The sequence below is a fragment of the Pedobacter antarcticus genome (assembly GCF_900112985.1).
Lineage (GTDB): Bacteria > Bacteroidota > Bacteroidia > Sphingobacteriales > Sphingobacteriaceae > Pedobacter > Pedobacter antarcticus.
Window position 1 is genome coordinate 57,672 of record NZ_FONS01000008.1, and the last position, 100,495, is coordinate 158,166.

100 protein-coding genes and 1 tRNA gene (1 of these 101 running past the window's edge) are annotated in these 100,495 nt (G+C 40.6%); 25 read left to right on the forward strand and 76 right to left on the reverse strand.

Annotated features, from left to right (window positions below):
• The 5 genes from BM192_RS15425 to lpxK all read right to left on the reverse strand — a co-directional run.
• A protein-coding gene (locus BM192_RS15425) for a DUF5606 family protein (protein ID WP_037440756.1) crosses the window boundary here: on the reverse strand, positions 1 to 337 show its 5' portion. 203 nt of this gene lie to the left of the window's left edge; the window shows 337 of its 540 coding nt (coding positions 1-337); it begins with the start codon at positions 335 to 337; its stop codon lies beyond the left edge, outside the window.
• 4 nt (positions 338 to 341) lie between these two features.
• Positions 342 to 803: a peptidylprolyl isomerase gene (locus BM192_RS15430; protein WP_037440755.1), complete on the reverse strand. Its 462-nt coding sequence runs from the start codon at positions 801 to 803 to the stop codon at positions 342 to 344.
• Between the two features lie 128 nt (positions 804 to 931).
• Positions 932 to 3,019, reverse strand: coding sequence for a putative porin (locus BM192_RS15435; protein ID WP_037440754.1), 2,088 nt, complete (start codon positions 3,017 to 3,019; stop codon positions 932 to 934).
• Positions 3,012 to 3,833 (reverse strand): purine-nucleoside phosphorylase, encoded by an 822-nt coding sequence (locus tag BM192_RS15440; protein ID WP_037440753.1) that lies wholly within the window; start codon positions 3,831 to 3,833, stop codon positions 3,012 to 3,014. The genes BM192_RS15435 and BM192_RS15440 overlap by 8 nt, the downstream gene beginning before the upstream one ends.
• Entirely contained in the window at positions 3,784 to 4,857 is a 1,074-nt protein-coding gene (gene lpxK / locus BM192_RS15445; protein ID WP_037440751.1) for a tetraacyldisaccharide 4'-kinase, read from the reverse strand. Before lpxK ends, BM192_RS15440 begins: the two co-directional genes overlap by 50 nt.
• A 189-nt stretch (positions 4,858 to 5,046) precedes the next feature.
• Here lpxK and pruA point away from each other — a divergent pair, with 189 nt between their 5' ends.
• Positions 5,047 to 6,675, forward strand: coding sequence for an L-glutamate gamma-semialdehyde dehydrogenase (pruA, locus tag BM192_RS15450; protein ID WP_037440749.1), 1,629 nt, complete (start codon positions 5,047 to 5,049; stop codon positions 6,673 to 6,675).
• A gap of 80 nt (positions 6,676 to 6,755) precedes the next feature.
• On the opposite strand, the gene can is transcribed toward pruA, so the two are convergent.
• The 3 genes from can to BM192_RS15465 all read right to left on the reverse strand — a co-directional run bounded on the left by can (position 6,756) and on the right by BM192_RS15465 (position 9,449).
• Positions 6,756 to 7,427, reverse strand: coding sequence for a carbonate dehydratase (can, locus tag BM192_RS15455; protein ID WP_051759872.1), 672 nt, complete (start codon positions 7,425 to 7,427; stop codon positions 6,756 to 6,758).
• Between the two features lies 1 nt (position 7,428).
• Complete coding sequence (locus BM192_RS15460; protein WP_051759871.1) at positions 7,429 to 9,036, reverse strand: SulP family inorganic anion transporter; 1,608 nt, start codon at positions 9,034 to 9,036, stop codon at positions 7,429 to 7,431.
• A 71-nt stretch (positions 9,037 to 9,107) separates the two neighbouring features.
• Complete coding sequence (locus BM192_RS15465) at positions 9,108 to 9,449, reverse strand: hypothetical protein (RefSeq protein WP_037440747.1); 342 nt, start codon at positions 9,447 to 9,449, stop codon at positions 9,108 to 9,110.
• 186 nt (positions 9,450 to 9,635) lie between these two features.
• On the opposite strand from BM192_RS15465, the gene BM192_RS15470 reads away from it, so the two are divergent.
• The 3 genes from BM192_RS15470 (at position 9,636) to BM192_RS15480 (ending at position 13,260) form a co-directional block, all read left to right on the forward strand.
• Positions 9,636 to 10,868 (forward strand): porin, encoded by a 1,233-nt coding sequence (locus tag BM192_RS15470; protein WP_037440745.1) that lies wholly within the window; start codon positions 9,636 to 9,638, stop codon positions 10,866 to 10,868.
• Positions 10,869 to 10,983: 115 nt separating this feature from the next.
• Complete coding sequence (locus tag BM192_RS15475; protein ID WP_037440742.1) at positions 10,984 to 12,099, forward strand: M42 family metallopeptidase; 1,116 nt, start codon at positions 10,984 to 10,986, stop codon at positions 12,097 to 12,099.
• 261 nt (positions 12,100 to 12,360) lie between these two features.
• Positions 12,361 to 13,260 (forward strand): nucleotidyltransferase family protein, encoded by a 900-nt coding sequence (locus BM192_RS15480; protein ID WP_037440740.1) that lies wholly within the window; start codon positions 12,361 to 12,363, stop codon positions 13,258 to 13,260.
• Between the two features lie 138 nt (positions 13,261 to 13,398).
• On the opposite strand, the gene dnaK is transcribed toward BM192_RS15480, so the two are convergent.
• From dnaK to rplC, 31 genes are all read right to left on the reverse strand, one after another.
• On the reverse strand, positions 13,399 to 15,315 hold the full coding sequence (gene dnaK / locus BM192_RS15485; protein WP_037442563.1) for a molecular chaperone DnaK: 1,917 nt from the start codon (positions 15,313 to 15,315) through the stop codon (positions 13,399 to 13,401).
• A gap of 176 nt (positions 15,316 to 15,491) precedes the next feature.
• Positions 15,492 to 16,682, reverse strand: coding sequence for a class I SAM-dependent methyltransferase (locus BM192_RS15490; RefSeq protein ID WP_037442565.1), 1,191 nt, complete (start codon positions 16,680 to 16,682; stop codon positions 15,492 to 15,494).
• Positions 16,683 to 16,758: 76 nt separating this feature from the next.
• Positions 16,759 to 17,304: a 50S ribosomal protein L17 gene (gene rplQ, locus BM192_RS15495; protein WP_037442567.1), complete on the reverse strand. Its 546-nt coding sequence runs from the start codon at positions 17,302 to 17,304 to the stop codon at positions 16,759 to 16,761.
• An 84-nt stretch (positions 17,305 to 17,388) separates the two neighbouring features.
• Positions 17,389 to 18,381, reverse strand: coding sequence for a DNA-directed RNA polymerase subunit alpha (locus BM192_RS15500; RefSeq protein ID WP_037442569.1), 993 nt, complete (start codon positions 18,379 to 18,381; stop codon positions 17,389 to 17,391).
• An 81-nt stretch (positions 18,382 to 18,462) separates the two neighbouring features.
• Positions 18,463 to 19,071: a 30S ribosomal protein S4 gene (gene rpsD, locus BM192_RS15505; RefSeq protein ID WP_037442571.1), complete on the reverse strand. Its 609-nt coding sequence runs from the start codon at positions 19,069 to 19,071 to the stop codon at positions 18,463 to 18,465.
• Between the two features lie 65 nt (positions 19,072 to 19,136).
• Entirely contained in the window at positions 19,137 to 19,526 is a 390-nt protein-coding gene (rpsK, locus tag BM192_RS15510) for a 30S ribosomal protein S11 (protein ID WP_037442574.1), read from the reverse strand.
• A 21-nt stretch (positions 19,527 to 19,547) separates the two neighbouring features.
• Positions 19,548 to 19,925 carry a 30S ribosomal protein S13 gene (rpsM, locus tag BM192_RS15515; protein WP_037442576.1) on the reverse strand — a complete coding sequence of 126 codons (378 nt, stop codon included), beginning with the start codon at positions 19,923 to 19,925 and terminating at the stop codon, positions 19,548 to 19,550.
• Between the two features lie 79 nt (positions 19,926 to 20,004).
• Positions 20,005 to 20,121, reverse strand: coding sequence for a 50S ribosomal protein L36 (gene rpmJ / locus BM192_RS15520; protein ID WP_010599887.1), 117 nt, complete (start codon positions 20,119 to 20,121; stop codon positions 20,005 to 20,007).
• Position 20,122: 1 nt separating this feature from the next.
• Positions 20,123 to 20,341, reverse strand: coding sequence for a translation initiation factor IF-1 (gene infA / locus BM192_RS15525; protein ID WP_008244555.1), 219 nt, complete (start codon positions 20,339 to 20,341; stop codon positions 20,123 to 20,125).
• Between the two features lie 71 nt (positions 20,342 to 20,412).
• Positions 20,413 to 21,198: a type I methionyl aminopeptidase gene (gene map / locus BM192_RS15530; protein ID WP_037442578.1), complete on the reverse strand. Its 786-nt coding sequence runs from the start codon at positions 21,196 to 21,198 to the stop codon at positions 20,413 to 20,415.
• A 6-nt stretch (positions 21,199 to 21,204) separates the two neighbouring features.
• Positions 21,205 to 22,548, reverse strand: coding sequence for a preprotein translocase subunit SecY (gene secY, locus BM192_RS15535; protein WP_037442580.1), 1,344 nt, complete (start codon positions 22,546 to 22,548; stop codon positions 21,205 to 21,207).
• 3 nt (positions 22,549 to 22,551) lie between these two features.
• Complete coding sequence (gene rplO, locus BM192_RS15540; RefSeq protein WP_037442631.1) at positions 22,552 to 22,998, reverse strand: 50S ribosomal protein L15; 447 nt, start codon at positions 22,996 to 22,998, stop codon at positions 22,552 to 22,554.
• Between the two features lie 109 nt (positions 22,999 to 23,107).
• Positions 23,108 to 23,287, reverse strand: coding sequence for a 50S ribosomal protein L30 (gene rpmD, locus BM192_RS15545; protein ID WP_074589042.1), 180 nt, complete (start codon positions 23,285 to 23,287; stop codon positions 23,108 to 23,110).
• 4 nt (positions 23,288 to 23,291) lie between these two features.
• A complete protein-coding gene (gene rpsE / locus BM192_RS15550) occupies positions 23,292 to 23,810 on the reverse strand; it encodes a 30S ribosomal protein S5 (protein WP_008244566.1) in 519 nt (172 codons plus the stop codon).
• Positions 23,811 to 23,828: 18 nt separating this feature from the next.
• Positions 23,829 to 24,182, reverse strand: coding sequence for a 50S ribosomal protein L18 (gene rplR, locus BM192_RS15555; protein ID WP_037442582.1), 354 nt, complete (start codon positions 24,180 to 24,182; stop codon positions 23,829 to 23,831).
• A gap of 5 nt (positions 24,183 to 24,187) precedes the next feature.
• On the reverse strand, positions 24,188 to 24,745 hold the full coding sequence (rplF, locus tag BM192_RS15560) for a 50S ribosomal protein L6 (protein ID WP_037442583.1): 558 nt from the start codon (positions 24,743 to 24,745) through the stop codon (positions 24,188 to 24,190).
• Positions 24,746 to 24,763: 18 nt separating this feature from the next.
• Positions 24,764 to 25,162, reverse strand: coding sequence for a 30S ribosomal protein S8 (gene rpsH / locus BM192_RS15565; protein ID WP_037442585.1), 399 nt, complete (start codon positions 25,160 to 25,162; stop codon positions 24,764 to 24,766).
• Between the two features lie 129 nt (positions 25,163 to 25,291).
• Positions 25,292 to 25,561, reverse strand: coding sequence for a 30S ribosomal protein S14 (gene rpsN, locus BM192_RS15570; protein ID WP_037442587.1), 270 nt, complete (start codon positions 25,559 to 25,561; stop codon positions 25,292 to 25,294).
• On the reverse strand, positions 25,561 to 26,136 hold the full coding sequence (gene rplE / locus BM192_RS15575; RefSeq protein ID WP_037442589.1) for a 50S ribosomal protein L5: 576 nt from the start codon (positions 26,134 to 26,136) through the stop codon (positions 25,561 to 25,563). Before rplE ends, rpsN begins: the two co-directional genes overlap by 1 nt.
• A complete protein-coding gene (gene rplX / locus BM192_RS15580) occupies positions 26,136 to 26,477 on the reverse strand; it encodes a 50S ribosomal protein L24 (RefSeq protein ID WP_037442591.1) in 342 nt (113 codons plus the stop codon). The genes rplE and rplX overlap by 1 nt, the downstream gene beginning before the upstream one ends.
• A gap of 1 nt (position 26,478) precedes the next feature.
• Entirely contained in the window at positions 26,479 to 26,847 is a 369-nt protein-coding gene (gene rplN, locus BM192_RS15585; RefSeq protein ID WP_037442593.1) for a 50S ribosomal protein L14, read from the reverse strand.
• 1 nt (position 26,848) lies between these two features.
• The gene (rpsQ, locus tag BM192_RS15590; RefSeq protein ID WP_037442595.1) at positions 26,849 to 27,103 is read right to left on the reverse strand and encodes a 30S ribosomal protein S17; all 255 of its coding nucleotides are present in this window, start codon (positions 27,101 to 27,103) and stop codon (positions 26,849 to 26,851) included.
• Between the two features lie 13 nt (positions 27,104 to 27,116).
• The gene (gene rpmC / locus BM192_RS15595) at positions 27,117 to 27,326 is read right to left on the reverse strand and encodes a 50S ribosomal protein L29 (RefSeq protein ID WP_037442597.1); all 210 of its coding nucleotides are present in this window, start codon (positions 27,324 to 27,326) and stop codon (positions 27,117 to 27,119) included.
• Between the two features lie 73 nt (positions 27,327 to 27,399).
• Positions 27,400 to 27,822, reverse strand: a complete 423-nt coding sequence (rplP, locus tag BM192_RS15600) for a 50S ribosomal protein L16 (RefSeq protein ID WP_037442599.1) — start codon at positions 27,820 to 27,822, stop codon at positions 27,400 to 27,402.
• Between the two features lie 37 nt (positions 27,823 to 27,859).
• A complete protein-coding gene (gene rpsC, locus BM192_RS15605; RefSeq protein ID WP_037442601.1) occupies positions 27,860 to 28,705 on the reverse strand; it encodes a 30S ribosomal protein S3 in 846 nt (281 codons plus the stop codon).
• 5 nt (positions 28,706 to 28,710) lie between these two features.
• Positions 28,711 to 29,073, reverse strand: a complete 363-nt coding sequence (rplV, locus tag BM192_RS15610; RefSeq protein ID WP_037442604.1) for a 50S ribosomal protein L22 — start codon at positions 29,071 to 29,073, stop codon at positions 28,711 to 28,713.
• A 7-nt stretch (positions 29,074 to 29,080) separates the two neighbouring features.
• Positions 29,081 to 29,347 carry a 30S ribosomal protein S19 gene (gene rpsS, locus BM192_RS15615; RefSeq protein ID WP_008244581.1) on the reverse strand — a complete coding sequence of 89 codons (267 nt, stop codon included), beginning with the start codon at positions 29,345 to 29,347 and terminating at the stop codon, positions 29,081 to 29,083.
• Complete coding sequence (gene rplB / locus BM192_RS15620; protein ID WP_037442607.1) at positions 29,347 to 30,171, reverse strand: 50S ribosomal protein L2; 825 nt, start codon at positions 30,169 to 30,171, stop codon at positions 29,347 to 29,349. The genes rpsS and rplB overlap by 1 nt, the downstream gene beginning before the upstream one ends.
• Positions 30,172 to 30,194: 23 nt before the next feature.
• Positions 30,195 to 30,485, reverse strand: coding sequence for a 50S ribosomal protein L23 (rplW, locus tag BM192_RS15625; RefSeq protein WP_037442609.1), 291 nt, complete (start codon positions 30,483 to 30,485; stop codon positions 30,195 to 30,197).
• 1 nt (position 30,486) lies between these two features.
• Positions 30,487 to 31,116 (reverse strand): 50S ribosomal protein L4, encoded by a 630-nt coding sequence (gene rplD, locus BM192_RS15630; RefSeq protein WP_037442611.1) that lies wholly within the window; start codon positions 31,114 to 31,116, stop codon positions 30,487 to 30,489.
• Positions 31,117 to 31,120: 4 nt separating this feature from the next.
• Positions 31,121 to 31,738: a 50S ribosomal protein L3 gene (gene rplC / locus BM192_RS15635; protein WP_037442613.1), complete on the reverse strand. Its 618-nt coding sequence runs from the start codon at positions 31,736 to 31,738 to the stop codon at positions 31,121 to 31,123.
• A gap of 398 nt (positions 31,739 to 32,136) precedes the next feature.
• Here rplC and BM192_RS15640 point away from each other — a divergent pair, with 398 nt between their 5' ends.
• Entirely contained in the window at positions 32,137 to 32,748 is a 612-nt protein-coding gene (locus BM192_RS15640) for a hypothetical protein (RefSeq protein ID WP_234797571.1), read from the forward strand.
• A 64-nt stretch (positions 32,749 to 32,812) separates the two neighbouring features.
• On the opposite strand, the gene rpsJ is transcribed toward BM192_RS15640, so the two are convergent.
• The 5 genes from rpsJ to BM192_RS15665 form a co-directional block, all read right to left on the reverse strand.
• Complete coding sequence (gene rpsJ / locus BM192_RS15645) at positions 32,813 to 33,118, reverse strand: 30S ribosomal protein S10 (RefSeq protein WP_008244591.1); 306 nt, start codon at positions 33,116 to 33,118, stop codon at positions 32,813 to 32,815.
• 57 nt (positions 33,119 to 33,175) lie between these two features.
• Positions 33,176 to 35,290, reverse strand: a complete 2,115-nt coding sequence (gene fusA, locus BM192_RS15650) for an elongation factor G (RefSeq protein WP_037442616.1) — start codon at positions 35,288 to 35,290, stop codon at positions 33,176 to 33,178.
• Positions 35,291 to 35,307: 17 nt separating this feature from the next.
• The gene (gene rpsG, locus BM192_RS15655; protein WP_037442618.1) at positions 35,308 to 35,775 is read right to left on the reverse strand and encodes a 30S ribosomal protein S7; all 468 of its coding nucleotides are present in this window, start codon (positions 35,773 to 35,775) and stop codon (positions 35,308 to 35,310) included.
• Positions 35,776 to 35,791: 16 nt separating this feature from the next.
• Complete coding sequence (gene rpsL / locus BM192_RS15660) at positions 35,792 to 36,205, reverse strand: 30S ribosomal protein S12 (protein WP_008244597.1); 414 nt, start codon at positions 36,203 to 36,205, stop codon at positions 35,792 to 35,794.
• 430 nt (positions 36,206 to 36,635) lie between these two features.
• A complete protein-coding gene (locus BM192_RS15665) occupies positions 36,636 to 36,860 on the reverse strand; it encodes a VF530 family protein (protein WP_037442634.1) in 225 nt (74 codons plus the stop codon).
• 155 nt (positions 36,861 to 37,015) lie between these two features.
• Here BM192_RS15665 and BM192_RS15670 point away from each other — a divergent pair, with 155 nt between their 5' ends.
• Positions 37,016 to 37,660, forward strand: a complete 645-nt coding sequence (locus tag BM192_RS15670) for a hypothetical protein (protein ID WP_074589038.1) — start codon at positions 37,016 to 37,018, stop codon at positions 37,658 to 37,660.
• Positions 37,661 to 37,682: 22 nt separating this feature from the next.
• The gene (locus BM192_RS15675) at positions 37,683 to 38,975 is read left to right on the forward strand and encodes a mechanosensitive ion channel family protein (RefSeq protein ID WP_051760056.1); all 1,293 of its coding nucleotides are present in this window, start codon (positions 37,683 to 37,685) and stop codon (positions 38,973 to 38,975) included.
• Between the two features lie 56 nt (positions 38,976 to 39,031).
• Here the strand turns inward: BM192_RS15675 and BM192_RS15680 are convergent, their stop codons facing one another.
• The 3 genes from BM192_RS15680 to BM192_RS15690 are packed head-to-tail and all read right to left on the reverse strand — an operon-like array spanning position 39,032 to position 42,177.
• Positions 39,032 to 40,999 (reverse strand): M1 family metallopeptidase, encoded by a 1,968-nt coding sequence (locus BM192_RS15680; protein ID WP_234797572.1) that lies wholly within the window; start codon positions 40,997 to 40,999, stop codon positions 39,032 to 39,034.
• Between the two features lie 26 nt (positions 41,000 to 41,025).
• Positions 41,026 to 41,763 carry a hypothetical protein gene (locus tag BM192_RS15685; protein WP_037442620.1) on the reverse strand — a complete coding sequence of 246 codons (738 nt, stop codon included), beginning with the start codon at positions 41,761 to 41,763 and terminating at the stop codon, positions 41,026 to 41,028.
• 54 nt (positions 41,764 to 41,817) lie between these two features.
• Positions 41,818 to 42,177 (reverse strand): ArsC family reductase, encoded by a 360-nt coding sequence (locus tag BM192_RS15690; RefSeq protein ID WP_037442622.1) that lies wholly within the window; start codon positions 42,175 to 42,177, stop codon positions 41,818 to 41,820.
• A gap of 112 nt (positions 42,178 to 42,289) precedes the next feature.
• Between BM192_RS15690 and BM192_RS15695 the strand changes: the two genes are divergently transcribed.
• The 5 genes from BM192_RS15695 (at position 42,290) to BM192_RS15715 (ending at position 50,577) form a co-directional block, all read left to right on the forward strand.
• On the forward strand, positions 42,290 to 43,804 hold the full coding sequence (locus BM192_RS15695) for a sensor histidine kinase (protein WP_051760058.1): 1,515 nt from the start codon (positions 42,290 to 42,292) through the stop codon (positions 43,802 to 43,804).
• Positions 43,805 to 43,807: 3 nt separating this feature from the next.
• Positions 43,808 to 44,491, forward strand: a complete 684-nt coding sequence (locus BM192_RS15700) for a LytR/AlgR family response regulator transcription factor (protein ID WP_037442624.1) — start codon at positions 43,808 to 43,810, stop codon at positions 44,489 to 44,491.
• Positions 44,492 to 44,641: 150 nt separating this feature from the next.
• Entirely contained in the window at positions 44,642 to 48,118 is a 3,477-nt protein-coding gene (locus BM192_RS15705) for a hybrid sensor histidine kinase/response regulator (RefSeq protein WP_074964043.1), read from the forward strand.
• A gap of 1 nt (position 48,119) precedes the next feature.
• Entirely contained in the window at positions 48,120 to 48,956 is an 837-nt protein-coding gene (locus BM192_RS15710; protein WP_037442629.1) for a CheR family methyltransferase, read from the forward strand.
• 34 nt (positions 48,957 to 48,990) lie between these two features.
• The gene (locus BM192_RS15715) at positions 48,991 to 50,577 is read left to right on the forward strand and encodes a response regulator (protein WP_037442642.1); all 1,587 of its coding nucleotides are present in this window, start codon (positions 48,991 to 48,993) and stop codon (positions 50,575 to 50,577) included.
• Here BM192_RS15715 and pth read toward each other — a convergent pair whose 3' ends face one another.
• The 4 genes from pth to BM192_RS15735 form a co-directional block, all read right to left on the reverse strand.
• Positions 50,578 to 51,138: an aminoacyl-tRNA hydrolase gene (gene pth / locus BM192_RS15720; protein WP_037442644.1), complete on the reverse strand. Its 561-nt coding sequence runs from the start codon at positions 51,136 to 51,138 to the stop codon at positions 50,578 to 50,580. It abuts the gene before it with no gap.
• Between the two features lie 256 nt (positions 51,139 to 51,394).
• Positions 51,395 to 51,973, reverse strand: coding sequence for a 50S ribosomal protein L25/general stress protein Ctc (locus BM192_RS15725; RefSeq protein ID WP_037440629.1), 579 nt, complete (start codon positions 51,971 to 51,973; stop codon positions 51,395 to 51,397).
• 79 nt (positions 51,974 to 52,052) lie between these two features.
• The gene (locus BM192_RS15730) at positions 52,053 to 52,994 is read right to left on the reverse strand and encodes a ribose-phosphate pyrophosphokinase (RefSeq protein WP_037440631.1); all 942 of its coding nucleotides are present in this window, start codon (positions 52,992 to 52,994) and stop codon (positions 52,053 to 52,055) included.
• A gap of 72 nt (positions 52,995 to 53,066) precedes the next feature.
• Positions 53,067 to 53,137: transfer RNA gene (locus BM192_RS15735), tRNA-Gln, on the reverse strand.
• 505 nt (positions 53,138 to 53,642) lie between these two features.
• Here BM192_RS15735 and BM192_RS15740 point away from each other — a divergent pair.
• On the forward strand, positions 53,643 to 56,678 hold the full coding sequence (locus BM192_RS15740) for a glycosyltransferase family 117 protein (protein WP_037440634.1): 3,036 nt from the start codon (positions 53,643 to 53,645) through the stop codon (positions 56,676 to 56,678).
• 135 nt (positions 56,679 to 56,813) lie between these two features.
• On the opposite strand, the gene BM192_RS15745 is transcribed toward BM192_RS15740, so the two are convergent.
• The 19 genes from BM192_RS15745 to BM192_RS15835 form a co-directional block, all read right to left on the reverse strand.
• Positions 56,814 to 57,776 (reverse strand): acetyl-CoA carboxylase carboxyltransferase subunit alpha, encoded by a 963-nt coding sequence (locus tag BM192_RS15745; RefSeq protein ID WP_081857503.1) that lies wholly within the window; start codon positions 57,774 to 57,776, stop codon positions 56,814 to 56,816.
• A 28-nt stretch (positions 57,777 to 57,804) separates the two neighbouring features.
• A complete protein-coding gene (locus BM192_RS15750; RefSeq protein WP_037440636.1) occupies positions 57,805 to 59,352 on the reverse strand; it encodes a S10 family peptidase in 1,548 nt (515 codons plus the stop codon).
• An 89-nt stretch (positions 59,353 to 59,441) separates the two neighbouring features.
• Positions 59,442 to 60,797, reverse strand: a complete 1,356-nt coding sequence (locus BM192_RS15755; protein ID WP_037440638.1) for an MFS transporter — start codon at positions 60,795 to 60,797, stop codon at positions 59,442 to 59,444.
• A gap of 28 nt (positions 60,798 to 60,825) precedes the next feature.
• A complete protein-coding gene (locus BM192_RS15760; RefSeq protein WP_234797573.1) occupies positions 60,826 to 62,493 on the reverse strand; it encodes an alpha-amylase family protein in 1,668 nt (555 codons plus the stop codon).
• An 86-nt stretch (positions 62,494 to 62,579) separates the two neighbouring features.
• Positions 62,580 to 64,898, reverse strand: a complete 2,319-nt coding sequence (locus tag BM192_RS15765) for a family 65 glycosyl hydrolase domain-containing protein (protein ID WP_037440643.1) — start codon at positions 64,896 to 64,898, stop codon at positions 62,580 to 62,582.
• A 121-nt stretch (positions 64,899 to 65,019) separates the two neighbouring features.
• Positions 65,020 to 65,688, reverse strand: coding sequence for a beta-phosphoglucomutase (gene pgmB / locus BM192_RS15770; RefSeq protein WP_037440646.1), 669 nt, complete (start codon positions 65,686 to 65,688; stop codon positions 65,020 to 65,022).
• Between the two features lie 28 nt (positions 65,689 to 65,716).
• Positions 65,717 to 67,573 (reverse strand): glycoside hydrolase family 13 protein, encoded by a 1,857-nt coding sequence (locus tag BM192_RS15775; RefSeq protein WP_037440649.1) that lies wholly within the window; start codon positions 67,571 to 67,573, stop codon positions 65,717 to 65,719.
• 82 nt (positions 67,574 to 67,655) lie between these two features.
• Positions 67,656 to 68,693, reverse strand: a complete 1,038-nt coding sequence (locus tag BM192_RS15780; RefSeq protein WP_037440652.1) for a SusE domain-containing protein — start codon at positions 68,691 to 68,693, stop codon at positions 67,656 to 67,658.
• Between the two features lie 13 nt (positions 68,694 to 68,706).
• Positions 68,707 to 70,281: a RagB/SusD family nutrient uptake outer membrane protein gene (locus BM192_RS15785; RefSeq protein ID WP_037440654.1), complete on the reverse strand. Its 1,575-nt coding sequence runs from the start codon at positions 70,279 to 70,281 to the stop codon at positions 68,707 to 68,709.
• Positions 70,282 to 70,375: 94 nt separating this feature from the next.
• Positions 70,376 to 73,333 (reverse strand): SusC/RagA family TonB-linked outer membrane protein, encoded by a 2,958-nt coding sequence (locus tag BM192_RS15790; protein WP_037440657.1) that lies wholly within the window; start codon positions 73,331 to 73,333, stop codon positions 70,376 to 70,378.
• Positions 73,334 to 73,804: 471 nt separating this feature from the next.
• Complete coding sequence (locus tag BM192_RS15795; protein WP_037440660.1) at positions 73,805 to 74,815, reverse strand: LacI family DNA-binding transcriptional regulator; 1,011 nt, start codon at positions 74,813 to 74,815, stop codon at positions 73,805 to 73,807.
• 95 nt (positions 74,816 to 74,910) lie between these two features.
• The gene (locus BM192_RS15800) at positions 74,911 to 76,362 is read right to left on the reverse strand and encodes a M28 family peptidase (RefSeq protein WP_074964044.1); all 1,452 of its coding nucleotides are present in this window, start codon (positions 76,360 to 76,362) and stop codon (positions 74,911 to 74,913) included.
• 83 nt (positions 76,363 to 76,445) lie between these two features.
• On the reverse strand, positions 76,446 to 77,417 hold the full coding sequence (locus tag BM192_RS15805) for a polyprenyl synthetase family protein (RefSeq protein ID WP_037440662.1): 972 nt from the start codon (positions 77,415 to 77,417) through the stop codon (positions 76,446 to 76,448).
• Between the two features lie 74 nt (positions 77,418 to 77,491).
• Positions 77,492 to 78,472, reverse strand: a complete 981-nt coding sequence (locus BM192_RS15810; protein WP_037440664.1) for a YpdA family putative bacillithiol disulfide reductase — start codon at positions 78,470 to 78,472, stop codon at positions 77,492 to 77,494.
• Positions 78,465 to 79,886, reverse strand: a complete 1,422-nt coding sequence (locus BM192_RS15815; protein WP_037440666.1) for an MBL fold metallo-hydrolase — start codon at positions 79,884 to 79,886, stop codon at positions 78,465 to 78,467. Before BM192_RS15815 ends, BM192_RS15810 begins: the two co-directional genes overlap by 8 nt.
• A 129-nt stretch (positions 79,887 to 80,015) precedes the next feature.
• A complete protein-coding gene (locus tag BM192_RS15820) occupies positions 80,016 to 81,032 on the reverse strand; it encodes an asparaginase (protein WP_037440668.1) in 1,017 nt (338 codons plus the stop codon).
• A 4-nt stretch (positions 81,033 to 81,036) separates the two neighbouring features.
• The gene (locus BM192_RS15825; protein ID WP_037440670.1) at positions 81,037 to 81,804 is read right to left on the reverse strand and encodes a TatD family hydrolase; all 768 of its coding nucleotides are present in this window, start codon (positions 81,802 to 81,804) and stop codon (positions 81,037 to 81,039) included.
• A 75-nt stretch (positions 81,805 to 81,879) separates the two neighbouring features.
• Entirely contained in the window at positions 81,880 to 82,854 is a 975-nt protein-coding gene (locus BM192_RS15830) for an FKBP-type peptidyl-prolyl cis-trans isomerase (RefSeq protein WP_037440673.1), read from the reverse strand.
• A gap of 107 nt (positions 82,855 to 82,961) precedes the next feature.
• Positions 82,962 to 83,972: a DHH family phosphoesterase gene (locus BM192_RS15835; RefSeq protein ID WP_037440675.1), complete on the reverse strand. Its 1,011-nt coding sequence runs from the start codon at positions 83,970 to 83,972 to the stop codon at positions 82,962 to 82,964.
• Positions 83,973 to 84,080: 108 nt separating this feature from the next.
• Here BM192_RS15835 and BM192_RS15840 point away from each other — a divergent pair, with 108 nt between their 5' ends.
• The 3 genes from BM192_RS15840 (at position 84,081) to BM192_RS15850 (ending at position 85,596) form a co-directional block, all read left to right on the forward strand.
• Positions 84,081 to 84,500 carry a nucleoside-diphosphate kinase gene (locus tag BM192_RS15840; RefSeq protein ID WP_037440676.1) on the forward strand — a complete coding sequence of 140 codons (420 nt, stop codon included), beginning with the start codon at positions 84,081 to 84,083 and terminating at the stop codon, positions 84,498 to 84,500.
• A gap of 101 nt (positions 84,501 to 84,601) precedes the next feature.
• Positions 84,602 to 85,354, forward strand: a complete 753-nt coding sequence (locus tag BM192_RS15845; protein WP_051759864.1) for a BamJ family beta-barrel-assembly machinery protein — start codon at positions 84,602 to 84,604, stop codon at positions 85,352 to 85,354.
• A gap of 59 nt (positions 85,355 to 85,413) precedes the next feature.
• Positions 85,414 to 85,596 carry a hypothetical protein gene (locus BM192_RS15850; RefSeq protein ID WP_037440678.1) on the forward strand — a complete coding sequence of 61 codons (183 nt, stop codon included), beginning with the start codon at positions 85,414 to 85,416 and terminating at the stop codon, positions 85,594 to 85,596.
• Positions 85,597 to 85,598: 2 nt separating this feature from the next.
• Here the strand turns inward: BM192_RS15850 and BM192_RS15855 are convergent, their stop codons facing one another.
• Positions 85,599 to 85,889: a DciA family protein gene (locus tag BM192_RS15855; protein ID WP_037440680.1), complete on the reverse strand. Its 291-nt coding sequence runs from the start codon at positions 85,887 to 85,889 to the stop codon at positions 85,599 to 85,601.
• The gene (gene recF / locus BM192_RS15860; RefSeq protein WP_037440684.1) at positions 85,882 to 86,985 is read right to left on the reverse strand and encodes a DNA replication/repair protein RecF; all 1,104 of its coding nucleotides are present in this window, start codon (positions 86,983 to 86,985) and stop codon (positions 85,882 to 85,884) included. The genes BM192_RS15855 and recF overlap by 8 nt, the downstream gene beginning before the upstream one ends.
• 199 nt (positions 86,986 to 87,184) lie before the next feature.
• Between recF and BM192_RS15865 the strand changes: the two genes are divergently transcribed.
• The 3 genes from BM192_RS15865 (at position 87,185) to ytxJ (ending at position 88,824) form a co-directional block, all read left to right on the forward strand.
• The gene (locus BM192_RS15865; protein WP_037440687.1) at positions 87,185 to 87,856 is read left to right on the forward strand and encodes a tetratricopeptide repeat protein; all 672 of its coding nucleotides are present in this window, start codon (positions 87,185 to 87,187) and stop codon (positions 87,854 to 87,856) included.
• 75 nt (positions 87,857 to 87,931) lie between these two features.
• Positions 87,932 to 88,423, forward strand: coding sequence for a 6,7-dimethyl-8-ribityllumazine synthase (ribH, locus tag BM192_RS15870; RefSeq protein ID WP_037440689.1), 492 nt, complete (start codon positions 87,932 to 87,934; stop codon positions 88,421 to 88,423).
• A 68-nt stretch (positions 88,424 to 88,491) separates the two neighbouring features.
• Positions 88,492 to 88,824 carry a bacillithiol system redox-active protein YtxJ gene (gene ytxJ / locus BM192_RS15875; protein WP_037440691.1) on the forward strand — a complete coding sequence of 111 codons (333 nt, stop codon included), beginning with the start codon at positions 88,492 to 88,494 and terminating at the stop codon, positions 88,822 to 88,824.
• Here ytxJ and BM192_RS15880 read toward each other — a convergent pair.
• Entirely contained in the window at positions 88,811 to 89,218 is a 408-nt protein-coding gene (locus BM192_RS15880) for an OsmC family protein (RefSeq protein ID WP_037440693.1), read from the reverse strand. The genes ytxJ and BM192_RS15880 overlap by 14 nt on opposite strands.
• A 158-nt stretch (positions 89,219 to 89,376) precedes the next feature.
• Here BM192_RS15880 and lipA point away from each other — a divergent pair, with 158 nt between their 5' ends.
• Genes lipA through BM192_RS15895 form a run of 3 tightly spaced genes read left to right on the forward strand, consistent with a single transcriptional unit; the run spans position 89,377 to position 91,717 of the window.
• The gene (gene lipA / locus BM192_RS15885; RefSeq protein WP_037440695.1) at positions 89,377 to 90,255 is read left to right on the forward strand and encodes a lipoyl synthase; all 879 of its coding nucleotides are present in this window, start codon (positions 89,377 to 89,379) and stop codon (positions 90,253 to 90,255) included.
• Positions 90,256 to 90,286: 31 nt separating this feature from the next.
• A complete protein-coding gene (locus BM192_RS15890; RefSeq protein ID WP_234797574.1) occupies positions 90,287 to 90,877 on the forward strand; it encodes an RNA polymerase sigma factor in 591 nt (196 codons plus the stop codon).
• Positions 90,878 to 91,717, forward strand: coding sequence for an anti-sigma factor (locus BM192_RS15895; protein ID WP_037440697.1), 840 nt, complete (start codon positions 90,878 to 90,880; stop codon positions 91,715 to 91,717).
• Here the strand turns inward: BM192_RS15895 and BM192_RS15900 are convergent.
• Positions 91,710 to 93,203 carry an NAD(P)H-hydrate dehydratase gene (locus tag BM192_RS15900; RefSeq protein WP_037440699.1) on the reverse strand — a complete coding sequence of 498 codons (1,494 nt, stop codon included), beginning with the start codon at positions 93,201 to 93,203 and terminating at the stop codon, positions 91,710 to 91,712. The two genes, BM192_RS15895 and BM192_RS15900, sit on opposite strands and share 8 nt — an antisense overlap.
• A gap of 11 nt (positions 93,204 to 93,214) precedes the next feature.
• Positions 93,215 to 96,058 carry an excinuclease ABC subunit UvrA gene (gene uvrA / locus BM192_RS15905; protein WP_037440701.1) on the reverse strand — a complete coding sequence of 948 codons (2,844 nt, stop codon included), beginning with the start codon at positions 96,056 to 96,058 and terminating at the stop codon, positions 93,215 to 93,217.
• Positions 96,059 to 96,392: 334 nt separating this feature from the next.
• Here uvrA and BM192_RS15910 point away from each other — a divergent pair, with 334 nt between their 5' ends.
• The 3 genes from BM192_RS15910 (at position 96,393) to BM192_RS15920 (ending at position 99,261) form a co-directional block, all read left to right on the forward strand.
• Entirely contained in the window at positions 96,393 to 97,037 is a 645-nt protein-coding gene (locus tag BM192_RS15910) for an START domain-containing protein (RefSeq protein ID WP_037440704.1), read from the forward strand.
• 116 nt (positions 97,038 to 97,153) lie between these two features.
• On the forward strand, positions 97,154 to 98,050 hold the full coding sequence (locus BM192_RS15915) for a helix-turn-helix domain-containing protein (RefSeq protein WP_051759865.1): 897 nt from the start codon (positions 97,154 to 97,156) through the stop codon (positions 98,048 to 98,050).
• A gap of 131 nt (positions 98,051 to 98,181) precedes the next feature.
• Complete coding sequence (locus tag BM192_RS15920) at positions 98,182 to 99,261, forward strand: transaldolase family protein (protein ID WP_157282838.1); 1,080 nt, start codon at positions 98,182 to 98,184, stop codon at positions 99,259 to 99,261.
• A gap of 60 nt (positions 99,262 to 99,321) precedes the next feature.
• Here BM192_RS15920 and BM192_RS15925 read toward each other — a convergent pair whose 3' ends face one another.
• Entirely contained in the window at positions 99,322 to 100,104 is a 783-nt protein-coding gene (locus tag BM192_RS15925; protein WP_037440734.1) for a lytic transglycosylase domain-containing protein, read from the reverse strand.
• Positions 100,105 to 100,495: the final 391 nt, after the last annotated feature.

The window sequence follows — 100,495 nt, forward strand, 5'->3', positions numbered from 1 at the left end:
CGATTTTCTTCATGTCTGAAGTATAAACTTTATCCTGATCGTGTGCCGGAGCAACATCAACAAATAAAGCTCTAAGTACTGCTGCGTCGGCCTTAGCATCAGGAACTTCTCCTTTTACCGCAGCGATATTAGCCAGTACATCAACCAATTTCAGATCTTCTTCTTCACCATAAATAGTGATATCTTCCAGTGATGCTAATTTAGTGGAAGAAATACTAGCTACGATTTTAACTTTCTGAGCATCTAAGCCTTCAAGTACATAACCTGCTTTATTCTGTCCAACCAATTTATATAGTCCTGGTCTGCCGGATACGGCTACAATTCCTCTTAAATTCATATACTTAATCTGCTAAAACTTCAATACTTAAAATTTTATCGCCTTGTTTGATATCATCAACAAGATCTACGTTCTCGATAACTTTACCAAAACAAGTATGGTTTCTGTCTAAGTGCGCAGTGTTTGCTCTGCTGTGACAGATAAAAAATTGTGATCCTCCTGTATTTCTACCTGCATGCGCCATAGAAAGGACACCACGGTCATGAAATTGGTTCTCACCTGACAGCTCACAATCAATTTTGTAACCCGGACCACCAGTACCTGCCAAATGCGCAGTAGCTGCGTCTTTAGAGTTAGGACATCCGGTTTGAACCATAAAATTAGGGATTACACGGTGAAAAGTAACACCATCATAAAATCCTTCTGAAGCTAATTTTTTAAAGTTCGCAACTGCTTTTGGTGCATCCTTCTCATAAAACTCGACAGTCATGTCGCCTTTTTCTGTTTTTATTATTGCTTTGCTCATATTTTCGTTATTGTAATCTGCAAATTTAGTAAAATGTGCGTAAAGTTAAATGCCGGGTTGAAATACCCCGACCTGTAAATGTATATAAAATCATCGGAATCGTATAAATACCTGAAGATGTTTTCGTGTTAATCGTAGAAATTCCAGCTTAAGCCAACCTTAAACACCCTGTCTTGCATCGGGTAACGGTTCACTGTATAGTATCCGTTCGACTGTAAACCCTGATTAATGTATTCATATTTCAGGAATATATTGGCTTTACGCAAACTTGCCCTGATCCAGAAATCTACTACAGGATAGGTATCGAGTTTCTCATCGCTTCCCAAATAAAATTGACCTACTGCCGGGGAATAGGAATAATTTGAGTACTTCGTATTGTATTTTACATCAAAACCAATATTCGTTCTAAGAACTTTGAATACCGTCTGATCTACGAAGAAGCTGTTGAAAGTATAAAAATCGGGAGTTCTGAGTATATTTTGTGCATTAGACTTCTGATAGACCATATAACTTTCCAGTGAGAATTTCCCAAAACGGAACTTCTTCCCCAGCGTAAATTTCAGCAAACTGATCGCATCGGTATATTGTTCGGGAACGACCACAGTCAAGTCTGCCTGATCTCCTGGCTGTTTGAAGTATAAGTAATCATTAATCAGAAAATATTCTGCGCTTGCATCGAGTTTCAACTTTTCATTCAGGTACCGGAATGACAGGTTTGTTGTTTTAGTTTTTGACCAGTCTTTGCCCAGGTTAAAATGTCTGCCATTATACAGCGTGTTAATCTGTTCTGCATTCATACCAGAACCGCTGATATTGTTATCATTTTCCCAGCTGAAATGGTTGCCATAATATTTGTTATAAATTTCTTCAGGAGATTTTTGCTGTAAATATGCGCCAAGTATAACACGCCCAATATTCTGGCTCACCAGAACATTACTTTTCGCTTCATATAAAAAGTCTCCTGTTTGTCTTCCCTGAAAGATCTGCTGTACATCTACATTCAGATCCACACGATCACTAAACCTGTAGCCGGCGTTACCCAGTAAGGTTACGTTCTGAAATGACTTCTGATTAATGTAAAAAGGCTGGGCATTTAAACGCTGCACTTGCTGTGTATAATCGTAGAAATCATGCCTGATACCTGCATCCAGCTTAAGTTCATTTTTAATAAGTGTACTGCTTTTTCCGCGCAGAAAGAAACTATATACGATCTCATTCTTCACGTGAACCACTCCCGTACTGTCGTTAGTATATCTCAGGTCTGCAATACCAGCAGGGAGTAACGTATGATCATCATCTTCAGTTTTTTGAAAAGCATAGGCGTCTTTATCATACTGCAAAGTATAAGTAACCTTATTAGTGGGCAGCACCTTTTTTGTGATTTCCTGGTCCAGTGTATCAATACGGCCTACAAAATAAGATTGCTTCAGCATGATGGTATTCTTTCTGTAGATCTGCCTGCTGTTATTCAGACGTACGGCCTGCGCATTTCTGGCCACCCCATTTTCGTCGGTACCGAACACATCGGCAACCGGCGAACCATTCTCATAGGCCTTCAAAGTATTGAATATAGCGTTCGCAAATAAAGTATAGCGCTTATTAGGTGAAGTATACCAGGTAAAAATGGTACCATTTAATACATCTCCACGTTGTCTGGCATAAGTACCATTTGCACCTATCCGGTTATAACTCGCTCCAATATTCCAGTTCTTTTTAATGTTTTGTGAATGCAAAACCCTGAATAACTGCTCTTCGTCTCCGCTATATTGTCCCCCGTAAAAGAGGTTACTGAAAGGCGTGCGTGCCTGATAATAAATAATATCATCATGTCCTTTTGCGTACCAATCAAGTGCATGAAAACCTGGGTTAAAACCTATTGTTTTATCCGGGTTGAAAAGCAGGTCTTTTGCCGCCAGCCCAATATTACCATTATATACGGTAGGTCTTCTGGGCTGTTCCACAGGACTATAATTCTGCATGCCATTTAAACTGGTATCCAGTGGCAATGTTTGAATACTATCTCTGGTAAGCTTTAATGTTGTGTAACGTACAAATCTGGACGTAAAAACCACAGAATCAGGGCCGTTCTCCAGCTTATTACGCAGGGAGTCGAGTTCCTTATTATCCCGGACAGTAGTTTTCAAATCCTGAGCACTAATCCTCGTGAAACCTGCCAATATCCAGGTAAAGCATACCAATACTATAATTTTATACATCTAAGGTCAGGATTAACTGGCTCAATATTTTGGTCATTAATGGTTCTGCTGCCCTGGCAGTAGCCAGTATCTCATCAAGGCTTACCGGTTTCAATTCTTCCGGGAACCCCTCATCAGTCAATACCGATATCGCGAAAACGGGCAGACTCATATGGTTAGCAACAATCACTTCAGGTACAGTGCTCATTCCAACGGCATCGCCCCCAATAATTCTAAGATATTTATATTCTGCTTTAGTTTCAAGATTAGGTCCTGTAACGGCCACATAGACACCCTGATGGCAAGTTATATTTTCATTTGAAGCTATTTCCAGGGCTTTTTGAACAAGATTACGTCTGTAGGGCTGGCTCATATCCGGGAAACGTGGCCCCATATCTTCATCATTTCTGCCACGTAGCGGACTCTCCGGCTGAAGATTGATATGATCGCTGATGATCATCAGGTCTCCTTTTTTAAAATCAGGGTTCAATGAGCCTGCAGCGTTGGAAATAAAAAGGTTTTTAACTCCCAGCGCTTTCATTACACGAATGGGAAAAGTAATCTGCTGCATAGAATAACCCTCATAATAATGGAGTCTTCCCTGCATGGCCACTACTTTTTTGCCATTCAGTATGCCAAAAATAAGTTTACCCGAATGGAACTCTAGTGTAGAGATCGGGAAATTCGGAATATTGGAATACATCAGACTAAATTCGACCGCTATTTCCTGTACCAGACCACCTAAACCGGTTCCCAGGACGATACCAATTTCAGGCTGAAAATGATTAGTTTTTTGATTGATATAAGTGACGGTCTCTTGTAATGTCTGAAACATAAGTTAATAGCTTTTGATCAAAAATAGATTGTTTCCCCTGCCCGACTTCCATACGGATTGGCAAATAAAATACAGGCAAATTTAGTAGTAATTCTTTGATTGTAACATCAAATAAACGTTGAGCATCCTTTTCTGTTGTGAGGATGATTTTTTCTTTTCCCGAATGCGCATGAAATGCATCCCTTAACCGCTGTAAATCTGAAAATTTATACAAGTAATGATCTGAATAATCATGATGAACTATTGTGCTGCCCAACTGCTTTAGATAAGTTAGTAAAGGCGCAGGATTAGCTATTCCGGTCAATAGAAAGATTGTTTTATCTTTTAATGCGGAAAGCGGAAATTCTTCACTATCATATAAACTGACTGGCTGCTGATAGACAATGGAAGAGCAAAATACAGCGTGCTCCGCATCAAATTTATCCGTGGCTCGTTTTAATTCCGCGGCAGTAGTTTCGGATGGCACTTTTGTAATCATGAGTAAATCTGCCCGGCGGTAACTGCTAAAGGCTTCTCTCAAATTGCCCGCGGGTAATAAAAACTGTGTCTTATTAAGCTGGTTAAAATCAAATAGCAAAATGCTGAATCCCGGTTTCAGACTTCTGTGCTGAAAAGCATCATCGAGCAATATCAAGTCATGATCTGACTGCAATTTCCGGATTCCTTTCACCCTGTCTTCGCAAACAGCAACCGTAATCTGCGGAAATTTATGATAAAACTGGAGGGGCTCGTCGCCGATAGTTAAGGCCGTATCTGCTGCACCGGCCCTGATAAATCCTTTGGTCTTCCGGCCATACCCACGGCTGAGTACTGCAATTTTACGATCCCTGAACAGATTAATCAGATATTCAGTAGCGGGACTCTTCCCTGAACCTCCCACAACAAGGTTGCCCACTACAATAACCGGAAGGTCAAATTTTGTGGAACGGAAAACACCCAAATTATAAAGCTGATTTCTGAGGTAAACCACCAGGCCGTAAATCAACGAGAGCGGTAATAAAAGGATTCTTAAGTATTTAAGCATAGGAGTGAATCAAAAATAAGAATTATTTCAGCGAAGATTGACCTGGTATGTTTATAATGTTCCATAAGTGATAATCAGCGCAGTGTTTTCTGCGTTTAATTTAATGTTAGCTAAATATCATAATGCCAGCCGCATTAAATGGCCGGGTAAATAAAGAGCTATATTTGTACTATTCATAAATTATATATCATGTTAAAAGGATTTTTCAATGTGCCAACAGCTGTAAACGAACCCATTCAGGACTATGCTCCGGGAAGCAGGGAACGTGAGCTCTTACAGTCTGCACTGGCTGAAGCACGTGCGGTAGAAGGTGATATACCAATGTATATTGGAGGTAAAGCTGTTCATACCGATAAAAAAGGGAAAGTTACTCCACCCCATGATCATCAGCATTTACTGGCTCAATACAGTATTGGAGACAAAACACATGTTCAACAGGCAATTGATGCTGCGCTTGCGGCTAAACCTCAATGGGAGAACCTGGCATGGGAACAACGTGCCTCAATATTTCTGAAAATAGCAGACTTAATTGCAGGTCCATACCGCTATAAACTGAACGCCTCAACGATGCTGGGGCAATCTAAAAATGCTTATCAGGCCGAAATTGATTCTGCATGTGAGTTAATTGACTTTCTGCGTTTCAATGTAAACTATATGACGGAAATCTATCAGCAGCAGCCTCCTGTGTCACCAAAAGGTGTCTGGAACAGGGTCGAGCAACGCCCGCTGGAGGGATTTGTTTTTGCTTTAACACCGTTCAACTTCACTGCTATTGCCGCAAACCTGCCAACTTCGGCAGCCCTTATGGGAAATGTAGTCGTATGGAAACCGGCAGATACACAAGTTTATGCAGCAAACCTCCTTATGGAGATCTTCCGTGAAGCAGGTCTGCCTGACGGAGTAATTAATCTGGTATATGTAGATGGTCCGGAAGCTGGTGAGGTGATTTTTAACAGTCCCGATTTTGCGGGAATACACTTTACAGGCTCCACTGCTGTATTTCAGAATATCTGGAAAACTATTGGCAACAATATTCATAAATATAAAACCTACCCCAGAATTGTAGGTGAAACCGGCGGTAAGGATTTTATACTGGTTCACGGCTCAGCAGATGCAGAAGTATCGAGTACAGCTATTTTACGCGGTGCATTTGAATACCAGGGTCAGAAATGTTCTGCAGCTTCCAGAGTTTATATCGCTAAAAGCCTTTGGCCGTCAATCAAAGAACTGATGCTACGTGACCTTGCGACCTTTAAAATGGGCGGTACAGAAGACTTTGGTAATTTTATTAATGCTGTTATCGATGAACGCTCATTTGATAAGCTGGCCAAATATATAGACAGTGCAAAAGCTGATGGGAGTGTGGAGATTATTGCAGGCGGTAATTACGATAAATCAAAGGGCTATTTCATAGAGCCAACTGTTATAGTGGCCGACGATCCTAAATATATTACCATGTGCGAGGAGCTATTTGGTCCGGTACTGACGGTATTCGTTTATGAAGATGAAGCATTCGATGACATCTTAACTACTATTGATTCGACTTCTATTTATGCGCTGACCGGAGCGGTAATTGCACAGGACAGGTATGCAATTGAGAAGGCATCTAATGCTTTAAGAAATGCGGCCGGTAACTTCTATATCAACGATAAATGTACGGGAGCTGTTGTTGGACAGCAGCCTTTCGGCGGAGCCAGAGGTTCGGGAACAAATGACAAAGCAGGATCAATGATCAACTTATTACGCTGGGTGTCGCCACGTACAATTAAGGAATCTTTCGATCCTCCTAAAGATTACCGCTACCCTTTCCTGGGCTAATCTGTTTTATTCAGATTTATATATAAACAAAAGCGCCAGCTCCTGTAAAGGGCTGGCGCTTTCTATTGGGACAGTGCTGTTTATTTAGTCAACATGTCTATCTTGAATACTGACGATATATTATCGTTAGATTCTGTAGTCACACTAAGATCTTTAATCAGACCTGTCTCCAGACTATATACCCAACCATGGATACCCAATTTCTTACCATTCGACCACCGATTCTGAATAATGGAAGTTTTAGTCAGGTTAAAGACACCCTCAATAACATTCAATTCTACCAGACGGTCGGCACGTTTCTTATCATCAGTGATTCTGTCCAGCTCATGGTAATGCAGACGGTAAGTATCTTTAATATTTCTCAGCCAGTTATCAATAATACCATATTGCTTATTGCCCAGGGCAGCTTGTACTCCACCGCATCCGTAATGTCCGCAAACAATCACGTGCTCAACTTCAAGTACGTTTACTGCATAATCCAGGACGCTTAAAAGGTTCATATCTGTGTGGACTACAACATTCGCAATATTCCGGTGTACGAAAATATCTCCGGGATTGGTATTGGTGATCTGATTTGCAGGCACCCTGCTGTCTGAACATCCGATCCATAATACTGGTGGCGTCTGTCCTGCAGAAAGTCTGGCAAAATATTCGGGATCTTCAGCTAATGTTGCTGCAACCCAGTCTTTGTTTCCTTGTAAAAGGGCTTCGTATGTGATATGTTTTGTGTGGTGTTCAATTTTTGCGCACATATTATTTGTGGTTTTTTAGGTTTTGAATAGGCATGTCGTCAACTATAGGTACTGTATAATGGTCTTTGATATCTTCCAGTGATACAATAATCCCTTTTGAGAATGCGCTGTGTTTAAAATTGTGAATTGTTTCCAGTACATCCGGGTGGATATAGCGGGAGTTTCCGCCGTCAATTACGACATTGGTTTCTTTTGGAATTTTGTTAAGTACTACCTGTATGGCAGCCTTATTCAAAAAGGACACTTCTTCAGAAAGTTTAATTCTAAGATTCTTATTGTCACCTTCCTGATGTATTTTATAAAAATACGGATTCCTCATATTGGTACGCAGCAGGTAAAATACAGATAGTAACATCCCTACAGCGACACCTTTTAGCAAGTCGGTTAGTAAAACAGCGATAATGGTAATCACGAATGGTACAAACTGGTCCCATCCTTTATGATACATATGTTTGAAGAGACTAACTCTCGCCAATTTATAACCTGTAACAAGTAGAATCGCTGCTAAACAAGCCAGAGGAATCATATTCAGTATACCAGGTATAAATAAAAGAGACAGCAATAACCAGCTTCCGTGAAAGATGGCAGATATTTTTGTCCTTCCACCTGCATTCACATTGGCTGAACTTCTTACAATAACTGATGTCATCGGGATACCGCCGACCATTCCACTGGCCATATTTCCAATTCCCTGTGCGACAAGCTCCCTGTTAGTTGGAGAAGTCCTTTTCATTGGATCTATCTTATCAATAGCTTCAATACTCAGTAAAGTTTCCAAACTGGCAACTACCGCAATAGTGATAGCAACTTCCCAGACTTTGATATTGGTAATCGCAGTAAAATCAGGCATTGTAAATAAACTGAAAAATTCGCCAGCACCATTTACAACAGGTATTTCTACCATCTGACTTGCACGAAGTGCCTGTCCGGACTGTTGGAATAAAATGGCAGCGACAATACCCAGCACGACCACTACTAGAGGCGCTGGTATACTGCTCAGTTTTTTAATCTTTGGCCAGAATAATAATATAGCAATGGAAAGTACTGTAATCACGAAGGCCGGGATATTGATATTCTGTATCGCTTCGCTTAAATCGGCGAATACAGATGTACCGCCGGAAGCGACCAATCTTTCGTCAATAAAATCCAGATCTACACCCAACGCATGAGGAAGCTGTTTCATAATCAGAATAATACCGATCGCGGCCAGCATTCCTTCAATAACACTTGACGGAAAATAATTACCTATTGTTCCTGCTTTGATCATACCAAGTATGACCTGAAATACACCAGCCAGAACAACTGCCAGCAAGAATATAGGGTAACTGCCTAAAGCTGCTACTGCACCAAGTACAATTACAGTAAGTCCTGCGGCAGGACCACTTACGCTTAACTGGGATCCACTGATACTAGCGACAACAATACCGCCAATAATTCCGGTTATAATTCCGGCAAATAATGGAACCCCAGACGCCAGGGCGATACCCAGACACAATGGGAGTGCGACTAAAAAGACAACTATACTAGCTGGCAGGTCGCGTTTTAAATTTTTTTTAAGGATATATTTCCTCACTTCTAATCTTGAAAAGATTGAATTTCCGTTCTGCATAATAAAATATTAAGTATTCCTTAAACACAATAGAATGGGCCATAAAGAAGCCGCATTCAGTTCAAAAAAAATTAACAGCAGTTAGGGGGCGGTGTCGGAACGGAAGGATAATAAGATGATATGTACCGCTTGAAATGATCGAAAAATGCGTTTGTTAAGGCAAAATCATGTAAAGGGGGTAGTATATTCGAAACCAGATAAGGCTCAAGTGGTTTATAATCTATAAACTTAACTTTATCCTTTCCGGTATCGGTTTCTGGTGCATGCTCATGCTCCAGTTGTAAAATTACGGAGTTAATCAGGTCTTTATCAAAATGAGCAATAAATACGGGCGCTGCTGAAATGAACATTTTCGCAGTGAAAATGCTGATAAATACGATGACTATATGTAACCGGAATTTACGAAGGCGCATTGAGTATTTTGATCATTATAATTTTTGTGTTCCCCAAATGTAAATAAGAATCAATGTAGATTAATAAACAAAATGGTAAAATAAATGTAATTATACGTATTGGAACATTAATTATACCAAAATTCGCCGGGATTTCAGCGATTTGTTGATATTTGCGAGATATGTCATTTTCATGGCAAATACATTATGAGAAAAATCTGTCTTAGTCTCCTGACTGCATTCCCCGCATTGGTTTTCGCGCAAAACAATAATGCCCCGTCCTCTTATGATATACATGATATCAAAATAACCGGATATCTGCAGACCCAGTTTCAAAAAGCACAAACACCCGGCATTTCGTCGTTCTCTGGCGGAGACTTTGGTGAAAATTCGGACAATCGTTTTATGATTCGCAGGGGCAGACTTAAAGTCGACCGCGTAGATACTTATTCCAGCATCGTATTTCAGCTGGATGCGACACAAAACGGTGTTCAGCTTATGGATGCTTTCCTACAGCTCAATCATCCGGACTATAAAGCTTATAGATTCACTGCCGGCGTTTTTAACAGACCGTTCGGGTATGCAATTGCCTATTCTTCGGGGTACCGGGATTTTCCGGAACGTCCCCGGGTTTACCAGACACTAATGCCCAGAGAAAGAGATATCGGTGGAATGATTACAATTAATCCTGTCAAACAGCTTCATTTCCTGACCGCCGATTTTGCTGTGGTTAACGGAGCCGGCCTATTCGCCAGAGACTATGACTCCAGAAAAGACATGGTTGGTAACCTGCATTTTCAATTTGACAGTCTAGCTGCAAAAAAGATAAACGTAGCTTTCGGAGGATCGATTTATAAGGGTACGGTAAGAAACAATACAGATACATATTATAAAGCTTCCGCGGCTGGTTTCCTTAAAAACACTGCGGAAGAAAATAAGGGTGCAAATCTGAAGAGAGATTACTTTGGAGCAAATGTACAGCTGGAGTATACCCACTCGCTCGGGAAGTCCGGTCTGAAAGCAGAATATGTAGCGGGTGTACAGCCTGGAATCGCAGCTTCATCGGGAGTTAAGGGGCCGGAAGCCAGTACAAGTTTCTCTATGCAGCCGCAGACAGACCTTTATCTCAGGAATTTCTCAGGATACTATATTTGGTTTACACAGCAGATTCTTAAATCGAGGTTTTCGGCATTGCTAGCTTATGATGTATATGACCCGAATACCGATGTGTCGGAAGGCCAGATCGGTGTAGCAGACAATACAACCGCAGGTGATATCCGTTTCGCTACACTAGGTTACGGTTTCACCTACCTGTTTAATACCCGTGTTAAACTCACGGTCTATAATGAACAGGTGAAAAATGGCCCTACAGCATTAGAGAAATATGAGGATGATATCCGCGATAATGTATTTACTATGCGTCTGCAATACCGTTGGTAATAAAAATCTGTTCAGCGAAACCGGCTCAATTTTGTCATGATGGAGTTACAACTCGATAATAAACTTGATGCTTAATGGTTGATTGATATATTTGTTCTGATTAAAAAATACAATAATGGCTAAAAAGAAAGACGAGAAACCGCAACACGTTGCTGTAGTCAATAAAAAATCACTGCAGTTTTTTGAAGAATACATCAATAATCCATCCCCTACCGGTTTTGAATATCCTGGCCAAAAGCTTTGGCTGGATTATCTGAAACCATATATTGATGAGAGTTTTATAGATAACTACGGAACAGCTGTAGGCGTAATCAATCCGAAAGCGACTTATAAAGTAGTAATTGAAGCACATGCCGATGAGATTTCGTGGTTCGTTAATTATATTACCAGCGATGGTCTTATTTATGTGATCCGAAATGGTGGTTCTGACCATCAGATCGCTCCTTCTAAAAGAGTCAATATTCACACCGACAACGGACTGGTTAAAGCAGTATTCGGATGGCCGGCAATCCACACACGCGGCGCAGGTGAAAAAGAAGAAGCTCCGGCTCTAAAAAATATTTTCCTGGATTGTGGCTGTACTTCAAAAGAAGAAGTCGAAAACCTGGGAATTCATGTAGGTTGTGTAATCACATATGAAGATGAATTCATGGTCCTGAACGACAGATATTATGTCGGCCGCGCATTGGACAACCGGGCAGGTGGTTTTATGATCGCTGAAGTAGCCCGTTTACTGAAAGAGAATAAACAGAAATTACCATTCGGCTTATATATCGTCAATTCAGTACAGGAAGAGATTGGTTTGAGAGGTGCTGAAATGATTGCCCACCGTATTAAGCCAGATGTGGCTATTATTACAGACGTAACACATGACACTTCCACACCGATGATCAATAAAATAACTCAGGGTGACCTGGCTTGCGGTAAAGGTCCTGTCGTATCTTATGCACCAGCTGTACAGACCAATCTGAATAAGTTATTAATTGAGACAGCTCAGCAGCATAACATTCCATTCCAGCGCCAGGCTTCCTCACGTTCCACAGGAACTGATACCGATGCATTTGCGTATTCCAATGGTGGCGTTCCATCTGCATTGATCTCCCTACCATTAAGATATATGCATACAACAGTAGAGATGATCCATAAAGAAGATGTAGATAACGTAATCAACCTGATCTATCACTCCCTACTGAATATCAAAAAAGATCACGATTTTAAATACAATAAATAACAATTTATCTTCTTAAATAAAAAAGCGTATCCTGCTCAGGATACGCTTTTTTTTATCTGCGAAACGACATGGTTACTATTAATTTCAGAAATATACATTTACAGCCTTTTGGACGATAAAATGGTTAAATTTTTGCTAGGTAGTTGCGCAAACACTGAAGCGATGATAATTGGATTGTTTCGGGGACAGAAGAGACCATATTTTATAAATTAATTGATACGATTAGCGCATGCGGCGCTTAATTACCCTTAGAAAAAAGAAATGAAACCAACCTTATTAATTCTTGCAGCCGGTATGGCGAGCCGTTATGGAAGCATGAAACAAATTGATGGCTTTGGCCCGAACCAGGAAACTATTATTGACTATTCAATATATGATGCCATCCAGGCCGGTTTTGGAAAAGTTGTATTCATCATCAAAGAAGAGTTTGTAGAGAACTTTAGAGCCATATTTGATCCGAAGTTAGCCGGAAAAATAGAGGTTGATTATGTCTTCCAAAATTTGGATCTTAAGCAATATGGAATAGACTATGAAATAGAAAGAACTAAACCATGGGGTACTGCCCATGCAGTTCTGGCGGCAAGAAATACAGTAAAGGAGCCTTTCTGTGTAATTAATGCAGATGATTTCTATGGTCTGGATGCTTACCAGAAAATGGTTAAGTTTTTAACCGAAGATGTAACCAGCAGTAATTATTCGATGATCGGTTATGAAATCGGCAAAACATTATCCGATTTCGGTTCTGTTTCCAGAGGTGTATGCAAAGTAAGTGCAGATGGTTACCTGGAAGAAATTATAGAAAGAACCAAGGTAATGTATTCCGGAGAGGCGATCGTTTACGAGGAAGACGAAAAACAGTATCCTTTACCCTATGAAAGCCGCGTATCTATGAACTTCTGGGGCTTTACTCCCGAAGTATTTAAACATGCAGAAGAAATGTTCAGGGATTTTGTAGAGGCAAACAAAGAAAATCCTAAATCTGAGTTCTTCATTCCCCTGGTTGCAGAAAACCTGTTGAGTGCGGAAACTGCAGACTTCAAAGTTATTCCTACTGACAGTAAATGGTTCGGCGTTACTTATAAAGAAGACAAACCAATTGTTCAGGCAAGTATAGATCAGCTAATCAAAGACGGAAAATATCCCGAAAACCTTTGGAAATAATAAAAAAAGGCTTCAGTAATGAAGCCTTTTTTTATTATACCTTATATATAATTTGACAGGCTTGACAATACCAATTCTGACACACAAAAAAAAGAGGATGCCTTTTGGACATCCTCTTTTTTTATGTGTTAAAGTCGATTATTTCTTATCGTCTTTTACTTCTTCGAAATCAACATCAGTAACATTGTCACCACCGTCAGCTGCCTGACCGTTAGCTGCCTGATCAGCGCCGCCTTCAGCAGTAGCACCATCTTGTCCAGCTTTGTACATATCTTCTGAAGCTGCATTCCATGCAGTTTGTAATTCTTCCTGAGCCGCATCAATATCAGCAAAGTTTCTTGCTGCATGAGCAGCTTGTAACTTAGCTAAACCAGCTTCAATAGGTGCTTTTTTATCAGCAGCCAATTTATCACCGAATTCTTTCAGTTGTTTCTCAGTAGAGAAGATTAATGCATCTGCACTGTTGATTTTATCAGCTTCTTCTTTAGCGATTCTATCAGCATCAGCATTTTGCTCAGCTTCTTCTTTCATTCTTTTGATCTCTTCGTCAGTTAAACCAGAAGAAGCCTCAATACGGATTTTTTGTTCTTTACCAGTTGCTTTATCTTTAGCAGATACATGCAGGATACCGTTAGCATCAATATCGAATGCAACTTCAACCTGAGGAACGCCACGAGGTGCTGGTGGAATACCATCCAGAATGAAACGACCAATTGTACGGTTCTGAGCAGCCATTGGACGCTCTCCTTGTAAAATATGGATCTCAACAGAAGGCTGGTTATCAGCAGCTGTAGAGAAAGTTTCAGCTTTTTTAGATGGAATAGTAGTGTTAGATTCGATTAATTTCGTCATTACACCACCCATAGTTTCAATACCTAAAGAAAGTGGAGTAACATCTAATAATAATACGTCTTTAACCTCTCCTGTTAATACACCACCTTGAATAGCAGCACCGATTGCTACAACTTCATCCGGGTTAACACCTTTAGAAGGCTCTTTTCCGAAGAAAGCTTTAACTGCATCCTGAATAGCAGGAATACGTGTCGAACCACCAACTAAGATAATTTCATCAATGTCAGAAGTTTTTAAACCTGCGTTTTTCAAAGCAGATTTACAAGGATCGATAGTACGTTTGATCAGATCAGCAGCCAATTGCTCAAATTTAGCACGGCTTAAGTTTCTAACCAAGTGTTTAGGTCCGCTGGCATCAGCAGTAATATATGGCAGGTTTACTTCAGTTGAAGTAGTACTTGATAATTCGATTTTAGCTTTCTCAGCAGCTTCTTTCAAACGTTGTAAAGCCATTGGATCCTGATTAAGGTCCATGCCGTACTCATTTTTAAATTCACTTGCTAACCAGTCAATGATCACGTGATCAAAGTCATCACCACCTAAGTGAGTATCACCGTCAGTAGATTTAACTTCAAATACACCATCACCTAATTCCAGGATAGAAACGTCATGTGTACCACCACCACAATCAAAGACAACAATTTTCATGTCTTTGTGTGCCTTATCCAAACCGTAAGCTAAAGCAGCTGCAGTTGGCTCGTTGATAATACGTTTAACAGTTAAACCAGCAATTTCACCAGCCTCTTTAGTAGCCTGACGTTGTGCATCATTGAAATAAGCAGGAACAGTAATAACCGCTTCAGTCACTTCATGTCCTAAGAAATCTTCAGCAGTTTTTTTCATTTTCTGCAAAATCATTGCAGAAATTTCCTGTGGAGTATATTTACGATCATCAATCTCAACACGTGGCGTGTTATTATCACCTTTTACCACTTTATATGGTACACGGCCTACTTCTTTAGAAACTTCAGCAAAGCTGCTTCCCATGAAGCGTTTGATTGAATAAATTGTTTTTGTTGGGTTAGTGATCGCCTGACGCTTTGCAGAATCACCTACTTTACGCTCACCATTTTCTGCAAATGCAACAATGGATGGCGTAGTACGTTTCCCCTCACTGTTGGCTATAACTACAGGTTCGTTACCTTCCATTACGGCTACGCAAGAGTTCGTTGTTCCTAAGTCTATACCAATAATTTTTGACATGTTATTTATCTTTGTTTATGTTATGAATTCTTAATTTTATTCTATTCATCAAGCAATGTGCCAATTGACTTTTGTCAGCAAAACAGACAGTGCTTTGCAGTTTATCAGGAAATGTAAATCAAATTGATTTATAAATGCTGACAGCTTGGCAGAAATACCGCGCCAACGCGATTAATCTAAAGCCCTACCAGCTTTTCCAGATAGTGACAATTTACGCCATAAAAATTTTTGACTGCATGAATTCGTTTTAATACTTCTTCCTGATGTTCAGGACTTATGGTAGCTTTCGTGCCAACAACCAGTACATTCTTCGGGGTATGTGCATCTGAAATAAATTCAAATACTTTGGTCTTGTAACCATGATATTCCAGAATGAGTGAACGAAGTGCATCGGTAACCATTTCAGCCTGTCTTTCCATAAAGATACCATGGTCGGTCAGTGCGGCGATCTCAGGTTGTTGTTTAACTTTCGACATCTCCCGCCGTATCTGTTTATGACAGCAAGGTGCAACCACAATCAGTTCTGCCCCGGCGAGAATTCCTTTACAAATCGCATCGTCAGTTGCGGTATCACAAGCATGCAGCGCAATAAGCATGTCAATTCCGGTTGCTGGATAATCTGCAATTGATCCTTCGACAAAATCTAACTTATGAAATCCGGAGCTCGCTGCTATTTCATTACAGAGTGCGACCAGATCCGGTCTAAATTCTATCCCGCGTACAGCAGTGTCCGAACCCATTACATGATGCAGATAATCATATAGCGCGAAGGTTAAATATCCCTTACCCGACCCCATATCGACAACCTGTTTTAAACTGCCTGCTGAGATTGCACTGATCATCGGATGTAATAAGTTAATAAACTGGTTAATCTGCTTGTACTTATCCTGCGCATTTTTATAAACATTACCGACAGCATCAGTAATTTGTAAAGCATGCAGATAGGGCTTATCCAAAGCGGATATTAACCGTTTTTTAGTTTTATCATGTGTATCTGATACCGGGGTTTGCGATGTAGGCGCAGCCTGCCGAAACCGGAATCCCTGTCCCTGCTGCAAGTCCAGGATCAGATCTTTCTGTAAGGTGAAACAAGTACAGTGCTGGAATCCCTGATTCAATTCTTCGGCAATTCTCGCCGCCCCCTCTTCAAAAGGATAGTTCTTAACAATGTCCCTGGTCTTAAAGCGGGATGTGAAGGCGAGATGAGGTTTCCCTTTGATATTTACCTTTCTGACATAGATGTTCTTCAGTCCGGCGAGCTCTCCGCGATATTTACCCAGCGTGAGCTTAATAAAGGTATCCTGTGCGAAACTCTCCGCTAATGCGGTTAAAAATTCTGCATGGATGACTACAGGCGTATTTAACATTTCCAATTAATTTAGCTCTAAAAAAAATGCCTCTCCGAAATTCAGAGAGGCATTTGTATTTCCAATAAAAGGGAAATTATTCGCCTTTATCTTCTTTGGTTTCTTCAGCAGCAGCTTCTTCAACAGGAGTAGCCGTCTCAGCAACAGGAGCAGCAGTCTCAGCAACAGGCTCAGCTTTAACAGCCTCATCTTTTTTAGCTGTTTTGCTTCTTCCACGACGAGTTGTTTTCTTCTCTTCTGTAGCAGCTTCAACACCATAAACTTCGTTATAATCAACAAGTTCAATCAATGCCATTTCAGCATTATCACCTAACCTGTTGTTTAACTTGATAATTCTGGTGTAACCACCCGGACGGTTTGCAACTTTAGCAGCAATGTCACGGAATAATTCAGTAACTGAATCTTTATCCTGTAAGTAACTAAATACAATACGACGAGAGTGCGTAGTATCATTTTTAGATTTAGTGATCAGGGGCTCAACATACATACGTAAAGCTTTAGCTTTTGCTAAAGTTGTAGTAATTCTTTTGTGCTTGATCAGTGATGATGACATGTTAGCCAACATCGCTTTACGATGGGAGTCAGTTCTGCCTAAGTGGTTGTTTTTTTTACCGTGTCTCATTTTGATTTTATTCAGTGCATACCGTCTCTTCTACATTGAAGAGGGAATTATACACTATTAACAATATTGTTATTTATATTGAAATTATTCTTCGTCCAGTTTGTATTTCCCAAGGTTCATCCCGAAAGATAAACTTTTGGATTTAACCAGCTCCTGAATTTCAGTCAATGATTTTTTACCGAAGTTTCTGAATTTCAACATATCGGCAACGTCATAAGAAACCAAGTCAGCAAGCGTGCGGATATCAGCAGCTTTAAGACAGTTTAATGCACGTACAGATAAGTCAAGGTCAACTAATTCAGTTTTAAGGATTTTACGCATATGTAAAATTTCCTCATCAACTTCTTTAGTCTCTTCTTTAGCCTGAGATTCCAGAACTAAATTCTCATCAGAGAACAACATAAAATGCTGGATTAAGATTTTAGCAGCTTCTTTTAAAGCTTCTTCAGGATGGATAGAACCATCTGTAGCGATCTCTAAAATTAACTTCTCATAATCTGTTTTCTGCTCAACACGATAATTTTCAATCGAGTATTTTACATTTTTCATTGGAGTAAAGATCGAATCGATCGCAATTACGCCAACTACAGCATCATTGATTTTATTTTCTTCAGCCGGAACATAACCACGACCTTTGTTGATTGTTAATTCAACCTCCAAAGTAACGCTTTTCTCCATGTTACAGATTACGAAATCCGGATTAAGGACTTCGAAATTGTTAGAGAATTTAGTTATATCACCTGCTAGAAATTGATCCTGGCCATTAACTACAATAAAAACTTTTTCAGAATCACCTGAATCACCTGCTTTTTTAAAACGAACTTGTTTTAAATTCAAGATAATTTCAGTTAAATCTTCTACAACACCTTTCATGGTAGAAAATTCATGTGATACGCCAGAAAAACGAATACTTGTAATGGCATAACCTTCTAAAGAAGAAAGAAGAATCCTTCTCAAGGCATTACCAATTGTTACACCGAAACCGGGTTCTAAAGGACGAAATTCAAATATACCATCGAAATCAGTTGATTTCTGCATGATGACCTTATCGGGTTTCTGAAATGCTAAAATTGCCATTTATAATGTTTTTAGATCGTTATTAAATATTAGGTAACGCAAAAAATAGTTAAAGCCCATACAGGCTTTAACTAGATATTGTTACTTAGAGTATAACTCGATAATCAAGTTTTCTTTGATATTTTCTGGAATCTCGTCACGATTCGGATAAGCCAGGAATTTTCCTGATAACTCAGATGCATTCCAGTCTAACCAATTAAATTTATTGATCATTCTGCCTGCTACTGAATTAGTGATGCTTTCCAGAGTTTTTGATTTCTCACGAACTGCAACCACATCACCAGCTTTTAACTGATAGGAAGGGATATTTACTACTTCACCGTTAACTGTGACATGTTTATGGCTAACTAACTGACGAGCAGCTGAACGAGTAGTAGCAATACCTAATCTATATACTGTATTATCTAAACGAGCTTCTAATAATTGTAATAAGTTATCACCCGTGATACCTTGACGGGAAGAAGCTTTAGTAAACAAGTTACGGAACTGACGCTCTAATACACCATAAGTATATTTCACTTTTTGTTTTTCCATTAACTGTACTGAATACTCAGATTGTTTACCTCTTCTTTTGGAAGCACCGTGCTGTCCAGGAGGATAATTTTTTCTGTCTAATACCTTATCAGGGCCGAAAATTGGCTCTCTGAATTTACGCGCGATTTTGGACTTGGGTCCTGTATATCTTGCCATTGTGCTTTGTTTTAAAGTATCATGCAACCTTAAGCTGCAGACTCTTAGCTTTAAAAATTAATAAATTAAACTCTTCTCTTCTTAGGAGGACGACATCCATTGTGTGGAAGCGGTGTGATATCTTTGATAGAGGTTACTTCGATACCGGAGATTTGCAATGTTCTAATTGCAGACTCACGGCCAGAACCCGGACCTTTAACAAAAACCTCTACTTTACGCAGACCTAAATCAAATGCTACTTTACCGCAATCAGATGCAGCTTGACCTGCAGCATATGGAGTGTTCTTTTTAGAACCCTTGAAGCCCATTTTACCTGCTGAAGACCATGAAATAGTTTGACCGTTGTTATTTGTTAAGGTAACAATGATATTGTTAAAAGTCGCATTGATATGTGCCTGACCAACTGGTTCAATAACAACAACACGCTTTTTGGTTACTTTTTTACTCTTAGCCATAATTATTATTCGTTACTAATTTTATTTAGTAGCTTTTTTCTTGTTAGCAACTGTTTTTCTCTTGCCTTTACGTGTACGGGAATTGTTTTTGGTACGTTGTCCACGTACTGGTAAACCTTTTCTGTGACGTAATCCACGGTAGCAACCAATATCCATTAAACGTTTAATGTTTAATTGAACCTCTGAACGTAAAGCACCTTCTACTTTAATGCCATCGTTAATGATTGTACGAATCGCTGATAACTCATCATCAGACCAGTCCTGTACTTTTTTGCTAAAATCGATACCTGCTTCAGTTAATATACGCTGAGCAGTTGATCTGCCTACTCCGAAGATGTAGGTTAGTCCAATTTCGCCTCTTTTGTTTCTTGGTAAATCTATACCTGATATCCTTGCCATATGTGTACTAAATGTTTGATTATTTGACGACAGATTGAGTAACCTGTACATTCAATCTAATCATACTTCAATAATTTGCTTAACCTTGACGCTGTTTGTATTTAGGATTTTTCTTGTTAATAACGTAAAGTTTACCTTTACGACGAATAATCTTGCAATCAGCGCTGCGTTTTTTAATTGATGACCTAACTTTCATTTTATTTATATCTATAAGTAATCCTGCCCTTTGATAAATCGTAAGGCGACATCTCTAATTTTACTTTATCACCAGGTAATATTTTGATGTAGTGCATCCTCATTTTACCTGAGATATGAGCAATGATTTCATGCCCATTTTCCAGTTCGACCCGGAACATTGCATTTGACAATGCTTCTCTAATTACACCGTCTTGTTCAATTGAGGCTTGTTTAGCCATATAATATTGATTTTTACTTGATTAGCTGCTATTAAACAGGGTTGCAAAATTAATTAAAAATATTTAATTATTTACCTTTTTTCTTTTAAAACTTCTTCGATCAGAGAAAAGGTAGATAAAACATCTGCTTTACCCTTTTTAACCGCAACAGTGTGCTCAAAATGAGCTGACGGTTGATTGTCACGGCTAGTTACGGTCCAACCATCAGACCAGAACTTTACATTGGCTGTACCGGCATTAATCATCGGTTCAATGGCAATAACCATCCCCTCCTCTAACTTCATACCGGATCCTCTTTTTCCATAATTCGGAACTTCCGGTTTTTCGTGCAGCTTAACACCGACACCATGACCTACTAATTCTCGTACTACCCCATAACCATTCTCCTCTGCGAGAGACTGTACAGCAAAACCGACATCACCAATACGGGAGCCGACCACTGCTTTGTCAATTGCACGTTTCAAACATTCCTGGGTAACCTCAATTAACTTCCGGCGTTCCGGGCTAATCTCCCCAATCGGGAAGGTATAAGCGGAATCACCAAAATAATTATTCAGAATCACGCCACAGTCAACAGAAATCAAATCGCCTTCCTGTATCACATAATCACTTGGAAACCCATGAACAACCTGCTCATTAGGCGAAATACAAAGTGAAAATGGGAATCCGTTATAGTTAAGAAAAGCGGGGATACCTCCGTTATCTTTTATATAAGTCTCCGCAATATTATTTAATTGCATAGTGGTTACTCCGGGTCCGATTACTTTCGCTACTTCAGCGAGTGTAGAAGAAACCATTAAAGAGCTGGCACGAATTAATTCAACCTCTTCCGGAGACTTATAATAGATCTTAGACATTCAATATTAAATTACTGCACTACTGCTGCCTGTAGTAGTCGCAGCAGGTAAACCTGTACGGCCAGTAACTCTTCCTGTCTTCATTAAACCATCGTAATGGCGCATGAGCAGGTAACTTTCAATTTGTTGCAATGTATCTAATACAACACCCACCAAAATCAACAGTGATGTACCACCGTAGAAGTGCGCAAATTCAGATTTGATACCAAATTTAACAGCGATAGAAGGAAGGATTGCAATGATCGCCAGGAAAACTGATCCCGGGAAAGTGATCTTTGAGATTACATCATCAATAAAAGACGAGGTAGATAAACCTGGTTTGATACCCGGAATAAAACCACCGTTTTTCTTCATATCATCAGACATCTGCACCGGATTAACAGTAATCGCGGTATAGAAGAAAGTGAAAGCAATAATTAAAAATGCAAAAGTTAAACTGTAAGCCAGTGAAGTTGGATCACTAAACTGGATTAACCACGTGTTTTGCAGTGATGGGAAAAACTGGGTAAGTGTTGTTGGGATAAACATCAGAGCCTGAGCAAAGATGATCGGCATAACACCAGCAGCATTTACTTTTAATGGAATATACTGTCTTACCCCGCCAAACTGTCTGTTACCGACAATACGTTTAGCATATTGTACAGGTACCTTACGGACACCCTGAACAATCAGGATAGTAAACATTACAACCGCGAATAAAGCTACAATTTCAAGGACAAGGGCAATAAGACCGCCATCACCAACGAATCTAGAGCTGATCTCCTGTTGCAGGGCAATAGGAAGACGGGCAATGATACCCACCATAATGATCAGAGAGATACCGTTACCGACACCTTTATCTGTAATTTTTTCACCCAGCCACATGACGAATAATGTACCTGCAGATAAAACAAAAGTTGAGAGCACAAAGAATAAGGTATGGTCAATCAGAATTGCCTCTACCGGAACCTGCGTTTTCACATAACCAACCGCCTGCACTGCAGTAATTGCCACTGTCAGGTAACGGGTAATCTGATTAAGTTTGTTCCTGCCGCTTTCGCCTTCCTTTTGCATTTTTTGGAATGAAGGCACAGCAATACCTAATAACTGAACTACAATTGATGCAGAAATATATGGCATAACCCCCAGGGCTAAGATTGATACGCGGGAGAAGGATCCCCCGGCAAACATATCCAGCAGACCCAGGATTCCAGATTTCTCATTATCGCCTAGGGCTGTTGCATCAACACCTGGAAGAACCACGTGTGAAACGAACCTATAGACCAAAAGAATTACGAGCGTAAATAATATACGCTCTTTTAATTCTTGAATTTTCCAAATATTACTTAAAGTAGTAAACAGCTTCTTCATTAATTACAATTTTTCGATTGAGCCTCCAACAGCTTCAATGGCTTTTTGTGCGGTAGCAGAAAAAGCATGTGCTTTAACTTCAATTTTAGATTTAACTTCACCACGACCTAAGATTTTAACCAGGTCATTTTTGTGTGCTAAACCGTGTGCTTGTAAAGCTGCAAAGTCGATAACGGTTAAGTTAAATTTCTCAGCTAAACCTTGTAATACATCTAAGTTTACACTTACGTATTCTACACGGTTAATTGGCTTGAAACCTACTTTAGGTACACGACGTTGTAATGGCATCTGTCCACCTTCAAAACCAATTTTGGTTTTGTGACCTGAACGGGAACCAGCACCTTTATGACCACGAGTGGAAGTACCACCACGGCCAGAACCAGTACCACGACCAATTCTCTTATTATTTTTTGTAGAACCTGCTGCAGGTTTTAAATTACTTAAGTTCATTTTGAAACTTATTGTGTTGCCCTTCGCTTTCACTAATCAGGGACAACGGTTAAACATATATAAAGGTTGCAAATGTAATCATATAAACTACTTCTGCAACCTCTATAAATTATATACTCTCTATGGCAACTAAGTGATTCACTTTTCTTACCATTCCAATGATAGCAGCGTTAGCTTCAACTTCTACAGACTGGTTCATTTTTTTTAAACCTAATGCCTGCATAGTTCTTTTTTGACGTTCGCTTCTGTCAATGATACTTTTGATCTGGGTAATTCTGATTTTAGCCATGTTCTTATCCGTTAAAAACTTTGTTTAAATCAACACCACGCTGCTGTGCTACTGTATAAGCATCACGCATCTTAGTCAGAGCATCAACAGTTGCTTTAACCACGTTGTGAGGATTTGATGAACCTTTTGATTTTGCTAATACGTTATGTACACCAGCACTCTCTAATACAGCACGCATTGCACCGCCAGCGATAACACCTGTACCTACTGCAGCTGGTTTGATTAATACAAAACCACCTGAGAATTTACCGATTTGTTCGTGAGGCACTGTACCGTTTAGTAAAGGAACTTTTACTAAGTTCTTTTTAGCGTCATCGATACCTTTAGCAATTGCTTCTGTTACCTCTTTCGCTTTACCTAAACCGTAACCTACGATTCCGTTTTCATCTCCTACAACTACGATAGCTGAGAAGCTGAAAGTACGTCCGCCTTTAGTTACTTTGGCAACGCGTTGGATACTAACTAAACGATCTTTTAATTCGATCTCGCTAGTCTTAACTCTTTTTATATTGATAGTTGACATTCTTATCCTATTTTCAGATTAAAATACTAAACCAGCTTCACGGGCACCTTCTGCCAACGATTTTACGCGACCATGGTATAAATAGCCATTTCTATCGAAAACAACTTCTTTAATGCCAGCTGCGATTGCTTTTTCAGCTACTAATTTACCTACAGCTACAGATTGCTCTGATTTATTGCCATTACCAGAAAAATCTTTTGATAATGAAGATGCTGATACGATTGTGCTTCCAGTTACGTCGTTAATGATTTGAGCATAAATTCCTTTATTGCTTCTATAAACTGATAAGCGTGGACGGCTTTCAGAACCGGTCAATCTTTTTCTGATTCCTTTTTTTATACGATCTCTACGAGATAATTTTTTCCCTGCCATGATGATTATTTTTTAGAAGCTGATTTACCTGCTTTTCTTCTTAACACTTCTCCTACAAACTTGATACCTTTACCTTTGTATGGTTCCGGAGCGCGTAACGAGCGTATTTTAGCTGCTACCTGACCGATCAGTTGTTTATCAATACTTTCTAAAATGATTTTAGGAGTTTGACCTTTTTCTGAAGCCGTAGTAACTTTAATCTCTTCCGGTAACTGGAATACATAATGGTGAGAGAAACCTAAAACAAGATCAAGCGTGTTGCCTGTATTAGTTGCACGGTAACCCACACCTACTAATTCTTGAGTCAGTTTATAACCTTCTGTAACTCCGATAACCATATTGTTAAGCAATGAACGGTATAAACCGTGTAATGCTTTATGTCTTTTTTGTTCAGTCGGGCGTGTAACAGTAATCACACCGTCTTCCTGAGTAACAGTGATGTCTGCATCAACTGTTTGTTTTAATTCACCTTTTGGACCTTTTACAGTAACGATGTTATTCTCATCAATTGAAACTGTAACTCCAGCAGGGATACTAATTGGGGCTTTTCCTATTCTTGACATTTTGCTATCCTCCTTTAATTAATAAACGTGACACAAAACTTCGCCACCAATGTTCAATCTAGCTGCTTCTTTATCAGTCATAACACCTTTAGATGTAGACAAGATAGCAATACCTAAACCGTTCAATACTCTTGGCATATTACCTACGCCTGCATATTGCCTTAAACCTGGTTTACTGATACGCGCTAAAGTGCGGATCGCAGGAATTTTAGTGATCGGATTGTACTTCAAAGCGATTTTAATTGTGCCCTGAACTGTAGTTTCTTCAAACTTGTAGTTGGCAATGTAACCTTTGTCAAAAAGTACTTTAGTAATTTCCTTTTTAAGATTTGATGCAGGAATTTCTACAATTCTGTGATTTGCCTTGATGGCATTTCTTACTCTTGTAAGATAATCTGCTATTGGATCTGTATTCATTTTTATTGATTTGTGATAGTGGTTTCCTTTCCGAACTATTCGGAGCGACCTTCCATCGGTTAATTTTTCTGTTAACGCATTACGTTAGTGATCGCTGTCTCAGCGGTCACTAACGTACACGATTTGTTTTTACCAGCTTGCTTTGGTAACTCCAGGAATTTTACCTGCTAAAGCCATGTCGCGGAACAATACCCTTGAAATTCCAAAAGTACGCATGTAACCACGAGGACGGCCAGTCAGTTTACAACGATTGTGTAAACGTACAGGAGATGAGTTTTTTGGTAACTTATCTAATCCTTCAAAATCACCTGCAGCTTTTAATTCTGCACGTTTGTCAGCATATTTAGCTACCAATTTCTGGCGCTTAATTTCGCGAGCTTTTACACCTTCTTTTGCCATTATTGATCTGTATTAATAGGGGTTTGATTTTTAAACGGTAAACCGAATTGTTTTAATAATTCCAATGCTTCAACATCAGTAGTAGCAGAAGTTACAAAGGTAATATCCATACCTAAGATCTTAGAGATCTTATCGATGTTCAATTCAGGGAAGATGATTTGTTCAGTAATACCTAAAGTGTAGTTACCTTTTCCATCAAAACCTTTATCGTTAATACCTTTGAAATCACGGATACGTGGTAAAGCTACGGAAATTAAACGATCTAAAAACTCAAACATGTTATTATCACGCAATGTAACACGTACACCAACTGGCATACCTTTACGCAATTTGAAGTTGGAGATATCTTTTTTGGATTTCGCACCTACAGCCTGCTGACCTGCAATTGTAGACATTTCTAAAATAGAAGTGTCCATAATTTTCTTGTCTGTTACAGAGAAACGACCAACACCCTGGTTGATAGCAATCTTCTCTAACTTAGGAACTTGCATAACGCTTTTGTAGTTGAATTTTTCTTTCAACGTCGTTACGATTTCCTCTTTGTATTTAGTCTTTAATCTTGGTATGTAAGTCATTATTTGATCTCCTCTCCTGATTTTTTAGATACCCTAACTAATTTCCCATCAGCATTAAGCTTTCTGCCAACACGCGTAGTTTTTCCAGATTTAGGATCAATTAACGCAACGTTAGAAATATGAAGAGCAGCCTCTTTTTTAATGATACCTCCGTTAGGAGTAGCAGCATTTGGTTTCGTATGTTTCGATACAAGGTTCACACCTTCTACCAGAATTCTACTTTTAGTAATTAATACTGAAAGTACTTTACCTTCCTGGCCTTTAGAATCACCAGCGATAACCTTTACTAAATCTCCTTTACGGATTTTTATCTTTGGTTGAACAGTTACTTTATTTTTCATTTTATAATACCTCCGGTGCTAATGATACAATTTTCATGAATTGTTTTTCACGCAGTTCTCTCGCAACCGGGCCAAAAATACGGGTACCACGCGGCTCATCCTGTGCATTTAACAAGACAGCTGCATTATCGTCGAAACGGATGTAAGAACCATCTTTACGTCTGATCTCTTTCTTCGTTCTTACAACAACTGCTTTAGAAACTGTTCCTTTTTTAATGTTACCTGAAGGGATTGCACTTTTAACGGTAACAACGATTTTGTCACCAATAGAAGCGTATCTCTTGCCGGTTCCACCAAGTACACGGATAACCAATACTTGTTTTGCGCCGCTATTATCGGCTACGTTTAATCTTGATTCCTGCTGTACCATGTTATTTAGCCCTCTCTAAAATTTCCACTAATCTCCAGTTCTTGTTTTTACTCAGCGGACGAGTCTCCATGATCAGTACTGTATCACCAATACCGCAATCGTTTTTCTCGTCATGAGCCATAAATTTGGTAGTTTTCTTAACAAACTTACCATAGATCGGGTGCTTCACTTTACGTTCTACTGCCACAACAACAGATTTATCCATTTTGTTGCTTACCACCAACCCGGTTCTTGTTTTTCTTAATTGTCTTTCCATTTCGACTCTAAAGTTATTTAGTTTCACTAGCTGACGCAGCTTTACGCTTTGTCATTTCAGTATTTAATCGGGCGATATCTTTTCTTACCTTATTGATACGGGTAGGATTCTCAATAGCCGAAATTGTGTGTGCAAATTTTAACTTAACTAAGTTTTCTTTCTCTTCTGCAATCCTGACTACTAGTTCTTCTTGTGAAAGCCCTGTGATTTCTGAGTTCTTCATTTTATTAATATTTATGTTCTGGGTCTAGCGGTTATAATAACAAGTTACTTACAACATTGACCCCAAAACTTTTTTATGCTTCTACGTAATCTCTACGTACTACAAATTTTGTTTGGATAGGTAATTTCTGAGCAGCTAAACGCATTGCTTCTTTAGCGATTTCTAAAGAAACGCCTTCAGCTTCAAAAATGATGCGTCCTGGTCTAACAACTGCTACCCAGTATTCAGGAGCACCTTTACCTTTACCCATACGTACTTCAGCTGGTTTCTTAGTTACCGGTTTGTCCGGGAAAATTCTAATCCACACCTGGCCTTCACGTTTCATGAAACGAGTTACCGCAATACGGGCTGCCTCTATCTGACGACTGGTAATCCATGTCGCCTCTAAAGATTTAATCCCGAAAGACCCGAATGACAATTCAGCACCACGTGTTGCTAAACCTTTCATTCTGCCCTTTTGCATCTTTCTGAACTTCGTTCTTTTTGGCTGTAACATTTTATTTGAATATTATCGTAAAACGATTTGTTAATAATTATTTACGAGGACCTCTGTTAGGAGTATTTCCGCCTCTGTTATCTCTACCTGCACCTGGACCACCTTGACCTGGACCTCTTCCGCCACGACTTTTGTCGTTTCTTCTGTCGCCACCGCCACGGTTATCTCTGTCTCTGCCGCCACCAAAAGCACCTTCAGGTCTGCCACCTTTACCAGGAGCATTATTGGTTGCGCCAATGTTTGGAGAAAGATCACGTTTACCGTAAACCTCGCCTTTGCAGATCCAAACTTTAACACCGATCTTACCATAAGTAGTCAATGCTTCAGCTAATGCATAGTCAATATCAGCACGGAAAGTATGCAAAGGAATTCTTCCTTCTTTATACTGCTCATTACGAGCCATCTCAGCACCACCTAAACGACCTGAAGTCATAATTTTGATACCTTCTGCACCCATACGCATCGTAGACGCGATTGTAGATTTCATAGCTCTACGGAATGAGATCCTTGCTTCTAATTGTTTTGCTACACCTTCTGCTACCAGTTGTGCATCTAGCTCAGGACGTTTGATCTCAAAAATGTTAATCTGAATCTCTTTTTTTGTAAGTTTCTTTAACTCTTCTTTGATTTTATCAACCTCAGCTCCTGCTTTACCGATTACGATACCCGGGCGTGCAGTGTGGATAGTAACCGTGATACGTTTTAATGTACGCTCGATAACCACCTTAGATACACCGCCTTTAGCGATACGTACTGAAAGGTATTTTCTTATTTTTTCGTCCTCAACTAATTTGTCAGCATAGTTGTTGCCACCGAACCAGTTAGAATCCCAACCTCTGATGATTCCTAACCTGTTACCTATTGGATGTGCTTTTTGTCCCATTTCTACTAATTAGTTTGAGTTTCAACGTTTTTACTATCTACTATCAAAGTTACGTGGTTAGAACGCTTACGTATTCTGTATCCACGGCCTTGAGGTGCCGGTCTAAGTCTTTTCAACTGACGGCCACCACCAACCATAATGGTTTTCACATATAATTGGTTTTCTTCAGGGCGAGAACCTTCATTTTTAGTTTCCCAGTTTTTGATGGCTGATAATAAAAGTTTCTCAACTCTTATTGCTGCCTCTTTATTGGTAAATTTTAAAATATGTAATGCTTTCTCAACACGCTCACCTCTGATAAGATCTACAACCAAACGCATCTTACGTGGTGAGGTTGGACAATTGTTTAATTTCGCTACTGCTTCCATCTCTTAATTATTTTTTCTTTTCAGAGTGACCCCTAAATGTTCTGGTTGGAGCAAACTCTCCCAGCTTGTGACCAACCATGTTTTCTGTTACGTATACCGGTATAAATTTATTACCGTTATGCACTGCAAATGTATGACCCACAAAATCTGGTGAGATCATTGATCTGCGAGACCAAGTTTTAATGACAGACTTTTTGCCTGAATCATTCATAGAGACTACTTTCTTCTCTACGTTATGGTCAATATAAGGTCCTTTTTTTATCGAACGAGCCATTATTTCTTCCTTTTCTCTATGATGAAACGATTTGAGTATTTTTTAAGTGAACGGGTTTTGAAGCCTTTAGCATACATACCGTTTCTTGAGCGAGGTTGACCTCCTGATGAGCGACCCTCACCACCACCCATTGGGTGATCGACAGGATTCATCGCTACCGGACGTGTTCTAGGACGACGTCCTAACCAACGTTTACGACCTGCTTTACCTAATACTTCATTTGCGTGATCCGAATTTGAAACAGAACCTATCGTTGCTAAACAAGTAACTAAGATAGATCTTACTTCACCTGAAGGCATTTTAACAGTTGCATATTTACCATCACGTGCTGCTAATTGAGCATAAGCACCAGCACTACGTGCTAATTGTGCTCCACGTCCTGGTTGAATTTCAATATTGTGGATAATTGAACCCAAAGGAATGTTAGACAATTTCAATGTGTTACCTACTTCTGGAGCAGCTGTATCACCTGAAACTACTTTCTGTCCAACCTGCAATCCATCCGGTGCAATGATGTAACGTTTTTCACCATCCGCATAATGTAATAATGCGATACGTGCTGTACGGTTTGGATCGTATTCAACAGTTGCAACTGTTGCAGGAATATCAAACTTATCACGTTTAAAGTCAATTAAACGGTAAGATTTTTTGTGACCACCACCCATGTAGCGCATAGTCATCTTTCCTGTATTGTTACGTCCTCCCGATTTTTTAGAAGAAACAACCAATGATTTTTCGGGCTTGGTTGCTGTAATCTCCGTGAAACTGGCACCGACTCTAAAGCGGGTACCCGGAGTGACTGGTTTAAATTTTCTTAAGCCCATAGTTATAAATTATTCAATTCTTATTAAATATTCGCGTAATAATCAATTGTTTCACCTGCTGCCAGGGTTACAATAGCTTTTTTGTATTTCGGGCTACGGCCGGTAACTAAACCACCTTTAGTGTTTCTAGATTTTAATTTTCCGTTTACAATCATTGTATTGATTGCCAGAATATTAACACCATACATCTTTTCGATGGCTTGTTTGATTTGCAATTTATTTGCTTTGTGTTCTACTTTGAAAGTAAAGCGGCTAGACTTTTCTGTAAGAGCAGAAGCTTTCTCGGTTAATATTGGTTTCTTTAAAAATTCCATATTACTTGGCAAATGCCTCCTCCAATGTTTTAACAGTATTAGCAGTTAACAAAAGTTTACCACAGTTTAATACATCATAAGTACTTAACTGATCAGCGGTAATAACTTTCACTTTCTGAATGTTTCTGCTTGATAAATAGATATTGTTATCTTGTGCAGGTAAAACCAACAATGTTTTTTGACCTGTTAAGCTTAAAGCATTAACCAAGTTCACATAATTTTTAGTTTTAACTGAATCAAAGCTAAAATCTTCTAAAACAAGGATGTTGTTATCCTGAGCTTTGTAAGACAACGCAGATTTACGTGCCAGAGATTTTAATTTTTTGTTTAGTTTAAAACTGTAATCACGTGGTTGAGGACCGAATACACGACCACCACCATTAAACAAAGGAGATTTAATACTACCAGCACGAGCGCCACCAGTACCTTTTTGTTTGTATAATTTACGGGTTGAACCAGCGATCTCATTACGTTGTTTAGACTTGTGAGTACCCTGACGTTGATTAGCCAAATACTGTTTTACATCTAAATAAATTGCATGGTCACTTGGAGTAACACCAAATACCGACTCAGGAAGCTGCACCTTGGCACCTGTCTCTTTTCCTGAAATGTTTAATACATTAACTTCCATCTGCTTACTTGTCTAAGATTACGTAAGAACCTTTAGCTCCTGGAATGGAACCACTAACTACAACAAGATTTTGATCTGCATAAACTTTCAAAACCTGTAAGTTTTGAATTTTCACTCTATCTCCACCCATTCTTCCTGCCATACGCATACCTTTAAATACACGTGCTGGATAAGATGCAGCACCCAGTGAACCCGGAGCACGCATTCTGTTGTGCTGACCGTGAGTTTGACCACCCACACCAGCAAATCCATGGCGTTTCACAACACCCTGAAAACCTTTACCCTTAGAAGTACCAACTACATCTACAAAATCACCTTCGTTGAAAATGTTTACCGTTACAGTATCACCTAAACTAAGTGATTCTTCAAACGGCTCAAATTCAACCAATTTACGCTTTGGAGTTGTGCTTGCTTTCGCAAAGTGGCCTTTCAGAGGCTTGGTTGTGTTTTTTTCTTTAGCTTCATCGAAGCCTAATTGAACTGAAACGTAACCGTCTTTCTCTTCGGTCTTAACCTGTGTTACTACACATGGCCCAGCTTCGATCACCGTGCATGGAATATTTTTTCCATCGGCGTCGAAAATGCTGGTCATTCCTACTTTTTTTCCAATAATACCTGACATTTTCTTTTTTTAGTTTAACACCCATCGAAGCAGTAGGGCTTCGTTCAAGGTGGATACAATTCCCTTTAAGGGAGGGCAAAAATAGGAAAGAAATCTTAATTTTCAAAGAGTTAGCGAATTATTTTTATAAATATTATCCACATTACCAGATAGATCGGTAAAAAAACACCGCAAAGCCCGCCCCACTCAGAATCTTTGGCATACCCGTTCTTCTCAAAGCCTTCGCGAAATAGAAAGCACCTGCCTATAAAGCTAAAAACGAGATGTTTTCGCAGGAGATTACGCTGTCAATTGCATAATTATGAATTGATTTGCCGACATTAGAAAGAATAAATGTTAATTGCGGGCGTACAATAAACCCGAAAAATGACAGTTAAATTAGAATACTATTTATAATTATGATGAAAAGAACCCTTTTACCACTGCTTGGCCTGTTTCTGATGTGCCTGATAACTTCCCAGACAAGCGCGCAGGACAGTACAATGGTAGACCCTAGTCTTAAAGGACAGTATCAGCTGATGCTGTCTAAATCCAGAACTTTAGACGGATACAAATTGATTAATCCGTACAGACTCACAAGCTTTTATAAGAGCGTAACCGATACAATCAGGAAAGAAAGACAGGGACATATTGGCGCCCAGACTAAAATAAAAGAGCAAGCTGCAACGATTGCCGGCCTCAATAATGAAATAAAAGGAAAAGAAGCTTCTCTGGCGACCTCAAATGCCAGACTGGATCAGATAAGCTTCCTGGGAATTCCTTTCGACAAAGGGACTTATAATACGATCGTATGGGTGCTTATTATCCTGCTGGCTATCGCATTAGCGATTGTAACGATTCGTTCTGCGAAAAGCATTCAGGAAGCAAAATATCGCAGCGGTCTGTATGAAGAGATCGCGCAGGAGTATCAAACTTATAAGGTAAAATCTAACGAGAAGGAAAAGAAACTTGCCAGAGAACTGCAAGACGAAAGAAATAAACTAGAGGAACTCCGAACAAGAGGAAATTAAAAAAACCGCTTAAAAAGAAAAAGCCTCCGGAATCCGGAGGCTTTTTCTTTTACTCAAAATTTCATTAAACTTTGATTTCAACTTCAACACCGCTAGGTAATTCAAGTTTCATCAGTGCGTCAACAGTTTTTGAGTTAGAACTATAAATATCTAACAAACGTTTGTAAGCACATAACTGAAATTGCTCACGTGCTTTTTTGTTCACGTGTGGTGAACGTAAAACAGTGAAGATTTTCTTTTCAGTTGGCAACGGAATTGGTCCGCTAACTACTGCACCCGTAGGTTTTACAGTTTTTACGATTTTCTCAGCAGATTTGTCTACCAGATTGTAATCGTAAGATTTCAATTTAATTCTGATTCTTTGGCTCATTGGATTATAATTAAAGCTGCCTGTTAGAGCTATTAATAACAGGCAGCTGATTAAAAACTAGTCTGCAGATTTGATTCTGCCTTTGGATTTAGCGATAACTTCTTCCATTACGTTTCTTGGAGCTGGCTCATAGTGATCGAATTCCATAGTAGACGTTGCACGACCTGAAGTGATTGTACGTAACTGAGTTACATAACCAAACATCTCAGAAAGAGGCACAGTAGCTTTAATTACCTGGGCACCGTTACGGGTATCCATACCTAAAAGCTGACCACGACGACGGTTCATATCACCGATTACATCACCCATATTTTCTTCTGGAGTAAGGATCTCGATTTTCATGATTGGCTCCATCAATACTGGATTACACTTAGGCAATGCCTCACGGTAAGCCATTTTAGCAGCAAGTTCGAATGACAAAGCATCTGAATCGACTGCGTGGAATGAACCATCAATTAATCTAACCTTCATATCAGGAAGTGGATATCCTGCTAATACACCATTAGACATAGAAGCTGCAAATCCTTTCTCAACTGAAGGAATAAATTCACGTGGAATAGATCCACCTGTAATTTCGTTTACAAACTGTAAACCACCTTTTTCGTAATCAGCATCAATTGGAGAGATAATAACCTGAATATCCGCGAATTTACCACGACCACCAGATTGTTTTTTATACGTTTCACGGTGCTGAACAGTACCGTTAATAGCCTCTTTATAAGCAACTTGTGGCGCTCCCTGGTTAACCTCTACTTTAAACTCACGTCTTAAGCGGTCAATCAGGATGTCTAAGTGAAGCTCACCCATACCAGAGATTACAGTCTGACCAGTTTCCTCGTCTGTCTGAACTCTGAATGTAGGATCTTCTTCAGCTAATTTAGATAAGCCCAGACCTAATTTATCAACATCAGCCTGAGTTTTTGGCTCAATAGCTAAACCGATAACCGGCTCAGGGAAATCCATAGATTCCAGAACAATTGGATGTTTCTCATCACACAGTGTATCACCGGTTTTGATATCTTTAAATCCTACTACAGCAGCAATATCACCAGCACCTACATTAGGAATTGGGTTTTGCTTGTTAGCATGCATCTGGAAAATACGTGAAATACGTTCTTTATTTTCAGAACGTGCATTATATACGTAAGAACCAGCTTCCAGGTTACCTGAATAAACACGGATAAAGCATAAACGACCTACGAAAGGATCTGTTGCAATTTTAAATGCTAAAGCTGCAAAAGGCTCTTTAATATCCGGTTGACGGGTAACTTCCTCACCTGTATTTGGATTGATACCGGTAATACCGTCAACATCCATTGGTGATGGCAATAATTCCATAACCAGGTCAAGCATAGTCTGAACACCTTTGTTTTTGAAAGATGAACCACAAACCATAGGAACGATCTTAGCATCTAAAGTTGCTTTACGCAATGCATCAAGAATTTCACGCTCCGTGATAGAGTTTGGATCTTCGAAGAATTTCTCCATCAAAGATTCATCATAATCAGCTACAGCTTCTAATAAATTCTCTCTCCATTGTGCAACTTCTTCTACCATATCCTCAGGAATTGGCACTTCAGTAAAGGTCATACCTTTATCATGCTCATTCCAGATAATACCACGGTTGTTGATTAAATCAACTACACCAGTAAAACTGTCTTCTGCTCCAATTGGTAACTGTAAAGGTACTGCATGGCTACCCAGCATATCTTTAACTTGTTTCACAACTTTCAGGAAATCAGCTCCTGAACGATCCATTTTGTTAACAAAACCGATACGTGGAACAGCATAGTTATTAGCTAAACGCCAGTTAGTTTCAGATTGAGGCTCAACACCATCAACAGCTGAAAATAAGAATACTAAACCATCAAGTACACGTAATGAACGGTTTACCTCAACGGTAAAATCCACGTGACCTGGTGTGTCAATAACGTTTACCTGGTATTTTTCACCACGGTAAGGCCAGAAAACTGTTGTTGCTGCAGACGTGATTGTTATCCCGCGTTCCGCTTCCTGAACCATCCAGTCCATGGTAGATGCACCTTCGTGTACCTCACCAATCTTGTGATTTACTCCGGCATAATAAAGGATACGCTCAGTTGTTGTGGTTTTACCCGCATCAATGTGAGCCGCGATCCCAATGTTTCTTGTAAATTTTAAATCTCTTGACATTTTATGATTTTCTAAGATTAGAAACGGAAGTGAGAGAACGCTTTGTTAGCCTCAGCCATTTTATGCGTATCTTCTTTTTTCTTAACTGCGGCGCCTTCACCTTTGGCAGCTGAAACGATCTCACCAGCTAATTTTTCTTTCATTGTTTTCTCACCACGTCTGCGGGCGAAAGAGATTAACCATTTCATGCCTAAAGCAATCTTACGGTCTGGTCTTACTTCTGTTGGTACCTGGAAGTTTGCACCACCTACACGGCGTGATTTTACTTCAACTGCAGGCATAACGTTTGTTAACGCACGTTTCCATATCTCTAAACCGTTCTCACCAGCTTTTTTCTCTGCTAATTCTACAGCATCATAAAAAATAGAATATGCGATGGATTTTTTTCCATCATACATCATATTGTTTACAAATCTTGTCACCTGAACATCGTTAAATTTTGGATCAGGAAGGATAATTCTCTTTTTTGGTTTTGACTTTCTCATTTGTTGTTCCTCCTAATTATTTCTTTTTACCTTTTGTTGGTGCAGCAGCTACTTGTCCTGGTTTAGGACGTTTAGTACCATATTTTGAACGACGTTGGTTACGACCAGCAACACCTGAAGTATCTAATGCTCCACGGATGATGTGATAACGTACACCTGGTAAATCTTTAACACGACCACCACGGATCAATACGATTGAGTGCTCCTGTAAATTGTGACCTTCACCTGGAATATAGGCATTCACCTCTTTACCATTGGTTAAACGTACACGGGCAACTTTACGCATTGCTGAGTTTGGTTTTTTAGGGGTAGTGGTATATACACGTGTACATACACCTCTTCGCTGTGGACAGCTGTCCAACGCCGGAGACTTACTCTTGAACTCCAGTGCTACTCTACCTTTTCTAACTAATTGTTGAATGGTTGGCATTGTTTTTTTTTGTTTTCTATGTTGTTACTAAAAACTTTACCCCTAATTAAGGGACTGCAAAGGTATGACAATACATTTTATAAATCAAGGGGTTAACCTAATTTTAATGAATACAAACAAAAAAAATAACGAAGGGGTAAAATACTGACGCTGAAGCCGGGAGCAGATTTAAGCTCTAAATATTCTGCCCGGGATATCGCAGATAGTGCAGGAAGGCCCTGGTGCGGTTTTGCGGTGACGGCAGGTGGCTTTACACCTGTAAATCTTCGGAGTTGGTATACCGTTGCGATACCCTTGGTATACCCTTCCTTTACCCAAAGGGTATACCAAGGGTATCGCAACGGTATACCAAGGGTAAAGGAAGGGTATCGCAACCCCGAAGAAAAACAAAAGAATACTTAATGGTTTAGGCAGCTAAACTGCTGGGAGACTAATCAAAAGTATCCAGATATAGTTTCTCTACTTTTTTCCTCGCCCAATCTGTTTTACGAAGGAATTTAAGGCTGGATTTCAAACTCGGATCATTCGTAAAACACGCGATTTTAACGTGAGTACCCAATTCTTCCCAACCGTAATGCCAAACCAGTTGCTTGAGGATAAATTCCAGGGTTTTACCGTGTAAAGGATTATTAACTTGTTTTTCGTCTGTTGTCATATTGAAAATTATTAAGTCCGGAGGATCAGAAACTGAGGCACCTTTCTGCTGACAGCAGGTCATTCCCGGACTCAGCCCCAAAGATAAAATTTATTTTATTATGCTTAGGTTTGCAGGTAAGGGAATCACCCCCGGCTTTATAAAAACCAGCGTATATGAATTTAAATTTAGGAGATTTTGTTCGTTTTGTAGACGAAAACATCGAAGGTTATATCACAAAGATTATTGATAAAGATACTATTGGCGTAACGGATTCCAATGATTTTGAAATTCCTGTTCAAGCCAGTAAAGTCACCTTGGTTCATGGCGATATTCCGGAAGACAACGCAGTGGTTTCCAACCGCCCGCAGGCTGCTGCACCGGTGGCCGAATTTAAAAAGGAAGGCGTTTACCTGGCAGTTATTACCGATCAGCATAGCGCAGCGGTTGCACATTTCCACCTGGTGAATGAAACTTCATTTCAATTGCTGGGTTCATTTACCACTGCAAAATCCGGACACTTCAAAGGAGAATTTGCGGCATTGATTGCTCCGGGGACTACGAAGAAAGTATTCAGTGCAAATCTGGGTGATATTCAGTTGTGGCCTGAATTCAGAATCGATATTCTTTTTTCGACCGCTGCCGATATTGAACCGCTTCCGGCTTTACATTATAAACAGCAGCTGCGTGGAAAAGACCTTTCAGTTGCCAAAGTTGACATTCCCCTACTCAAACAGAAAGGCTGGCAGATCAGATTGGATGAACCTGCCCCGCTTATAGATGCACAACTTCTTAAAGAAAGTTTTTTTAAGGCTAGATAGCCTGTACCCCAGATAATCGCTTATGACTGAACCTCAACTGCTTAAACATATTTCCCCTGTCAGCCGCTGGACCTACAATTTACTTACCAAATGGGGCGTAGACCATGATCTTGCTTCTTTTCTGAATTTATTTGCTTTAGTATTCGCACTAATTGTTCTGGTCTATGTTGTCCACAGGGGTATCCGTCGGATACTCAGGCTCATACTTATCAGAATAAGCAAAACCTACCCGCTTAATTTTTTCAGGCATCTGCTGAATAACAGGCTCCCGCATTATATCGCCTCAAGTGTGGTTCTGGTTTTTGTACAACTGGTCTTACCAGTTGTGCTGGCAGATTTCCCGGAATGGATTAAACCGGCGAATATTATAGCAGATTGTTATATGGTTTTTGTAGTGATCTGGATTCTGATGACGCTGATTAAAGCGGGCGCAGATGATTTCCGCAATAAACCTGCATTCCGCGGACAGCCTATAGATAGTTATCTGCAGGTAATCAGACTAATTTTATTCTTAATTGGTGCAGTAGTCATCTACTCCAACCTGACCGGACAGTCAATTGTGGCATTCTTCACAGCAATGGGTGCCATCTCCGCAGTATTACTCTTAATGTTCAAGGATACCATCATGGGGTTCGTGGCCAGCATTCAGATTACAGCAAATGATACTGTACGCATCGGAGACTGGATTACGATGAGCAAATTCGGGGCTGACGGTGACGTCGTGGAAATTAACCTGACTACAGTAAAGGTTCAGAATTTTGATAAGACTATTACGACTATTCCCACATACTCGCTGATTTCAGATTCCTTCCAAAACTGGAGAGGCATGACAAAAACAGGCGGAAGAAGGATCAAAAGGGCTATCTATATAAAACAGTCCTCTATTCGTTTTATAACTCCAGAGGAAGTTGAGCAGATGAAACAGATCCAGTCACTGACAAGTTATATAGAACACCGGCAGAAGGATATTGACAAAAGTAATGAGCGGTCTGGAGCAGATAAATCTTTACTGGTCAACGGCCGCAACCTGACTAATGCCGGGCTTTTCCGGAAATATATAGACAATTACCTTTCCAATCATACCGGAACGCACAAGAACATGTCGATGATGGTGCGCCACCTCGCTCCCACACCTTACGGACTGCCACTTGAAATCTATGTCTTCGCGGGAACAACCAAATGGATAGATTATGAACATATTATGGCCGATATTTTTGACCATGTAATTTCAGCAGCACCTTATTTCAATCTGCAGATCGGAGAGCTTGACAGTACACAGGCACAAGGCCGTATCTCACCTGAAACACTGGAATAAACTAATAAAAAGAAAGGCTGTCATTGATAAAATGTACAGCCTTTCTTTTTATTAGTTTATTTAAACCACGTATTATTCGCCGGGTCTATATCTGGCAGAACCTTGTCCGGATCCAGCTCAGCTGAAACCAGCTCTTCTGTGGTCGGATAATCCACTACCCAGCTTTTATTACTCATCCAGATATCAACCGGTAACTTGATAGTATCTTTACGTCCGCTTTTTGTAGTTACACGTAAGATCACCGGCATCGGCATTTGCTGAAGGTTATCTATCTTCAAATGATAACTTTCAATTTTACCGTCTTTCATTACAGGCGTTACAGAACTGATGGCCTGGTCTAATTTCCAGTTGCCAATAAACCAGCCTTTCCAGAACCAGGAAAGATCTTCACCAGCTGCATTTTCCATAGAGCGGAAGAAATCGAATGGTGTAGGATGTTTATATGCCCAGTGGCTAATGTATTGTTTAAAAGCATAATCAAACCTGTCTTCACCAAGAATCTGGTCTCTTAAAAGATTAAGTCCCCATCCTGGTTTACTGTACAGATTAACGCCTATATTTTTCTCTTCCATTGCATCTGGCGTCAGCATAATAAACTCCCGCTCCGAATTTGCCAGATAACGCGCAACTTTATGCATATCTACCGCCGGTGATTTATATTCGCCTTTATTAAATTCTGCAGAAGAAATACCATTGATAAAGGTATTAAAACCCTCATCCATCCATCCGTATTTGCGTTCATTGCTGCCAACTATCATTGGGAACCAGCTATGGCCAAACTCGTGGTCTACCACACCCCATACATCTCCATTTTTAGCTTTCCAGCCACAAAAGACAATTCCAGGGTATTCCATACCGCTAATATTAGAAGCAATATTAACCGCCATCGGATAAGGATAAGGAAACCATTTATTAGAGTAATGCTCAATACTAGCTTTTACATACTCCACTCCCCTGCCATAGCTGTCATCGCCATTACTCTCCACAGGCTGAGCAGAAACCGCCAATGACTTCTTACCATCAGCAAGATTAATCCTTGCCGCATCCAGCACAAAAGCTTTAGAAGAAGCCCAGGCTACGTCACGCGTATTGTTCATCTTAAATTTCCAGGTCAGCTGTTTACCGGAAGGACGTGATTTAGGGTCTGTCACTTCCTGAGCAGAGCGGATTGCAATTTTCTGGTCGCTGTTTTTAGCTGCATTCCAGCGTTTCAACTGTTCTGCGGTAAAAACCTCCTGCGGATTTAGCAATTCACCTGATCCCATCAAAATATGACTGGCAGGTGCAGTTACAGAAAAGTTAACATCTCCATATTCACAGTAAAATTCAGATGCACCCCAATAAGGCAAAGTGTTCCATCCGGTTACATCATCATAGACAGCCATTCTAGGGAACCATTGTGCAATAGTGAAAATTTCTCCGTTTTGAGTCTCCAGATGTCCCATACGATCAGAGCCATTTTTAGGGACAATAAAAGAGAAATCCATCTTTAAAGTGATTACTTCTCCGTTGGCAGCAAGCGGGCGATCCAGACGGATTTGCATTCTGGTATCTTCAATGATCGAAGTAAACTTTAAATCTTTTCCTTTTTGCGCTACATTCAGACCTGAGATGGTATACCCACCTTCGACTTTCTCTCCCCTGGCTCCGTAACGGCTACCCGCTTTGATCAGACTGTTACCTCTGGAACCCTCTTTAAAAAGGTTCTGATCTAACTGAAGCCATAAATAAGGTAAAGCATCCGGGCTATTGTTTTTATAGGTTATGGTTACTGTACCACTAACTTTATTCTGCGTTTCATCTAATACTGCCGAAATATTATAATCGGCACGGTTCTGCCAGTATTTAGGGCCCGGATATCCACTTGCCGAACGGTATTCATTACCATTCTGGGTATAGAACAATGGACTAAAAGCCACATGTGGATCATAACCCTGTTTAGCTGCATCCTGAGCAACAGCACTGATACTATAAACAAAAAACACTGCCATCAGGAGTGTTTTCTGAACAAAATGGTTCTTCATTCGTGTAAAGGTTTTATACATTGGTTCTATTTTTTAATGAGTTTAGGCATAGGCGGAGTTCTGCGCTGATCCGGCGGAAGTTTCATCCAGGCCTGATATGCCTGCGCAATATAATAATCATAATTAAATGGAGGATCGGTTTTTACAGTAGCTACTGTAGGGCGGTAGAAATTAATAAAGTCTTTCAGTTCCTGGCCTTTAATCTTCAACATGCCACTGATATATTCTTCATTGAAATAATGATTGATCTCCGATTCATAATAGGCACGTTCCTCCAATGCCTCTTCCTTAATTTTCTCTCTCCTTGCTTTACCCGAGCCAAAAGCCAACCCAATTCCACCGGCACGCTGAATGTTTTTGGTAGGTGCAATTCCAGATACACGTTTGAATGCCTGCCCCTGTCCTGCTTTCAGATCCAGATCTTTAGAAAGCCGGGCACTCTGAACGTCAACCTGTTTAAGATTGTTGGAAAGTGGCGGCAAATAGATAGTTTTACTTTGCATACTGGTTAGATACAAAGTGTCAGTATGGTAGCCCGGAAGATAAAACTCCAGTAAATCTCCTTTTTCCGCGCGGATTGAAAATTGCCCGGCGGCACCTGTTTCCATCGTTACGTCTTTGGTCAGGTTTTTCACTCTTACCTTTTGTAACGGCATACTTTTGTTCTCCTGATCAAAAACTCCACCACTAATACCCGATTGTGCAGAAGCAACCCAGGGTAAAGCGCAGATGACAGCGGCTAATATGATTTTTATTTTATTCATGCGTTGAGATAGATTTAGGTAAAGCTAAGGATTGACGGGTTTACGGCTGATATTTTAACAAAAATTAACAGCATACTGTTCTGCGTCAAAACTGATTAATACAGGTTTTCCGTTTACTTCAACAACAGGTCTTTTGATCGCACTGGTATTTTCAAGCAGTACAGCGATAGCCGAATTTTCGTCCTTCACTCCAGCCTGCACAGCAGGATCCAGCTTACGCCAGGTCGTTCCTTTTTTATTAAGTACAATTTCCCAGCCAAAAACTGCCGACCATTGTGCTAATTTTTCCCTTGTAATCCCCGCTTTTTTAAAATCGTGAAAAGTATAATTCAGACCCTGTTCTTCCAGCCAGACCCTGGCTTTTTTTACAGTATTGCAATTTGGAATACCATAAACTGTAATTGTTGCTTCCATAGGCGCAATTTAACCCATATTTCATTATTCATCACATTTATTCTCCAGTTCGTCACATTTTCATCAGGCCTAAAAACGACTTCCGTAATATTGTAGAAGAAATTAACAATTTATGACTCATATTAAACTTCCCTTCAGTTTTAAGGAACTTCAAAAAACAGAATTCAAAATTGTCAGCGCAATTTATGCTTTCGCGATTCTAACCTTAATTTCAAGCGGAAATAATGCCCATGATATTCCCTACGAATTCAGTCAGGCGGGTATCCGTTTCAATTATATTTATAACTACTTCATTCCCGCAGTATTTAAATATTCCCTTCTATATTTCAGTTTTCTGCTCCTTAATTTTTGCAGCCTTCCTGCCCTGTACAGGAAAACAAATACTGGAATGCATTTATGTCTGATCTTTATTGTATTCGTGTTTGCCGGACTAATTATCAGTGTCACCAGAACGTATAGCCAGGCCTTTCTGCTAATTCGTTACGATACTATTCAGGACGCTTATGAACAAATATTTTTTAATGGCTTTGGTTATGCGGCATGGCTGGTCGTACTAATTGCAATTTATGTCGCCTTAAAGAACCTCATCTTTCATTTTGCCAACCAACAAGAGCGGAATGATCTCAGTCAGCAAAAACTGGAGATCTTGTTTGGCTCAATTATCTGGTTTGCGGGTATTTTATTCTGGCTGGCCACAAACGCGGGGTTTCAGGTAATTATTTGCTGGACATTAATTTCTGCCACAGCGATATGGTTATTTATCCATTCGGTATACGAATTGATTCCTCAAATCTTTGATACGGCAAAAAAACCGTTGCGTACCTATCTCTATAAACTAAGCGGACTTATCCTGATAAGCCTTATCGCTACGTGTCTGCTTGCATTTCTAATCAGTGGCAGAAATCAGCTTATCCCAATTGTGATTGCATTTAACCTGCCTGTACAATACCTGATCACTGCGCCCCTGGCATGGCAGATCTACAAAAGAAGAAATTCTACGGCCGAACAGATCTATAAGTTAAAGAAGGAACTGGGCCAAACCGACGCCAACCTGAATTTTCTCAAATCGCAAATCAATCCGCATTTTCTGTTCAATGCCTTAAATACGCTCTATGGAACTGCATTGCAGGAAAAAGCAGACCGTACGTCTGAAGGAATTCAAAAACTGGGAGATATGATGCGTTTTATGCTACAGGAAAATATGCAGGATAAAATTTCGCTGATAAGGGATCTGGATTATCTTAAGAATTATATCGACCTGCAAAAACTCAGGACTTCACAGTCAGTAGATATTACGATCAGCACCCAAATAGAGGAGCAGTTTACCGAGCTGCAGATTTCACCGATGCTGCTTATCCCTTTTGTAGAGAATGCATTTAAACATGGCATAAGTCTGCAACAGCCTTCGCATATTAAAATTACGCTGCAAACTAAAGAAAACACCTTGTATTTTGATGTACATAACAGCATTCACCTTAAATCGGAAAATGACCCGGAAAGAACGCACAGCGGAATCGGACTGGAAAATGTCAAACAACGCCTGATGCTGCTATATCCCGCGAAACATGAATTACTCATCAGAGAGAGTGCGAAAGAATTTTTTGTACATTTAACCCTGAAATTATAAAAGATGAATGCCATTGCGATAGATGATGAACCCATAGCCCTGGATGTGGTCAGTTCCCTGGCCGGAAAGGTTCCATTTATCGACCTCAAAGCCTGTTTCACCAATGCTTTTGATGCGATTATTTACCTGAAACAAAATCCGGTGGATCTGATATTCCTGGATATCCAGATGCCCGATATCAATGGAATAGATTTCCTGAACAGCCTCTCCCACCCTCCGCTCGTAATTTTCACAACTGCTTATGCTGAGCATGCAGTTAAAGGGTTTGAATTAAACGCCCTGGACTACCTGCTGAAACCATTCTCTCTTTCCAGGTTTCTAAAAGCCTGTAACAAGGCCGAAGAGTTATTCAGGCTCAGAAAGAATGCAGACCAGCAAAATACGGACCTGCACTTGTTCATCAAAGATGGTTATGAACAGATAAAAATTAATGTGTCCGACATCCTCTATATTGAGGCTGCAGGAAATTACACGCAGGTGCACAGAAAGGAACAGCCCCTGGTCAGTACCCGCATGCCAATTAGCGAGATGTTAAGCTTACTCCCCGCCGGACAGTTCATCAGAACACACCGCGCATTCATTGTCGCAAGAAAATCTATCACAAGATTTGACCGCAATCAAGTATGGATTGATACGCTCCAAATCCCTATAGGGCCCAGTTATGCCCAATGTATGCAAGATCTCTAGAAAAATTCTCTCCAAAATTCACTTCTTTACTCCCGGAACCCGGATTTATACTTATTATTGTTATAAATTCTAACACTATATTCCACTTCAGCAAATAACCTGGGACTAATTTATGCTGAAGGATATTTCATCACCACTATTTCGTATTTTATGTTTAAACTTACTTTTAAGCAACAAGTTTTAACAGGCTTTGCCATATCGCTATTGTTTGTACTTGTCTCGGCGGTAACTTCTTATTTCAGCATCCGCTCCGTAGATATTGACTCCGACTGGGAGAATCATACTTATGATTTCATAGATCGTGCGGAAAGGCTCAAGACGAAACTACTCACTGCAGAAAATGGCCTGCGTGGTTTTATTTTGACTGGTGACAAAAAGTACCTTCGTCCCTATGAAGACAACATCGGTCAGATAGATTCCACGATGGAAGATCTGAAGCGGTTAGCTGAATTTAATGAGACAGACGGATCCAATCTAGTCGCAATTGACACCAATTCTGCTGAATGGGTGAGCGATATGGGTAAAACACTGGAAGTTTTTGAGATGAAGGGTATCTCGGCGGCAATTGACATTATCCATACTGACAGGGGTAGGGAGATCAAATTAAGATTTTTAAAAGCCAGTTCTGAACTGATTAAAGTACAAAAAGAAATGCTTAAGCTGAGGACAAAAGCCAGAGAAGAGAGTACAACTCGCAGTACCATTGTTATTATCATTAGCTCTACAATTATTTTTGCGCTGATCCTATATCTGTTCAGCTTTATTCGACGGACATTCGATACCCAAAAAATTACCGAAGAGCAGATCCGTAAGAATAATACCCAACTGGAAAAATTGTCCGGAGAAAATGAGAAAAAGAACTGGCTTCTTTCCGGTGCCGCTGAAATTAATGATGTTATGAGCGGGGAACAGGAAATCGAAGAACTGACAGGACATATTATTACACAGCTTTGCAATTATGTAAATGCACCTGTCGGAGCGCTCTACCTGGTGAACATGCAGAAACAGACGCTCAGTTTCAGCAATGGTTATGCTTGGGATGATGCCAGAAAACGAAAAAAAGATATCGCACTCGGCCAGGGACTGGTTGGTCAGGCGGCGCTGGAGCAAAAGAGCAAAACGCTGCGTGAAATTCCGGATGACTATATCCAGGTAAGCACCGGATTAGGCAGCCTGAAACCTACAGAATTGATTATTGTACCTGTATTATTCCAGGATGAGACCATCGCTGTGATTGAAATAGGCTTATTGCAAAATGCAGCGGTAGATACCATGAACTTTATCGATACTGTAATTGATGCGATAGGTGTTGGTATAAACAGCGCGCAGGCAAGAACGCAGTTGCGAGAATTATTCCTGCAGACACAGCAGCAGGCAGAAGAACTGGAAAGCCAGCAGGAAGAATTGAGAACCACTAACGAAGAATTGCTGCATAAATCAGAAGAACTTCAGGCTTCCGAAGAGGAACTTCGTGTTCAGCAGGAAGAATTACGGCAAACCAATGCAGAGCTCGAAGAAAAGGCCAGCCTACTGGAAGAAAGAAATATATCGATCACTGAGGCTAGAGAGGCCATGAGCCTGAAAGCTGAAGAACTGGCCATATCCAGCCGCTATAAATCGGAGTTCCTGGCAAACATGAGCCATGAGCTTCGCACCCCGCTGAACAGTATTCTGATCCTGGCCCGTATTCTAAAAGAAAACAGACCTGAAAACCTAAATGAAGAACAAATTAAATATGCCGGCGTCATTCATAATGCTGGTTCAGATCTCCTGACTCTGATTAACGATATCCTGGATCTGTCAAAAATCGAATCCGGAAAGGTAGATCTGGATATTGAACCGGTAAGACCGGAAGAAATTGCCAGAAACATGGAATCGTTGTTCTCTGAAATTGCCAAAAGCAAAAAGATCACTTTCCGCACCATTATTGATGAGGCCCTTCCGCCACGCTTCATGACGGATCTTTCCAGAACCGAGCAGATTATTAAAAACCTGCTTTCGAATGCCTTTAAATTTACGCCGGAAAATGGAGAGATCAATCTGGAAATAAGTAAAGCTCCCGCCGAGCTTACTTATTATGCAGAGAATTTGCAGACGAGCAAAGATCAGATTATATCTTTCAGTGTAAAAGACAGTGGAATAGGTATTCCATCAGATAAGCAAAAGCTAATTTTTGAAGCCTTCAAACAGGCCGATGGAACTACAAGCCGAAAATATGGAGGTACAGGTTTAGGGCTTTCCATCAGCAAAGAGCTTTCTCATATCCTTGGAGGAGAAATACAGGTTGAAAGTGAACCTGGCACAGGAAGTACTTTCACATTGTATCTGCCAGCGGAACAATCAGGCGAAGAACGCCTGGCTCCATTACAAGCAGCAAAAGTGCCTATTACAATTCCGTTAGTTTCGGAACCAGTATTGCAGGCTGTAAATCAAAACAGGAGACAGACACTGTTAATTGTAGAAGATGATCTGATTTTTGCGGACGTCCTGAAAGATTATGCAATCGAAAAAGGCTTCGATCCGCTGCTTGCCCATAGTGGCGATGTTGGGCTGGAAATGGCTCGAAAGGAATTACCTGATGCCATTATTCTGGATATTATGCTACCAGTAATGGATGGATGGACAATCCTAAAAAAGCTTAAATCCAATCCACAAACAAAAGATATTCCTGTACACATGATGTCTGCCGGTGAATTTAAAAGTGAAAAAGCATTGCAGGAAGGTGCTATTGGATTCCTTAAAAAACCGATTGAAAAAGATCAGCTGGACCTAGCCTTCCAGACCTGGCAGTCGGAAAACATTCATCTCGACTTTAACAGCGTTCTTGTCATAGAAGACCATGAACTGCAAAGTATGGCCGTAAAGGAGCAATTAACTGAAAGAGGAATCGATGTAGTCCAGGCATTTACTGGCGAAGCGGCATTGGAGCTAGTTAATTCCAGGAGTTTTGATTGCATTATCCTGGATCTGAACCTACCTGATATATCTGGATTTGACTTGCTTGACCAAATTAAGCAGAAGCCTGAGTATGCGCATATCCCTGTAATTATAAATACAGCAATGGAACTTGACCAGGATAGTATTGCCCATATTATGAAGTATACGGAAGCGATGGTTCTGAAGTCCAATAAATCGAATGACAGATTGATTGACGAAGTGAGCTTATTTATGCACAAGCTTAAAAAACAGGAAAAATTCAAGGCTGTTTCAAAAAGCCCTACACAGGGGAAAACGATTTCTACTATCGAAAAAGCGCTGCAGCACAAAACGGTATTAATTACAGATGATGATATGCGTAATATTTTCGCGCTGTCCAGTGCCCTGCAGATTTACGACATGAAAATTGTTATTGCGACAAATGGTAAGGAGGCGCTGGAGAAACTGGATGAAGTTCCGGAGATTGATATTGTGTTAATGGATATTATGATGCCGGAAATGGATGGTTATGAAGCAATGAGACTGATCAGGAAGGACAAAGCTTATAAGAAGCTTCCGATCATTGCACTGACTGCAAAGGCTATGAAAAATGACAGAGAAAAATGTATCGAGGCAGGAGCAAACGATTATATCGCCAAACCTGTAGATGTCGATCAACTGTTATCTATGTTAAGAGTATGGTTAAGCTAATATGAATAATCCTGAGAAAAATATAGCCGAGGTAATCAGCTACGCCGAACTGGAGTCACTCGTGGGTTTTATTAGAAATGTCCATGGGTTCGACTTTAGTAATTATTCCCCCGCCTCTTTGAAAAGACGGGTAAGCCGTATAATGCAACTGCAACGGTTAAGTCTTTTTGATCTGAGAACCCTGCTGACTAATGATCTGGAATACTTTGAAACTTTTATTATGGAAATAACGGTTAACGTGACAGAAATGTTCCGTGACCCTCCTTTCTTTAAATCAGTTTCTCAACATATAATCCCCTATCTAAGATCGTATCAGCGGATTAAGGTTTGGAATGCCGGATGCTCAACTGGAGAAGAGCTTTATTCCTTTTCCATTCTTTTTGCCGAAGCTGGTCTTTATGACCGTAGTTTTTTTTATGGCACAGATATTAACGCAGAAGTACTGAACTATGCCAAGAACGGCATATATGACCTGCAGAAAATGAAACAATACTCAGAAAACTATCAGAAAACGGGTGCTACGCATACATTATCTGACTATTATACTGCTAAATATGATGCCGCATCAATTGTTCATTCCTTAAAAAAGAATGTTCTTTTCTCTGCACATAACCTGGCTTCTGAAGGCGTATTTAATGAATTTCAATTGATTTCCTGCAGAAATGTACTGATCTATTTTAACACCGCATTACAGGAAAAAGTGATTGATTTGTTTTACCACAGTCTCGCAAATTTTGGTTTTCTGTGCCTGGGCTCGAAAGAGACTTTAAGAAGTTCGGAAATTGGACGTTTTAAGGTCATCGACAGGAAAAACAATATCTATCAGAAAATAGCTTAATTCTACCCGAAATTTTTTAATGCCATTAGAACATATGGAAAAAATAAATATCCTGATCGTCGATGACAGACCGGAAAACATAATTGCGCTGGAAGCGTTGCTGAAAAGAGACGATGTTAATCTTATCAGCACGACCTTGCCAAACGAGGCCTTGAGACTTGCCTGGGAAATGGATATTGCCATTGCTCTTGTAGACGTACAAATGCCGGAAATGGATGGTTTCGAACTCGTTGAGATCCTGAAGAGTAATCCGCGTACAAAAAATATTCTGGTGATTTTTGTTACGGCAATATCCACCGAAACTAAATATGCTGTCAAAGGCCTCAATACAGGTGCTGTCGATTATTTATATAAGCCCCTGAATCCATATGTGACTTCTGCAAAAGTAGATTCGTTCATTCAGTTTGTCCGCAGCCAGCGTGAACTGGTCAAAAAGAACAAAGAACTGGAATCTTACCAAAAAGAGCTGATCAGAGCGAAAGAACTGGCAGAACAGGGAAGAAAGATCAAAGAGAATTTTCTGGCAAATATGAGTCATGAAATCCGTACGCCTATTAACGGCATTATAGGTATCGCCAACCTGCTTGAGAAAACCCCGTTGAATCAAGAACAGCAAGAAATGATATCCTTACTGGAGATCTCTTCTAACTCTCTTCTGGGCGTAATCAACGATATTCTGGATATCTCAAAAATTGAAGCTGGGAAATTCAAGATCAACAGAGCCCCCACCGACCTGATCATGACCAGCTTTTCTATCGTAAATCTGCTCAGTATTCGTGCAAAAGAAAAACATCTGGACCTAATTACCGAATTCGATCCGCAAATTCCAAAAAGCGTAATGGCTGACAGCCTGCGTCTGAACCAGATTTTAATGAATCTGATCGGTAACGCAATTAAATTTACGCATGAGGGGAATGTGACGCTGAGGGTGCAGGTTATGGATCATAAGGGAAATAATATGCTGATTAAATTCTCAGTTTCGGATACTGGAATTGGAATTGCAGAAGATAAAATCGATAAGACGTTTGAAACATTCGAGCAGGCTGAGGATAATACGACCCTTCGTTATGGAGGTACAGGTCTGGGCCTGTCCATTGTGAAAAACCTGGCCCGATTGAAAGGCGGCCTGCTTACCGTAGATAGCGAGCTGGGTAAAGGAAGTACCTTTTCTTTTAGTAATTGGTATGAAATTGTGCAGGACAAGACTGAAAGTCCATCTGTCGCGACCGTACAACTCCTTCCCTTCAATGGCGTAAATATTCTGGTAGCAGAAGATAACCCTATCAACAAATTTCTGATTGTTAAGATCCTCAAGGGATGGAATATAGAAGCTGACGTTGTAGAGAACGGGAAGGAAGCACTCGACAAATTAAAGGAAAATCATTACGACCTGATCCTGATGGATACTTTTATGCCGGTAATGAACGGATTGGAAGCCACCAAACTGATCAGAGAGAATTATATTCCTGGCAAACAGGACATTCCTATAATTACATTTTCTGCTGCTGTGATGGAAAACGATAAAAAAGCTGCAATTGATGCTGGCGCCAGTGATGTACTGAGCAAACCTTTTGAACTGGGTATCCTACACCAGAAGATTACCCAGTTTACTGCAAAATAATTACTGGTTAAATGCAGTCATGGTCTTCGCTGGTCCGGCGGTTACAAAACTCTGGATCAGCGCAACACTCTTATCTATTAACGCGGGTAGCTCAGGTAATTCTTCTTTGTAAAAGGGTCCAAGCACATAATCTGCCTGTCTGCCTTTTGGAAAGTCGTCCCCGATGCCGAATCTTAACCTCGGATAATCCTGTCCGCCACAGGTTGCCTCTATACTCTTAAGTCCATTATGTCCTGCACTGCTGCCTTTGAGTTTTAATCGCAACTTGCCGAGTGGTAAGGCCAGATCATCGACGATAACCAATACATTTTCAAGTGGAATACGAAGTTCCTGCATCCAGTAATTAACCGCCCGTCCACTCAGGTTCATATAGGTAGTTGGCTTAATAACATGCAGCTTTTTTCCTTTCCAGGAAACTTCCGAGTAATAAGCAAGGCGCAGATTCGCAAATTCACCTCCCAGCTCCTTCACGAGCTGATCAGCGATATTAAAACCTATATTGTGCCTGGTATTGGCATATTCCGATCCGATATTTCCCAGACCAACAATTAGATATTTCATGTGAAATCGTGTATTTATATTTAAGGATCTATCCTGGGAACCCCGGTAGCAGCTTAGCTGGATTCTGGCACACAGCCGGTTCATTTGGCCAAACTTAGATAAATTCCTTTTTATGTGCAATTTAATTGCCTTGCATATAAAAAAGATTTATCGGTCTCTCCTCAACTGAGGAAAACATTATTGTAGAAGATATATAAATATAAAAAAGCCGTCTGCCCCGATTGGGGAGACGGCTTTTTTATATTAGAGAAACAGCTTATTTTTTACCTGCTGCCTGCTCTGCTTGTTTTAATGCTCTTGACATAATTACAGAAGCTATAGTATCTTCTTGAGTATTAGTCACAGTGTAAGCACCTTTTGCTAAGTCACGAACACGGAATAAGTTACCAACTTCTAATTTAGAAATGTTAACTTCAACTGTCTGTGGCATATCTTTTGGTAAAGATTTAACACGCAGTTTACGTAATTTCTGAACTAATTTACCACCCATTTTAACACCTGGAGAAGTACCGGTTAATTTAACTGGAATTTCCATAACGATTTCTTTCTCATCAAATAATTGTAAGAAATCTACGTGTAATAACACGTCTGTTAATGGATGAAATTGTAATTCTTTGATGATTGCTTTTACTTTAACACCATCAACATCAATTTCAACAAAGTTCGCTTCTGGTGTGTAGATAGCATCCTTTAAATCAGTGATAACAACAGCAAAGTGTTTTTGCTCTGTACCACCATACAATACTGCAGGAACTTTACCTTCATAGCGAAGCTCTTTAGCATCGCGTTTCCCTACGTTCTCTCTTGGAGAACCGCTAATTGCGATAATTTTCATCTTTTATTTATTTATTTTATATAATTAAATGAAGCCTTCCTGATTATTATAAAACCAGGCTGCCTCTATTTATTCTAATTTAAACCCGGAACAAATCACTGATTGAGCCATGTTCATTTACATTGGCAATTGCCTTCGCAAATAAAGGTGCAGTACTCAATACTTTAATTTTAGGGCTATCCTGTTTTAAAGGAATAGTATCCGTTACAATAAGTTCCGTCAACAGAGAGCTTTCTACTGTCTCATAAGCTTTACCTGACAATACCGGATGCGTACAAACAGCTCTAACACTTCTCGCTCCTTTTTCCATAATCAGGGCTGCGGCTTTTGCAAGCGTACCTGCGGTATCACAGATGTCGTCAATTAAAACAATATCCATATCGGTTACGTCACCGATAATAGACATAGATTCAATTTCATTAGCCCGTTTCCTTCTTTTATCACAGATTACGACCTCTGCATTGAAAAACTTTGCAAATGTTCTCGCACGGTATGATCCACCCATATCAGGTGATGCAATGGTGAGGTTATGCAAGCCCAGGCTTTTGATATATGGTACAAAAATCACTGAACCATCCAGGTGGTCTACTGGTATGTCAAAGAATCCCTGAATCTGTGCAGCATGAAGATCCATTGTCATGATCCGGTGAATACCGGCTGATTTCAACAGATTTGCAACAAGTTTAGCACCGATTGCAACACGGGGTTTATCTTTCCTGTCTTGTCTGGCCAGTCCGTAATAAGGAACAACCGCAGTAATGTAATGCGCCGAAGCTCGCTTCGCTGCATCAATCATTAATAGCAGTTCCATTAAATTATCTGAAGGCTGGTAAGTAGACTGGATTAAAAAGACATCACATCCCCTGACTGTCTCATCGTATGACGGCTGAAACTCCCCATCGCTAAATCTACTTAAGGTTACATTACCAAGAGGTTTGCCGTAACTTTCGGCAATTTTGTGAGCTAATGCTTTTGTACCGGTGCCGGCAAAAAGTTTAACGGGGTTAAATTGCAATGGCATGATTAGACGGGTATCAATGCTGGGTTAAAAAAAAATCGGATTGTGCTTTAGTCACAATCCGAATATGTTTAGTTGCCCGACCAGGATTCGAACCTAGACAAACGGTACCAAAAACCGTTGTACTACCTTTATACTATCGGGCAATCTTCCTTCTTTTCGACAAGCGTTCGTCTCAATTGGGAATGCAAATGTACGCAGATATTTTAGAATTGCAAATCTTTCTAAAAAAAAGTTTAAAATATTTTCAGAACACCATAAAACGCCCTCTATAACGTTCATTCGATGTATTACCTGTACTTTCACACCTAACATATTCAAAAACAGGCAGAAAAACTACAGAATAATCCGGCGAAAATATACAGTCCTAAAAACATTGAATTATTTAATTTCAGCTAAAATAAAAGCAATCAGCAACTTAGATATCCCGCGATTTTTCCAATAAAAAAAATAAAAAAAACAGATCAGATGGCCAGAAACTAAAAAGAGACGAAAACAATTCGGTTACATAATGCCGGATAAGCAAAATATTAAACAAAATTTAAAGAAGCTCTCAATCTATTTGATTATTTTCGGCAGCATTTTAAGCTGTTTAAGTATATTAAAGTTTCAAACAGCTGCGATAAGCGAATTTTACATTAACAATAACACATGAACTATTCAAAAATTAATAACATTACAGGGTGGCTCTGCTTTATGGTTGCTGCGATTACCTATATCCTCACCCTGGAGCCCTCGGTAAGCTTCTGGGATTGCGGTGAATTTATCGCCTCAGCTTTAAAAATGCAGGTTGTACACCAGCCAGGCGCTCCATTGTTCTTAATGATCCAGCGTTTCTTCTCCCTGTTCGCTTTTGGTGATCTTGAGAAGATTGCATATTTCATGAATATCGGTTCTGCAATGGCGAGCGCGGCTACGATACTCTTTCTGTTCTGGACAATCACTGCCCTTGCCAAAAAGATGGTTATTAAAACGGATGCAGATCTAACAACAGCAAACCTGGTTACAGTTATGGGTGCCGGTGTAGTTGGTGCTTTAGCTTATACATTTTCTGACAGCTTCTGGTTTTCTGCTGTTGAATCGGAAGTATATGCACTTTCATCGCTGTTCACCGCTATTGTATTCTGGGGAATCCTGAAATGGGAAGCCCATGCGGATGAGCCCCGTGCAGACAGATGGTTACTTTTCATAGCCTATATAATGGGTTTGTCAATAGGAATTCACTTGCTGAACTTACTGACCATCCCGGCAATTGCATTTGTATATTATTTCAAAAAAACAGCCAATCCTACAAATACCGGTATTATTAAAACCTTCTTTGTAGGTATTCTGATCCTTGCTTTTGTACAATACGGTATCATTCAGTATGTAGTTTCGTTCGGTGCCTATTTTGACCTGTTCTTTGTCAATACACTGGGGCTTGGCTTCGGCACAGGTGTCGTTTTCTTCGCAATTCTGCTGATCGGTGGATTGGTCTGGGGAATTAGATACTCCATTAAACAACAGAACAAAATTCTAAACCTTGCCTTCTTATCAACAGCACTGATTATTTTTGGTTACTGCTCGTTTGCCATGATTGTTATTCGTGCAAAAGCAAGTCCTAATCTGAATAATAGTAATCCGGATAATGCCTTCTCTTTCCTGAGCTATCTGAACAGGGAACAGTACGGTGACCGTCCGTTGCTTTTCGGCCCCAATTATAATTCAGAAAAAATCAGTCTTAAAGAGGGTAAAACCCTTTATAGAAAAGGCGATACCAAATATGAAGTTGCTGGAAAGAAAACGGATTATGAATTTGACAGAACTACGCCTTTCCCAAGGATGTATAGCGACGACGCGAGACATGTCCGTGAATATAAGAACCTGATGGGTTTTGATGATGCCTACTTCCCCGGCTTATTTGATAACATCAATTATCTTTTCAAATACCAGATCGGTAATATGTATATGCGGTATTTCATGTGGAATTTCGCAGGTCGTCAGAATGACGAACAGGGAGCTGGCATTTATAGCGGGCAGTTCTTAAGCGGTATCAAACCTATTGATGCGCTTATGCTGGGAGATCAGACTAACCTCCCTCCTTCTATCACGGAAAACAATGCTTATAACCGTTTCTTCTTTTTGCCGTTAATCCTTGGACTGATTGGCGCAATATGGCACTTTAAGCGCAATCAGAAAGATGCGGGTATCGTCGGCCTATTATTCTTTTTTACAGGTCTCGCTATTGTACTTTACCTGAATCAGAAACCACTTGAGCCTAGAGAAAGAGATTATGCCTATGCAGGTTCATTCTATGCTTTTGCGATCTGGATCGGCTTTGCTGTTCTCGCACTAAAAGAATATTTATTTAAAAAGATCAATCCCGTCAACGCTGCAATTGGCGCTACAGTTATCTCCCTTTTTGGAGCCCCTGTTATTATGGCTGCCCAGGGTTGGGATGATCATGACCGTTCGACCAAAATGGTTGCACATGACATCGCAGTAGATTACCTGCAATCCTGCGCACCGAATGCTATTCTATTCACTTATGGTGATAACGATACGTATCCGCTATGGTACGCACAGGAAGTAGAGAATATACGTCCGGATATTCGTCTGGTTAACCTGAGTCTGTTTGATACGGACTGGTATATAGATGGTATGAAGCGTAAGCAGAATGAGTCTGCTCCTTTACCGATCAGTATGAAACCTTCACAATATGTGCAGGGTGTAAGAGATGTAATGTATTATCAGGACTATAAAATAGCTGGTGCTGTCGAACTTAAAAATATTTTAGAGGTACTTCTTTCTGATGATGATGACGACAAAATCCCATTGCAGAATGGCAGCAAGGAAAACTTTATTCCTACCAAAAACTTCAAACTCACTATCAATCCGAAACAGGTGATTAGCAGTGGGACTGTTAAAGCCGCAGATGCAGAGAAGATAGCGCCTGTGATGGAATGGACCTTCAACAAGAACTATGTGACCAAAGGTACACTGGCCCTGCTGGATATCCTGGTACATAACGACTGGAAAAGACCTGTTTATTTTGCAAGCACTGTGCCTTCTGATCAATTTATTGGTTTAGATAATTATTTATATACTGAAGGTCTTGCCATGCGTCTTATTCCGCTTAAAATTGATTCTGCAGCTGGCAGATCTGAGCTGGTTAATACAGACATCATGTTTAATAACGTTTACAACAAATTCAAATGGGGTAATGTTAAAAATGCGAAGTATCTGGACCCACAATCTTCTGATGATATCAGTATCTTCAATAACCTGTTTAACACAACTATCTCGGGTTTAATTAAAGAAGGAAGAACTGAAGACGCGAAGAAAGTAGTAAACCGTTATTTTGAGGTCATGCCGGAACGTTTCTATGGAATTCGCTCGATGATGGGTAAATATTTCATGGCAGAAAACCTGTATATCTTAAAGGATACCGCACGTGCAAATGAACTAATGGAAAAATCGGGTGTTTACATCTATAAGGAATTGACTTACCTGGCAGATGTATCGAAAAGCAAAAATCGCTTTGTGGGTGGACAGAATGTCCAGCTTGGCCTGCAGTTCCTGAATCAGATGGTTAAAACAGCCACAGAACAGAACCAGACAAAGCTTGCACAGCAACTAGGCAAACAGTTCACTGAGCTGGAGGGTCGTTTCTCTGTCTATTTTGCACAGGAAGTACCTGAAGAATAACGGGAGTTACCCGTAAAAAAGAGTTGTCCTAACCGGCAACTCTTTTTTTTTATTATGATTTACAGCATACACGGAACAACAAAAAAGCCTGGTCAGAATTAATCTGACCAGGCTTTCTCATTTGTATTGTGCAGCTTATTCTACAACTACACCCATATTACAGAACTTGTCAATTCTGTTCTCTACCATTTTTTCTGTTTTGATTTTACTGAACTCATTTAAATCATTAATGATCTGTGTTTTCAGGGTCTGTCCCATTTGTGTCGGATTCTGATGCGCTCCACCTAAAGGTTCCGGGATAATACCATCAATCAGTTTGTTCTTCAGCATATCTGCAGAGGTAAGCTTCAGGCATTCTGCGGCTTTCTCTTTGAAATCCCAGCTTCGCCATAAGATAGACGAACATGATTCAGGAGAAATAACCGAATACCAGGTATGCTCAAGCATATAAACACGGTCACCAATACCGATACCCAAAGCTCCCCCTGATGCACCTTCGCCAATAACAAAGCAAAGAATAGGTACTTTCAGCACAGACATTTCGAGCAGGTTTCTTGCAATAGCTTCTCCCTGACCACGTTCTTCTGCCTCAATACCAGGATATGCACCCATGGTATCAATGAAAGAAATCACTGGTTTATTGAATTTCTCCGCAAGACGCATTAACCTCAGTGCTTTACGATAGCCTTCCGGATTTGCCATACCGAAATTACGATATTGACGCTCTTTTGTGTTTTTACCTTTTTGATGACCGATTACCATTACTGTCTTACCTGCAATGGTTGCAAATCCACCAATAATAGCTTTATCATCTTTTACGGTACGGTCACCATGCATCTCAATGAAATCATCACAGATCATACTGATATAATCAAGCGTCTGCGGTCTTTCCGGATGGCGGGATAACTGAACTTCCTGCCAGCCTGAAAGATTGGTATATAAGGCCTTCTGGGTTTTTGCCAGTTTTTCCTCCAGCTCAATCAGTGTAGCAGACATATCTACTTTTGTTTTATCAGCAACCTGTTTCACCTTTTCAATTTGCTGCATCAGTTCAGCAATAGGTTTTTCAAAATCAAATGATGTTTTTATCTGTTCCATAAGTGGGCAGTAAAAATAGGTATTTTATTTAAAACTTCGCAGGAACTCCGGGTTTAGGTAAAGAATTAGTGATAAACTCCCTGATATCGTTATTACCGGCGCTAAGATCTACTTTTCTCAGATACATCATATGTCCGCTTTCATAGCCTTTCCAGCTCATTCTGTCTTTCAGTTTTCCACTTGGATCCATCTGCCATAAATTATATTTAGCATTGAAATAATCACAGGCTCCGTCGTAGTAGCCGGACTGCACCATTACATGCAGATAAGGATTTTGCGCCATAGCGGCACGCAGATTCTCACCAGTACGGTTATTCGAATCATCCCATGGACGAACAGGTCCGAACATATTATATTTCAAATCCGTTTTATAGTTTAATTCATTACGCAGATACATATTAATTGCAGGTGTAAAGGAATGCAGCCATGACGTTAATTCGGCATTATAGTCCGGGCGTTCTCCTGCACTCGCTTTGTCCAGACCTTTATACCTGGAATCCAGACGTCCGACGGTAAAGCCTTCATCCCTCAATAATTCCTTCCAGAAAAAGTTTACGGGAACGGACAGGTTTTGCTGCAAAATTGATTTTTCACTGATTCCAGCAAACCGGGACATCTGCGCTGCAATAGATTTACGCTCTGCATCCGGCAACTGATTGCCCTTCGCTAATGCAGGTACCAACACATTCATGGTATAGTTCTCCACTTCAGGTAACATATCCTGCAATTTTTTATTCTGAAGTTTAGGTGTTAATTTATGGTGATACCATGCTGTCGCCGCATAATATGGCAACATTAATGCAGCTTCCATAGCCGGACCTCTTTGTATACCTAAATCCGTTGGAGAAACCAGGATCACACCATTAAGGTACATCCACTGCGAACCCTGCAGCTCCATAGCCAGTCCGGAAACACGGGTTGTTCCGTAACTTTCACCAATCAGATATTTAGGGGATGCCCAGCGGTTATTCCGTGTAACGAAGGTATTCAGCCATTCAGCAAGGTATTTGATATCTGCATTTACACCGAAGAATTTGCTGCCTGGTGTATCACCTACAATACGGCTGTAACCTGTATTTACGGGATCTATATAGACGATATCGGCCATATCAAGGATAGATGTCTGGTTTTCTTTATAACCGTACGGCTGAACGGGATAACCTTCATCATCAATATTTAATACAACTGGCCCGGTATAAGCGATATGCATCCATACAGATGCAGAACCTGGTCCGCCGTTAAAGGAAATCACTAATGGCCTGGCAGCTCTGTCTTTGACATCAGAACGTTCATAATAAGTATAGAATAAACCAGCAATTGGCTTGCCGGCATCGTCCCAGACAGGAAGGGTTCCTGTGGTCGCCTTATAAGGTACTCGTTGCCCCTTAATGGTAACCTGGTGATTGGTGATAACCGTACTCTCAGGCACGATCGTACGCGAATTAACAGTAGTTCCGACTTTTACAGAATCTGCTGCTTTTGGCGGCAGTGCGGGTCTGGTTAATTTGGATTGCTGCGCATCAGCAAACTGAAATGCGCAGACTCCGGCTAATAGTAAAGTGCAAAATTTCTTCATTTGGTTTAATAAGGTTTGAATGAAGATTAAAGATGAAGATAAGATCACCAGGTATTGTCAATACTTTAAAAATGTTACGTTTTCGATACCTAATTGAGTGTTTTTTCCCGGTCTGCACGAATATATAAAACAGAAACAGCTCCCATTAACATGAAAATACCTGCAATCACGATGGCATAAATTGCTTCACCATCATAGAACCGCTTCACGATCATACCACCAAAAATACCATTTACAATTTGTGGCATCGTGATAAAGAAATTAAAAATACCCATATATACGCCCATCTTTCTCGCAGGGATTGCACTGGAAAGAATTGCATAAGGCATAGAAAGAATACTTCCCCAAGCCAGGCCAATACCAATCATCGAATAGAGTAAATGGTCTGGATTGCTGATAAAATAAATAGAAAGCAGGCCTATTCCTCCGGCAACTAAGGAGAAAGCATGTGCAATTTTTCGGCTGGTTAGTCTGGCGATAGTTGGCAGTATCAAGGCATAAATAGCTGAAACTCCATTATACACACCAAAAAGAAAACTTACCCAGTTACCGGCATCGGCAAATTCAACAGATGAAGTATCTCCGGGTACTACTTTATAAATATGCTGTGCAATGGCAGGTGTCGTAAAAACCCACATAGAAAACAAAGCAAACCAGGAAAAGAACTGTACAAGTCCCAACTGCTTCATAGTTAAAGGCATCCTGGAGAAATCTGTAAAAATTGACATGATCCCTTTTGCCTCCTCCTGCTCTGGTTCTGCGGAATGATATAAAGCCATTTCTTCGGGTGGATATTCTTTTGTTGTCAGTACAGTCCACAGAATGGTAACCAGCAAAATTGCAGCACCTGCATAAAAAGAATAAACAACATTATGAGGTACTTGTCCTGCTTCTGCTATCTTGGAGACCCCCAGATATTCAGAGAATATATAAGGAAGCCATGATCCGGAAATAGCTCCGGCCCCAATCAGAAATGTCTGCATAGAAAAACCGAAACTTCGCTGGCTCTCCGGTAGCTTATCTGCTACCAGTGCCCTGAATGGTTCCATTGCCACATTGATCGAAGCATCCATAATCATCAGCATTCCTGCCCCAATAATAATAGGCGGCATATAGTCGGCTAAAGCCGCCGAATTTGGCATTAGAATTAATGCAATCGCTGTTAGCACAGCCCCCACAAGAAAAAATGGTCTTCTTCTGCCGAAACGATTCCAGGTCTGATCACTGTAGTAACCAATAATCGGCTGTACAATCATACCTGTGAGTGGAGCAGCCAGCCAGAATAGAGAAAGATGCTCGACATCTGCACCAAAGGTCTGCAGAATCCGGGAAGCATTTCCATTCTGTAAGGCAAATCCAAACTGAATACCAAAGAATCCGGCGCTTAAATTAAATATTTGTATAGCAGATAACCGCGGCTTTAATGCGACTGGAGATTTTTCCATGAGATAAGAATGTATTTATATCAATGAATTAGAATGAAATGATCTGGGCTGAGACTGGTTGAAGCCAAACCGGAAGTGTATGATTGTCCTGTACTTTAATTTCCTCACCGCTTAACTGATCGACAGCTTTTGTCAAAGGGTATTTTTTCAGGATTTCATCTGGTATGCGTACCTGGCTCTCCATACGATAATGCCTGTCAAAATTTACAAGTATCAATAACCGCTCTTTATCTGTAAAACGGAAGAAGCCATACATCTTCTGATTCATGTTACCCCCGGCCGGCATTTCCAGAAACTCACCGGAAGCAACTGCCTGCGAATGCCCTGCAAACTTAAGCAGCTTACCGTAATAAGCGCGGAGTTCATGCTGCTCAGGACTGAGCTGCCCCCCGTCAAAAGCACCATTGTTCATCCATTTCTGATGTTCCGGTACTCCCCAGTAATCAAAAATAGTGGTTCTGTTATCCTCTCCTCCAAATCCTTCTGCGCCTCTGCCTGGTTCACCGACTTCCTGGCCTGAATAGAGCATTACAGGTCCACCGGAAAGCGTTGCCGATAAAACCATTGCCGGTAAAGCCAGTTCGGCCTTTCCAGCAAAACCTGCAGATGCAATTCTTTCTTCATCATGGTTTTCCAGAAAACGCAGCATCTGATCACCGAACCCGGCGCTTTCCTGCTGCCAGACGTGACGGATTGCAGCAACATCGGCCTGATCTTCACTCCTGATCAGCTTCTTCAGCCCATCATAAAGACCAACTTTATCATATAGATAGTCGAATTTACCAGTAGTGAGAAATGTCTTGTAGGTAGAAGGATCATATGCTTCTCCAATAAAAATAAGTTCGGGCTTTTTCTTCTTTAACTCGGGAATTACCCATGCCCAAAACTCTATAGGAACCATTTCTGCCATATCGCAGCGGAAACCGTCTGCTCCTTTATCTGACCAATAACTTAAAATATCTTTCATTTTAAGCCACACTGCCGGAACAGGGCTATAGTGACCAACGGAACCACCCTGAACATCGAGCCCGTAATTTAACTTGATAGTTTCATACCAGTCATCAATGGAGGGAGCAGCGGAAAACACATTGTTTCCGGTTGCTTTCGCCGGGTTTTCCAAATATGGTCCTTTACTGACTGAAGCCAGCGGATTCACCTGACCATGGTGAGGCTGGGGCACAATAAACTGCTGCCCGGGAATATAATAGTAATCATTTTCCGGACTGAAGGCACGGCTCACATCATCTCCTTCACCAAAATCTTTTACTCCTGCAGGCTTCATTCTGGATTTATACTGCCTGGCAACGTGGTTAGGTACAAAATCAAGGATGACCTTCAGATTCTGCCCATGTGTCCGTTCAATCAAATTTTGAAACTCTTCCATCCTTTTATCTACCTGAACGGCAAGATCCGGATCGACGTCGTAATAGTCACGGACTGCATAAGGAGATCCAGCCCTACCTTTCACGACTGATGCATGATCTGCGGGCAGACCGAATTGGCCGTAATCGGTAAGGGTGGCATGTGCAATCACACCAGTATACCAGACATGGGTAGTACCCAATTCTTTCATACCCTGTAAAGCTTTTACAGTGATATCATCGAATTTACCGCTACCATTTTCTGTTATTGTACCGTACGGGATCTGCTGCTGCTGTTTGTTGCCGAATAATCGCGGCAACAACTGATAGATCATTATTTTTTGTTTTTGCTGGGCCATAGCCAAAGGTAAATTGCCTGAAATGATAATTAAAGTGGCAATAACAAATTTACAGGTGCGCCTCATAGAGCCGCTGCCTGATAATTAATTACTGTTTCTCCTGTTGGAATCTGATAAACCTCATCGAATATGCTGATGTTGCTGATTTGATCTCCGGCGTTAAAAATAGTAATTTCTCCTGCCCTTATGGTAATGCTGAACTGCGTGCCCCGGAATCCTATTTTAAATGCAAATGACTGCCATTCCTGAGGTAAGAAAGGACGGAATAACAACTGACCGTTCCGCACCCGCATACCTGCAAATCCTTCTACAATACTCATCCAGGTGCCTGCCATCGACGTGATATGCAGACCATCTTCTGTATCGTTATTATAATCATCAAGATCCAGACGCGCTGTGCGCAAATAGAATTCATAGGCTCTTGCGCCATCATTGAGTTTGGCAGCAAGAATACTGTGAACACATGGAGATAATGAGCTTTCGTGAACTGTTCTTGCTTCATAGAAGTCGAAGTTCCGGCGTAAAGCATCCAGATCATACTGATCTTCCAGGAAATACATTCCCTGTAAAACATCAGCTTGTTTAATAAAACCTGAACGCAGAATTCTATCCCAGCTCCATTTCTGATTGATCGGACGCTGTGACGCTGGCAGATCTTTGACCAGAATCTGTTCTTTATCGAGGTAACCGTCCTGCTGAAGGAAAATACCAAGGTTCTTATCTTCCGGCAAATACATCCCAGCTGAAATCTTTGTCCATGCAGCAAATTCTTCTGCTTCATTTAGTCCTGTAGCTTCGATAAGCTCTGCTAATCTCGCAGGGTCTTCGGCACGAACGATTTCTGTAGCCTCCATCGCATAGTTGAGGCACCATACTGCCATGGTGTTAGTATACCAGTTGTTGTTAATATTATTCTCGTACTCATTTGGTCCGGTAACACCAAGCATTACATACTGTTGTTTGTCTTCACTCCAGTTTACACGTTGTTTCCAAAAACGGGCAATACCGATCAGTACTTCAAGTCCATATTGTTTCAGGTAATCCTGATCGCCGGTATAACGGACATAATTATAAATCGCAAAAGCAATAGCCCCGTTACGGTGAATTTCTTCGAAGGTAATCTCCCATTCGTTATGGCATTCTTCACCGTTCATGGTTACCATCGGATATAGTGCAGCCCCCTTATCGAAGCCTAATTTCTGTGCATTTTCAATAGCCTTCTCCAAGTGTTTGTAACGGTAAACCAATAGATTTTTCGCTACTTCCTGATTTGCGGTGGAGAGATAAAAAGGTATACAATAAGCCTCGGTATCCCAATAGGTAGATCCTCCGTATTTTTCGCCGGTAAACCCTTTTGGTCCGATATTAAGCCTTGCATCTTTTCCTGTATAAGTCTGGTTTAGCTGGAAGATATTAAACCGGATTGCCTGTTGTGCAGAGGTGTCTCCTTCAATCTGAATATCTCCTTCTGCCCATTTAAGTGCCCAGGCTTCAGCTTGTTCTGCTAGTAGTTTTTCAAAACCCGCAGCTGTAGCGGCGTGTAGCACTTCCTCTGCACGTGCAGAGAGTTCCGCTGCTGCATAATTCTGTGAGGAAAGGTTAGTGACAATCTTATAGATATCCAGCACATCGCCAGCCTGAAGTTCAACAGCCAGCTCTTCTGAAATATATTTATTCCGTTCTTCTGAAGATTTAAGCTCAAGTGGCTTACCATTAAGCAGGACAATTGTTTTAACTCCTGTAATAACTTCAAAGCCGGTTTTTTTAGTCCTCAATGTAAGGAACGTACCTTTTTCCGTCCGGCTTTTGCCGACTTCATCCCAGAACTTCTCATCATAGTTGGAATCTTGGTTACTGACATCCCCATCAACTACGGCCTTTAACTTAAGCGTACCGGTAAAATCCGTTGCTTTCAGTTGATAATGGAGAGCCGCTATTTCATCATTTGCCATGCTGAAAAAACGTTTGCTCTGTACTTCAACAGTACTGCCCGAAGGAATAGTGGCGACGAAATTACGCTGCAAATAACCTTTCTGCATTTGCAGTTCCCTGCGGAAAGATTTCACCTCTGCAGTATGCAAATCCAATAGGGTACCGCCGAAGTCAAACTGTAGTCCCATCCAGTTACAAGAGTTCAGCACTTTCGCAAAATATTCGGGATAACCATTCTTCCACCAGCCTACACGCGTTTTATCGGGATAATAAACACCCGCCACATAATTTCCAGAGAGACTTTCGCCTGAATAGGTCTCTTCAAAATTAGCCCGCTGACCCATATGGCCATTACCCAGGCTAAAAATACTTTCTGATATCTGGTGAAGAGCCGGATCAAACCCTTCTTCAATAATGCTCCAGGCAGCTGCCTGTATATAATTCTTCATGCGTATAAACTATAGTTAACAGAAAAAATTCTGTTTTGAATGCCTGATAATTGGCCTTTTATTAATTGTTCTTTTCTTTTTTATCGCACCTGATTTGGACTTAACAGCAGCAATCAAGCTTTTAGCTTTTATGTTGTAAAAGTGCTTTAAGCTTTTCCAGATTGATTTTGCTGAGGTCTTCAATAACGACATCTGCCCCCGGCAGGTTTTCGGCAGTACCGATTCCAACTACGGCCATTTTTGCGGCCAGTGCGGCCTCTACTCCGGCTGCTGCATCTTCAAAAACAACACAATTTGAGGGTTCTGTTCTCAACAGTTCGGCACCCTTCAGAAAAACTTCTGGGTCCGGCTTGGAACTGGTCACCGAATTGCCATCAACAATTGCATTAAAAAAATGACTCAAGCCGGTTCGTTCCAGAATCAACCCAGAATTTTTACTTGCTGAACCCAAAGCAACAGGTACACCCGCAGCCTGCAGTTCAGTTAACAACTTCAAAGAGCCCGGTAAAACTTCAGTGTCAGACATCTTACTAATCATTTCTACGTACCAGCTGTTTTTAAGTGCGGCGAGTTCTTCCTGCTCGGCAGCAGTTTTAGTAATGCCGCCCCAATTCAATATTTTCTCCAGGGAACGTTGTCTGTTTACGCCTTTTAACTGTTCGTTCTGAGCATGGCTAAAGTCAAACCCGAGTGAGTTAGCCAGTTTTTTCCAAGCCTGGTAGTGGTAGACTGCTGTATCGACCAAAACGCCATCTAGATCAAAAATGCAGGCAATCTGTGTTGTGTTCATCTGTTTATAATTTGTTTTGTTTTCAGGATTAATTTAATTCAAGAACCAGCGTAGTTTTCGCCGGAACGGCTATTGGCTGATCAAGTTTAAATTCAGTATTATTTATAACATCCTTCAAGATAGTCTTATTCACCAATCTTTCAGAAAAACGTTTAGTATTCAATGTCTTAGCTGTAGAATCGGCATTCAGGATCACCATTACATCTTTTGCATCTTTATTTCCATCAGCATAACGGAAATATACATACATTCCATCTTCAGGAACGAACTGCATCATTTTCCCTGTCTGTAACGCGGGGTTATTCTTACGGTAGTTTGCAAGCTTACTCACATAAGTCCAGGCATCCTGCTCCTGCGTGGTTCTACCTGCGGGTGTAAATTTATTCTCTTTATCGCCTTTCCAGCCACCTGGAAAATCGGATCGCACCAAGCCATCAGGATCAGAATAATTCTTCATCAGGATCTCTGTTCCATAATACATTTGAGGAATCCCACGCAGGGTGAGGAGTAATGCTATGCCTGATTTATATTTATTGTAGTCTTCCCCGATTACAGAGTAAAATCGGCTCATATCATGGTTATCAAAATAAATTACATTCTTGTCTGCATCCTGATATAAGAAGTCCTGAGAAATTGTATTATATAGTCTGAAGACACCATCTACCCAGCCACTTTTCCCATTTAATGCTTCAAATAGAGAGGCCTTTAATACATTGTCAGTAATTCCCGGTAAATGTGTATCGAACCCTCTGTTCACGGTATTTCCCTGAGTAAAGAAGGCCTGGGCAGGAACTGAATTTACCAGCGTTTCTCCAAAAATAGATAATGTCGGAAACTCGGCTTGAAGCCGCTTTGCCCAATCTGCCATGAACTCCGGCTCATTGTAAGCATAAGTATCCAATCTCAGCCCGTCAATACCCGCATACTCAATCCACCAGATATGATTCTGAATCAGATATTGCTGTACGAAAGGATTACGCTCATTCAAATCCGGCATACTGGATACGAACCAGCCATCCAGCATCTTTTTACGGTCTGCCAAACTAGTATGCGGATCCATAACTGGCTCATCTCTATAACTGGTCTGCGTGAATTCCGGCCATTGATTCAGCCAGTCTTTCATTGGCAGGCTGTTGTACATCCAGTGCCCGGTTCCAATATGATTATGCACAATATCTTTAATCACTTTAAGTCCTTTACCATGCGCTTTCTCTACATAATTCTTATAGCTTTCGTTTGTTCCGTATCTCGGATCAATACGATAATGATCGGTAACTGCATATCCATGGTAGGAAGCATTTACCATATCGTTTTCTATTTCCGGTGTCATCCAGATCGTGGTTACACCTAACTGCTTCAGATAATCTAGATGATTAACGACCCCTTGAATATCACCACCGTGACGATAATACATGGAATCGCGGTTCAGTTTTGTTTCACGCATCCCCTTAACAACGTCATTGGACGGATCGCCATTAGAAAAACGATCCGGCATTAGCAGGTAAATGAAGTCTTTATTTGTCACTCCCTGAATACGTCCTGCAGCATTGTCTCTGTTTTTCAGCTCGTATGTAAATTTCAGACTTGACTTCCCTTTTTGTTCCAGGTTGATTACAAATTTACCTGCTTTTGCTTCAGACTGAATATCCAGGTCAACAAACAAATAGTCTGGGTTTTCTACTGGATGTGTTTTCACTAATTTAACACCAGGATAGTTTACTTTTAATGTGTAACCGGAAAGATCTTTACCATGTAGCATTAATTGCAGGTTTGTATTTTTCATACCCGTCCACCAAAATAAAGGCTCAACCCGTTCCAGACGGTTTTGCGCATGAATCGTTTGTACGGACAGGAAAAGGAACAGAATCAGGAATAGTTTTTTCATCAATTTTAAATTTGCGTTTGAACAGACACCTCTCGTTTAACCACTAAATGCCCTGAACCAGATGGCCAGGGCATTTAAGCTCTTATAATTTTTCTATACTGTAACTGTAGTTACCGGGCGTACTCAACTTTAAAGTTACCCTGTAGCTGCCTGCGGCAGCAATCGGGATATTCTCCCCATTTGATTTCAATTTGCCGTCAGCAGGCTTGTTGTCACCGAAATTCATGTCCCAATCTGCATTACCGCGGAATTTAAATGCCCCTGCGGATAAGTTCTTAGTAATAGTCCAGTTTCCGCTAACCGCATCGTAAGTTAACGGGGTATCAGCATCCCAGGAACCGGTCGCATCACCAATAATGCCCCAAGTTGTTTTAACTGCAGAATAAGTAAGTTTCTTAGTATCAACTTTCAACAGGTAATAACCTGCACCTTTTATGGTAATGTTCTCGCCGCCGCCTTCATTCAGTTTACCTGGAGAAGACTCACCATAATTTACATTGTCCCAGTTCGGTGCAGATGTAAATTTGAAAGTGTTTTCTGCATCTTTTAAATAAATGTATCCTTCGTAAATTCCATTGTCTTCAACAGAAGAGATTTTTGGTGCTGTAGCAGGATCCCAGCCCTGGAAGGATCCGGGAACGTACAATGAAGGATAAGAGATTTCAACCAGATACGGTGTAACCTGTAATTTAATCACATTGCTATAGGCGGGCGCATATTTATCACTGATAGATGCTTTAACCCTAACTTCCAGCTCGGCAGAAACTCCTGGGGTCATGCCCAGCTGATTAATCAAGCTATTCAGGTCTGCGACTGTAAATTCACGGTTTAGTTGTGCTCCGCCAGCTACTTCTTTAGGCGATTTAAAATTATTCCCGCCAAGGTCAAGTTCGACTGCATAAGAAACCCCTGCTTTAAATCCGAACGATGAGGCAGTCCAGGTAAAGTTCAGCGCTGTTTCATCTGCGTTAATTTCATCAAGAATGATGGATTGTGTGTTTACAGTCAGCGTAGGTGCAGTTCCATTACCAGCGACGACTTGCGTCTCGTCCTTTTTACAGGAAACAAACATCAGCAGGAACATACTGTACGCTATAGTATTCATGAAAATTGATTTCATATCTGTATATCTTTTAATAACCAGGGTTTTGAGTTAAGTTAGGGTTGGCAATCAGATCTGCCGATGGTAACGGGAAAAGTGCACGTGTGGCTTCGACTCCTCTTCCACCTTTTATTCCGCCTTTAAACGGCCATAGATAGGACCCATCTGTGAACTTTCCGAAACGGATCAGGTCGGTACGTCTATAACCTTCCCAATAAAATTCTTTAGCTCGTTCCGATAGAATCACATCCAGACTGATTGAATTCAGACGGCCGGAATCATTACCGTAAGCCCGTTGACGTAACAGATTTACATAAGCCAATGCCTGACTGTTTGTACCACCGCCGCCGCCGCGCAATACACCTTCTGCATAGTTCAGATATGCTTCCGGTAATCGGAACAGCGGAAAGTCAACTGAACTGAATGTTCCGGCATTAGAAGGTGGCGTGATATTATTCTGAGAAACATTTCTGAATTTAATTACTGCCAAACCATCCTTGAAAACTGCGATATTATCATTTTCCAGTTTACCGGCAAAGAACATTGCCCTTTTATCAGTATTACCGCTGTAATCACCGAACATCAATGGTAAGGTAGAAGCGGAACGAATACCACCCCATCCGCCATTTGGAACACCAAAGGAAGCCGGATCCATATCGCTGCTAATAGCAGCATTGATCAGAAAAGTTGTGCCTCCGAAATTCTGTGTGAAATTAGCATCGTAATTGATCGCAAAAATTGTCTCTGGATTTCCCTGGTTATTGTCAGACAGAAACAGGTTTTTATACTGACTGTGTAAGCTATAACCACCACTTATAACTTTAGACGCATAATTAACTGCCTCCGTATTTTTTGCAGTACCGATATACACCGCAGCATTCAGATAAACTCTGGATAATAACATCTGTCCGGCTGCACGGGTTGCTCTGCCGTATTCATTACTAACGGGCAGCTCATTTTCAATAGCCAGTAGTTCTGATTCGACATAGTTAAACAAATCGGCACGCTTGATTTGTTTAGGTGCAACTTTTCCAATCTCATTTGCTTCTGTAAGGAATGGTGGATTACCGAACATATCCATTAATACCCAATACTGATAAGCACGAAGGAAACGTGCTTCTGCACGCGCGGCCGTAATATCTGATGCATCGGCACCAGAAATATTCCTGGAAGCCAGTTTCTCTGGCGTACTTTCTCTCAAAAATTCATTCGCAAGTGTAATCTGGTAGATACTGCGGGTATATAATCCCTGCAGTATAATATTGTCAGAAGTATAAGTCTGATAGTTCAGATCGAACACTCCGGGATCATTCCAAACACAAAGGGCTTCATCGGTTGTCAGTTCCTGTGCATTCCAGTATAATCTGAAAAAGTCAGAGGCACCTGCGTCAATACCGCCAAGGTCGCTGTCGCCGGAACCTTTACCACTGGTTGTCGCAAAACTGGCATAAACCTTAAATAAGACCTGTTTGTAACCTTCCGGAGTAGAATAAACTTGATCTGCCGTGATGTCATTTGTAGGTTTCAGATTAAGATCTTTTTTACAAGCCGTAAGAGAAGCTAATAGGATGGCTCCTCCGGTTAATATTTTATGTAATGTTTTCATTCGTATATTTTTTAAGCAGTTGTATGTTTCAGAACTGATTCCCGACTTTAAAATCAGAAATCAGCTGATCACTCAACCGGCGATCAAAATTTGATTAAAATCCTAAGTTTAAGCCTAAACTATAAGTTCTTGGTCTTGGGTATAAATTATAATCGACACCACTGCCAATCTCCGGATCAAGTCCTTTATAGTCGGAAATCACGAACACATTCTGCACATTAGCGGTTATCCGCAAAGTAGTTTTGGAATTCGCGCTAAGCGGACCGAAGTTATAAGCCACACCTGCATTATCCATTTTCAGGAAAGAAGCATTTCTGATATAATAGTCACTCAAGAACTGGTTATTAGAGAATCCTGTGTTCATCAAATCAACCGCAGCGTTGTTAATCAGGCCACTTGGACTCAATACATTTCTGTCTACACCAAAATTGGAAGACACATTGTCATAAATATAGTTACCCAGATTGGCACGCAAAACGGTGCTTAATGTCCATTTTTTATAATTGAATGAAGTTGTAAAACCCATAATATACTTAGGCGCCGGTGCATGGTAGAAATATCTGTCCTGCTCAGTCACTACTCCATCTTCATTCGTGTCTTCATAAATACCTTCAAGTGGCTTACCATTAGTATCATATACTTGTTTATAAACGAAGAAAGCTGCAGGATTGTAATTAGCGGCATTCCATTTCAATGTAGTACCGGTTGCACCAGTGATATTACCGGCACCGATCTTGAAATTCGGATCCGGGTTTAAGGAAAGATTAGTTACTTTATTTTTATTGTAGGTAACATTGAAACCCATATCCCAGTTTATGTCGCTGCTTTTTATCAATGCGACGTTGATACTCGCCTCAATACCTTTATTCTCCATATTACCGACATTTGTCAATAAAAGGTTACTAAAATTGGTTCCAACAGGAATAGGTACGGTACTTAGCAAGTCTTTGGTTTTTTTATAGTAAACATCGACGCTACCAAATACTCTTCCGTTAAAGAAACCGTAATCTAAACCGGCATTGTAAGTCTCTGAAGTTTCCCATTTCAAATCTTTATCGTAGGCAAGCGGCGAGAAGAAATGATAAAATTTATCTCCTATCTGATATTGAGCTTCATTTACACTGCTGTAATAATTAGGCATATAACTGTAGTTCGCTATGCCATCCTGCTGACCGGTTATACCGTAGCTTAAACGAAGTTTTAAATCGGAAAGAACCTTACTGTCTTTCAGGAAAGATTCATCAATCGCTCTCCAGGTAAAACCTGCAGATGGAAAATATCCCCAGCGTCCGGCTTCACTAAATTTAGAGGAACCATCTGCACGCATGGTACCTGATAAGATATATTTATCTGCAAGGGTATAAACTAAACGGCCATAATAAGATAGCAACCTGTTTTGCTGAACATCAAATGGAAAAACCGGAGTGGTCTGAATTCCACCCAATGCATTATAGGCCGTGAAATTATAGGTTTTAACCGCATTGTCGTAAAACCCGTAACCCGCAGTTGCATTAATATTACTGTTAATACCTTTCAGGTCTTTGGAATAATTAAGGTAAAATTCTACTAGTTTATTGTGTTGAACTTCTTCGTACTGTGTCGATTCACCTAAGTTTGCAAATTTCTGTGCAGCATATGCTGGGATTAAAGTTTTTCCATATCCTTTGGACACGTCATAACCTACATTTGCATTAGCATGTAATTCCGGAAGAAAGTGGAAAGAGTAATCCAGGCGCATATTACCGAAACTTCTGTCTGCATAACCTGTATTATTTTTTTGCTCAATTAATCCAAGGGGATTTCTTGGTGCATTCGGGTTCAGCTGGCCTGTCGAGCCTACCCATTCATAGTAGCCACCAAACTGATTGTTTGCATAAATACTTTGAGTCGGATCAAATTGTATCGCTGCGCCAACCGCATCCTGATTTGCAAAACGTGATTCACTGATTGTACCTTTCAGATTCAAATCTACTTTCAGGTGCTTGTCAAAGAAAGTTGGGTTAATCGTAATTCCACCAGATGCACGTTTCAGACGATCGGTTATCAGCAAACCTTTCTGATCAAGGTAACCTGCAGAAACACGATAAGGAATATCCTTAAAGCTTCCAGAAATACTCAGGTTATTATCTGTAGTGAAAGAATTGTTGAAGATCGCGTCCTGCCAGTCTGTACTTGCAGAACCTAATAAGCCGATCTGCTCTGGCGTACCATGTGTATTTACATATTCACGAATCTGATCACCGGATAATACGTCAACCTTTTTTGCAACCGTAGCATATGAATTCACTGTACTGAAGTCAATGCGCGGCTCGCCCGATTTACCTTTCTTAGTGGTAATCAAAATAACACCATTTGAGGCACGTGAACCGTAGATAGCAGTTGCATTTGCATCTTTTAAGATGGTAAACGTTTCAATATCATTAGGATTTACAAGACTCAGTGCGTTGGCAGAACCTGCAATTTTGTTACCGCTAAATGGAATCCCGTCGATTACGATAAGCGGATCATTACTGGCATTCAGAGAAGCACCACCCCTAACACGAATAGTACTCCCAGAACCTGGCTGCCCACCATTAGACGTAATAGACACACCGGCAACTTTACCGGAAATTAATTGTTCTGGAGAGGTAATATTTCCAGCCTGAAAGTCTTTAGAGCTTACTGTTGTAATCGAGCCGGTCAGATCTTTTTTCTGTGCGGTTCCATAACCAATCACAACGACCTCATTCAAATTCTGCGCGTCTGGTTTCAAAGAGAAGTCAAGTACGGTGTTACCGCTTACAGTTACTGCTGACTCTATTGAGGTGTAACCAATATAGCTTGCAGTCAACGATATCGGACCATTTGCAACGCCGGTAATTTTATAATTACCGTTACCATCGGTCATCGAACTCTTACCAAGACCTTTGATGAGCACAGAAGCACCGGGTAAACCGAATCCTGTTTCATCAACCACTTTTCCGGATACTGTTCCGGTCTGAGCCTGTGCGGTAATTATGCTTAGTGTAAGCACGAAAAACAGACAGTATCTCATGATGTAAAATAGCTTCATATTTTATACTTTTTTGGGGGTATATATTTGGATAATAGCAGTGTGTATTACACTCGAGGTAAATTTACATCTGAGATCCACAAATCAAAATATTATATTAAAATAATTTATATGGCAGTATTTTATACTTAAATATGCCATATTTTGGCAGAATAATTTTTGTACACAAATACCAACAAAAACTATTTGTTGGTATCAAAATATTGATTATCAAATATTTGAAGCAAATAAAAACGATAAATAGTGTTTTTTGTACACTAAGTGACTTTATGTCCTTTTTACGGGAACGATACCGGGAACGTTCCCAACTTACTTAGAGAGGGAAGCGGCCTTCAGAAGATAAACTATCCGGAATTCTGCGTATTTCAGTTGGGTCAATGCTTTTTTTAACAGAAAAACACAGCGAAACCGGCATAAAAATACCGGTTAAAAAAAGTCCTTGAATCTGAAGAAATGGAAGAGATATTTGATTTAAACGGCAGTCGATCTGCGTTTGATTAAGCGAGAAACTAAAACTATTTTTTCATTGCTATTTACGGTATCCGGCTGCTCGAGCATCTTAAATAAAAGAGATGCTGCCTCTACACCTATTCTGGTAGCTGGCTGGGTAACAGTAGTCAGAGAAGGATTTAATAGCGGTGCGATTTCAAGGCTTGAAAACCCGACGACTTTTAACTGTTCGGGAATTTGAACGCCCAATTCATGACAAGCTGTATAAGTAGCGAAAGCCAGACGCTCCACCGACGTGAATACGCCATCAGGTTTCAGTTCCTGCAACATATGTTTCAGAATCTGCCCGTTTTTACGATAACTATTGGTACAGTCCACAACCAGATGGTCGTCAAATGGTATTCCGTACTTTTCTAATGCATCCAGATACCCCTGCATCCTGGTCTTCCCGATAGAAAGATTTTTATTGATTACTAAATAGGCAATACGCTGGCAACCTTGCTTAATGAGGTGTTGAGTGGCTGCAAAACTACTTTCATAATCATTAGTTATTACTCGTGGTGCAGAAATGTCTTCATAAACTCTATCGAAAAAAACCAACGGAAGCCTCTTATTATTCAGACCGTTCAAATAGGTGGGATCATTCCCCTCTCCGGAAACTGACATAATAATCCCGTCGGCCCGACCGTTATGCAAATGCCTTATAAAGGAGACTTCTTTTTCGAAATCATCATCTGTCGCGTAAATCAGGATATGATACCCCTTACTCCGGGCAACCCCCTCTATTCCATGAATTGCCTGAGAGAAAAAATTATTTGCCAGTTCAGGAACGATTACAGCTATTGTCTTACTACGCTGTTCTCTAAGATTACTTGCATAATGATTCGGCTGATAGTTGAGTTCTTTAGCCGCAGCAAGTATCTTATCTTTCGTTTCCCTGCTGATATCGCTGTTATCCCGGAATGCCCGGGAAACAGTCGATGTAGATAAATTTAGAGCTTTAGCTAGTTCTTTGATATTGATATTACGCATGGAAAATGCTGGAATTACAAATAATATAAGAGTAAATATAGATGAATTTCCTCAATAGCCTTATTTAACTGCAATTTTTACCAAAAATACCTTACCTAATCATTCCAACGCCAGTCACCGGCTATCTTTAAAGGCAACTCCAAATTATTTTGTTTAAGAAAATCCTTCAATTCATTCTCCGTTTGTCTACCAACAGGGATTACAGGTGTGTTAGCCAGAGCATATGTTAACATAGCTGAATAACGTACAGTATTCTTCAATTCCTGCTCATCGACTAGGTGAAAACCGTCACCATCTGAGTGATAGAAAGGACCCGAATTATTTGGTAGTTTGCCGCCAGTTCCACCCGCAGTCGGAATACCTTCCAGCATAAACGGTTGATGATCACTATGTAATCCGGCTCCAGCCCTGAAGAGATTTTTATAGCCGGTATCTATCTGTGCAATTTGTGTACCCCAGCCTTTAATCAAATCCTCCATTTCTTTCCGGCTTGTCGTAACTCCTTTAGGATCATTAGTCATGTCGTAGTTAAGCATATACTTGATTTCACCTAACTCGTTTTTTGCTTTAGCGTCGCGGACAAAAGCTTTAGATCCTAAAAGGCCCTGCTCCTCTCCCATAAACATGACGAATTCTACAGTTCTTTTAGTCTTTAATTTGAGCGTTTTAAAGGTTCTTGCCATATCCATTATGGCAAATGAGCCTATACCGTTATCTATTGCACCAGTGGCAAGATCCCAGCTGTCCAAGTGTCCGCCGAGTACGATTTTTTCTTTCGGAAACTCCGTACCCTTCAATGTTGCAACAACATTTCTTGCCTTAATCATCCCGGAGAAATTGGTCATATTTAAGTTAGCATACTGAGGTTTTTTAGCCAGTTCTGCCTTAACAGCCATTCCATCTTCCAATCCTATACAAGCGGCTGGTATTGGAATAAGCTTACCGGTTACCGAAGCCGTACCCGTTAACAGGACTCCATTTTTAACGCCATTAATAATGATGATACCGGTTGCTCCGTATTTTGTAGCCAGGGCCGTCTTTTCAGAGCGGTGTAATCCCGGTGTTCCGGCTGGTGAACCAGGTAGAACTCCTAGATATACAAGTGCGATTTTACCTTTAACCTGACCTGCTTTCTTTTGATAATCCTCATCCAGACCATTCCCCATATCTACGAGTTCTCCACTTACATTAGCTTTCACAGGTGAATGCGCAAGTGCTACTGAGGCGACTTTATGTAAATTTGAAGCTGCATCACCAATTTTCGTCTCGTTATTCAACCTGCTCCAGCTCTCCACTTCAAAAGGCTGGTAACGCACATCATACCCATAAGATTTCAATAGCTTAAAAGCATACTCTTCTGCTTTCGCACCATTTGCAGAGCCGGTTAAACGGTGGCCGATTGTAGAGGTCGCATCTTTCAGCGTCGAATAAGCCTTAGAATGCTGCTGGACTTCTGAATTAATTTGTTTAAATGCCGGAGAAAAATTGTCCTGAGCGTAAGCGGACACGGCGAAAGCCGATAAAAAGAGAAAGCAAGAGGTCTTCATGGTCTTATTTTTTGATTAAATTAAGTTATTTCTTAATATCAAAAAGAATTAAGTCCCGATAATCCGCTTTCGTATGATGATTGTTACTTTTTACGTTCTGTTGTATAGCGAACAAGCTGTTCAAGACCAGTTCTGGCCTCACTTTCAGGAAAAGTATAGAGAATATCAAATGCTTCCTGCTGATATTGGGCCATTTTTTCGGATGCGTAACGAACCCCTTCTTTTTCATTTACGAAATCTATGATTTCCTGTATCTTTTTAGGATCATCTTTATGATTCTTCACTAAATTGATCATCCTTTTCTTTTCCGTCTTATCGGAACGGTTTAGTGCATAGATTAGAGGGAGCGTAACTTTCTTCTCTTTGATATCAATTCCAAGTGGCTTGCCGACGTCATCGGTACCGAAGTCAAAAGTATCGTCCTTAATCTGGAAAGCTATCCCCACTTTTTCACCAAAAGCATGCATTTGCGCAACCTGCGCATCGTCAGCACCTGCAGAGGCAGCGCCGCAAGCGCAGCATGATGCTATTAATGAGGCTGTTTTCTGTCGGATCACATCGAAATAAAGTTCCTCGCTGATATCCATACGCCGAACCTTCTCAATCTGGAGCAATTCGCCCTCACTCATTTGTCTCACAGCTTCAGAAACGATCTGTAACAAGCGGAATTCGTTATTATTTACCGACAAGAGCAGTCCTTTGGCCAATAGATAATCTCCTACAAGGACTGCAATTTTATTCTTCCATAATGCATTAATTGAGAAAAAACCACGGCGTTCGTAAGCATTGTCGACAACATCGTCATGAACTAGTGTTGCTGTATGCAATAATTCAACTAATGCAGCGCCACGGTGTGTTGATTCCAGAATACCGCCGCAAAGCTTGGCTGCAAAAAAGACAAACATCGGCCTAATCTGCTTTCCCTTTCTTTTTACAATATAATGCGTAATACGATCCAGTAATGGAGCATCACTATGCATAGAAGCTTTAAATTTTTCTTCAAAAACTTCGATATCTGCAGCTATAGGTTTCTTGATCTGATTTATTCCCGGCATTCACGCTAAAATTAATGGGCAAACTTAATTAAAATCGGCTAATTGCCGGCTTTAATGCTTTCTAAAAATAAGATTTAAAGGATTTCGGCAGAAATATGCCTGATAATTTGAACTGCATGTACTCTTGAGTTCTCAATAAACCATTGATGTGTATCTCTTCCTCCACAAACAACCCCTGCCAGATATAAACCAGGCAAAACAGTCTCCATCGTTTCCTCATTATACGCAGGTTCATGCTTTTCCGTATCTGCCAGCTGAACACGCAAACGTTCCAGCATGCCAAAATCCGGTTGGTACCCGGTCATCGCGATTACAAAATCATTCTCCAGGATTATATTACCATCCGGAGTCTGTATAGTTACCTCACCATCACGGATTTCCGTTAATTCCGAATGAAAGTATACTTTGATAGCCCCCTCTTTAATCCTGTTTTCAATATCTGGTCTGACCCAGTATTTCACATAGGAACCAATCTCTCCTCCACGGATAACTAAGGTAACCTGTGCCCCCTTACGGTAGGTTTCTAACGCAGCATCTATTGCAGAATTATTAGCCCCGACTACAACTACTCGCTGAAACGCATAAAGATGCGGGTCTTTATAATAGTGCGTAACCTGAGGTAGTCCCTCACCGGGAATATTCATGAGTAACGGGATGTCGTAAAAACCAGTAGCAATAATGACTTTTCTGACTTGGTAGGTCCTTTTAGATGTTTTTACGAGAAAACTACTTCCGACACTATCAGCCGATCTTTCAACCTGCTCAACCCGTTCAAATAACCGAATATTCATAGCGAACTTTTCTGCTACACGACGATAATATTCTACAGCTTCATTTCGGTTGGGTTTAGGATTAATGCTGACAAATGGCACCTCTCCGATCTCCAGCTTTTGTGAGGTCGAAAAAAAAGTCATAAAAACAGGATAATTGAACAAACTGTTTACCAATGCCCCTTTTTCGACAATAACGTATGAAAGGCCGGCACGCTGTGCTTCTATAGCACAAGCCATCCCTATCGGCCCGGCACCAACGATCAGGATATCATACTTATCCATTTTCACGAGCTGAAGATGTTTCGGTAAAGGTGTCGGAACGTAAAAGGCCGGTTGACTTAATTGCACCGTAACCACCCTGCACATCCACCACTTCATTTATTCCACGGGCTTTCAGGATAGAGGCCGCTATCATTGACCGGTAACCACCAGCACAATGGATAAAGTATTTTTGATTTCTTTTCAAATCCCCGGTCCAGTCGTTGATATAATCCAATGGACGGCTCTGACCCGTGACCAGATGACCTGATTCGAATTCTCCCGGCTTTCTCACATCAATAATAGCTGTATCAGGGTTTGACAACATTTCCTTTTCAAAATCCAGGGCGCTCACCGAATGAATCTGATCAGTGTTTCTACCTGAACTTTTCCAGGCAGCGATACCGCCATCTAGAAATCCAATTGTCTGATCGTAGCCAACTCTGGATAACCTGGTAATTGCTTCTTCTGCTTTACCTTCATCTACGACCAGCAGAAGTGGCTGGTGCAGATCCGTAATCAATGCACCCACCCATGGAGCAAACTGACCATTTAAACCGATATTAATTGAGGTTGGAATAAAATCAGCAGCAAAATCCTGCGGTGCCCTAGTGTCTATAATTAAGGCTCCATGGTGTTCGGCTGTAAATTCAAATTCTGCCGGATCCATTGGAACCATTCCCTTTTCCCTGACCTGATCAAAACTTTCATAACCTGCCTTGTTGATCGCCGCATTCTTGGCAAAATACTGTGGTGGGGGCAGAATTCCATCAATCACCTGTGCGATGAAATCACGACGTGATTCGGCCATTAAGGCATAGTTAACTTTTCTTTGGTTGCCAAGGGTATCAAAGGTTTCCTTACTCATATTTTTTCCGCATGCAGATCCTGCCCCATGAGCTGGATAAACGAGAATATGGTCTGGAAGGGTAAGTATTTTTGTTTGCAGAGAATCATATAAAGTACTGGCCATATCTTCCATAGTCAGGTTTCCTTTCTGCACAAGATCCGGCCGGCCAACATCCCCTATAAATAGGGTATCACCGGTGAAAATGCAATAAGGTTCACCAGCTTCGTCTTTAAGCAGGTAAGTTGTGGACTCCGGTGTATGACCAGGCGTATGCAATACTGTAATTTCGAGGTTACCTACTTTAAAGACCTCTCCATCAGTGGCAATATGTGCATCAAAATCAGTTTGTGCCGTTGGGCCGTATATAATTTGCGCACCTGACTGTATGCCGAGATCAACATGACCAGAGACAAAATCAGCATGAAAATGCGTCTCAAAAATGTACTTTATATTAGCTCCATCTTTCGCTGCTTTCTTCAAGTATGGTGCTACTTCGCGAAGAGGGTCAATAATTGCTGCCTCCCCGTTACTCTCAATATAATAAGCTGCTTCGGCCAAACAGCCTGTATAGATTTGCTCTATTTTCATTTCTTTTTTATTAGGCGATTTATCCTGCAAAGACGCATGGACAATCCTGTTCAGGCAACATAACGAAGTGCAAATTAGCTAATTCCGTTCCGATCTCTGTTTTCGGGCGGACAATTTACATTCCGCTTACTAAGCGGTCAATTCTCCCCGGAGATTTTGTTCCATCAGGCTTGCAATTTCAGCTGTAGTTAATCCTTTGCCCATCAAGTACATCAGCTTGGTTACCGTAGCTTCAAAAGTCATATCGTACCCACTTACTATACCCATTTGCTGTAATTTCTTACTGGTCTCATATTTACCAAGTTCAACTGAGCCCCCCTGACACTGAGAGATATCAATAATCAGTTTCCCTTGATCCAGTGCTTCCTGCAAACTATCAATAAACCAACTCGCTGTTGTCGTATTTCCTGAACCAAAAGTTTCCATAACTATAGCATCTACACCTGATCGTGTCACTGCCTGTACTGCTTGTGGTGTGATACCAGGGTACATCTTAAGCACCCCAATATTAGCGTTAAAATTAGACTGCACTTCCAGTTTTCCCTTCGGATGTGGCAAAATATAATTCGTATAGAAAGATAAATTAACCCCCGCTTCGGCCAGTATATGATAATTTGGAGATTGGAAAGCCTCAAATTTTTCAGAATTGTATTTAATTGAACGATTACCGCGGAACAACTGGTAATCAAAGTAAATACATACTTCAGGAACCATTGCTACTCCGTCGTCCTTTCTGGCAACAATTTCGAGTGCAGTAATCAGGTTCTCTTTTGCGTCGGTACGGATCTCTCCGATAGGCAGCTGGGATCCTGTTAATACCACAGGCTTATCCAGGTTCTCCAGCATAAAACTCAATGCGCTGGCTGTGAAAGCCATTGTATCAGAACCGTGTAATACCACGAAACCATCATAACTTTCATATTCCGACTTAATAATCCGCGCAATCTCCGCCCACACTGACGGATCCATGTTAGAAGAGTCCATAATCGGATCAAAAGAATGCACACCAATCTGGTAATTCAACCTGGCGAGTTCCGGCACATTCTGCTGAATTTGTGCAAAATCAAATGGTATCAATGCCCCTGTAAGAGGATTATTTACCATTCCTATAGTTCCACCTGTATAGATGATAAGAATTTTAGTCATTAAACTATCTGTTAAAAATTTTAATAGAGTTTTCCGTTGTTATACGAGCTATTTCCTCCACGCTAAGCTGGTATATATCAGCAACTCGCTGGGCTATATGAATTAAATAACTACTTTCATTTGGCTTTCCGCGAAATGGGACCGGCGCGAGATAGGGCGAATCTGTCTCCAGCACCAGGTGCTCAGGAGATATTCCTTCAAGAACTGCGTCAAGACCTGCCTTTTTATAAGTGACGACACCGCCGATTCCCAGATAAAAGCCAAGATCTATCGTTCGTTTGGCCTGCTCCAGATCGCCTGTAAAACAATGTAGAATGCCGCGTAGTTCCGGACCTCTTTCGGCTTCCAACACTTCAAATACTTCATCAAATGCTTCCCTGCAGTGAATAACTATGGGAAGCCCAAGTTCTTTTGCCCAACCGATCTGCTTTAGAAAGGCATCGCGTTGGATATCCAACGTCGTTTTATCCCAATAGAGATCAATACCAATTTCGCCTATTGCGCAGATATTCCGTCCGCTGATTCCAGCATAAAGCTGATCCAGTACAAACTCATATCCAGGCTTAACATCACAAGGGTGTAAGCCACTCATTGCAAAACAGTTTTCCGGGTAAAGGGAAACAAGCTGATCGATTTTAGAAACAGAATCAAGGTCTACATTGGGAAGAAACAATCGCCCGATCTGGTTATCCAGGCATCGCTTCATTAGTTCGCCCTGTTTCTCTTTATCCGTTTCATAGTATAAATGTGTATGCGTATCCGTTAAAAGCATATTCAAAGTTAATAAAAAAACCCTGTCCGGAATGCCGGACAGGGTTTGTATCTAAGCTAAATATTCGTTTAAATATTATGGTTTCTTAGCTGGTGCTGCCGGAGCAGCTGCCGCTTTCTTAATATCAGTGATTTCCACATCGAAAGCTAGTGGAGAAAACGGAGTAATACCCGCTTGTGGCATACCGCCCTCACCGTATGCTAACTGAGAAGGGATAATCATTGTAATTTTACCACCTTTGCCAATCAGTTTAAGACCTTCATCAAATCCTGGAATCGCTCTTCCTAAAGTAAAAGGACGAGGACCGTATTGGGCCATTGGATTATCTTTTCCTGCTTGTTTTGCGATAGTTTCTACACTTGTATCGAAAACATTATCTTTTCCATCAGACTTCTTAGGAAGTAATTTACCTGTGTAATTTACCATTAAAGTATCAGTAAGACCAGCTCTTTGTGCATCACCAGGTGCGGTAATTACATATTGTAAGCCTGATGCTGTAGTCTGAACTTTAAGTTTATTATCATCTATAAACTTTTTGATTTTCCCTGTTTCAGCAGCTTTATGCTTCGCTACAGTTTCCTGAAAATCTTTCTGGAAGAATTCAGTTGCTTTTCTCTGGAACACTGAGTCTGCTTCTCCAGCAGCTTTGTGCATTACTTTTTCGATTTTCACAGTGAAAACCATATATCTGTCTTTCTGTGTAGCTGGTTTTGGCTGATTAGAATGTTTAGCCATTGAATCCAGGTCAATTTTAAAAGTTGCACTATCACCTTCTGCCAATAACATCAGGGCATCAGAAATATCACCATCCCATTGTTTCTTTGAAACAGGGAAAACAGCTGGCTGCTGAATGTCGTATGTACTACTCGTAACCGAATCCTTTTCAGTTTTCTGAATTGCATTGATTTTAATAATATCGCCTTCAACAATCTTATCTTTTCCTTCGGTTTTGTGGATCTGGTACATCAGGCCACCCGGACCTTTTTTAAAGTTATTACAAGCGCCAAGACCAACCGTGGCAGCTACAAGAATAATGAATGATTTTTTCATCAGAATATATTTGTTTTTTTTTAGTTTTTATGATGCTTGCCAGAAACTTTTATTTTTATCCCAGCAGCTTTCATCAATGTATGAATAGATTTTTTTTAATAACTCTTTTATTGTAACAACTGTGTTTTATATTCAGGAAGTATAGCTTTAAAATGCGCCACCGTATCTTCCAAATTCATATCCGATACTCCACCAGCAGCATTTCTATGTCCGCCACCGTTAAAATATTTATTACATATTTCATTCGCAGGAAAATCACCTGTTGAGCGCAAAGATAATTTAACTTTATCAGTTCTTTCAATGATAAATGCAGCCAATCTGATCCCATTTACGGATAACGCATAATTCACAATACCCTCAGTATCACCAGTCACGATCTCAAAACGCTTCAACTCTTCTGCAGTTACGGTAATAATAGCAGTATTATATTCACGCAGAATCTCCAGTTTGTTGGTCAGACAGTTACCCAGGAAACGTAAACGATTTTCAGTGGCATTATCATATACCAGCTGATGAATTCTCCAGTGTTCTGCACCCGCATCAATCAGATCTGCACCGATTCTGTAAACTGCCGATGTAGCAGAAGGGAAACGGAAGCTACCTGAATCTGTCATAATACCAGTATAAAGACAAGTTGCAATATCCTTGTTCATCAGGGCTCCGTCCTGTAGCACATTTACAATAAAATCATAAACAAGCTGTGCGGCAGCGCAAGCATTAATATTCCAGTGACGGTAATCATCAAAATCTTCAGGATCAAGATGATGATCTATCATTACTTTATAAGCAGACGCGCTGCGGATCACTTCACCCAATTCATTGATCCTGCTAAGCGTATTAAAATCAAGACAAAATACCAGTGAAGCCTCACTGACAAGCTTTTCTGCATGTTCTTTTGCCTCGGTATAAATAATAACGTCGGAGTTATTAGGCAGCCAGTGCAGAAAGTAAGGATAATCTGTCGGCGTAATCACTTTCACGTGATGACCTTTTTGGATCAGATAAGCGTATAAGCCAAGAGATGAACCCATAGCATCGCCATCCGGTTTATGATGTGTTGTAATTACAATTTGCTGCGGCGTGGCAAGCAATGACTGAAGTTCTAAAAGGGATAGCATATTTTTTCGCTGCAAAGCTAATAATTTAATGATGAAATGATTCGTATATAATTTGATGTTTAATATTAAGCGTAGAAAATGTAATTTTGCAAAATAAATAATACAAAGATGACTACAAACAGAACATTTACAATGATTAAGCCAGATGCAGTAGCAAACGGGCATATCGGAGCAATTATCAATGACATTACTGCTGCAGGTTTTAAAATCATTGCTTTAAAATACACAAAACTAACTGCTGAAACAGCTGGAAAATTTTATGAAGTTCATAAGGATCGTCCTTTCTATGGAGACCTTGTAAACTTTATGTCTTCAGGACCTATCGTGGCAGCAATTTTAGAAAAAGACAATGCTATCGAAGATTTCAGAAAATTAATTGGCGCAACTAATCCTGCTGAAGCTGCAGAAGGAACTATCCGCCAGAAATATGCTAAATCTATTGATGCAAATGCTGTTCACGGTTCTGATTCAGACGAAAATGCTGCAATTGAAGGAGATTTCTTCTTTACTGCAGATGAGCGTTTCTAAACATTCCCATAATTACAGAATAACAAAACAGGCACCTCCAAAAAGGGTGCTTGTTTTGCATGCAACCAACCTATCAGCCATTAAAACATTCTTAAACATTCATGAAAAAACTATTAATCGGGCTCTTAATCCCTTTTTGCGGATACACAGTTGTTGCCCAGACTAAAACACCAGTCAAAAAAACACCTGTACGCAATACCGCCTCCAAAACAGGCGTTAAAACAATACATACAGCACCGGCTGTGGCCAAATCAATGAGTACATTAGACTCTGCGAGTTATGCCTTCGGTACCTCAATGGCCGCCAGTTTGAAAAGCGGTGGTCTGACCAACCTGAATTACGACCTTTTAGTGAAAGGGTTAAAAGAGACTTTCTCTGGAAAACAGGCTCTGATAAATCAGGAAGACAGCCAGCGTGCAATTGCAAACCTATTCCAAAAAATGAACGAGAATAAATTTTCAGCTGAAATAGAGGAAGGCAAGGCTTTCCTTCAGCAAAATGGCACTAAAGACGGTGTAAAAACCACTGCAAGCGGTTTACAATATGAAGTGATTACTCCGGGTACCGGAATCAGTCCGAAATCTACAGATACTGTCCTGGTTAACTATAAAGGAACATTACTTAACGGTAAGCAATTTGACAGCTCCTATGACCGTAACGCGCCATTATCACTATCTCTGGACAGGGTTATTCCAGGATGGACGGAAGGAATGCAGTTAATGCAGACCGGCGCAAAATACAGATTCTTTATCCCTTACCAGCTGGCTTATGGAGAAAGAGGAGCAGGTGCAGATATTCCACCATACAGTGCACTTATTTTCGAGATCGAATTATTAAAAGTGAACGGTAAATAAGAAGCTAAAAACCATTTGTAAGGATATTTGTTGTGATCTGTAAACTAATCAAAACGAACATGAACATCAACAAATATCTTCCGTTGGCCGTTGTGGCCCTGTTAATGACAACATTGTCAAGCTGCGCCGCTATTGAAAGTATTTTCAAAGCCGGTGTATGGTCAGGTGTAATTATAGTTGTACTGATACTTGCTTTAGTAATCTGGCTGGTCAGTAAAATCTTCGGGGGTGGTAGAAATTAAACCTACAGGAAGATAATTTCTTTAATAACTTCAGAACCGGCTCGTTCATTCAATTTTTGGATGATGCCGGTTTTGACCATTAAGAGCTCATTTTTTATTACAGAAGACTCAATCCGGATAAATAATTTCTGATGGGCGATATAGATTTGTGTCGTACGGTTTCCAATGGCGGTACCCATAACTTCCGGCCACATGGCTACCACACCGGTCTCATCATATTTACCTCTGAGACGGTATACAGCCAACATCTTAGTGATGGCTTCCTTCATGGTCATATCATTAGGCTTACGCATGTCTTATTGTCCCGTTATCGACTTCAAATATAGTTAAGGGAACATCAATCTGGTTAAAAATCTTAGTGACCCTCTCCTTCCCGGTGTCAGTAATAAAAATTTGTCCGAAATCATGATGAGACACCATTTCCATTAATTTATGCATGCGGTGTTCGTCAAGTTTGTCAAAGATATCATCCAGCAGCAGCAATGGTTTAAATCCTTTATATTTTTCCACGTAAGCGTACTGAGCGAGTTTTAACGCAATTAAAAATGATTTCTGCTGGCCCTGGGAACCAAATTTTTTCAGTGGCATATCAGCGATATTAAACACAAGATCATCTTTGTGGATCCCCGTAGTCGTTCTCTCCAGCGTTTTGTCCTTCTCCAGAGATTGTTTGAGTAGTATAGGGAAAGGCGTTTCATTCAACTGACTCAAATAGGTAAGTGTAACTGTTTCAGCTTCATTGCACAAGTAACGGTAGTATTGATCAAATAATGGTATAAAATCCAGCATAAACTGCCTTCTTTTTTCGAAAATCTTTTGCCCCGAATCTACAAGCTGTTCATCATAGATTTCCAGTAATGCAGGATCATATTTGCGTGTAACTGAAATCTGTTTGAGCAGTGCATTCCTATTTAGCAGTTGTTTATTATACAGCATTAATTCGTCCAGATAAACAGAATCCGTCTGGGAAATCACATTATCCATAAACCGTCGGCGTTCTTCGCTTCCATCCATAATAATTGTAACGTCATAGGGTGAAATCATGACCAGAGGAAAAAGGCCGATATGACTGGCTAATTTATCGTACTCCTTTTTATTGCGTTTAAACTGTTTCTTTTGATTTTTCTTCACACCACAGGTAATCTTCTCCGGTTTGGTCAGCCTGTCAAAGTCTCCCTGAATCATAAAAAGCTCTTCACCGGTCTTAATCTGCTGACTATCTATAGGATTAAAATAGCTTTTACAAAGACAGAGATAGTGAATTGCGTCCAGTAAATTAGTTTTTCCTGCACCATTATTACCTGCAAAGGCATTTACAGTTTTAGAAAAACGCAAATCAGCGTCCGCATAATTTTTAAAATTCAGGAGAGTAATATTTTTTAGCCACATAGTATTCCGCTCAAAGTTACCGTTTAGGTTTCTTAAAATCAGCTTCCCGGCCGATTTGTTTCCCGACAAGAGCTATTCCCATAAAATTCAGGCGGTTCGAAATTGAACTATTACTGAAAATTTATTTAAATACATCAAAAAGAGGTTGATACTTTAACCGAAAAATGTATTTTTGCAATCCTTAATTTTTTTAAATAAAATGTCCACAACAGAAAAAGAAGTAAATCATAATGTAAGAAAGGGGTCCTTTTTAGAGGAAAACTCTAAGAGCCTTTTATTCATTGCCGCAGCTGTAATCGTATTGGTGATTATATACTTTTGGTATCAGAATGTATATTTAAAAGACAGGGCTGAAGAAGCATCTGCGAAAATGTACAAGGCAGAACAATTTATCGGTGTGGACTCCCTGGCTAACAAAGCAATTAACGGCGATGCGGGCTATCCGGGTTTTGAGAAAATTGCTGACGAGTACAATAATACTAAATCGGCGAACCTGGCTAATTTATACCTTGGCGGAATTTATCTGCGCAAAGGAGAATATAAAAAAGCAACTGAAGTATTAGGTAAATACACAGAAACAGGTAGCGTGGTTGCTGATCCTTTGGCTTTAGGTATGCTTGGAGACGCTTATAGCGAATTGAAGGATTATAATCAGGCAATAACTTATTATAAAAAAGCTGCCGACAAATCAAGCAACAAATTCACTTCCCCGCTTTTCCTTAAAAAATTAGGATTGGTTTATGAGACACAGAAAAAATATAAGGATGCTGAAGCTGCCTATACTAAGATCAAAGTTGATTTCCCGGCAAGCCAGGAAGCTGCAATGATTGATGAATACATTGCGCGTGCTACTGCATTACAGAACAACTAGGTTCAAATAAATATTTTGACAAAGGCCTGCGTATTACGCAGGCCTTTTTTTGTGATGAATACTTATATTTGACTCATGGCAACACAATTAAAGAACCTATCAGATTTTTCTCATACAACCGTCCCGGACGGAAAGAACTATAAATTTGCAATAGCCGTAGCGGAGTGGAATGCTGCGATAACGGGAAGTTTATATGACGGCGCATTAAAAACATTGCTTTCAAACGGAGTACTGGAAGAAAACATTATTTCTGTTCCAGTACCAGGAAGCTTTGAATTAACCGGTGCTGCTGAAATCCTTTTAAGTAAACGTCCGGAACTCGACGGTGTTATCTGTCTGGGCTGTGTAATTCAGGGAGAAACCCGACACTTCGATTTTATCTGCCAAGCTGTGGCCAGTGGACTAACTGATGTGAGTATCAAACATAGTAAGCCGGTTATATTTGGCGTACTTACTACCGATGACCAGCAGCAGGCAGTAGACCGCTCCGGAGGAAAGCATGGCAATAAAGGAGATGAGGCAGCTATTACAGCCATTAAAATGGCTCATTTAAACGCCACTGTATAAATCAATATAGAGTACAACGGCCTAACCTCAAAAGAAACGAAGGCGATAATTAAAATAAAAAACAAGAGATGGAGTGGATTCAGATGACCGATGCAGATCAGGTCGACAAGATTAAAGCAAGCAGTGGATATAGCTTAATATTTAAACACAGCACAAGATGTTCAGTTAGTATGATGGCGAGAAAACGCTTTGAGCTAGAATGGGATGCTATACCTGCAGAAACGCCATTATATTTCCTGGACCTCATCAGCCACCGTGCAATTTCTGCACAGATAGCTGAAGATTTCCAGGTTCATCATGAATCTCCGCAAATATTATTGATCAAAGATGGTGAGTGCGTTCTCGACGCCTCGCACAGTGATATTTCTGCGGAGGAAGTAGCAGAAGTTATTCAAAAATAAAGGAAACAGTTTTCTTTAGATCAGGATGCAGGCTGTAAAAGACCGGACAGGTATTTGCAGCCCGCTCTATGATTTTCTTTTCTTTATCCGTATATCCATTCGCTGGAAATCTCAATACCGCAATAATCTCCGCAACCCGTCTCGGCTGTTCTGCCATTATTTTGGTAATTTCACAAGTAGCACCGTCAATATTGAAGCCGTGCTCTGCGGCTGCGATACCAACTATAGTCAGCATACAGTTACCTAAGGACGTTGCCAGTAGATCGGTAGGTGAGAAAGCTTCTCCCTTTCCTTTGTTGTCTACAGGAGCATCTGTAATTATTTCATTTCCCGAACGCTCATGAACTGAGCTGGTCCTGAGCGCACTCAGATATGTTATTTTCGAAGTTGCCATATATATATTTTTACGAGCAAAATAGTGCTAATTCCGGAAATACGGAAGTTAGAATCGCATACTTGATCTTAAATCGCTGCAGCGGCATACTAATAACATTACAAGAGGGAAACATTTCATGTTTATAACAATTCAAACCTATTGCTTAACTTTGTCAAATGATCGAACTTCCGGTTGTTTCAGCAAACACAGTACAACGTAAACCAGACTGGCTTAGAGTTAAGCTTCCTGTTGGTAAAGAATATGCTCAGGTCCGCAGCCTGGTAGACACCCATAAATTACATACCATATGCGAAAGCGGCAATTGTCCTAATATGGGTGAATGCTGGGGAGCAGGCACGGCAACGTTCATGATTCTTGGTAATATCTGCACCCGGTCCTGCTCTTTTTGTGCAGTAGCCACTGGCAGACCTAAAGCCGTTGATCTGGACGAGCCAAATAGAGTGGCAAATTCTGTAAAGCTAATGCAGGTTAAACATTGTGTTATAACTTCTGTGGACAGGGATGATCTGAAAGATGGCGGTTCTATTATATGGGCAGAAACACTGCAGGCTATTCGCCGAGAAAGTCCTGAGACTACACTAGAAACGTTAATTCCCGATTTCAGAGGCATCTGGGACAACTTGTACCGGGTTCTGGAAGAAAGACCTGAAGTAATGTCTCACAACATCGAAACCGTACGCAGGCTTACTAAACAAGTGCGTATCCAGGCCAAATATGACAGAAGTCTGGAAGCATTAAAAAGAATTTCTGAATTCGGATTAAGAACTAAAACCGGTATCATGCTTGGTCTTGGAGAAACAGAAGACGATGTACTGGAAGCAATGGATGACCTTGTTGCTAATGGCGTACACATACTGACCCTGGGACAGTATCTGCAACCAACTCGTAATCATCACCCCGTGGTAGACTGGATTCATCCGGATCAATTTGCAAAATATAAAGAGATTGGGTTGGCAAAAGGTCTCCGTTATATAGAAAGCGGCCCCTTGGTAAGGTCCTCATATCATGCTGAAAAGCACTTATTTGATTTTTAAACGCTGTTGATGCTGCTTCCTGAAACAAATTATGGCAGAACTTGTTAGACAAACTGTATATTCGATTCCATTGGCAGCAACAACTAAAATATCTCTTACTGAGGAACAACTTGTTCAGGGCTTGAAAGCACAGGATACTGCAGCTATAAAGGCTCTTTACGAACAATATTCCGGCGCATTAATGGGTGTAATCATAAGGATTATTCCTATTGAAGAAATTGCTGAAGATTTACTTCAGGACACATTTCTCAGAATCTGGAATTCCACAAGGCATTATGATCCTTCCAAAGGAAGGCTTTTCACCTGGATGATGAATATCGCCAGGAATATTGCTATCGATAAATACCGCTCCAAAGATTTTCGAAACGGGGGAAAAAACCAGAACATTGAAAATAACGTAGATTTGATCAATGAAACAAATGAAGTCATTTTCAATGCAGATACTTTGGGTATAAAAGAGATGGTTACCAAACTGAAACCTGAATTTAATGAGGTTCTGGAAATGGTCTATTTTAAAGGTTATACTCATGTGGAAGCTGCCGAAGAGTTAAGTATACCATTAGGAACTGTAAAAACCAGGATCAGAATGGCAATTATGGAGTTAAGAAAGCATTTTAATTAGGTGGAAGAAGCAAAGGCATACATAGAATCAGGAATACTGGAACTTTATGTTCTGGGTCAGCTCGATGCCCCAGAACAGGAGGAGGTGGAGAGAATGGCTACTTTACACCCTGAAATCAGGTCAGAAATGGCCGCTATTGAGCTTGCTATGGAGAAGTATGCCATGGAAAAAGCAGTGCAGCCTAAACCACAACTAATGAATAAAATCTTGCAGCAGATTAATGCTGGAGAAACATTAGCGGAACCAGAATTTAAGGAGGCGGTCGTTACACCGTTAACTGCCGATCCGGCACCGAAATCTTTAAAACCATTGCAATTTGCGCTTGCCGCTTGTCTGGCACTCCTTGCGATGAGTATTTTTGCTTTATACACCACACATAGTCGCTTATCAGATGCAAATCAACAATTGATTGTAATGCGTCAGGATAGGGAGAAGTTTGCCGCAACAGTGAATTTCATGAAAGATGAAAATAAAGATCTGCAGCAAATTAACCAAATCACGACCGACCCCACCTGGGCTAAGGTGAAGCTGGCAGGTACACAGATATCACCAAAAGCCTCCCTAATGGTTTACTGGCATAAAGAAGGTAAACATGTAATGCTGGATAATGCGAGTATGTCCCTGCCCGAAAATGATAAGGAACACCAGTATCAGCTTTGGGCAATTGTTCAGGGTAAACCTGTCGATCTTGGTGTATTTGATGCAGACTCACGTCCTAAGAAAGTACTCCTGGATATGAAAGCTGTAGGTAACGCCCAGGCCTTTGCAGTAACCCTTGAAAAAAGAGGTGGCAGTCCGGGCCCTACCATGGAAAAAATGGTGCTTATCTCCTCTATTTAGTTAATTCATAAAGTATTTGGGGAATCCCTGCTGCCAGCTCTGAGGCGCGGATTGTAGCTTGGCATCTTGCGAGTTTATCAGCCGACTTCCCGTGTATATAACATCCGGTTATTGCCGCTTGAGCCGGATGGTAACCCTGTGCCAGTAAGGCCAGTATAATACCGCTTAGCACATCTCCCATCCCACCTTGAGCCATCGCAGGATTACCCGTAGGATTTATAAATACCTTCCCCTGCTCATTTATAGTGAAAGTATATTGGTTCTTCAATACAATAACAAATTGCTTTCGTTTTGTCCAGTCCCTGGCTGTTTCTATGCGCTCCCACCAGCTCTCATGTTTACCGAAAAGATTATCAAACTCTTTCATATGTGGTGTTAAGATCGTACCAGCAGGAATCTGTTCCAGCAATGTTTTTTCCTGAGCCAGGCAATTCAGGGCATCGGCATCTAGCAGTAATGGTTTTCCTGCATCCAGTAATAAACTTACCTTATTCAGCGTTTCCGTTGACTTACCCAGACCCGGACCCGCACCGATAGCCGAATATGACTGCAAAGAAGCTTTATCGGATAAACGAAGAGACGGAACATACATTACTTCTGGAAGTGCCGTATTTAACGCCGTAAGACCAGAAGAAGGTATGGCGGCAGTTGTTAGGCCAGCTCCAGCATACAGACATGCAGAAGATGCCAGTAACGCCGCGCCCATCGTATCTTCATGACCAGCAATTACCAGTGCATGGCCATAAGTCCCTTTATGACTAAAGCGTTTTCTCGGTTTGATTATTTGCTTTATATCATTTTCTGTTACCAGATGGAACACGCCATCCTGCTGCTGGATAAAACCTTCATCTAATTCAATATCAGCTATGATAAACCCATTTATGGCAGTCGCAGACTCAGGGAAAAAGAAGTTTATTTTTGGTCGCTGGAAGCTAATAACCAGCTCAGCCTCAACAACGGGCCAATCCGGGTTGATCACTCCTTCTGAAGGAAGGCCGGCAGGGATATCTACCGAAACGATATGCGCACCAGACTGATTAATTAGTGCTATAAGTTCAGCCCATTCCCTGGCCAGTGGTTTATTCAATCCCGAGCCAAAAAGCGCTTCAATGATTATGCCGTTTGGAAAAGCTTCAAAATCAGAAACCACACCTAAAGATCTGATAGTCAATTTCTTCTTCCTAACCCATTCCAACTTAACAAGAAAAGCCGGTTGAGCCTTTCCATCAAAATCACACAGATGAATAATTAAACGCTGGTAGTCCATTTGTTGCAGAAGTCCGGCTATGACCAGACCATCTGCTCCATTATTTCCAGGCCCGCAGTAAATATCAATAGCTAAGTTCCGGTCTGGGTATTCTACAGCAAATAAACTCACAAATGCTCCCGCTGCCCGATCTATCAAATCATTTTCTGTGATCTGCTCCCGACGTATTGTATGCTGGTCGGCAGCGCGCATCTGCTCTGTGGTGAGTAATTGCTGCATTTTATAAAAATTTAAGCTTTCATTTCTTTTTTAAGGAATTTACCAGTCAAACTGATGGAATTTTGAATTAAGCCTTCGGGAGTTCCTTCAAACAAAATTCTTCCACCACCCGCACCCCCTTCTTCACCCAGATCGATCACCCAGTCCGCGACTTTTACTACATCAAGATTATGTTCAATAACCAATACTGTATTCCCTTTGTCAACTAATTCATTCAGAACTCCCAGAAGAACACTGATATCTTCGAAATGAAGACCAGTCGTCGGCTCATCCAGGATATAGAAAGTTTTTCCTGTGTCTTTTTTCGAAAGCTCTGTAGCTAGTTTAACACGCTGAGCTTCCCCGCCAGATAAGGTAGTAGATGACTGACCCAAAGTGATATAACCCAACCCGACATCTTTTAATGTCTTGATCTTTCTGTAGATCACGGGCATATTTTCAAAAAACACACAGGCATCTTCTATACTCATATCCAGTACATCACTAATGGACTTACCACGGTAGCGCACTTCCAGAGTTTCACGGTTGTAACGTCGGCCACCACATGCTTCACATGGGACATGTACATCAGGAAGGAAGTTCATTTCTATTACTTTCATGCCTGCACCCTGACAAGTTTCGCATCTGCCACCCTTCACGTTAAATGAAAATCTGCCCGGTTTATAGCCCCGTATTTTTGCTTCCGGAAGCTGTACAAATAAATTACGGATATCAGAGAATACGCCAGTGTAAGTAGACGGATTTGATCTTGGAGTCCTGCCAATAGGAGCCTGATCAATTTCAATAACTTTATCTATTTCTTTTAATCCGTTTATCTTTTCATACGGCAGCGGATGTTTCTTTGCCCTAAAAAAATGATGGTTCAGTACAGGATATAATGTTTCTGTGATTAGACTGGATTTACCGCTTCCGGAAACACCGGTCACAGCGATGAATTTACCTAGTGGAAAGTCTACGGAGACATCTTTCAGATTGTGCCCGCTGGCTTTGATAATGGACAGTTTATGACCGTTTCCTTTTCTTCTGACTGCTGGAATTGCAATTTCTTTTTTCCCATTCAGATATGCAGCTGTCAGCGTACCGGATTTCAAAATCTGAGCAGGTGTACCCTCGGCAACTATTTGCCCGCCATGCAGCCCCGCAGCAGGCCCCACATCAATTACATAGTCTGCTTCCAGGATCATATCCTTATCGTGCTCTACCACAAGAACTGTATTTCCAAGATCACGGAGATTCTTTAATGCACCAATCAGTCTTTCATTATCCCGCTGATGGAGACCAATACTTGGCTCATCCAGAATGTACATTACATTCATTAACTGGGAGCCTATCTGGGTCGCCAGTCTTATACGCTGCGCTTCCCCTCCGGAGAGTGTCCTTGCAGTCCTGTCCAGAGACAGATAATTTAGTCCAACATCGGAAAGAAACCCTAAACGCGCCCGGATTTCCTTGAGTATTTCCTTTGCGATCGTATTCTGCCTTTCCGACAGACGATCTTCAAGAGCTGTGAACCAGGATTTCAGATGATTGATATCCATTTCAGCCAGCTCAAAGATATTCTTCCCGTCTACTTTAAAATGAAGGCTTTCCTTTTTAAGCCTGGCACCATTACAAACAGGGCAAGTCTTCAATTTTCGGAACGTGTCCATATCATCAGTAGCGGTATCTCCTTTTTTCTCGTGCTGCTCTTCCAGGAGTTTGATAATTCCATCGAAGGTAATCTGGTAATTCTGAACATTCCATTTATTGTATTCTACAGCAACGGAAATTAACTCAGGACTTCCATTCAGTAACATATGGATAGTTTCCTCACTCAATTTTTCGATCGGCGTGGAAAGCGAGAAATTATATTTTTTTGCCAGTGCCTTGAGAACCTGGAACATCCAAATATCGCGGTATTCCCCTAAAGGTGCCAGACCGCCATTCATAATACTTAATTTTGGGTTTGGAATGACCGAATCCTTATCGACTACAAAGATATAACCCAACCCGTCACAGCGCTCACACGCACCGTATGGAGAATTAAAAGAGAAACTATTTGGCTGTGGTTCATCATAAGAAATCCCGGAAGTAGGACACATCAGGAATTTACTGAAATGTGACACCCGGTTTTCCTTATCGCTGATTTTAATGATTCCTTTACCCAGGCGCATGGCAGTCTGTATAGAATCAACCAGACGTTTGTGATCTTTACGATCAATAAGCAGGCGATCGACCACAATTTCAATATCATGAATTTTGTATCTGTCCACTTGCATCTTAGGACTCATATCCTGGATTTCACCGTCAATTCGCACCTTTACATATCCTTGCTTCCGGATCTGTTCAAAAAGCTCACGATAATGCCCCTTTCTACCCTTAACTACGGGAGCAAGAATATTTACAGCAACATTTTCGTATTTATTATAGATCGTATTCAGGATCTGGTCCTCGCTCATACGCTGCATGCGCTCACCCGTTTCATAGGAGAAAGCATCGGCCGTTCTTGCATAGAGAAGACGCATAAAGTCATAAATCTCCGTAATCGTTCCAACTGTCGAACGCGGATTTTTACTGGTTGTTTTTTGTTCAATAGCAATAACCGGGCTCAGACCGGAAACTTTGTCGACATCAGGCCTTTCCATTCCCCCCATGAACTGGCGGGAATAAGCACTAAAAGTTTCCATGTACCGGCGTTGACCTTCTGCGTAGATCGTATCAAAAGCGAGTGACGATTTTCCACTACCACTCAAACCAGTAATAACGACCAGTTGATTACGAGGAAAAGAAACATCTATATTTTTAAGGTTATGAACCCGGGCACCATATACTTCTACATCTTTTTGCTCGCCAAGGTCGATCGTATTTTTGCTCATATTTTATCTTAAAACGCTACGTAGAACTGCCCGAATAAAAGCAATTCCACAGCTACAAAAATGCTAATTTTTTCATTAGCAATTGTTTGTTTTTTAAAGGTAGTAACCTGCCTTAAAGCTTTCGCGAAAGCTGCAGTTTTGAATAGCGGACTGTAAATTTGTTAGCTCTCATTCTTACAGGCAGAACAACAAATCAGTCCGCAAAGAGTTTTATAAGCAATTGGATTTATGTTTTAAAGAAAGGAAAGGTGTTTTAAACATATAAACATGTGTTTTCAGCATGGTTTAATACCAAATTATAATTGACTTTTGTCTTCTAATATTGCACGGTAAAATGCACAGATCAGGTTCAGCAATTCTCTTTCTACTGGTTACCTGCCAAACCAGCTTCGCTCAAACATCATGGAAACTCGAGAAAGATAAGAACGATATAAAAATTTACACCTCTGCGTTAACCGGCTCTAAAGTAAAAGCCGTAAAAGTAGAATGTGAGATCCAGGCAAGGCCTTCACAGCTCGTGGCTTTATTGCTGGACATCGACGCTGCTCCGGAATGGGTATATCATACAAAATCTGCCAAACTGGTTAAGCGTGTATCCCCTTCCGAACTTTATTATTATTCCGAAGTGATTTTACCATGGCCGGTCCAGAACCGGGATTTCATCGCACACCTTACAGTAACTCAGGATCAGGAAAGCCGTATTGTCACTGTTGACGGACCAGCCGTAAGCGGATTTGTTCCAGAAAAGAAGGGCATTGTCCGGATAGATAATTCTAAAGGCAAATGGATCATTATACCGGCAGGCAAAGATAAAGTCCGAATCAGTTATACACTACATGTAGATCCAGGTGGGACACTCCCTGCATGGCTGGTCAATATGTTCGCGGCCGAAGGCCCGTCCCATATTTTTGAGCAGCTCAAATTGCAGGTCAGCAAACCAAAGTACAAAAACATCCATTTACCCTTTATTCAGGATTAGCCATCAGACAACCCTTTAGTAGTCCGATTGTAAAATTCCACAGAAGCCCTGATATTCAGTGTAGGTATCACCAGCAATTCAATTTTGTAGTTTATTTTTGAATCTAAATTTTCCCTATGTCAAGTTCCATTACAGCTGTGCAGACGTGTACTTTTGCACAATTACTGGAAGCAGTCGGAGTAAGCGATCAGAATGCCGAAATCAGTATTTGTTCTACAACAGGACTGGAGATGGAAATACCTATACGATATCCATTCCGGTCTGATCACTTTTCTTTTCTGGTCGTTCAGGAAGGAGCGTTCAAAATAAAAGTAAATCTGACACCATACACTGTAACGAAAAACGAAATCCTGATGATTACGCCTAATGATGTCAGACAATTCGAAGAATTCTCATCTGACTGCATCATTAAGTTTGTCGGTTTCAAGGCTGAATATCTCTATGCAGCCGGCATTCATAAGAAAAATGTAGATGCGCTGACTTTTTTCTCATCTCTGCTTAATCCGGTCCTGAGGCTTGGAAACGGGGAAATGGAAAATATAGCGAGAATTCTGGATGTTCTGGAGCATAAAAGCACTTTACCCGCTACATCGGATTATCGTGATGATATAATGCTTAATCTTTTCTCAGGATTTATCTACGAACTCGCGCTACATTTCCGGCGTTCTCAAAGCCTGGAGGAAATCCGGGTTACCCGTAAAGAGGAGCTGGTTATGCGCTTTCTTAAATTGCTGCCAACACAGTTCCGGTCTGTACGAAGTGTGCAGGTTTATGCAGAAATGTTAAATGTCTCCCCGAAATACCTTTCTCAAACCTTAAAAGATATTTCCGGAAAAACAGCCGGCGATTTTATCGGTGAGATGTTATTACTGGAAGCCAAAATTCTATTGAATCATCCAGAATTGTCTATAGCTGAGGTATCAAATCATCTGAATTTCAGCGATCAGTTTTCCTTCAGTAACTATTTCAAAAAGCACACAGGTAAAAGCCCAACACTATACCGTAAATCATAGTTCTGTAAAAACACGATTAGAAAGATTATATACGAAAAAAAAGTGTTTTAAGCATATTTTGACGCCTTTTCAATATTCCTTTCTGACTTGCATATTCACATCTTTGGTTTATGATGATGTGGCTTAATTACTTGAACAGAAGATTTGTACTTTCCGGAAAACTCAAAAGTCTGATTGAAGAATCAAAATTAGAAGGTGTAATATTTCGTGTAGACGAACTGGAAAAAGCTATGGCGGAGACCAGAGATTACGACAAACTAGTATCAGGATTGATCAGATCCGGAAAATCTGTACATGAAATTATCATGGCCGTCGTTATTTCCGATGTCAGACGTGCAGCGAACCAGTTTATTTTGGTACAATCCCGATCAAAAGGGAAATCCGGATATGTTGTTTTTGGCATCCGTTCAGAATTCGCCTGGTTTGAACTCTCAATTGTAGATGAAGTCAGACATCTATGGAAAGAGATCGACCGGAAAAATGTAATTATAGATATACCGGGATCCAAAGAAAGTACACGCGCCATATCTATATTAACTGCTGATGCAATTAATCTCAAAGTCTCAAATCCTGTCGGCTTTAAACGCTTTCATGAAATTCTGCTGGGCTATGTAGAAGGACTCGAAAAGCGGAAAGCAGAGCGAAAATCACTAGAGCAGATCCATTTCCTGGTGAGTTTTAATCTCCGGCTTATAGATGAGCTAATTGATCCTGTTCTATTATCTATAATTCAGCAAAGCAATAATCAGTCTGTCATCGCTATTCAGATGTTAGGTAAGTCTGGCATAATGTTCGCCGCCAAGATTCGCCAGATATATGATGATGTTTTTAAAAGCGAGCGTTTCGCTATTCTCGCAGCAGACGGAGCAAGGCCTGCCAATTTGATGTGGGATTTCAGTAAATCTCCGGAGAAGGATCAAAACGATGGACTCTCGGCATTAATGCACCAAAACGACACATCAGTAATACTCTCTATGAACAACCTGAGCACAGTAACTCAGAGTCCTGCGAGGAATATACAAGGAGAGACCAGCAGTTCAACAATCAAATGGAACATCTTTCAACTGGAAAATATTCTGGGTGTTAATTTTAACCACCTGGAAGAACAAGTAGATGAAATTACACTTAGAGACTTCAATCTCCCTTCCAAACAACTATATGATCTAATTAGAGAGCGAATCATATCTACAGCAACCTTGCACTGGTGGTAAAAAAAAAGCCAGCTGTTTAAAGCTGGCTATCCCCAATTATTTGTCAAATTATAGATTCTTTTATTCTACGGTAGTTTGCATAGCGAGCATTTTACCGGAAGTCCGGTAACCATGTCTGCCCGGGTCATTTAAAATCTCTTTCATTGAAATTAATTTATAAACATATCCGGCAGTCTCTCTGTTCAATTTCATCTTGAAATAATTATCCTGATTTTGTTTATTGATCTGCCGGCGCATGTGGTTATCACCTACATTGTAGGCAGCGGCAACCAGTGTCCAGCTATCAAAGATTCCGTAAAGTTCTTTAATGTATTTGCAGGCAGCTATAGTTGATTTACGCAAGTTCTTGCGCTCGTCTATTTCGCTGTTTACTGTCAAGCCGTAACTTCTCGCTGTTCCGGGCATAAACTGCCAGAAACCATTAGCCCCTTTCGGCGACATCCCGCCCTTAAGTCCGGACTCCACTAAAGGAACATATTTAAAGTCATCAGGTATACCGTAGGCAGCGAGGATTGGCTCTATAATAGGAAACCATTCTTCCGCTTTACGATGCAGTTGATTTGTCTGCAATTGACTAAAGCTGTGTGCAGCAAGGATAGTTTTCATTTTACGCTCTACCTTCCTGTCCCCCAGGGGTAAAGATTCTTCTGCGAAATTGAGTTTGGCCATCATAGAGACTGGCTTTTTCGTAGTAGTAGTGGTAACAGTGGTGACTGTCTCAGTCAGCGTATTGTTGTTGTTTTTTTGACTTTTTGATGCTTGGGGCATGTTATAAGCAAACACTTTTGCCATAACGAGTAATCCTAAAATTACAGTACTAGTTATGATGTGTTTCTTTATCATTTTCCTCCTTTTTTTGGTTAATAATTTTAAAACGCTTGCAAACATACATGATATTATGTTAATTATCAAGCTATTACAAAACAAACTACCAAAATCAACGTTTAAACACTCATTAAGGTGGATTTTTTATTTCATGATCACATTGAAAATTAAATCCCTAAATTGAGCGATTTTTATTAAATTTGCACCCCGCATTAATTATGTGGTTAACAGCGTATCATGATAAAAAATAACAACAGGAACAGTCGGGATGACAAGTCCAAACCGGGAAACCGAAGCACAACAGGTAATAGCCGCAGTGGAGCCGGACAGGCAGGCACGGGTAAAAGCAGGTTTGAGGATAAAGAGGGGAAAGATAGAACGAAATTTGGTGCTGGTGCTGACAGGGACA

What these genes read in the sequence shown, in the direction of transcription:
- BM192_RS15745 (WP_081857503.1), bottom strand. Translation starts at nt 57,776, where the DNA reads ATGGAACAGATAAAAACATCATTTGATTTTGAAAAACCTATTGCTGAA.
- ytxJ (WP_037440691.1), top strand. Translation starts at nt 88,492, where the DNA reads ATGGAGTGGATTCAGATGACCGATGCAGATCAGGTCGACAAGATTAAA.
- BM192_RS15480 (WP_037440740.1), top strand. Translation starts at nt 12,361, where the DNA reads ATGAAACCAACCTTATTAATTCTTGCAGCCGGTATGGCGAGCCGTTAT.
- ribH (WP_037440689.1), top strand. Translation starts at nt 87,932, where the DNA reads ATGGCAACACAATTAAAGAACCTATCAGATTTTTCTCATACAACCGTC.
- rplO (WP_037442631.1), bottom strand. Translation starts at nt 22,998, where the DNA reads ATGAACTTAAGTAATTTAAAACCTGCAGCAGGTTCTACAAAAAATAAT.
- BM192_RS15640 (WP_234797571.1), top strand. Translation starts at nt 32,137, where the DNA reads ATGATGAAAAGAACCCTTTTACCACTGCTTGGCCTGTTTCTGATGTGC.
- infA (WP_008244555.1), bottom strand. Translation starts at nt 20,341, where the DNA reads ATGGCTAAACAAGCCTCAATTGAACAAGACGGTGTAATTAGAGAAGCA.
- rpmC (WP_037442597.1), bottom strand. Translation starts at nt 27,326, where the DNA reads ATGAAGAACTCAGAAATCACAGGGCTTTCACAAGAAGAACTAGTAGTC.
- BM192_RS15855 (WP_037440680.1), bottom strand. Translation starts at nt 85,889, where the DNA reads ATGCGTAAGCCTAATGATATGACCATGAAGGAAGCCATCACTAAGATG.
- BM192_RS15695 (WP_051760058.1), top strand. Translation starts at nt 42,290, where the DNA reads ATGACTCATATTAAACTTCCCTTCAGTTTTAAGGAACTTCAAAAAACA.
- rplW (WP_037442609.1), bottom strand. Translation starts at nt 30,485, where the DNA reads ATGGAATTTTTAAAGAAACCAATATTAACCGAGAAAGCTTCTGCTCTT.
- BM192_RS15890 (WP_234797574.1), top strand. Translation starts at nt 90,287, where the DNA reads ATGGCAGAACTTGTTAGACAAACTGTATATTCGATTCCATTGGCAGCA.
- BM192_RS15465 (WP_037440747.1), bottom strand. Translation starts at nt 9,449, where the DNA reads ATGCGCCTTCGTAAATTCCGGTTACATATAGTCATCGTATTTATCAGC.
- rplQ (WP_037442567.1), bottom strand. Translation starts at nt 17,304, where the DNA reads ATGAGACACGGTAAAAAAAACAACCACTTAGGCAGAACTGACTCCCAT.
- BM192_RS15500 (WP_037442569.1), bottom strand. Translation starts at nt 18,381, where the DNA reads ATGGCAATTTTAGCATTTCAGAAACCCGATAAGGTCATCATGCAGAAA.
- can (WP_051759872.1), bottom strand. Translation starts at nt 7,427, where the DNA reads ATGTGCGCAAAAATTGAACACCACACAAAACATATCACATACGAAGCC.
- BM192_RS15670 (WP_074589038.1), top strand. Translation starts at nt 37,016, where the DNA reads ATGAATTTAAATTTAGGAGATTTTGTTCGTTTTGTAGACGAAAACATC.
- BM192_RS15835 (WP_037440675.1), bottom strand. Translation starts at nt 83,972, where the DNA reads ATGCTATCCCTTTTAGAACTTCAGTCATTGCTTGCCACGCCGCAGCAA.
- rpsS (WP_008244581.1), bottom strand. Translation starts at nt 29,347, where the DNA reads ATGGCTCGTTCGATAAAAAAAGGACCTTATATTGACCATAACGTAGAG.
- rplN (WP_037442593.1), bottom strand. Translation starts at nt 26,847, where the DNA reads ATGGTACAGCAGGAATCAAGATTAAACGTAGCCGATAATAGCGGCGCA.
- BM192_RS15915 (WP_051759865.1), top strand. Translation starts at nt 97,154, where the DNA reads ATGTCAAGTTCCATTACAGCTGTGCAGACGTGTACTTTTGCACAATTA.
- rplP (WP_037442599.1), bottom strand. Translation starts at nt 27,822, where the DNA reads ATGTTACAGCCAAAAAGAACGAAGTTCAGAAAGATGCAAAAGGGCAGA.
- BM192_RS15805 (WP_037440662.1), bottom strand. Translation starts at nt 77,417, where the DNA reads ATGCCGGGAATAAATCAGATCAAGAAACCTATAGCTGCAGATATCGAA.
- BM192_RS15725 (WP_037440629.1), bottom strand. Translation starts at nt 51,973, where the DNA reads ATGAAAATTATCGCAATTAGCGGTTCTCCAAGAGAGAACGTAGGGAAA.
- uvrA (WP_037440701.1), bottom strand. Translation starts at nt 96,058, where the DNA reads ATGAGCAAAAATACGATCGACCTTGGCGAGCAAAAAGATGTAGAAGTA.
- BM192_RS15490 (WP_037442565.1), bottom strand. Translation starts at nt 16,682, where the DNA reads ATGTTAAATACGCCTGTAGTCATCCATGCAGAATTTTTAACCGCATTA.
- pruA (WP_037440749.1), top strand. Translation starts at nt 5,047, where the DNA reads ATGTTAAAAGGATTTTTCAATGTGCCAACAGCTGTAAACGAACCCATT.
- rpmD (WP_074589042.1), bottom strand. Translation starts at nt 23,287, where the DNA reads ATGGCTAAAATCAGAATTACCCAGATCAAAAGTATCATTGACAGAAGC.
- BM192_RS15440 (WP_037440753.1), bottom strand. Translation starts at nt 3,833, where the DNA reads ATGTTTCAGACATTACAAGAGACCGTCACTTATATCAATCAAAAAACT.
- BM192_RS15845 (WP_051759864.1), top strand. Translation starts at nt 84,602, where the DNA reads ATGAAAAAACTATTAATCGGGCTCTTAATCCCTTTTTGCGGATACACA.
- rplV (WP_037442604.1), bottom strand. Translation starts at nt 29,073, where the DNA reads ATGGAAGCAGTAGCGAAATTAAACAATTGTCCAACCTCACCACGTAAG.
- lipA (WP_037440695.1), top strand. Translation starts at nt 89,377, where the DNA reads ATGATCGAACTTCCGGTTGTTTCAGCAAACACAGTACAACGTAAACCA.
- rplE (WP_037442589.1), bottom strand. Translation starts at nt 26,136, where the DNA reads ATGACTTACATACCAAGATTAAAGACTAAATACAAAGAGGAAATCGTA.
- pgmB (WP_037440646.1), bottom strand. Translation starts at nt 65,688, where the DNA reads ATGAACACAACACAGATTGCCTGCATTTTTGATCTAGATGGCGTTTTG.
- recF (WP_037440684.1), bottom strand. Translation starts at nt 86,985, where the DNA reads ATGTGGCTAAAAAATATTACTCTCCTGAATTTTAAAAATTATGCGGAC.
- BM192_RS15675 (WP_051760056.1), top strand. Translation starts at nt 37,683, where the DNA reads ATGACTGAACCTCAACTGCTTAAACATATTTCCCCTGTCAGCCGCTGG.
- BM192_RS15760 (WP_234797573.1), bottom strand. Translation starts at nt 62,493, where the DNA reads ATGATCTATCAGTTGTTGCCGCGATTATTCGGCAACAAACAGCAGCAG.
- BM192_RS15680 (WP_234797572.1), bottom strand. Translation starts at nt 40,999, where the DNA reads ATGAAGAACCATTTTGTTCAGAAAACACTCCTGATGGCAGTGTTTTTT.
- map (WP_037442578.1), bottom strand. Translation starts at nt 21,198, where the DNA reads ATGTCTAAGATCTATTATAAGTCTCCGGAAGAGGTTGAATTAATTCGT.
- BM192_RS15730 (WP_037440631.1), bottom strand. Translation starts at nt 52,994, where the DNA reads ATGCCATTGCAATTTAACCCCGTTAAACTTTTTGCCGGCACCGGTACA.
- BM192_RS15740 (WP_037440634.1), top strand. Translation starts at nt 53,643, where the DNA reads ATGAACTATTCAAAAATTAATAACATTACAGGGTGGCTCTGCTTTATG.
- BM192_RS15850 (WP_037440678.1), top strand. Translation starts at nt 85,414, where the DNA reads ATGAACATCAACAAATATCTTCCGTTGGCCGTTGTGGCCCTGTTAATG.
- fusA (WP_037442616.1), bottom strand. Translation starts at nt 35,290, where the DNA reads ATGTCAAGAGATTTAAAATTTACAAGAAACATTGGGATCGCGGCTCAC.
- dnaK (WP_037442563.1), bottom strand. Translation starts at nt 15,315, where the DNA reads ATGTCAAAAATTATTGGTATAGACTTAGGAACAACGAACTCTTGCGTA.
- BM192_RS15810 (WP_037440664.1), bottom strand. Translation starts at nt 78,472, where the DNA reads ATGGATAAGTATGATATCCTGATCGTTGGTGCCGGGCCGATAGGGATG.
- BM192_RS15685 (WP_037442620.1), bottom strand. Translation starts at nt 41,763, where the DNA reads ATGAATAAAATAAAAATCATATTAGCCGCTGTCATCTGCGCTTTACCC.
- BM192_RS15830 (WP_037440673.1), bottom strand. Translation starts at nt 82,854, where the DNA reads ATGAAAAAATCATTCATTATTCTTGTAGCTGCCACGGTTGGTCTTGGC.
- BM192_RS15700 (WP_037442624.1), top strand. Translation starts at nt 43,808, where the DNA reads ATGAATGCCATTGCGATAGATGATGAACCCATAGCCCTGGATGTGGTC.
- BM192_RS15475 (WP_037440742.1), top strand. Translation starts at nt 10,984, where the DNA reads ATGGCTAAAAAGAAAGACGAGAAACCGCAACACGTTGCTGTAGTCAAT.
- BM192_RS15430 (WP_037440755.1), bottom strand. Translation starts at nt 803, where the DNA reads ATGAGCAAAGCAATAATAAAAACAGAAAAAGGCGACATGACTGTCGAG.
- BM192_RS15825 (WP_037440670.1), bottom strand. Translation starts at nt 81,804, where the DNA reads ATGCTTTTAACGGATACGCATACACATTTATACTATGAAACGGATAAA.
- BM192_RS15775 (WP_037440649.1), bottom strand. Translation starts at nt 67,573, where the DNA reads ATGAAAAAACTATTCCTGATTCTGTTCCTTTTCCTGTCCGTACAAACG.
- BM192_RS15750 (WP_037440636.1), bottom strand. Translation starts at nt 59,352, where the DNA reads ATGAAGAAATTTTGCACTTTACTATTAGCCGGAGTCTGCGCATTTCAG.
- BM192_RS15880 (WP_037440693.1), bottom strand. Translation starts at nt 89,218, where the DNA reads ATGGCAACTTCGAAAATAACATATCTGAGTGCGCTCAGGACCAGCTCA.
- BM192_RS15460 (WP_051759871.1), bottom strand. Translation starts at nt 9,036, where the DNA reads ATGCAGAACGGAAATTCAATCTTTTCAAGATTAGAAGTGAGGAAATAT.
- BM192_RS15925 (WP_037440734.1), bottom strand. Translation starts at nt 100,104, where the DNA reads ATGATAAAGAAACACATCATAACTAGTACTGTAATTTTAGGATTACTC.
- rplR (WP_037442582.1), bottom strand. Translation starts at nt 24,182, where the DNA reads ATGGCAGGGAAAAAATTATCTCGTAGAGATCGTATAAAAAAAGGAATC.
- rpsK (WP_037442574.1), bottom strand. Translation starts at nt 19,526, where the DNA reads ATGGCTAAGAGTAAAAAAGTAACCAAAAAGCGTGTTGTTGTTATTGAA.
- BM192_RS15800 (WP_074964044.1), bottom strand. Translation starts at nt 76,362, where the DNA reads ATGAAGACCTCTTGCTTTCTCTTTTTATCGGCTTTCGCCGTGTCCGCT.
- rplX (WP_037442591.1), bottom strand. Translation starts at nt 26,477, where the DNA reads ATGAAAAATAAAGTAACTGTTCAACCAAAGATAAAAATCCGTAAAGGA.
- BM192_RS15900 (WP_037440699.1), bottom strand. Translation starts at nt 93,203, where the DNA reads ATGCAGCAATTACTCACCACAGAGCAGATGCGCGCTGCCGACCAGCAT.
- BM192_RS15910 (WP_037440704.1), top strand. Translation starts at nt 96,393, where the DNA reads ATGCACAGATCAGGTTCAGCAATTCTCTTTCTACTGGTTACCTGCCAA.
- BM192_RS15785 (WP_037440654.1), bottom strand. Translation starts at nt 70,281, where the DNA reads ATGAAAACATTACATAAAATATTAACCGGAGGAGCCATCCTATTAGCT.
- BM192_RS15865 (WP_037440687.1), top strand. Translation starts at nt 87,185, where the DNA reads ATGTCCACAACAGAAAAAGAAGTAAATCATAATGTAAGAAAGGGGTCC.
- rpsN (WP_037442587.1), bottom strand. Translation starts at nt 25,561, where the DNA reads ATGGCAAAAGAAGGTGTAAAAGCTCGCGAAATTAAGCGCCAGAAATTG.
- rpsD (WP_037442571.1), bottom strand. Translation starts at nt 19,071, where the DNA reads ATGGCAAGATATACAGGACCCAAGTCCAAAATCGCGCGTAAATTCAGA.
- rpsJ (WP_008244591.1), bottom strand. Translation starts at nt 33,118, where the DNA reads ATGAGCCAAAGAATCAGAATTAAATTGAAATCTTACGATTACAATCTG.
- BM192_RS15690 (WP_037442622.1), bottom strand. Translation starts at nt 42,177, where the DNA reads ATGGAAGCAACAATTACAGTTTATGGTATTCCAAATTGCAATACTGTA.
- rpsM (WP_037442576.1), bottom strand. Translation starts at nt 19,925, where the DNA reads ATGGCAAGGATATCAGGTATAGATTTACCAAGAAACAAAAGAGGCGAA.
- BM192_RS15765 (WP_037440643.1), bottom strand. Translation starts at nt 64,898, where the DNA reads ATGAAGAATTATATACAGGCAGCTGCCTGGAGCATTATTGAAGAAGGG.
- rpsG (WP_037442618.1), bottom strand. Translation starts at nt 35,775, where the DNA reads ATGAGAAAGTCAAAACCAAAAAAGAGAATTATCCTTCCTGATCCAAAA.
- BM192_RS15790 (WP_037440657.1), bottom strand. Translation starts at nt 73,333, where the DNA reads ATGAAGCTATTTTACATCATGAGATACTGTCTGTTTTTCGTGCTTACA.
- rplD (WP_037442611.1), bottom strand. Translation starts at nt 31,116, where the DNA reads ATGGAAGTTAATGTATTAAACATTTCAGGAAAAGAGACAGGTGCCAAG.
- secY (WP_037442580.1), bottom strand. Translation starts at nt 22,548, where the DNA reads ATGAAGAAGCTGTTTACTACTTTAAGTAATATTTGGAAAATTCAAGAA.
- BM192_RS15665 (WP_037442634.1), bottom strand. Translation starts at nt 36,860, where the DNA reads ATGACAACAGACGAAAAACAAGTTAATAATCCTTTACACGGTAAAACC.
- rplC (WP_037442613.1), bottom strand. Translation starts at nt 31,738, where the DNA reads ATGTCAGGTATTATTGGAAAAAAAGTAGGAATGACCAGCATTTTCGAC.
- BM192_RS15840 (WP_037440676.1), top strand. Translation starts at nt 84,081, where the DNA reads ATGACTACAAACAGAACATTTACAATGATTAAGCCAGATGCAGTAGCA.
- BM192_RS15755 (WP_037440638.1), bottom strand. Translation starts at nt 60,797, where the DNA reads ATGGAAAAATCTCCAGTCGCATTAAAGCCGCGGTTATCTGCTATACAA.
- rpsL (WP_008244597.1), bottom strand. Translation starts at nt 36,205, where the DNA reads ATGCCAACCATTCAACAATTAGTTAGAAAAGGTAGAGTAGCACTGGAG.
- rpsE (WP_008244566.1), bottom strand. Translation starts at nt 23,810, where the DNA reads ATGTCAACTATCAATATAAAAAGAGTTAAGACTAGCGAGATCGAATTA.
- BM192_RS15780 (WP_037440652.1), bottom strand. Translation starts at nt 68,693, where the DNA reads ATGAAATCAATTTTCATGAATACTATAGCGTACAGTATGTTCCTGCTG.
- rplF (WP_037442583.1), bottom strand. Translation starts at nt 24,745, where the DNA reads ATGTCAAGAATAGGAAAAGCCCCAATTAGTATCCCTGCTGGAGTTACA.
- rplB (WP_037442607.1), bottom strand. Translation starts at nt 30,171, where the DNA reads ATGGGCTTAAGAAAATTTAAACCAGTCACTCCGGGTACCCGCTTTAGA.
- pth (WP_037442644.1), bottom strand. Translation starts at nt 51,138, where the DNA reads ATGAAATATCTAATTGTTGGTCTGGGAAATATCGGATCGGAATATGCC.
- BM192_RS15710 (WP_037442629.1), top strand. Translation starts at nt 48,120, where the DNA reads ATGAATAATCCTGAGAAAAATATAGCCGAGGTAATCAGCTACGCCGAA.
- BM192_RS15470 (WP_037440745.1), top strand. Translation starts at nt 9,636, where the DNA reads ATGAGAAAAATCTGTCTTAGTCTCCTGACTGCATTCCCCGCATTGGTT.
- BM192_RS15820 (WP_037440668.1), bottom strand. Translation starts at nt 81,032, where the DNA reads ATGACTAAAATTCTTATCATCTATACAGGTGGAACTATAGGAATGGTA.
- rpmJ (WP_010599887.1), bottom strand. Translation starts at nt 20,121, where the DNA reads ATGAAAGTTAGGTCATCAATTAAAAAACGCAGCGCTGATTGCAAGATT.
- BM192_RS15795 (WP_037440660.1), bottom strand. Translation starts at nt 74,815, where the DNA reads ATGCGTAATATCAATATCAAAGAACTAGCTAAAGCTCTAAATTTATCT.
- rpsH (WP_037442585.1), bottom strand. Translation starts at nt 25,162, where the DNA reads ATGAATACAGATCCAATAGCAGATTATCTTACAAGAGTAAGAAATGCC.
- rpsC (WP_037442601.1), bottom strand. Translation starts at nt 28,705, where the DNA reads ATGGGACAAAAAGCACATCCAATAGGTAACAGGTTAGGAATCATCAGA.
- BM192_RS15715 (WP_037442642.1), top strand. Translation starts at nt 48,991, where the DNA reads ATGGAAAAAATAAATATCCTGATCGTCGATGACAGACCGGAAAACATA.
- BM192_RS15705 (WP_074964043.1), top strand. Translation starts at nt 44,642, where the DNA reads ATGTTTAAACTTACTTTTAAGCAACAAGTTTTAACAGGCTTTGCCATA.
- BM192_RS15815 (WP_037440666.1), bottom strand. Translation starts at nt 79,886, where the DNA reads ATGAAAATAGAGCAAATCTATACAGGCTGTTTGGCCGAAGCAGCTTAT.
- rpsQ (WP_037442595.1), bottom strand. Translation starts at nt 27,103, where the DNA reads ATGGAAAGACAATTAAGAAAAACAAGAACCGGGTTGGTGGTAAGCAAC.
- lpxK (WP_037440751.1), bottom strand. Translation starts at nt 4,857, where the DNA reads ATGCTTAAATACTTAAGAATCCTTTTATTACCGCTCTCGTTGATTTAC.
- BM192_RS15435 (WP_037440754.1), bottom strand. Translation starts at nt 3,019, where the DNA reads ATGTATAAAATTATAGTATTGGTATGCTTTACCTGGATATTGGCAGGT.